Origin of the sequence: Exiguobacterium sp. RIT341, assembly GCF_000632205.1 — a bacterium.
In the GTDB taxonomy this organism is placed as follows: Bacteria; Bacillota; Bacilli; order Exiguobacteriales; family Exiguobacteriaceae; genus Exiguobacterium_A.
Window position 1 is genome coordinate 1 of sequence record NZ_JFYW01000010.1, and the last position, 115,343, is coordinate 115,343.

111 protein-coding genes, 1 rRNA gene and 3 riboswitches (1 of these 115 running past the window's edge) are annotated in these 115,343 nt (G+C 47.3%); of the genes, 67 read left to right on the forward strand and 45 right to left on the reverse strand.

Translation table 11 applies throughout. From position 1 onward, the window contains the following. The 8 genes from BW42_RS12410 to dnaA all read right to left on the reverse strand — a co-directional run. Positions 1-74: ribosomal RNA gene (locus BW42_RS12410) — 16S ribosomal RNA — on the reverse strand; the annotation flags it as partial. Between the two features lie 346 nt (positions 75-420). After that, on the reverse strand, positions 421-1,464 hold the full coding sequence (locus BW42_RS12415) for an HD-GYP domain-containing protein (RefSeq protein WP_035411716.1): 1,044 nt from the start codon (positions 1,462-1,464) through the stop codon (positions 421-423). A gap of 88 nt (positions 1,465-1,552) precedes the next feature. Continuing rightward, a complete protein-coding gene (gene gyrA, locus BW42_RS12420) occupies positions 1,553-4,165 on the reverse strand; it encodes a DNA gyrase subunit A (protein ID WP_035411718.1) in 2,613 nt (870 codons plus the stop codon). A gap of 27 nt (positions 4,166-4,192) precedes the next feature. Then, positions 4,193-6,106, reverse strand: a complete 1,914-nt coding sequence (gene gyrB, locus BW42_RS12425; protein ID WP_200864062.1) for a DNA topoisomerase (ATP-hydrolyzing) subunit B — start codon at positions 6,104-6,106, stop codon at positions 4,193-4,195. A gap of 10 nt (positions 6,107-6,116) precedes the next feature. Further along, positions 6,117-7,271 (reverse strand): DNA replication/repair protein RecF, encoded by a 1,155-nt coding sequence (gene recF, locus BW42_RS12430; RefSeq protein WP_035411720.1) that lies wholly within the window; start codon positions 7,269-7,271, stop codon positions 6,117-6,119. A gap of 1 nt (position 7,272) precedes the next feature. Beyond that, positions 7,273-7,494, reverse strand: coding sequence for a S4 domain-containing protein YaaA (gene yaaA / locus BW42_RS12435; RefSeq protein WP_023469865.1), 222 nt, complete (start codon positions 7,492-7,494; stop codon positions 7,273-7,275). A gap of 162 nt (positions 7,495-7,656) precedes the next feature. Beyond that, positions 7,657-8,790, reverse strand: coding sequence for a DNA polymerase III subunit beta (gene dnaN, locus BW42_RS12440; RefSeq protein ID WP_023469864.1), 1,134 nt, complete (start codon positions 8,788-8,790; stop codon positions 7,657-7,659). A gap of 191 nt (positions 8,791-8,981) precedes the next feature. Beyond that, a complete protein-coding gene (gene dnaA / locus BW42_RS12445) occupies positions 8,982-10,373 on the reverse strand; it encodes a chromosomal replication initiator protein DnaA (RefSeq protein WP_035411721.1) in 1,392 nt (463 codons plus the stop codon). Between the two features lie 340 nt (positions 10,374-10,713). Here dnaA and BW42_RS12450 point away from each other — a divergent pair, with 340 nt between their 5' ends. The 9 genes from BW42_RS12450 to BW42_RS12490 all read left to right on the forward strand — a co-directional run bounded on the left by BW42_RS12450 (position 10,714) and on the right by BW42_RS12490 (position 18,590). Then, positions 10,714-10,908: a hypothetical protein gene (locus BW42_RS12450; protein ID WP_035411723.1), complete on the forward strand. Its 195-nt coding sequence runs from the start codon at positions 10,714-10,716 to the stop codon at positions 10,906-10,908. 201 nt (positions 10,909-11,109) lie between these two features. Next, on the forward strand, positions 11,110-11,244 hold the full coding sequence (rpmH, locus tag BW42_RS12455; RefSeq protein ID WP_012371910.1) for a 50S ribosomal protein L34: 135 nt from the start codon (positions 11,110-11,112) through the stop codon (positions 11,242-11,244). A gap of 166 nt (positions 11,245-11,410) precedes the next feature. After that, positions 11,411-11,761, forward strand: a complete 351-nt coding sequence (gene rnpA / locus BW42_RS12460; RefSeq protein WP_023469862.1) for a ribonuclease P protein component — start codon at positions 11,411-11,413, stop codon at positions 11,759-11,761. A 104-nt stretch (positions 11,762-11,865) separates the two neighbouring features. Then, positions 11,866-12,720, forward strand: a complete 855-nt coding sequence (gene yidC / locus BW42_RS12465; protein ID WP_035411724.1) for a membrane protein insertase YidC — start codon at positions 11,866-11,868, stop codon at positions 12,718-12,720. 147 nt (positions 12,721-12,867) lie between these two features. Further along, positions 12,868-14,250: a tRNA uridine-5-carboxymethylaminomethyl(34) synthesis GTPase MnmE gene (mnmE, locus tag BW42_RS12470; RefSeq protein WP_035411725.1), complete on the forward strand. Its 1,383-nt coding sequence runs from the start codon at positions 12,868-12,870 to the stop codon at positions 14,248-14,250. A 43-nt stretch (positions 14,251-14,293) separates the two neighbouring features. Continuing rightward, entirely contained in the window at positions 14,294-16,183 is a 1,890-nt protein-coding gene (gene mnmG, locus BW42_RS12475) for a tRNA uridine-5-carboxymethylaminomethyl(34) synthesis enzyme MnmG (protein WP_035411727.1), read from the forward strand. Between the two features lie 5 nt (positions 16,184-16,188). Further along, entirely contained in the window at positions 16,189-16,905 is a 717-nt protein-coding gene (rsmG, locus tag BW42_RS12480; RefSeq protein WP_035411729.1) for a 16S rRNA (guanine(527)-N(7))-methyltransferase RsmG, read from the forward strand. Between the two features lie 48 nt (positions 16,906-16,953). Further along, entirely contained in the window at positions 16,954-17,787 is an 834-nt protein-coding gene (gene noc, locus BW42_RS12485) for a nucleoid occlusion protein (RefSeq protein ID WP_035411731.1), read from the forward strand. Between the two features lie 38 nt (positions 17,788-17,825). Next, the gene (locus BW42_RS12490) at positions 17,826-18,590 is read left to right on the forward strand and encodes a ParB/RepB/Spo0J family partition protein (RefSeq protein ID WP_035411733.1); all 765 of its coding nucleotides are present in this window, start codon (positions 17,826-17,828) and stop codon (positions 18,588-18,590) included. 37 nt (positions 18,591-18,627) lie between these two features. Here the strand turns inward: BW42_RS12490 and yyaC are convergent, their stop codons facing one another. Further along, complete coding sequence (gene yyaC, locus BW42_RS12495) at positions 18,628-19,245, reverse strand: spore protease YyaC (protein ID WP_035412220.1); 618 nt, start codon at positions 19,243-19,245, stop codon at positions 18,628-18,630. 182 nt (positions 19,246-19,427) lie between these two features. On the opposite strand from yyaC, the gene BW42_RS12500 reads away from it, so the two are divergent. From BW42_RS12500 to BW42_RS12585, 19 genes are all read left to right on the forward strand, one after another. After that, entirely contained in the window at positions 19,428-20,357 is a 930-nt protein-coding gene (locus BW42_RS12500; RefSeq protein WP_035411735.1) for a mechanosensitive ion channel family protein, read from the forward strand. Then, a complete protein-coding gene (locus BW42_RS12505) occupies positions 20,329-20,517 on the forward strand; it encodes a DUF951 domain-containing protein (protein ID WP_023469853.1) in 189 nt (62 codons plus the stop codon). Before BW42_RS12500 ends, BW42_RS12505 begins: the two co-directional genes overlap by 29 nt. Positions 20,518-20,746: 229 nt before the next feature. Then, positions 20,747-21,847: a redox-regulated ATPase YchF gene (gene ychF / locus BW42_RS12510; protein ID WP_035411737.1), complete on the forward strand. Its 1,101-nt coding sequence runs from the start codon at positions 20,747-20,749 to the stop codon at positions 21,845-21,847. A gap of 120 nt (positions 21,848-21,967) precedes the next feature. Then, positions 21,968-22,255, forward strand: a complete 288-nt coding sequence (rpsF, locus tag BW42_RS12515; protein WP_035411738.1) for a 30S ribosomal protein S6 — start codon at positions 21,968-21,970, stop codon at positions 22,253-22,255. Between the two features lie 23 nt (positions 22,256-22,278). After that, entirely contained in the window at positions 22,279-22,797 is a 519-nt protein-coding gene (ssb, locus tag BW42_RS12520; RefSeq protein WP_023469850.1) for a single-stranded DNA-binding protein, read from the forward strand. Positions 22,798-22,841: 44 nt separating this feature from the next. Then, the gene (rpsR, locus tag BW42_RS12525; RefSeq protein WP_023469849.1) at positions 22,842-23,072 is read left to right on the forward strand and encodes a 30S ribosomal protein S18; all 231 of its coding nucleotides are present in this window, start codon (positions 22,842-22,844) and stop codon (positions 23,070-23,072) included. Positions 23,073-23,206: 134 nt separating this feature from the next. Beyond that, a complete protein-coding gene (locus BW42_RS12530; RefSeq protein ID WP_035411741.1) occupies positions 23,207-25,192 on the forward strand; it encodes a DHH family phosphoesterase in 1,986 nt (661 codons plus the stop codon). After that, on the forward strand, positions 25,189-25,632 hold the full coding sequence (gene rplI, locus BW42_RS12535; RefSeq protein WP_023469847.1) for a 50S ribosomal protein L9: 444 nt from the start codon (positions 25,189-25,191) through the stop codon (positions 25,630-25,632). Before BW42_RS12530 ends, rplI begins: the two co-directional genes overlap by 4 nt. Positions 25,633-25,651: 19 nt before the next feature. Next, positions 25,652-27,004 carry a replicative DNA helicase gene (gene dnaB, locus BW42_RS12540; RefSeq protein ID WP_023469846.1) on the forward strand — a complete coding sequence of 451 codons (1,353 nt, stop codon included), beginning with the start codon at positions 25,652-25,654 and terminating at the stop codon, positions 27,002-27,004. Positions 27,005-27,216: 212 nt separating this feature from the next. Next, the gene (locus BW42_RS12545; RefSeq protein ID WP_035411743.1) at positions 27,217-28,509 is read left to right on the forward strand and encodes an adenylosuccinate synthase; all 1,293 of its coding nucleotides are present in this window, start codon (positions 27,217-27,219) and stop codon (positions 28,507-28,509) included. Between the two features lie 225 nt (positions 28,510-28,734). Next, complete coding sequence (gene yycF, locus BW42_RS12550) at positions 28,735-29,442, forward strand: response regulator YycF (protein ID WP_023469844.1); 708 nt, start codon at positions 28,735-28,737, stop codon at positions 29,440-29,442. Positions 29,443-29,444: 2 nt separating this feature from the next. Beyond that, positions 29,445-31,295 (forward strand): cell wall metabolism sensor histidine kinase WalK, encoded by a 1,851-nt coding sequence (gene walK, locus BW42_RS12555; RefSeq protein ID WP_035411745.1) that lies wholly within the window; start codon positions 29,445-29,447, stop codon positions 31,293-31,295. Continuing rightward, complete coding sequence (gene yycH / locus BW42_RS12560; RefSeq protein ID WP_035411747.1) at positions 31,292-32,608, forward strand: two-component system activity regulator YycH; 1,317 nt, start codon at positions 31,292-31,294, stop codon at positions 32,606-32,608. Before walK ends, yycH begins: the two co-directional genes overlap by 4 nt. Positions 32,609-32,614: 6 nt before the next feature. After that, entirely contained in the window at positions 32,615-33,451 is an 837-nt protein-coding gene (locus BW42_RS12565) for a two-component system regulatory protein YycI (RefSeq protein WP_035411749.1), read from the forward strand. A 10-nt stretch (positions 33,452-33,461) separates the two neighbouring features. Further along, complete coding sequence (locus tag BW42_RS12570; protein WP_035411751.1) at positions 33,462-34,253, forward strand: MBL fold metallo-hydrolase; 792 nt, start codon at positions 33,462-33,464, stop codon at positions 34,251-34,253. Positions 34,254-34,359: 106 nt separating this feature from the next. Beyond that, positions 34,360-35,649: a S1C family serine protease gene (locus BW42_RS12575; protein WP_035411753.1), complete on the forward strand. Its 1,290-nt coding sequence runs from the start codon at positions 34,360-34,362 to the stop codon at positions 35,647-35,649. 145 nt (positions 35,650-35,794) lie between these two features. Beyond that, positions 35,795-35,956, forward strand: a complete 162-nt coding sequence (locus tag BW42_RS16200; protein WP_069201504.1) for a CxxH/CxxC protein — start codon at positions 35,795-35,797, stop codon at positions 35,954-35,956. Positions 35,957-36,028: 72 nt separating this feature from the next. Next, positions 36,029-36,508 (forward strand): 23S rRNA (pseudouridine(1915)-N(3))-methyltransferase RlmH, encoded by a 480-nt coding sequence (gene rlmH, locus BW42_RS12580; protein ID WP_023469837.1) that lies wholly within the window; start codon positions 36,029-36,031, stop codon positions 36,506-36,508. A 198-nt stretch (positions 36,509-36,706) separates the two neighbouring features. Next, positions 36,707-37,105 (forward strand): GNAT family N-acetyltransferase, encoded by a 399-nt coding sequence (locus tag BW42_RS12585; RefSeq protein WP_369792035.1) that lies wholly within the window; start codon positions 36,707-36,709, stop codon positions 37,103-37,105. A 1-nt stretch (position 37,106) separates the two neighbouring features. Here BW42_RS12585 and BW42_RS12590 read toward each other — a convergent pair whose 3' ends face one another. The 4 genes from BW42_RS12590 to BW42_RS12600 all read right to left on the reverse strand — a co-directional run bounded on the left by BW42_RS12590 (position 37,107) and on the right by BW42_RS12600 (position 38,694). Continuing rightward, positions 37,107-37,481: a hypothetical protein gene (locus tag BW42_RS12590; protein ID WP_035411757.1), complete on the reverse strand. Its 375-nt coding sequence runs from the start codon at positions 37,479-37,481 to the stop codon at positions 37,107-37,109. A gap of 27 nt (positions 37,482-37,508) precedes the next feature. Continuing rightward, the gene (locus tag BW42_RS16340) at positions 37,509-37,661 is read right to left on the reverse strand and encodes a hypothetical protein (protein ID WP_155960200.1); all 153 of its coding nucleotides are present in this window, start codon (positions 37,659-37,661) and stop codon (positions 37,509-37,511) included. Between the two features lie 157 nt (positions 37,662-37,818). Further along, on the reverse strand, positions 37,819-38,058 hold the full coding sequence (locus tag BW42_RS12595; RefSeq protein ID WP_023469834.1) for a hypothetical protein: 240 nt from the start codon (positions 38,056-38,058) through the stop codon (positions 37,819-37,821). A 15-nt stretch (positions 38,059-38,073) separates the two neighbouring features. Then, positions 38,074-38,694: an HNH endonuclease family protein gene (locus BW42_RS12600; RefSeq protein WP_369792036.1), complete on the reverse strand. Its 621-nt coding sequence runs from the start codon at positions 38,692-38,694 to the stop codon at positions 38,074-38,076. 192 nt (positions 38,695-38,886) lie between these two features. Between BW42_RS12600 and BW42_RS12605 the strand changes: the two genes are divergently transcribed. From BW42_RS12605 to BW42_RS12625, 5 genes are all read left to right on the forward strand, one after another. Then, positions 38,887-39,084, forward strand: a complete 198-nt coding sequence (locus BW42_RS12605) for a hypothetical protein (protein ID WP_035411761.1) — start codon at positions 38,887-38,889, stop codon at positions 39,082-39,084. An 81-nt stretch (positions 39,085-39,165) separates the two neighbouring features. Beyond that, positions 39,166-40,353, forward strand: coding sequence for a DUF4317 domain-containing protein (locus tag BW42_RS12610; protein WP_035395462.1), 1,188 nt, complete (start codon positions 39,166-39,168; stop codon positions 40,351-40,353). 176 nt (positions 40,354-40,529) lie between these two features. Beyond that, positions 40,530-41,609: an alpha/beta hydrolase gene (locus BW42_RS12615; RefSeq protein ID WP_231496916.1), complete on the forward strand. Its 1,080-nt coding sequence runs from the start codon at positions 40,530-40,532 to the stop codon at positions 41,607-41,609. 16 nt (positions 41,610-41,625) lie between these two features. After that, positions 41,626-44,385, forward strand: a complete 2,760-nt coding sequence (locus tag BW42_RS12620; RefSeq protein WP_035411763.1) for a glycoside hydrolase family 3 C-terminal domain-containing protein — start codon at positions 41,626-41,628, stop codon at positions 44,383-44,385. Positions 44,386-44,416: 31 nt separating this feature from the next. Beyond that, positions 44,417-44,929, forward strand: coding sequence for a hypothetical protein (locus tag BW42_RS12625; protein WP_035411764.1), 513 nt, complete (start codon positions 44,417-44,419; stop codon positions 44,927-44,929). Between the two features lie 45 nt (positions 44,930-44,974). Here the strand turns inward: BW42_RS12625 and BW42_RS12630 are convergent, their stop codons facing one another. Together BW42_RS12630 and BW42_RS12635 are read right to left on the reverse strand one after the other, a co-directional pair. After that, complete coding sequence (locus BW42_RS12630) at positions 44,975-45,970, reverse strand: tRNA-dihydrouridine synthase (RefSeq protein ID WP_029343007.1); 996 nt, start codon at positions 45,968-45,970, stop codon at positions 44,975-44,977. Between the two features lie 107 nt (positions 45,971-46,077). Further along, positions 46,078-47,685 (reverse strand): FMN-binding glutamate synthase family protein, encoded by a 1,608-nt coding sequence (locus tag BW42_RS12635; protein WP_035411765.1) that lies wholly within the window; start codon positions 47,683-47,685, stop codon positions 46,078-46,080. A gap of 152 nt (positions 47,686-47,837) precedes the next feature. On the opposite strand from BW42_RS12635, the gene BW42_RS12640 reads away from it, so the two are divergent. Both BW42_RS12640 and BW42_RS12645 read left to right on the forward strand, forming a co-directional pair. Beyond that, positions 47,838-48,332 (forward strand): LURP-one-related/scramblase family protein, encoded by a 495-nt coding sequence (locus BW42_RS12640; RefSeq protein WP_035411766.1) that lies wholly within the window; start codon positions 47,838-47,840, stop codon positions 48,330-48,332. Between the two features lie 18 nt (positions 48,333-48,350). Then, positions 48,351-48,872, forward strand: coding sequence for an NUDIX domain-containing protein (locus BW42_RS12645; RefSeq protein ID WP_035411768.1), 522 nt, complete (start codon positions 48,351-48,353; stop codon positions 48,870-48,872). A 209-nt stretch (positions 48,873-49,081) separates the two neighbouring features. Here the strand turns inward: BW42_RS12645 and BW42_RS12650 are convergent, their stop codons facing one another. Further along, complete coding sequence (locus BW42_RS12650; protein ID WP_035411770.1) at positions 49,082-49,621, reverse strand: histidine phosphatase family protein; 540 nt, start codon at positions 49,619-49,621, stop codon at positions 49,082-49,084. A 209-nt stretch (positions 49,622-49,830) separates the two neighbouring features. Then, a riboswitch (glycine riboswitch) is annotated at positions 49,831-49,908 on the forward strand. A 160-nt stretch (positions 49,909-50,068) separates the two neighbouring features. Here BW42_RS12650 and BW42_RS12655 point away from each other — a divergent pair. Continuing rightward, entirely contained in the window at positions 50,069-51,436 is a 1,368-nt protein-coding gene (locus BW42_RS12655; protein WP_035411773.1) for an amino acid permease, read from the forward strand. 40 nt (positions 51,437-51,476) lie between these two features. Here BW42_RS12655 and BW42_RS12660 read toward each other — a convergent pair whose 3' ends face one another. Then, positions 51,477-53,006, reverse strand: coding sequence for a cryptochrome/photolyase family protein (locus tag BW42_RS12660; protein WP_035411776.1), 1,530 nt, complete (start codon positions 53,004-53,006; stop codon positions 51,477-51,479). 245 nt (positions 53,007-53,251) lie between these two features. On the opposite strand from BW42_RS12660, the gene BW42_RS12665 reads away from it, so the two are divergent. After that, on the forward strand, positions 53,252-54,745 hold the full coding sequence (locus BW42_RS12665) for a malate:quinone oxidoreductase (RefSeq protein ID WP_035411778.1): 1,494 nt from the start codon (positions 53,252-53,254) through the stop codon (positions 54,743-54,745). Between the two features lie 46 nt (positions 54,746-54,791). Here BW42_RS12665 and BW42_RS12670 read toward each other — a convergent pair whose 3' ends face one another. Beyond that, positions 54,792-55,334: an ECF transporter S component gene (locus BW42_RS12670; RefSeq protein ID WP_035411781.1), complete on the reverse strand. Its 543-nt coding sequence runs from the start codon at positions 55,332-55,334 to the stop codon at positions 54,792-54,794. A gap of 250 nt (positions 55,335-55,584) precedes the next feature. Here BW42_RS12670 and BW42_RS12675 point away from each other — a divergent pair, with 250 nt between their 5' ends. Further along, the gene (locus BW42_RS12675) at positions 55,585-56,154 is read left to right on the forward strand and encodes a hypothetical protein (RefSeq protein ID WP_035411783.1); all 570 of its coding nucleotides are present in this window, start codon (positions 55,585-55,587) and stop codon (positions 56,152-56,154) included. A 42-nt stretch (positions 56,155-56,196) separates the two neighbouring features. On the opposite strand, the gene ahpF is transcribed toward BW42_RS12675, so the two are convergent. From ahpF to BW42_RS12705, 6 genes are all read right to left on the reverse strand, one after another. Next, a complete protein-coding gene (ahpF, locus tag BW42_RS12680; RefSeq protein ID WP_035411786.1) occupies positions 56,197-57,726 on the reverse strand; it encodes an alkyl hydroperoxide reductase subunit F in 1,530 nt (509 codons plus the stop codon). Positions 57,727-57,740: 14 nt separating this feature from the next. Continuing rightward, complete coding sequence (gene ahpC / locus BW42_RS12685; protein ID WP_012371860.1) at positions 57,741-58,304, reverse strand: alkyl hydroperoxide reductase subunit C; 564 nt, start codon at positions 58,302-58,304, stop codon at positions 57,741-57,743. Between the two features lie 221 nt (positions 58,305-58,525). Continuing rightward, positions 58,526-59,926 (reverse strand): decarboxylating NADP(+)-dependent phosphogluconate dehydrogenase, encoded by a 1,401-nt coding sequence (gene gnd, locus BW42_RS12690; protein WP_035411788.1) that lies wholly within the window; start codon positions 59,924-59,926, stop codon positions 58,526-58,528. A gap of 20 nt (positions 59,927-59,946) precedes the next feature. Beyond that, positions 59,947-61,293 (reverse strand): GntP family permease, encoded by a 1,347-nt coding sequence (locus tag BW42_RS12695; protein ID WP_035411791.1) that lies wholly within the window; start codon positions 61,291-61,293, stop codon positions 59,947-59,949. Positions 61,294-61,317: 24 nt separating this feature from the next. Further along, the gene (gene gntK, locus BW42_RS12700) at positions 61,318-62,859 is read right to left on the reverse strand and encodes a gluconokinase (RefSeq protein WP_035411794.1); all 1,542 of its coding nucleotides are present in this window, start codon (positions 62,857-62,859) and stop codon (positions 61,318-61,320) included. Next, positions 62,852-63,568, reverse strand: coding sequence for a GntR family transcriptional regulator (locus BW42_RS12705; protein WP_035411797.1), 717 nt, complete (start codon positions 63,566-63,568; stop codon positions 62,852-62,854). Before BW42_RS12705 ends, gntK begins: the two co-directional genes overlap by 8 nt. 182 nt (positions 63,569-63,750) lie before the next feature. On the opposite strand from BW42_RS12705, the gene BW42_RS12710 reads away from it, so the two are divergent. The 4 genes from BW42_RS12710 to mmuM all read left to right on the forward strand — a co-directional run bounded on the left by BW42_RS12710 (position 63,751) and on the right by mmuM (position 68,934). Next, positions 63,751-64,665 (forward strand): ketopantoate reductase family protein, encoded by a 915-nt coding sequence (locus tag BW42_RS12710; RefSeq protein WP_035411800.1) that lies wholly within the window; start codon positions 63,751-63,753, stop codon positions 64,663-64,665. A 204-nt stretch (positions 64,666-64,869) separates the two neighbouring features. Further along, positions 64,870-66,336, forward strand: coding sequence for a polysaccharide pyruvyl transferase family protein (locus BW42_RS12715; RefSeq protein WP_035411802.1), 1,467 nt, complete (start codon positions 64,870-64,872; stop codon positions 66,334-66,336). Positions 66,337-66,444: 108 nt separating this feature from the next. Beyond that, a riboswitch (SAM riboswitch) is annotated at positions 66,445-66,546 on the forward strand. Between the two features lie 77 nt (positions 66,547-66,623). Beyond that, entirely contained in the window at positions 66,624-68,027 is a 1,404-nt protein-coding gene (locus BW42_RS12720; RefSeq protein ID WP_035411806.1) for an amino acid permease, read from the forward strand. Beyond that, positions 68,002-68,934, forward strand: a complete 933-nt coding sequence (mmuM, locus tag BW42_RS12725) for a homocysteine S-methyltransferase (RefSeq protein ID WP_035411808.1) — start codon at positions 68,002-68,004, stop codon at positions 68,932-68,934. Before BW42_RS12720 ends, mmuM begins: the two co-directional genes overlap by 26 nt. Positions 68,935-69,005: 71 nt before the next feature. Here mmuM and BW42_RS12730 read toward each other — a convergent pair whose 3' ends face one another. Next, positions 69,006-69,428, reverse strand: a complete 423-nt coding sequence (locus BW42_RS12730; protein ID WP_035411811.1) for a MarR family winged helix-turn-helix transcriptional regulator — start codon at positions 69,426-69,428, stop codon at positions 69,006-69,008. A gap of 182 nt (positions 69,429-69,610) precedes the next feature. Here BW42_RS12730 and BW42_RS12735 point away from each other — a divergent pair, with 182 nt between their 5' ends. Both BW42_RS12735 and BW42_RS12740 read left to right on the forward strand, forming a co-directional pair. After that, positions 69,611-70,066, forward strand: a complete 456-nt coding sequence (locus tag BW42_RS12735; protein ID WP_035411814.1) for a CBS domain-containing protein — start codon at positions 69,611-69,613, stop codon at positions 70,064-70,066. Positions 70,067-70,092: 26 nt separating this feature from the next. Beyond that, a complete protein-coding gene (locus tag BW42_RS12740) occupies positions 70,093-71,331 on the forward strand; it encodes an MFS transporter (protein ID WP_035411817.1) in 1,239 nt (412 codons plus the stop codon). A gap of 52 nt (positions 71,332-71,383) precedes the next feature. Here BW42_RS12740 and BW42_RS12745 read toward each other — a convergent pair whose 3' ends face one another. Then, complete coding sequence (locus tag BW42_RS12745) at positions 71,384-71,809, reverse strand: DUF1801 domain-containing protein (protein ID WP_035411820.1); 426 nt, start codon at positions 71,807-71,809, stop codon at positions 71,384-71,386. 85 nt (positions 71,810-71,894) lie between these two features. On the opposite strand from BW42_RS12745, the gene BW42_RS12750 reads away from it, so the two are divergent. Beyond that, positions 71,895-72,242, forward strand: coding sequence for a hypothetical protein (locus tag BW42_RS12750; RefSeq protein ID WP_035411823.1), 348 nt, complete (start codon positions 71,895-71,897; stop codon positions 72,240-72,242). A gap of 77 nt (positions 72,243-72,319) precedes the next feature. Here the strand turns inward: BW42_RS12750 and BW42_RS12755 are convergent, their stop codons facing one another. Then, positions 72,320-73,492 carry a M20 family metallopeptidase gene (locus BW42_RS12755; RefSeq protein ID WP_052019146.1) on the reverse strand — a complete coding sequence of 391 codons (1,173 nt, stop codon included), beginning with the start codon at positions 73,490-73,492 and terminating at the stop codon, positions 72,320-72,322. 140 nt (positions 73,493-73,632) lie between these two features. Further along, positions 73,633-74,463: an SDR family oxidoreductase gene (locus BW42_RS12760; protein WP_035411826.1), complete on the reverse strand. Its 831-nt coding sequence runs from the start codon at positions 74,461-74,463 to the stop codon at positions 73,633-73,635. A gap of 135 nt (positions 74,464-74,598) precedes the next feature. On the opposite strand from BW42_RS12760, the gene BW42_RS12765 reads away from it, so the two are divergent. Both BW42_RS12765 and htpG read left to right on the forward strand, forming a co-directional pair. After that, positions 74,599-75,468 carry a hypothetical protein gene (locus BW42_RS12765; protein ID WP_035411829.1) on the forward strand — a complete coding sequence of 290 codons (870 nt, stop codon included), beginning with the start codon at positions 74,599-74,601 and terminating at the stop codon, positions 75,466-75,468. 82 nt (positions 75,469-75,550) lie between these two features. After that, on the forward strand, positions 75,551-77,413 hold the full coding sequence (gene htpG, locus BW42_RS12770) for a molecular chaperone HtpG (RefSeq protein ID WP_035411832.1): 1,863 nt from the start codon (positions 75,551-75,553) through the stop codon (positions 77,411-77,413). Between the two features lie 55 nt (positions 77,414-77,468). Here the strand turns inward: htpG and BW42_RS12775 are convergent, their stop codons facing one another. Together BW42_RS12775 and BW42_RS12780 are read right to left on the reverse strand one after the other, a co-directional pair. Further along, the gene (locus BW42_RS12775) at positions 77,469-78,206 is read right to left on the reverse strand and encodes a hypothetical protein (RefSeq protein ID WP_035411835.1); all 738 of its coding nucleotides are present in this window, start codon (positions 78,204-78,206) and stop codon (positions 77,469-77,471) included. A 122-nt stretch (positions 78,207-78,328) separates the two neighbouring features. Continuing rightward, a complete protein-coding gene (locus BW42_RS12780; RefSeq protein WP_035411837.1) occupies positions 78,329-78,652 on the reverse strand; it encodes a heme oxygenase in 324 nt (107 codons plus the stop codon). 86 nt (positions 78,653-78,738) lie between these two features. Here BW42_RS12780 and BW42_RS12785 point away from each other — a divergent pair, with 86 nt between their 5' ends. The 5 genes from BW42_RS12785 to BW42_RS12805 all read left to right on the forward strand — a co-directional run bounded on the left by BW42_RS12785 (position 78,739) and on the right by BW42_RS12805 (position 83,793). Then, positions 78,739-79,398 carry a methyltransferase gene (locus tag BW42_RS12785; protein WP_081780430.1) on the forward strand — a complete coding sequence of 220 codons (660 nt, stop codon included), beginning with the start codon at positions 78,739-78,741 and terminating at the stop codon, positions 79,396-79,398. 12 nt (positions 79,399-79,410) lie between these two features. Next, positions 79,411-80,292 (forward strand): ABC transporter ATP-binding protein, encoded by an 882-nt coding sequence (locus BW42_RS12790; protein WP_035411840.1) that lies wholly within the window; start codon positions 79,411-79,413, stop codon positions 80,290-80,292. Then, on the forward strand, positions 80,292-81,095 hold the full coding sequence (locus BW42_RS12795) for an ABC transporter permease subunit (protein ID WP_155960203.1): 804 nt from the start codon (positions 80,292-80,294) through the stop codon (positions 81,093-81,095). Before BW42_RS12790 ends, BW42_RS12795 begins: the two co-directional genes overlap by 1 nt. 124 nt (positions 81,096-81,219) lie before the next feature. Further along, a complete protein-coding gene (gene rlmN / locus BW42_RS12800; protein ID WP_023469793.1) occupies positions 81,220-82,293 on the forward strand; it encodes a 23S rRNA (adenine(2503)-C(2))-methyltransferase RlmN in 1,074 nt (357 codons plus the stop codon). A gap of 63 nt (positions 82,294-82,356) precedes the next feature. Next, positions 82,357-83,793, forward strand: coding sequence for a DEAD/DEAH box helicase (locus BW42_RS12805; protein WP_035411845.1), 1,437 nt, complete (start codon positions 82,357-82,359; stop codon positions 83,791-83,793). Between the two features lie 21 nt (positions 83,794-83,814). On the opposite strand, the gene BW42_RS12810 is transcribed toward BW42_RS12805, so the two are convergent. From BW42_RS12810 to BW42_RS12830, 5 genes are all read right to left on the reverse strand, one after another. Continuing rightward, positions 83,815-85,131 (reverse strand): NAD(FAD)-utilizing dehydrogenase, encoded by a 1,317-nt coding sequence (locus tag BW42_RS12810; protein WP_035411848.1) that lies wholly within the window; start codon positions 85,129-85,131, stop codon positions 83,815-83,817. A 76-nt stretch (positions 85,132-85,207) separates the two neighbouring features. Further along, positions 85,208-85,837, reverse strand: a complete 630-nt coding sequence (locus tag BW42_RS12815; protein WP_081780431.1) for a nitroreductase family protein — start codon at positions 85,835-85,837, stop codon at positions 85,208-85,210. 52 nt (positions 85,838-85,889) lie between these two features. Next, positions 85,890-86,525 carry a nitroreductase family protein gene (locus tag BW42_RS12820; protein WP_035411851.1) on the reverse strand — a complete coding sequence of 212 codons (636 nt, stop codon included), beginning with the start codon at positions 86,523-86,525 and terminating at the stop codon, positions 85,890-85,892. A 1-nt stretch (position 86,526) separates the two neighbouring features. Further along, positions 86,527-86,982: a MarR family winged helix-turn-helix transcriptional regulator gene (locus BW42_RS12825; RefSeq protein WP_035411854.1), complete on the reverse strand. Its 456-nt coding sequence runs from the start codon at positions 86,980-86,982 to the stop codon at positions 86,527-86,529. Between the two features lie 154 nt (positions 86,983-87,136). Next, the gene (locus BW42_RS12830; RefSeq protein WP_035411857.1) at positions 87,137-87,802 is read right to left on the reverse strand and encodes a YitT family protein; all 666 of its coding nucleotides are present in this window, start codon (positions 87,800-87,802) and stop codon (positions 87,137-87,139) included. Between the two features lie 153 nt (positions 87,803-87,955). Between BW42_RS12830 and BW42_RS12835 the strand changes: the two genes are divergently transcribed. The 5 genes from BW42_RS12835 (at position 87,956) to BW42_RS12855 (ending at position 92,410) form a co-directional block, all read left to right on the forward strand. Further along, positions 87,956-88,741 carry a DUF817 domain-containing protein gene (locus tag BW42_RS12835; RefSeq protein WP_081780432.1) on the forward strand — a complete coding sequence of 262 codons (786 nt, stop codon included), beginning with the start codon at positions 87,956-87,958 and terminating at the stop codon, positions 88,739-88,741. A 197-nt stretch (positions 88,742-88,938) separates the two neighbouring features. After that, on the forward strand, positions 88,939-89,577 hold the full coding sequence (locus BW42_RS12840) for a DUF975 family protein (protein ID WP_035411859.1): 639 nt from the start codon (positions 88,939-88,941) through the stop codon (positions 89,575-89,577). A gap of 110 nt (positions 89,578-89,687) precedes the next feature. Further along, a riboswitch (SAM riboswitch) is annotated at positions 89,688-89,790 on the forward strand. Between the two features lie 74 nt (positions 89,791-89,864). After that, entirely contained in the window at positions 89,865-90,923 is a 1,059-nt protein-coding gene (locus BW42_RS12845; protein ID WP_035411862.1) for an LLM class flavin-dependent oxidoreductase, read from the forward strand. Further along, entirely contained in the window at positions 90,920-91,867 is a 948-nt protein-coding gene (locus BW42_RS12850; protein ID WP_035411865.1) for a RimK family alpha-L-glutamate ligase, read from the forward strand. The genes BW42_RS12845 and BW42_RS12850 overlap by 4 nt, the downstream gene beginning before the upstream one ends. 75 nt (positions 91,868-91,942) lie before the next feature. Continuing rightward, positions 91,943-92,410 (forward strand): hypothetical protein, encoded by a 468-nt coding sequence (locus tag BW42_RS12855; protein ID WP_035411867.1) that lies wholly within the window; start codon positions 91,943-91,945, stop codon positions 92,408-92,410. Positions 92,411-92,636: 226 nt separating this feature from the next. On the opposite strand, the gene BW42_RS16065 is transcribed toward BW42_RS12855, so the two are convergent. Next, the gene (locus tag BW42_RS16065) at positions 92,637-93,017 is read right to left on the reverse strand and encodes an NUDIX domain-containing protein (RefSeq protein ID WP_052019147.1); all 381 of its coding nucleotides are present in this window, start codon (positions 93,015-93,017) and stop codon (positions 92,637-92,639) included. Between the two features lie 65 nt (positions 93,018-93,082). After that, on the reverse strand, positions 93,083-94,705 hold the full coding sequence (locus BW42_RS12865; RefSeq protein WP_035411871.1) for an ABC-F family ATP-binding cassette domain-containing protein: 1,623 nt from the start codon (positions 94,703-94,705) through the stop codon (positions 93,083-93,085). Positions 94,706-95,004: 299 nt separating this feature from the next. On the opposite strand from BW42_RS12865, the gene BW42_RS12870 reads away from it, so the two are divergent. The 4 genes from BW42_RS12870 (at position 95,005) to BW42_RS12885 (ending at position 99,364) form a co-directional block, all read left to right on the forward strand. Continuing rightward, complete coding sequence (locus BW42_RS12870) at positions 95,005-95,874, forward strand: prohibitin family protein (protein ID WP_035411874.1); 870 nt, start codon at positions 95,005-95,007, stop codon at positions 95,872-95,874. A gap of 214 nt (positions 95,875-96,088) precedes the next feature. Further along, positions 96,089-97,612 carry a hypothetical protein gene (locus tag BW42_RS16070; protein ID WP_052019148.1) on the forward strand — a complete coding sequence of 508 codons (1,524 nt, stop codon included), beginning with the start codon at positions 96,089-96,091 and terminating at the stop codon, positions 97,610-97,612. 16 nt (positions 97,613-97,628) lie between these two features. Then, on the forward strand, positions 97,629-98,321 hold the full coding sequence (locus tag BW42_RS12880; protein ID WP_035411877.1) for a WxL domain-containing protein: 693 nt from the start codon (positions 97,629-97,631) through the stop codon (positions 98,319-98,321). A gap of 23 nt (positions 98,322-98,344) precedes the next feature. Continuing rightward, complete coding sequence (locus BW42_RS12885; protein ID WP_035411880.1) at positions 98,345-99,364, forward strand: DUF916 and DUF3324 domain-containing protein; 1,020 nt, start codon at positions 98,345-98,347, stop codon at positions 99,362-99,364. A gap of 38 nt (positions 99,365-99,402) precedes the next feature. Here BW42_RS12885 and pepT read toward each other — a convergent pair whose 3' ends face one another. Continuing rightward, positions 99,403-100,638 carry a peptidase T gene (gene pepT, locus BW42_RS12890; RefSeq protein ID WP_035411883.1) on the reverse strand — a complete coding sequence of 412 codons (1,236 nt, stop codon included), beginning with the start codon at positions 100,636-100,638 and terminating at the stop codon, positions 99,403-99,405. 109 nt (positions 100,639-100,747) lie between these two features. Here pepT and BW42_RS12895 point away from each other — a divergent pair, with 109 nt between their 5' ends. After that, positions 100,748-101,740: a zinc-binding dehydrogenase gene (locus BW42_RS12895; RefSeq protein ID WP_035411886.1), complete on the forward strand. Its 993-nt coding sequence runs from the start codon at positions 100,748-100,750 to the stop codon at positions 101,738-101,740. A gap of 89 nt (positions 101,741-101,829) precedes the next feature. Here the strand turns inward: BW42_RS12895 and BW42_RS12900 are convergent, their stop codons facing one another. Then, positions 101,830-103,014 carry a class I SAM-dependent rRNA methyltransferase gene (locus BW42_RS12900; RefSeq protein WP_035411889.1) on the reverse strand — a complete coding sequence of 395 codons (1,185 nt, stop codon included), beginning with the start codon at positions 103,012-103,014 and terminating at the stop codon, positions 101,830-101,832. A gap of 186 nt (positions 103,015-103,200) precedes the next feature. Here BW42_RS12900 and BW42_RS12905 point away from each other — a divergent pair, with 186 nt between their 5' ends. Next, the gene (locus BW42_RS12905) at positions 103,201-103,605 is read left to right on the forward strand and encodes a (deoxy)nucleoside triphosphate pyrophosphohydrolase (RefSeq protein ID WP_035411892.1); all 405 of its coding nucleotides are present in this window, start codon (positions 103,201-103,203) and stop codon (positions 103,603-103,605) included. Here the strand turns inward: BW42_RS12905 and BW42_RS12910 are convergent. The 5 genes from BW42_RS12910 to BW42_RS12930 all read right to left on the reverse strand — a co-directional run bounded on the left by BW42_RS12910 (position 103,580) and on the right by BW42_RS12930 (position 109,812). Then, positions 103,580-106,744: a DUF3427 domain-containing protein gene (locus BW42_RS12910; RefSeq protein ID WP_052019149.1), complete on the reverse strand. Its 3,165-nt coding sequence runs from the start codon at positions 106,742-106,744 to the stop codon at positions 103,580-103,582. The genes BW42_RS12905 and BW42_RS12910 overlap by 26 nt on opposite strands. 126 nt (positions 106,745-106,870) lie before the next feature. Beyond that, the gene (locus BW42_RS12915) at positions 106,871-107,323 is read right to left on the reverse strand and encodes an OsmC family protein (RefSeq protein WP_155960205.1); all 453 of its coding nucleotides are present in this window, start codon (positions 107,321-107,323) and stop codon (positions 106,871-106,873) included. An 80-nt stretch (positions 107,324-107,403) separates the two neighbouring features. Beyond that, positions 107,404-108,336, reverse strand: coding sequence for an aldo/keto reductase (locus BW42_RS12920; RefSeq protein ID WP_035411898.1), 933 nt, complete (start codon positions 108,334-108,336; stop codon positions 107,404-107,406). A 13-nt stretch (positions 108,337-108,349) separates the two neighbouring features. Then, a complete protein-coding gene (locus BW42_RS12925; protein WP_035411901.1) occupies positions 108,350-109,240 on the reverse strand; it encodes an aldo/keto reductase in 891 nt (296 codons plus the stop codon). Between the two features lie 86 nt (positions 109,241-109,326). Further along, entirely contained in the window at positions 109,327-109,812 is a 486-nt protein-coding gene (locus BW42_RS12930; protein WP_035411904.1) for a cupin domain-containing protein, read from the reverse strand. 156 nt (positions 109,813-109,968) lie between these two features. Between BW42_RS12930 and BW42_RS12935 the strand changes: the two genes are divergently transcribed. The 3 genes from BW42_RS12935 (at position 109,969) to BW42_RS12945 (ending at position 112,813) form a co-directional block, all read left to right on the forward strand. Next, on the forward strand, positions 109,969-110,250 hold the full coding sequence (locus BW42_RS12935) for a putative quinol monooxygenase (protein ID WP_035411908.1): 282 nt from the start codon (positions 109,969-109,971) through the stop codon (positions 110,248-110,250). Positions 110,251-110,488: 238 nt separating this feature from the next. Beyond that, positions 110,489-111,892: a YfcC family protein gene (locus tag BW42_RS12940; RefSeq protein ID WP_035411911.1), complete on the forward strand. Its 1,404-nt coding sequence runs from the start codon at positions 110,489-110,491 to the stop codon at positions 111,890-111,892. A gap of 99 nt (positions 111,893-111,991) precedes the next feature. After that, positions 111,992-112,813, forward strand: a complete 822-nt coding sequence (locus tag BW42_RS12945; protein ID WP_035411914.1) for a DUF1028 domain-containing protein — start codon at positions 111,992-111,994, stop codon at positions 112,811-112,813. Positions 112,814-112,852: 39 nt separating this feature from the next. Here BW42_RS12945 and BW42_RS12950 read toward each other — a convergent pair whose 3' ends face one another. Further along, positions 112,853-114,490 (reverse strand): glycosyl hydrolase family 28-related protein, encoded by a 1,638-nt coding sequence (locus BW42_RS12950; protein ID WP_035411917.1) that lies wholly within the window; start codon positions 114,488-114,490, stop codon positions 112,853-112,855. Between the two features lie 141 nt (positions 114,491-114,631). On the opposite strand from BW42_RS12950, the gene BW42_RS12955 reads away from it, so the two are divergent. Then, positions 114,632-115,343: the 5' portion of a hypothetical protein gene (locus BW42_RS12955; RefSeq protein WP_035411920.1), read on the forward strand. 56 nt of this gene lie beyond the right edge of the window; 712 of the gene's 768 nt are visible here — the first part of the coding sequence; the start codon lies at positions 114,632-114,634; the stop codon falls past the right edge of the window.

Consider the following 115,343-nt stretch of genomic DNA (forward strand, 5'->3'; position numbering starts at 1 on the left):
TTCCTGCGCTCGACTTGCATGTATTAGGCACGCCGCCAGCGTTCGTCCTGAGCCAGGATCAAACTCTCCATAAAGTGTTTGACTTGCTCGTTGTGTGACCGGAGTCACGATTGACGAAGCTTGCGCTTCATTCGTTTTTGTATTCCGTAGAATACGATTTTTGCCTCATCGTTCAGTTTTCAAAGTTCGTCCGCGCCTGTTTTGGCGACTCAATTAGAATACCAAGTCTGAAACAAGAAGTCAACAACTTTTTTTGAAATTGTTTTTTCGTTTGTTTCAAGCGCTTGTCTTTGTTAAGGACATGTAATAATATATCATGCGTTTTATTATTGCGCAACACTTATTTTAAAATTATTTTTAAAATCATGAACAAACCTCTTGAACCTTACGAATTCGGCTCAAGAGGCTACTTATTCCTTATCAATCCATCAATTGAATGATGCTATGCTGTCGTTCTTCCATTAAATCAACGATGATCCTTCTTCCCTGGTCTTCATAAGAAATGACGGGGCGATCAAAGACTGGATTCTTTTGAGCGATTGTTGCAATCTTCCCATTACTCATCAATACGCGATCACCGACTTCAATCGGTAGAAGTAACTGTCCAAGCAACAATACATATTTTGAACAATATTGCATCGGTCGCGCTTTTAAATGACGATATGCGTCAAACGGCGTATACGCTTCCCGGTATGGGCGCCAACTTGTCATTGCAGCAAAAACATCTGCTACAATGAACAATCGAGCATGATCTGCAATCTTATCACCTTTTACCTTTAGAGGATAACCAGATCCATCTAAACGTTCATGATGTTGAACAATCAAACGATTTACCGTGTCGGAGATAATCGTCTCCTTTTGCAAGACTTGATATGCCATTGCCGGGTGACGTTGAAAAATTTCCTGTTGCATCGCTTCATAACGTTTCGTGTGACGCCATTCCATGATCCGCGCTAGTCCGTAATCCGCAAAATAAGATGCCGTCCACAGCTCATGGATCATTTTCCGTTCTTTTCTGACTGCTTCAGCAAGCATCTGGGCAACTGCTCCTCGATAAATGGCATGTCGCACAGTGTAAGCTTCCGTTCCCCGTTCAAGGAAGAATGGCAGAACATCTTGTCTCGTAATTTGTTCCGGGACGGACTGTTTGACCCAACTCAAAGCTTCATACACATTTGGCTTCATCCCCTGTTCCCATGACATGAAGACTTTATTATAGGAGCGAATGAACTCTTCAAAAGGATGTTCTATCTGCGCAGCCACTGTTTCAATCTGTATCTTTTCACCTTCGACAAGATCAGGACGATCCTCGATGGTGACTTCTTTAATCAAAAACCGTTGGATTCGTCGTAACTCGTCGGTTCCAATTTTTTTCCCTGCTTCTACGATCGGATGATCTGTATGTAAGTAGATCGATTCGGTTAAACGATCCCCGATGCGTAATTGGTCACTTGCCACTCGCATATCGCTTCGTTCCTTTCTCTTCTTTCTATATATGTAGATAAAAGCAGCAGAGTGGTATCACTCTGCTGCTTCCTTACTAACGTCTTGCTTACTCTTCCACTTCTTCTGAAGCATCCGATTCGACTACATTCTCTTCTGATACAAGATCCGTATCTTCTTCCGTTTCATCGGTTTCTTCTCGTTTCAGTTTCGCAACCGTTGCAACACGGTCACCTTCTTCAATTCGAATGACCTTCACCCCTTGGGTGTTGCGGCCGACACGTGAAATGTATTGCGAGTCTGTCCGAATAACGATACCGCTCTCTGTCATGATCATGATGTCATCATCGACATCAACGATTCGCATGGCAACGATTTGACCGACGCGATCTGTTACCTTACTCGCGATCAATCCTTTACCACCACGCGATTGACTACGGAACTCGGTCATCGGTGTTCGTTTACCGAATCCTTTTTCCGTAATAACAAGAACATCTTGTGCATCACGTGCAAGTTCCATCCCGACGACGAAATCGTCTGGGCGTAACGTCATCGCTTTGACACCACGAGCACCACGTCCCATCGAGCGGACATTCGTGATTGGGAAACGAATCGCTTTCCCGCTTGTTGAAACAGCAAAGACTTCATCATCCGTCGATGCAAGACGAACGGATGTCAATTCATCGTCTTCAAACAACCGAATCGCAATCAAACCATTTTTGTTGATCCGGGCATATGCGGACAACGGTGAACGTTTGACGCGTCCTTTACGTGTCATGAAGATCAATGATTTTTGCTCATCTTGAACGACTTCTTCCGTTTCGAGCGCTTCTTCCGTCTCTTCAATCTCTCCTTCAACCACCTCGACAGGTGCTTCAGTTGCTTGTTGCTCCTCAAGATAACGTTTGAAGTTGACTGGAATCATCGTCTCGACCTTTTCATCGCGTTCAATTTGGATGAGGTTGATGATCGGCACACCTTTTGATGTCCGGCTCATCTCCGGTACTTCGTATCCACGAATCCGGTAGACTTTCCCGCGGTTCGTAAAGAATAGAATCGTATCATGCGTCGAACAAGACAAGAGACGCGTAACGTAATCCTCGTCGTTCGTTCCGATTCCTTGAACGCCACGTCCACCGCGGCGCTGTGTCCGGTACGAATCCGTCGTCATCCGTTTGATATAACCACTGCTTGTCAACGTGATGATGATATCCTGTTCCGGAATCAAGTCTTCATCTTCGAATTCGATATGATCCATCCGGATTTCCGTCCGACGCTCGTCGTTGAAACGTTCCTTCAACTCCTCGAGTTCTGTCCGGATCAAATCAAGCAAGACTTCTTCACTCGCAAGGATGCGGTTCAGTTCCGCGATCAATTGCATGATTTCGTCATACTCTGCTTCAATTTTTTCCCGCTCAAGACCTGTCAGGCGTTGTAAGCGCATATCGAGAATCGCTTGTGATTGTTTCTCAGATAACGCAAAACGCTCCATCAACTGTTCACGTGCTGCGTCCGCTGTCCGGTTCCCGCGAATGATTTGAATGACTTCATCCAAATGATCAAGCGCAATCCGTAGACCAGCGAGCAAGTGTTCACGTGCTTCTGCTTTTTCGAGATCGAACTGTGTCCGACGACGAACGATTTCTTTTTGATGCTCGAGGTAATGATAGAGCATTTCTTTAAGCGTCAATGTTTTCGGACGTCCTCCGACGATCGCAAGCATGTTGACACCAAACGTCGTTTGCATCGACGTCTGTTTATACAAGTTGTTTAAGATGACACTTGCATTCGCATCACGACGGACTTCCATGACGATCCGCATACCGCGGCGATCTGACTCATCCCGTAAATCGGTGATACCTTCAATTTTTTTCTCGCGGACGAGATCGGCAATCTTTTCAACGAGGCGGGCTTTGTTGACCTGATAAGGCAACTCCGTCACGATGATCCGTTCGCGGTCTTTTTTCGTCTGTTCGATTTCTGCTTTCGCACGGACGATGATCGAGCCACGTCCTGTTTCATATGCGCGACGAATCCCGCTACGACCAAGAATTTCACCAGCCGTTGGGAAATCAGGTCCCGGAATGTGCTGCATCAATTCTTGAATCGTGATTTCGGGATCGTGAGACAATGCTAAGACACCATCGATGACCTCACCTAACTGGTGCGGCGGAATGTTCGTTGCCATCCCGACCGCGATCCCGCTCGAACCGTTGACGAGCAAGTTCGGAAAGCGCGACGGTAAGACTTCCGGTTCGCGTTCCGAACCATCGTAGTTATCTTTGAAATCGACTGTGTTTTTGTTGATATCGCGAACGATTTCCATTGCGATTTTAGACATACGGGCTTCCGTATATCGCATCGCTGCCGCCGAGTCTCCATCGACAGAACCGAAGTTTCCGTGTCCATCGACGAGTTCATAACGATAGCTGAAGTCTTGCGCCATGCGGACCATCGTGTCATAGACGGCAGAATCCCCGTGCGGGTGATACTTACCGATGACTTCCCCGACGATACGGGCAGACTTTTTATGTGGTTTATCGGCACGAATACCGAGGTCGTTCATCGCATAGAGAATCCGGCGGTGTCCGGGTTTTAAGCCGTCCCGTACGTCCGGAAGAGCACGTGCGACGATGACGCTCATCGCGTAGTCCATGAAGGACGTACGCATCTCTTGACTGATATTAATATCCTTGATGATTCCGTGATTTTGTTCGGACATGCTTCTGGCCACCCTCTCTGTTCAGCGTTAAATATCCAGGTTCTTGACGTAATGTGCGTGAGATTGAATGAAGTCGCGTCGTGGTTCGACCTGATCTCCCATCAAGATATCGAAGACTTCATCCGCTTCGATCGCATCTTGAAGCTCGACACGCAACATTTGACGACCACTTGGATCCATCGTCGTTTCCCAAAGCTGCTCTGGATCCATCTCTCCAAGACCTTTGTAGCGCTGAATATCGTACCGTGCGTTTTCAGGAAGCGCTGCAAGCGCCTCTGTCAATTCACGTTCGTTATGCACGTACGTGATGTTCTTCCCTTGTTTGATTCCGTATAGCGGTGGCTGAGCGATATAGACATACCCATGCTCGACAAGCGGACGCATGTAACGGTAGAAGAACGTCAACAAGAGTGTCCGGATGTGGGCACCATCGACATCGGCATCGGTCATGATGATGACTTTGTGGTAGCGTGCCTTCTCGATATTGAACTCAGAACCAATACTTGTCCCGAGTGCAGTGATGATCGTCCGGATCTCATTGCTTCCAAGAATCTTATCAAGACGTGCTTTCTCAACGTTCAAGATTTTACCGCGAATCGGTAAGATTGCTTGGAAATGACGATCACGTCCGGATTTCGCAGAACCACCCGCTGAGTCACCCTCAACGATATACAATTCGGAAATCGACGCATCACGTGACGAACAGTCGGCTAGTTTACCTGGAAGCGAGCTGACTTCAAGAACACCTTTACGGCGTGTCAATTCACGTGCGCGTTTCGCTGCCATCCGGGCGCGCGACGCCATCATCCCTTTTTCGACGATTGCGCGTGCGTTCGTCGGATTTTCAAGCATGAACTGCTCAAATGCACCAGAGAAGAGCGAATCCGTGACCGTACGTGCGTCGGAGTTCCCGAGTTTCGTCTTCGTCTGTCCTTCGAACTGCGGGTTCGGGTGCTTGACGGAAACGATCGCTGTCATCCCTTCCCGTACGTCTTCACCGGACAGTGTACCGTCTGCATCCTTCATCAGACCGAACTTTTTCGCGTAATCATTGATGACGCGTGTCAAAGCTGTCTTGAAGCCGGTCTCGTGCGTACCACCCTCATGCGTCGGGATGTTGTTCGTGAACGAGTAGATGTTTGACGCAAATCCATCGTTGTACTGAAGTGCAACTTCGACTTCGATGCCGTCTTTTGTGCCGTGTACGTAGACAGGTTCTGCGTGAACGACTTCTTTTGAACGGTTTAAGTGTTCGACGTAAGATTTAATCCCACCTTCGTAGTGGAAACTACGCGTCATCGGCTCATCCGCACGATCGTCCGTGATGATGATCTTCAAGCCTTTGTTTAAGAAAGCAAGTTCCCGCAGGCGTGTCGCTAGCAAATCGTAGTCATACTCGAGCGTTTCTTGGAAAATCTCACCGTCTGGGAAGAAACGAATCGTCGTTCCGGTCTCTTCTGATGTTCCAATCACTTCAAGATCTTGTGCTGGTACACCGCGATGATACGCTTGGTAATACAACTTTTCATTCCGTTTGACGAATACTTCAAGTTTCGTCGACAGGGCGTTAACGACCGAGGCCCCAACACCGTGTAATCCACCCGATACTTTATATCCGCCACCGCCGAATTTACCACCGGCGTGGAGGACTGTCAGGATGACCTCAACGGCAGGACGACCCATCTTCTCTTGAATGTCGACTGGAATACCGCGTCCGTTATCCTCGACTAAGATCGAGTTCCCTGGTTCGATCGTGACTTTGATCGTGTCACAGTATCCTGCGAGCGCCTCATCGATCGAGTTATCGACAATCTCCCATACGAGGTGATGGAGACCTTTTGATGCCGTCGAGCCGATATACATCCCTGGACGTTTACGTACTGCTTCTAATCCTTCAAGAACTTGAATCTGATCGGCACCGTATCCTTGTTCCAATTCCATATCTTCATGATTACTCATCGGTTTTCTCACCTACTGTTTCTTTATATGATGTCTCTTCCAAATCGACCGTCCCTTGTTTCACGTGGAACAACTTCGCTTGGTTGATCGTTTCATGCGCAATCCCATCGACGCTTGTCGTCGTCAGGATCGTCTGGACCTTTTGTTGCATCGTATCGAGCAAATGTGTTTGACGATGATCATCAAGCTCGGATAAGACATCGTCGAGTAGAAGAAGTGGATACTCTCCGACTTCCTCGTGAATCAATTCGATCTCTGCAAGCTTTAACGAGAGGGCTGCTGTTCGTTGTTGTCCTTGTGAACCATATGTTTGGACGTTTCGTCCGTTGACTTCCATCTCAAAGTCATCGCGATGTGGTCCAAACAACGTAACTCCTCTTCGGATTTCATTTTCTTTTATTTTACCAAACTTCTGCGTGTAGGACGCAGTCATTCCTTCGACATCGAGTAATTCAGTGCCAAATGTGTCCGAACGATAGATGAGCGCGAGTTCTTCCTGTCCACGACTAATTCCGTCATGAATCGGTCGTGCCCACTTTTCGAGTTGGGCCATGAAATGATGGCGGCGCTGAACGATTTTAACGGCTAGCGTAATCATTTGCTCCGTCAAGATATCAAGGAAGGTCTCGTCTCCTCCCTTCATGGACAGTTGTTTCAGCAACGCGTTGCGCTGCTTCAACACTTTCAGATACTGACTCAATTCATGCAAATAGACCGGGCTAACTTGACCGATCTCCATATCGAGAAACCGTCGGCGGACTTGTGGACTGCCTTTGACGATATGCAAATCTTCCGGGGCGAATAAAACGATGTTCAGTGCCCCGACATAATCACTCAAGCGTCGTTGCTCTAGATGATTTAGTTTTGCTTTTTTCCCGCGACCCGAGATGACGATCTCCTGGACATGAGAACCTGTTCGTTTGACGACACGTCCTTCGACGCGCGCTGTCTCCTGGTCCCAACCAATCAGTTCCTTATCATGCGTCGTCCGGTGAGACTTCGCGAGAGCGAGAACATAGATCGCTTCCAATAAGTTCGTCTTCCCTTGTGCATTTTCACCAATCAGAACATTCGTCTTTTCGGAGAATGACAGTTCGAGTGCGTCATAGTTGCGATAATGACTGAGTCGGACTGAATCCAGCCGCACGTTAGTTACCCTCGTTCTTGATGATGAACTGACCGTAGTCTTCTACATCAATGATGTCTCCATCCCGTAATTTACGACCACGTCGCTGATCGACTTCGCCGTTGACTAGAATTGGCACCTCTGCTAAAAACGGTTTGGCTTGCCCTCCGCTTGAGATGATATCCGACAGTTTCAGGAACTGCCCTAATGTGACATATTCCGTTGTAATTCTGATTTCTTGCATGGATTGACTCCTCCTACCTACATATTATAAATGACGTACTCTTTATTGTACTAAATATTGAACGATTTAGCAAAATTCCCGAACGTATATACGGTATACGAAAAAGACGGGTCCGATGTCGAAACGATCGAACCCGTCTTGTCACGTGTTTTATGTTGATGCTTACGCCGTCCGGACTGGAAGAATCAGTTGCAAGACGTTATCTTGATCAACTGGATGCAAGATGAATGGACGAATCGAACCCGTGAACTGGATTTCGATATCTGTCGCGTCAAGCGCCTTTAAGGCATCCATCATGTACTTCGAGTTGAACGAGATTTTCAGTTCTTCCCCTTCAAGCGAAAGGATGCTGACTTGCTCCGAAACTTTCCCGACTTCTGGTGAATGCGAAGAAATCTCGACCGCTGTCGTTCCTTCAGCTGCAAACTTGATGACGTTGTTACGGTCCTCACGTGCGAGCAGTGACGCGCGATCGATCGCTTGGAGCAATTCTTTCGCGTTCATGCGGACAGCTGTCCGATACTCTTCTGGAATCAAACGTGATGTATCCGGATAGTTTCCGTCAAGTAGACGTGAGAAGAAGAGGACGTGTTTCATCTTGAACAAGATTTGTTGGTTCGTGATCGTAATATCCACATGACCGTCCCCAAGTAACTTCGATAATTCATTTAAGCTCTTACCAGGAACGATGACGTTCTGGAACGAGATGTCCGTATCTGTCTCAAACTGAGCACGACGCAAGGCTAAACGGTGACTATCCGTTGAGACACACGTCAAGATGCCTTTGTCGGCTGAGAAGTTCACACCTGTGAGAACAGGACGTGTTTCTTGAACAGCGACAGCAAAGCTTGTTTGACGAATCATCGACCGTAAGAGATCAGCCGGTAAACGGAAACGTTGTCCCCCATCGACTTGTGGAAGACGTGGGAACTCATCTGGATCAAGACCGTTTAAATGGAATTCCGCTGTTCCTGACTGAATCCGTGTCATGAAGTTCGGTGAGACTTCAAGTGTCACTTCGTCTTTTGGCATCTTTTTGACGATATCGCCGAAGAAGCGGGCATTCAAGACGACACTACCAGCACGGTGGACCGTGACATAAGACGTTCCGTTCTCTTCTGCATAGATTGTCCGTTCAATCGAGATTTCTGTATCGCTTCCTGTCAGCGTCATGCCATCTCCATGAGCTTCGAGTTTGATCCCTGTCAGAATCGGAATTGTCGTGCGGGATGAGACCGCTTTGGCTACATCTTGTACTGCTTGAATTAAAGCTTCGCGTTGAATGGTGATATGCATATCGTCGTTAGACTCCTCTCGAAAATAATGGGCATGCGCCCATCATAACATAATAATATATTTTTTTAATAATAGTCTTAGGGGCTGTGGATAGTGTGGATAAGTCGGTGGATAACTTGATATAGAGCCAAAAACGGTGTGGATAAGTTGTGGATAACCACCCTGCTTTATCCACATGTTTATCCACAGTTTTACGAATGCTTCAACTCATGCTTGATTTGTTCGATGACTTTTCCTGTTTCACCGTCTGATTTGATCAACATACTGATCTTTTCATGGGCATGGATGACGGTGGTATGGTCGCGTCCTCCAAATTCCTCCCCAATCTTCGGTAATGAGCTTTCCGTCATCTCACGCGAAAGATACATCGCGATTTGACGTGGAAAGGCAATCGATTTCGTCCGTTTCTTCGCCTTAAGATCATCAAACGGCAAGTTGAAATGCTTACTGACCGACTCCTGGATGTCACGAATCGTGACTTTACGCGGTTCGGCGACTGGCATGATGTTATGCAAGGCTTCTGCAGCGACATTTGGATCAATCGGTCGTCCGACGAGATTCGCATAAGCGATGACACGCGTCAACGCTCCTTCGAGCTCACGGATATTCGTATCAATCTGACTCGCGATGTAGAGCATGACTTCGTTTGAGACATCAAGCTGTTCAGCATTCGCCTTTTTCCGTAAGATTGCAATCCGTGTCTCGAGATCCGGTGGCGTGATGTCGGTAATCAATCCCCATTCAAAACGAGAACGGAGCCGATCTTCAAGCGTTGGAATCTCTTTTGGCGGTCGGTCACTCGAAATGATGATTTGTTTTTGGTCGTTATGCAGTGCATTAAATGTGTGGAAAAACTCTTCTTGCGTCTGTTCTTTGCCCGCAAGGAACTGGATGTCATCAATTAAGAGGACATCGATGTTACGGTATTTATTTCGAAACTCAACCGTCTTATTATCACGGATGGAGTTAATAAAGTCATTTGTAAAGCGTTCAGAAGAGACATAGGCAATCCGTGTCCCAAGATTTTGATCTTGAACGTACTGTCCGATGGCATGCATCAGATGGGTTTTGCCAAGACCAACGCCACCGTAGATGAAAAGCGGATTATATGCTTTAGCAGGTGCTTCAGCAACAGCCAGTGAAGCGGCGTGTGCAAAACGGTTCCCCGATCCGATGACAAATGTATCGAACGTGTACTTCTCATTTAATTGTCCAAGTTCACTCATCGTCAGTTCATCTGTCGGTTTGCGCGTGTTCAATGGACGTGATTTTGGAGCCGGTGTTGCGTCGATCCGTTCCTCTTCTTGTCGATCGAGCATTTTCTTCGCTTGTCCCTCTTCAATGAACTGAATATCGAGTCGGCTTCCGGTTACTTCCTCAACTGTGTCTTCGAGTAAAGATAAGTACTGGCGCTCAAGCCACGTCACCGTAAATGCAGCCGGTGCTGAAACGAGTAAAGTCGTTCCATTTAGCGTAACGCCTTCTGTGGACTTCAACCACATATCATAACTGGCTTTCGGTGTTCGTTCCTCTTCCTCAATCACAGATAAGACATTATGCCAAAGTTCGGCAGCGTTTTTCATAAATACCCCCCTTTTTTTATCAAGATAGAAAAAATTTGTACACAGGCTTATACACAGACAAAGTTAATGAAGAAACTCGACTTATCCCCATAACGTAAAAACTGTGGATAACGTTATCCACAGGTAGTTGAATCTGTGTATAAAGTTATCCACAGGGTGTGTATAACTTGTTTTGTCCTAAGCGATCAGGATCATGTTATGCACAATTAGTGTATCAAAAGAAATGAGCTCTGGCAATGGTTGGAATGATTTATCCACAAGTAAATTCAATCGTCCACAGGTAGTTACCCACAAGCTGTGGATAGTGTGGATAAATTGTGGATAAGAGGTGGATAACTTTTTGAAAGAGGAAGCGTTAAAAAAGAGTTATTCACAAAATACAAAAGAAGTGGAAAAAGGAAATCCAAAATCGAGGATTGACGTCGATTTTAAAAAATACTATCGTAGACAAAGTGAAGAGTTATCCACGGAAAGTGTGGATAATGTGGATAAGTCTGTGGATAGGTGGATAAGTCTATCAATCTGTTCTTTGTGATCCAGTCGCATTCTATTGTGTAATAGAGTTTGCATGCTGGAATCCTATCGCCTGTTTTTAAGAAACAAACCTTTACGCAAGACGAGAAATCTTCCGAACTTTCATTGACAATGCCACAATCAGTTTGTATAATGTACAAGACTGCCTTAAAGTAGAAAATAACAATTGGTTATAAAGATCTTTTAAAGGAGGTGCAGACGAATGAAACCAACTTTCAACCCAAACAACCGTAAGCGTAAAAAAGTTCACGGATTCCGTGCGCGTATGGCTACGAAGAGTGGCCGCCGTATCTTGGCTGCTCGCCGTCTTAAGGGCCGCAAAGCCTTGACTGTCTAATGCATTGATGCATCCATCACTTCGGGCATGATCCGAGGTGATTTTTTTTTATGTTTTTTAGTGTGTTCGTGCTTTTGTCACATGCGCCCTATCGCGTCGCATGTTTATTCTATGATATGATGAGAGACGACGAATTTTCGTAGTGTCAGGATGGAGTGTGAATAAGGTGAAGAAGGAATACCGCGTCAAGAAAGACAAGGAGTTCCAAGCGGTGTTTACTAAAGGAGCCTCTGTCGCAAATCGGCAATTTGTCGTGTATGCCTTGAAAAAGGAGCAACAGACTCACTTTCGGGTTGGTTTATCCGTCAGCAAGAAAATCGGGAATGCCGTCGTCCGGAATCAGGTGAAACGGTATCTTCGGGAAGCATGCCAGCAGCATGAAGCCTCGATTGCCCCGAATTATGATTTGGTGATCATCGCGCGCAATCCGGCCGCTAAGATGACCGCGCAAGAAGTGGCTGACAGTCTCCGTCACGTCCTCAAACGTTCCGGTGTCTGGATGCGATCAAAAAAATGAATCGTAGCAATGCATCCTGTTGATTTGTACGGCGCTCCCTTTCCTTGCCTTACTATAGAAGAAGATGGCGTTCGACAAAGCGTAAACAATTTCTAGGAGGAATTATGAACAAGAGAACTAAGATTTGGTTAACTCTCGGGCTCATGTCTGTGCTCGCGATCGTGTTATCAGGTTGTGCACCGACGAACTATGGCGCACACGAAGAGATCACAGCAAATACTGATGGTTTTTGGAAACATTATTTTGTTTGGCCGATGGCGTGGTTGATTCGCGAAATTTCGCATCTTGTCGGAAATGATTTCGGAATCGGAATCATCATTACGACACTTCTCGTTCGTCTTGTCATCCTTCCGTTGATGATCAAACAAACGAAGAGTATGGGTGGAATGCAAGTCATTCAGCCTGAAATGGTGAAACTTCGTGAGAAATACAGCTCGAAAGACCAAGAGACGCAACAGAAATTGCAACAGGAAATGATGAAGCTTTACCAAGAGCATAACGTCAATCCGCTTGCTGGCTGTTTACCGATCTTGATCCAAATGCCGATCTTGATTGCGTTCTATAACGCCATCATTTATACGCCGGCTATTTTCCAACACACATTCCTTTGGTTTAACCTCGGAAAACCGGATCCATTCTTCATCTTGCCGATCATGTCTGCGGTACTAACGTATCTACAGCAAAAAATCTCGATGGCAGGTCAAGAAGACAATCCACAAATGAAAATCATGCTCTACGTCTTCCCGATCATGATCTTCATCATGGGGGTCACACTCCCATCTGCCCTTTCTCTTTACTGGGTCGTCGGTTACATCTTCTCGATCATCGTCACGGTCGTCATCATGAAGCCAATGCGTGAAAAGATCAAAGTGCAGACAGAGGCAACACTTGCAGCAAAACGCGATAAGGAAGCGGCGCAAGCAGCTCCGGCTCCTAAAAAATCGAAAAAGAAACGCTAATACGTGAAGAGCGACGCTTTGTTTTGACAGAGTGTCGCTCTTTTTCTTTTGCGTCATTTCGTGTATAGTTGTTTCGTTATACCCATTGCAACGATTAAGGATTGAACACGTATAAAAAGACAGAAGAAAAACGAGGTGGAAGAACGGATGATGGAATTTGATACGATTGCCGCGATTTCGACGCCGATGGGAGAAGGGGCGATTGCGATCGTGCGCTTATCGGGTCCTGATGCAGTCGCTATAGCCGACCGCGTCTATAAAGGAACCAACCGCTTGACGGAAGTACCAACCCATACGATTCATTACGGGAAATTGGTCGATCACGAGGCGGATCGTGTTGTTGATGAAGTAATGGTGAGTGTCATGCGCGCACCAAAGACGTTCACACGTGAAGATGTCATCGAATTGAATTGTCATGGAGGAGTCATCGCGGTCAATCGTGTCCTCGAACTCATCCTCGCACAACCGGAAGTCCGATTAGCGGAACCGGGTGAATTCACGAAACGTGCGTTCTTGAACGGACGAATCGATTTGTCGCAGGCGGAAGCTGTCATGGATCTCATCCGCGCGAAGACGGATCGAGCGATGCATGTCGCCGTCAGTCAAATTGAAGGACGTCTCTCAAAACTCGTCCAAGACTTACGTCAACAACTGTTGCAGACGATTGCTGCGATCGAAGTCAATATCGATTACCCGGAATATGACGCAGAAGAGATGACACAACAGATCGTCGAACGTGACGCTGGAGCTGTCCGCGCGATTCTGGCAGAGTTATTAACAACGGCACGCCAAGGAAAAATCCTTCGTGAAGGGTTATCCACAGCGATCATCGGTCGTCCGAACGTCGGTAAATCGTCTTTGCTCAACACATTGGTGCAAGAAGCGAAGGCCATCGTCACGGATATCGCGGGAACGACACGCGATACGATCGAGGAGTACGTCAATGTTCGTGGTGTACCACTAAAGTTGATTGATACGGCAGGGATTCGAGAGACGGAAGATATCGTCGAACGGATGGGTGTCGAAAAGTCGCGTCAGGCTTTAAAGACGGCCGATTTGATCTTACTCGTCCTAAACGGGAACGATGTCCTAACGGATGAGGACGTTTTGCTGTTTGAAGCGATTAAAGGGATGAACGCGATCATCATCGTCAACAAGAGTGACTTGGCGCAACAGATTGATTTGGTACGTGTCACGGAACTTGCCGATGGTCGACCAATCGTTACGACGTCCTTGCTCGAAGAAGCAGGGGTCAACGATCTTGAAGCGGCGATTGCGAGTCTGTTCTTTGAACAGGGTGTCGAGAGCCAAGATATGACGTACGTCTCGAATGCACGACATATCCAACTGATCAAACGCGCGAGTCAAATGATTGAAGATGCCCTCGGCGCAGCAGAAGCAGCGATGCCGATCGACATGGTACAGATTGATTTACGACGGGCATGGGACACGCTCGGCGAAATCAATGGAGATACAGCACAGGATAGTTTATTGGATCAGTTGTTTTCGCAGTTCTGTCTTGGGAAATAATTCGGGACGACTGCGTGTGGAATAAGAAGGAGGAACCAGTACTATGGCTTATCAAGCAGGTGAATTCGACGTCATCGTCGTCGGAGCCGGACATGCCGGCATCGAAGCCTCTCTTGCTGCGGCACGAATGGGCTCGAAAACGGTCATGTTGACAATGAATCCCGATATGGTCGGATTCATGTATTGCAACCCGTCGATCGGTGGTCCGGCAAAAGGGATCGTCGTCCGGGAAATCGATGCGCTCGGTGGCGAAATGGCACGCGCGATCGATGCAACGTATATTCAAATGAAAATGTTAAACACGTCAAAAGGTCCTGCCGTGCGAGCATTACGGGCGCAGGCGGATAAATTCGAATACCAAAACCGGATGAAAAAAGCGCTCGAGGATGAGCCGAATTTGCTCTTACGTCAAGCGCTCGTCGAACGGTTGTTGATCGATGAAGAAGGACGTTGCGTCGGTGTCGTCACGAATACAGGGGCGGAGTACCGGGCAAAAGCGGTCATCATCACGACCGGAACGTTCATGCGCGGGAAAATCATCATCGGTGAATTGTCGTACGAGAGTGGTCCGAACAATCAGATGCCATCGATCAATCTATCGAAACATCTTGAAGAACTTGGATTTGAGCTCGCACGTTTCAAGACAGGTACACCACCACGAATCGACGGGAAAACGATCGATTACTCGAAGACAGAGATTCAACCAGGTGACGAAGTAGCGCTTCCGTTTAGTCATGAAACGACTCAGATGATCACGGAACAGATCCCATGCTGGTTGACGTATACGACGGAGTATACGCATCAGTTGATCGATGCGAACCTGCACCGTTCACCGATGTTCTCCGGGATGATTAAAGGGACAGGTCCCCGTTATTGCCCATCAATCGAAGATAAGGTCGTCCGGTTCAACGATAAACCGCGTCACCAAATCTTTCTTGAGCCAGAAGGTCGCGATACGGAAGAAGTCTACGTGCAAGGGTTATCGACAAGTTTACCGGAAGACGTTCAACACGATATTCTCCGCTCGATTCCTGGGCTTGAGAATTCAGAAATGATGCGTCCCGGTTATGCGATTGAATACGATGCCGTCGTTCCGACACAACTCTGGCCAACGCTCGAAACAAAACGTGTTCCTGGTTTGTTCACAGCGGGTCAAATCAACGGAACAAGTGGTTATGAGGAAGCAGCGGGACAAGGGATCATGGCAGGAATCAATGCCGGACTACAAGTCCAAGGCAAAGAACCACTCATCTTGTCACGTTCACAAGGCTATATCGGTGTCATGATCGATGATCTCGTCACGAAAGGTACGAACGAACCGTACCGCCTCTTGACGTCACGTGCCGAGTACCGCTTGTTGCTCCGTCATGATAATGCGGATCTTCGTCTGTCGGAAATCGGACATGAACTCGGTTTGATCTCGGAAGAACGCCAAGCGAAGTTGCTCGACAAACAAGAGCAAATCCGTCTTGAGATGAAACGTCTTGAGAAGGTCGTCATCAAAGCGACACCGGACGTGAATGCACAGCTAGAAGCGATTGGTGCATCGCCACTTAAGGAAGCCTTGCATGCGATCACGTTGCTGAAACGCCCGGAAATCACATATGCGATGATTGCGCAGATGACACCACCGGAAACACCATTGTCTGCAGAAGCAGCAGAACAAGTCGAAATCCAAGTCAAATATGCCGGCTACATCGATAAACAACTCGATCAAGTCGAAAAAATGATGCGGATGGAGCAAAAACGGATTCCGGATCGTCTCGATTACGATGCGATCAGTGGATTAGCGATTGAAGCGAAACAAAAACTAAACCAAGTGCGTCCGCTCTCGATCGGACAAGCATCCCGGATTTCAGGGGTTAATCCGTCTGATATCTCGATCTTGCTTGTCTATATCGAACAAGGCCAATACGCATTGACTGCGGAGTGAACGAGATGAACCAACAGCAATTCGTAACAGCATTGGCAACACAGGGACTTGAGGTCTCAGAACATCAGTTGCATCAATTCAAGCGGTATTATGAACTGCTCGTCGAGTGGAATGAAAAGATGAACCTGACGGCGATTACCGATGAAGAAGGTGTCTATTTAAAGCACTTCTATGACTCGATCACAGCAGCGTTCTATTTTGATTTCATGACAGTCACGACGGTTTGTGATGTCGGAGCAGGTGCTGGGTTCCCGAGTCTGCCGATCAAAATCATGTTCCCGCACCTTCAAGTGACGATCGTCGATTCACTGAACAAACGAATCGGCTTCCTGAATCATTTAGCGACGGAACTTGGACTCGAAGGTGTCGCGTTCCATCATGGACGCGCAGAAGAGTTCGGTAAAAATAAACAATTCCGCGAACGATTTGACGTCGTGACCGCACGTGCGGTTGCCCGGATGTCCGTTCTCGCGGAATATTGCCTACCACTTGCGAAAGTCGGAGGACAATTCGTTGCCTTGAAGGCGGCGAAAGTCAGTGAAGAGCTTGAGGATGGTGCGATTGCCTTGAAAGTACTCGGTGGGAATTTACGGGAAAGTTTCCAGTTCCAATTGCCAGGCGAGGAAAGTGAGCGTAATATCGTTATTGTAGATAAAAAACGAACAACACCCGGGAAATATCCGCGTAAAGCGGGAACGCCTGCGAAAGATCCATTAAGCTAAACACCGTTTCACGTGAAACGGTGACTGATAAAGGTGAGGTGCGCCAACGTGAGAAATGCAATTGCCAAACTGCTCGGTAAACCTGCTACGATCGAGCTTGACCCCCAAGAGACGGTTCAGGAATTACCATTGACAGAACTTGTCGCGAATCAGTTCCAACCACGGACTGTGTTTGACGGGGACCGAATTGAAGAACTAGCGGTTACGATCGAAGAGCACGGGTTACTCCAGCCGATCGTCGTTCGAAAACAAGGAACAGGGTACGAAATCATTGCCGGAGAACGACGGTACCGAGCAGTGCGCTCGCTTGGCTGGGAAACGATTCCTGCCATCGTCAAAGAGATGACGGACGAGACGACTGCTTCCCTGGCATTGATTGAAAATCTGCAACGCGAAGACTTGACACCAATCGAAGAAGCGGAAGCTTATGAGCGTTTGCTTGCATTACAAGACATCACGCAAGAAGTGTTAGCCCGTAAGCTCGGACGTAGTCAGTCGACGATTGCCAACAAATTACGTTTGCTCCGATTGCCAATGGATGTCCGGGAAGCATTGAAGCAACGGACAATCACGGAACGTCACGCCCGAGCGTTATTGCCGCTTAAGGATGAAGCGTTACAAGTAACGGTACTCGCTGAAATTCTGGAACGGGAATGGAACGTCAAGGAGACGGAGCGCCGGGTGGAACGATTGATGACACCACAGCCACCGAAGAAAAAACGTCATAAAAGCTTTGCACGAGATACACGAATCGCGTTAAACACCTTGCGGGATTCCGTCGATATGATCGAGCAGACTGGATTGACGATCGAAAAAGAAGAAGTCGATTGCGAAGAATATGTAGAGGTGCGAATTCGCATCGTGAAGGCACGTCCGGAATAAGCGGTCGTGCCTTCCGCTACGTTTAGGAGAGAAAGCACGTGAATGAATTACCTGTTCGGGCGATTCGCCCGAATCCGACTCAACCTCGGAAACGATTCAATGAAAAAGCATTAGAAGAGTTAGCCCAATCGCTCGTTCGTCACGGGATGATCCAACCGATCGTCGTCCGACCACGAGATGGCTATTACGAAATCATCGCCGGTGAACGGCGCTATCAGGCGGCGAGTCGCGCAGGATTCGAACGTGTACCGGTCCTTGTGATTGAAGCAGACGAGACACGCGTCATGGAGCTCGCCTTGATCGAAAACATCCAACGAGCAGACTTATCTGCAATTGAAGAAGCGATGGCATATGCGGAGATGATCGAGGAATTCGGCATTACGCAAGCAGAGCTTGCACAGCGTGTCGGGAAAAGTCGTTCGCACATTACGAACAGCCTTCGACTGTTACAGTTGCCATTGCTCGTTCAACAAGCGGTCATGGACGAACGGTTGTCAATGGGACATGCCCGCGCGCTCCTGTCGCTGAAACATCCAAAGAAGATCGAACAGATGGCAGAACGGGTCATGGCGGAGAACTGGAACGTCCGTCGGTTAGAGCAGGCGCTTCGGGAACGTAAGGAAGCCGCCCGTCCGCAACAAGCGACCGCTGTTCAATTCGTCGAGGAATCACTTCGCGAAAAATACGGGGCGACCGTTCGGATTAAACAAGGAAAACAAGCAGGGAAACTCGAGATCGATTTTATAGACGAAGACGACCTCAATCGGTTGCTCGACTTGTTGTTACCTGAATCGGATCACTAAAAAGAAGCGATCCGGGCGACGGTTCGCTTCTTTTTGCTTACATTGAACGCGGCGTGAAAGAAATCGTCGTCCGTGTGGATTCAGCGGAGAGTTTCGCATCAAGTAAGTGGAAGCTGTTCGCGACGAGTTCCGCTAGTTCATAAACAAGATGTAACCGTGTGTTCTGGAGAATCATCATCTCCATGAATCCACTGACGTTGACGACAGCCTTAATGTTGAAGTCACCGACCGCAGGCAATTCTTTTTGGACGCCGGCGCCGGGTGCGAGTGGACCTTCCGAGAAAAAGACATGTCCGACACTTGAAAGGCGACCGAGACACGCATCGATCGCGATGACGAGTGGACGGTAATGGGTCGTTTGGATCGAGTGAATGGTTTCTGCGAGATTCAGTGCATGGACGGGTTTAGCGAGTGTACCGTAGACATGAAGATGAGCAGGCGCTTGTTTCTCGAGGAATGTCCCAACGAGTGGACCGAGTGAGTCACCTGTCGAACGATCAGAACCAATGCAGACGAGTACGATCGGACGTTTTTCTTGGACGGCAGAGACTTGTTCGAATAATTGTTCAGCTAAGCGTTCTTTCGCGAACGGTTCCGTATATTCTAAAAAGAAAGAATAGGGCTTGGGCTCGTGCGAATGAAAGCGGAAGTTCATCGAAATCATCCTTTCTTCTCTTGATGTCGGTGTCGTGGTGGATTGGCAAGAGTGAAGGGTTCTTAGATGATTTTCCTTTCCCGGTTTTTCCAGAAATCTAACGTCAAAATCGGCTCTTTGGTTGAAACTCGATTAAAATCACGTATACTGTCGTAATAGAGAGAATAAGAAAGGATGAGAGAATGGCTACCAATCAAGATGTACAAGAATCCGTCGCCCAAGTCGATAAATTGATCAATCAAGTAATGGATGCGGATATGTGGATTCGTTTTGGGATGAAACTACTGATTGCGCTCATCATCATCGCGGCGTTCTATGTGTTGACGCGCGTTTTGACTGGGGCAGTCTCACGTCTCTTTACGATCAGGAAAATCAATGAACATGACTACTTGGCACAACGACAGAACGAGACGCTGTTGAAGTTGCTCCAAAATGCGATTCGTTACGTACTTGGAATCATCATGTTGTTGACAGTGCTTAGTCAGTTCGGAATCAACATCACCGGTCTCGTCGCCAGTGCCGGAATCGCTGGTCTCGCGATTTCGTTTGGTGCGAAGAACTTGGTGCAAGATATCATTACCGGAGCGTTCATCATCTTCGAACGTCAGTTTAAAGTCGGAGATTATGTACGCGTCGGTGTAATCGAAGGCGTCGTGACGGAACTTGGTATCCGGACGACAAAACTCAAAGGACTCAACGGAGAAATCCACATCATCCCGAACGGTCAGATTTTGCAAGTCACGAACTATTCGGTCGACAACAGTTTCGCACTCGTCGATGTCCAAGTCTCCTATGATGAGGATCTTGAACGCGTCGAACGAGTTCTGCATGAGATTGCAGACCGGACGACGAAGAAGTATGTCGATATGTTCGTCGAGCCGATTCAGATGCTCGGTGTTCAGACACTTGGTCCTTCAGAAGTCGTCTATCGTTTGATGGCAGAAGTACCACCGATGCAACATTTCCAAGCTGGTCGTCTGATCCGGAAGGAATTGAAGCAAGGACTCGAAGAAGAAAACATCAAGATCCCGTATCCACGGATGGTCATGATGAATCCAGAACAAAAGAATGGTGGACAGACGGATGATTCCAAAAACGTATCAACTCCATGATTATGTTGAGATGAAGAAGCAGCATCCATGTGGAACGAACCGATGGCAGATCATTCGGGTCGGCATGGATATCCGAATCAAATGCCAAGGTTGCGGGGCGAGCATTTTAATGCCACGTCGTGATTTTGATAAACGATTGAAAAAAGTCTTACCAGAGTGACGAAAAAGCGGATGTGATTCTCGTGATCACATCCGCTTTTTCGTTGTCTTTCATAAGCGAAGTGATTGTGTTCGATTAGAGCGTGATTAAAAAAGACGGTCGAGCTCCTTGCTTAAAAAAAATGAACTATCTATAATTGTGAAAGATGTGCTGACGTGGTGTAATCATTCTACCCACTGCGGCCGCTAGCACGGATTTCCTAGGAAATACCGAAAAGGAGGAATTCCAAGTGGGATTAACAGCAGGAATCGTTGGCTTACCAAACGTAGGAAAATCAACACTTTTTAACGCCATCACACAAGCAGGTGTCGAGGCAGCGAACTATCCGTTCGCAACGATCGACCCGAACGTCGGTGTCGTTGAAGTACCAGATGCACGTCTTCGGAAATTGACAGAACTCGTCAACCCGAAAAAGACGATCCCGACAGCATTCGAATTCACGGATATCGCCGGTATCGTAAAAGGTGCGTCTAAAGGGGAAGGGCTCGGAAATAAATTCCTCGCGAACATTCGTGAAGTAGATGCGATCTGTCAGGTCGTGCGTTGTTTCGTAGATGAAAACATCACACACGTGGCCGGAAAAGTCTCACCGATCGATGATATCGAGACGATCAACCTCGAATTGATCCTCGCAGATCTTGAGCAGGTCGAAAAACGGATTCAGCGTGTCCAAAAACAAGTCAAGTCGCGCGATAAAAACGCAGCGGCTGAGCTTGAAGCACTTGAAATCGTGCAAGCGTTGCTCGAAGATGAGAAACCAGCACGTCTCGCTGAATTGAACGAAGATCAAGCAGCACTCGTCAAACACTTCCAATTGTTGACGATGAAACCGATGCTTTACGTCGCGAATGTCGGCGAAGATGAAGTCGCAGATGCAGACAGCAATGAGAACGTGCGTCTCGTCCGTGAATTCGCAGCAAAAGAAGGCGCAGAAGTCATCGTCATCTGTGCTCGGATCGAAGAAGAAATTGCAGAGCTTGAGCCGGAAGAGCGTCAAGAGTTCCTCGTCGATCTCGGAATCGAAGAGTCGGGTCTTGATCAATTGATCCATGCGGCGTACAGCACGCTTGGTCTTGCGACATACTTCACAGCAGGTGAAAAAGAAGTACGCGCTTGGACGTTTAAAAAAGGCATGAAAGCTCCACAATGTGCGGGTGTCATCCACTCGGACTTCGAACGCGGATTCATCCGTGCAGAAGTCGTTTCGTACGAAGATCTAGCAGCTGCAGGTAACATGGCGACAGTCAAGGAACAAGGTCGTTACCGTTCAGAAGGTAAGGAATATGTCTTCCAAGACGGCGATGTCGTCACATTCCGCTTCAACGTCTAATCGAAAACGAATCGTTATTGCATAAAGCAAAATACTTTGGTAGTATTAACGAATGTGAGTAATGAATTATTGCTCCTTGCTCGAACATTCGAGCCGCCAGTCCAAGAGGAGGTGACAGATATGCGTAAATACGAAGTACTTTACATCATCCGTCCGGAACTTGATGAGGAAACACGCAAAGCAACAGTGGAGCGTTTTAACAAAGTCCTCACTGATAACGGTGGTACAGTTGATAAAACAACTGAAATGGGTAAACGTCGTTTCGCTTACGAAATCAATGATATGCGTGAAGGGTTCTACGTTCTTCTTAACGTGACTGCTGAACCAGCAGCTACAAAAGAACTTGACCGTCTCATGAAGATCAGTGACGATATCGTTCGCTTAATGATCACAAAAGACGAGAAATAAGCTGAAACAGGAGAGTGATTCTGATGATTAACCGCGTCGTTTTAGTCGGTCGGTTAACTCGTGACCCGGAAATGCGTTATACGCAGAGCGGGATTGCGGTAACGCGATTCACACTCGCATGTGACCGTCCTTTCACAGGGCAAGATGGGAAGCGAGAAGCTGATTTCATCGATTGCGTCGTTTGGCGCAAGCAAGCAGAGAACGTTGCTCAGTATTTGAAGAAAGGTAGTCTTGCTGGTGTAGAGGGTCGCCTCCAGATTAGCAGCTACGACGATAAAGAAGGGCAACGCCGTTACCGTGCGGAAGTCGTCGCTGATAGCGTCCGCTTCCTTGAGTCACGTAACGCGAGCCGTTCTTCGGATGGTAGCGAAGGCTACGCTTCATCAACTGGTGGAAACGGGAATGCTGCAGGATGGGGTTCACAGCAACAGCAGAACAACTCTTCCTCGCCAGCACCCGCTTCATCGAATTCGGGCTTCGGCGCTGATCCGTTCAGCGGCGGTAGTTCGATCGACCTTTCAGACGACGATCTCCCGTTCTAAGGAAATCGTCCTGAAAAATCCAAGTTAAAAAGGAGGTTAATCACATGGCACGTCGTCCAGGTGGAAAACGTCGTCGTAAAGTATGTTACTTCACGTCGAACCACATCACTCATATCGATTATAAAGACGTAGAACTTCTCAAACGTTTCATTTCGGAACGCGGTAAGATTCTTCCACGTCGTGTGACTGGTACTTCAGCGAAATACCAACGTCCACTTACAATCGCAATCAAACGCGCACGTCAAATGGCTTTAATTCCATACGTGGCTGACTGATTTCGTAGCACCATCCTCAAGCGTGAGGATGGTGCTTTTTTTCGCTTCTCTTTCATCCCCTCCTGCTTTTCGGTTATAATAAACAAGTTACTAAAAATTTTAATTAACCCTATAGAGCATATAAGGAGGACACGATGGAGTCAGGTCAACAAGTATCACCGGAACGCGAACGACGTATCGTTCGCTTCATTCCGTATCTATTAATCGTCGGTCTGCTTCTCGTCGTCGCTGTCCGCGAACCGGTCATCTCTGCCATCGGAGCCGTCGTGACTGCCCTCCTCTTCGGATTGCACCTATTTGAAGAACGTCGTGCACGCAGGGCATGGGAGACGTACGTCGCCGGAATCTCGATGCAAGTCGAGGAGACAGGACAAGATGCGTTGACGAACATGCCAATCGGGATTTTGTTATACGATGAGGAAACGCTTGTCACCTGGTTCAATGATCCGATGCGGGATATCTTTGATGATGTAGCAATGGGACAGACGCTCAATGAGCTCGATCCCTTATTCATCGAAATGGTCGCGACGAATGAGGATCAAGCGACGCTTGAAATCGGCGATGCCGTGTATCGTGTCTTTTCGAATCATGAGAACCGGACCTTTTACCTGTTCGATATGACGGAAGAAGCACAAGTTGAACAACAACTCGTCGATAATCAGACGGTCATCGGTGTCATCTATCTCGATAACTACGATGAGATGACACAAGGCATCGAGGATCAGTTACGCAGTGAACTGAACAGCCGGGTCACGCAGTTGTTGAATCACTGGGCAGCGGAACACGGGACGTATATCAAGCGGACCGCGTCCGATCGGTATTTCATCGTTACGACAGAAGAGAATCTACGGATTCTCGAACGATCGAAGTTTACGATTCTGGATACGGTTCGGGAAGAGACGAGTCAACGCGGCGTCCAGTTGACGTTATCCATCGGAATTGGTTGCGGAAGTGACCCGATTCCGGCGCTTGGTCAGATGGCTCAGTCGAGTCTCGATCTTGCGCTGGGACGAGGAGGCGACCAAGTCGTCATCAAGCGGGACGGGAAGGTCCGCTTTTACGGCGGCAAGACGAATCCGACGGAAAAACGGACGCGCGTCCGGGCCCGGGTCATCGCTAACTCGCTTCGTGACTTAATGCAGGAATCGAGCCGTGTCCTGATCATGGGTCACAAAAATCCAGACATGGATGCACTCGGATCAGCAATTGGCATTTTGAAGCTTGCGGAAATGAACGATAAGGAAGCACATATCGTCTTACCACCGGAAGAAATCGGACGCGGGATTCGCCGGATGATGGATGAGATTGCCGAAGTACCACAACTCGAGACACGATTCGTCAATGCGTTTCAAGCTGATCAATTGATCGACGATCAGACGTTACTCGTCGTCGTCGATACACACAAACCGTCACTTGTCGTCGTACCGGCATTACTTGACCGATTCGAGCATATGGTCGTGATTGATCATCATCGTCGGGGCGAAGATTTCATCGAAGATGCGGTTCTCGTGTATCTTGAGCCGTATGCTTCTTCGACATCAGAGCTCGTCACCGAGCTGATCGAGTACCAACCGACGAATCAGAAACTGGCGATGCTTGAAGCGACGGCGTTACTCGCTGGGATCATCGTCGATACGAAAGGCTTTGCCCTGCGGACCGGTTCTCGGACGTTCGATGCTGCATCCTATTTACGCTCACAAGGTGCTGACACAGTGCTCGTACAAGAGTTTCTCAGTCAGGATCTTGAGACGTACGTCGAGCAGTCACATATCCTCGAGCGATCCGAAGTCTATACGGAAGGGATGGCGATTGCGACAGCAGAGCCAGGCGTCATTCACGATCAAGTGTTGATCGCGCAAGCAGCCGATCAATTGTTATCGCTTCGAGGCATTCGCGCCGCTTTCGTCATCGCGGAACTTCAAGACGGACGAACGGCGATTAGCGCCCGTTCGCTTGGGGATGTCAACGTTCAGTTGATCATGGAGACGCTCGGTGGCGGCGGTCACTTGACGAACGCGGCGACACAGATGTCAGAATCAGTCGTCACCGTGGCGGATGCGTTGCGTAAAGCAATCGATCAATATTTAGAAGATGAGACAAAAGGAGAGGAATCAGAATGAAGGTTATTTTCTTACAGGATGTAAAAGGACAAGGGAAAGCAGGAGACGTCAAAGACGTGGCCGATGCTTATGCAAATAACGTACTCTTCAAGAAAAAGTTGGCGCGCCCTGCGACGACTGGCAACTTGAAGCAACATGAAGCACACGAACGTAAAGCAGCAGAAGAAGCGAAACAGAACTTGCTTGATGCGCAAGCGTTAAAAGAAAAAATCGAAAAAGAGACGATCGTCGTCTCGACGAAAGCCGGTGAAGGCGGTCGTGTCTTCGGATCAGTCACAAGTAAACAGATCGCAGAAGCACTTAAAAGCATGGGTTACAAGATCGATAAACGCAAAATCGAGCTCGAGCACCCGATCAAGGCACTTGGCTTTACGAAGGTACCATTGAAGTTACACAACGAAGTGACAGCGACACTGAACGTTCAGGTCAAAGAGGCGTGAGTAGAAAAGGGGACCGGTGATGAGTGAAGTCATGCAAAATATGCCTCCCCAAAGCATCGAGGCAGAACAAGCCGTCCTAGGGGCGATCATGATTGATGCGGATCGTTTGATCAGTGCATCGGAACGTCTGTTACCGCAGGACTTTTACCGTGCCTCTCACCAACGGATCTTTGAAGCGATGCTCGTACTGTCCGACCGAGGCGAAGCGATCGACCTCGTTACGGTGACAGCCGAGCTCAGTACGCTCGGGATTCTAGATGAGATTGGTGGTCTACCCTATCTAGCGGAACTGGCAGAAGGGGTACCAACTGCAGCCAACATCAATTATTACGTCAACGTCGTTGACCAGAAGTCGACGCTCCGGCGTCTCATTCGGACGGCAGGCGAGATCGTCACTGATGGATACGAACGGCAAAATGAGGTCGATGTCCTGCTGAACGAGGCAGAACGGAAGATTCTCGAAGTATCACAAGGAAAAGGAAGCGCGAGCTTCATCCCGATCTCGGACGTCTTGACGAGTGCCTATGCAACGATTGATAAATTGCATAAGCAAAGCGGCGAGACGACGGGGATTCCGACCGGTTTCCAGGATCTCGATAAGATGACGGCCGGCTTCCAGCGCAACGATTTAATCATCGTCGCAGCACGTCCGTCGGTCGGGAAGACCGCGTTCGCCTTGAACATCTCGCAAAACGTCGCGACACGCGCTGACGAGAACGTCGCCATCTTCAGTCTTGAGATGGGTGCCGAACAGCTCGTCATGCGGATGCTCTGTGCCGAAGGAAACGTCGACGCGCAGCGTCTGCGGACGGGTCAACTCGAAGAAGAGGACTGGGGGAAGTTATCGCTTGCGATGAGTAACTTGTCTCAAGCCGGTATCTACATCGACGATACACCAGGTATTCGGGTCAATGATATCCGGGCGAAATGCCGTCGTTTGAAGCAGGAGCATGGTCTTGGGATGATCATGATCGATTACTTGCAGTTGATTCAAGGGAATGGTCGCTCTAGCGACAACCGTCAACAAGAGGTTTCGGAAATTTCCCGTTCCTTGAAATCACTCGCGCGTGAACTTGAAGTCCCCGTCATCGCCTTATCGCAGCTCTCGCGTGGGGTGGAGAGTCGTCAAGATAAGCGACCGATGATGTCGGATATCCGGGAATCGGGAGCGATCGAGCAAGATGCCGATATCGTCGCCTTCTTGTACCGTGATGATTACTACAATAAAGAAACGGAAGATGCGAATACGATTGAGATCATCATCGCGAAACAGCGGAATGGTCCAACCGGTACCGTCAAGCTCGCCTTCCGAAAAGAATTCAACAAGTTCGTGGATCTCGAGCCAAGCAACTCGTACGCGCCACCTGCTTAATCCAAGCTGCGTCTTGCCCTCGATGAATCGGAGGCAAAACGTAGCTTTTTTTTATTTTCACCTAAAGATTCTCAGTTTATTCACTAAAAACGATAATTAAACGAACGAAAGAGAATTGTAACAATTAATTGTTCGGTATTTGGTTGACTTCTTTTTTTTATCGCGTTACACTTAGTCGTGGTTTTGAATCGTACGTGGAGGTGGATGATAAGATGTCATCAGTAGTAGTAGTCGGAACACAGTGGGGCGACGAAGGAAAAGGGAAAATCACCGATTTTCTTTCAAAACAAGCTGACGTCGTTGCACGTTATCAAGGTGGAGACAATGCAGGACATACGATCGTATTCAATAACGAGACGTACAAATTGCACTTGATCCCATCAGGTATTTTTTACTCGGATAAGAAATGTGTCATCGGGAACGGTCTTGTCGTCAACCCGAAATCACTCGTCAAGGAATTGAAGTATCTGCACGATCGTGGTGTTTCAACGGATAACTTGTTAATTTCGAATCGGGCGCATGTCATCTTGCCGTATCATCAGTTGCAGGATCAGTTAGAAGAAGAAGCGAAGGGCGACGCAAAAGTCGGAACGACGCTAAAAGGAATCGGACCGTGCTACATGGATAAAGCCGCACGAATCGGAATCCGGATGGCAGACTTACTCGACAAAGAAACGTTTGCTGAGAAGTTAAAGATCGTTCTCGACCAAAAGAACCGCATGTTCACGAAGATGTATGACGCTGAACCAATCGCGTTCGACGATATCTTCGAAGAGTACTATGCATATGGACAAGGGTTCGCGAAATATGTCTGTGATACATCCGTCGTCGTCAACGATAGCCTTGATCACGGTGAAAAAGTGTTGTTTGAAGGCGCACAAGGTGTCTTACTCGACCTTGACCATGGAACGTATCCGTTCGTTACATCATCGAACGCATCAGCTGGCGGTGTTGCATCAGGTGTTGGTGTCGGTCCAGCCCGAATTGACCATGTCGTCGGTGTTTGTAAAGCGTACACGTCACGTGTCGGTGACGGTCCGTTCCCAACGGAATTGTTTGATGATATCGGTCATCAAATCCGTGAAGTCGGTCGTGAATACGGGACGACGACAGGACGTCCGCGTCGTGTTGGTTGGTTCGACTCTGTCGTCGTTCGCCACTCGCGCCGTACAAGTGGGTTGACGGATCTTTCGCTCAACTCGATCGACGTTCTGACAGGACTCGAAACGTTGAAGATCTGTACATCGTACGAATTCAATGGTAAACAGATCGATGAGTACCCAGCAAGCTTCCGTGATCTTGAAGCATGTGTCCCAGTTTACGAAGAGCTTCCAGGCTGGAAAGAGGACATCACAGGTGTCCGTCGCTTTGAAGATCTACCGTTGAACGCACAGAACTACGTCAAGCGGATCGCGGATCTGACAGGTATCTCGCTCGTCACGTTCTCGGTCGGACCGGGTCGTGAACAGACCGTCGTCTTGCGTGATCTCTACGAAGAAGCATAAGTCTCAATAGCCTCTTGCCTCCTGCAAGAGGCTGTTTTTTGTGCGAAATGGTTCACAAACGGAAGCAAAAACAGGTATACTGAATACAGTGTTTCACGTGGAACCTCTCCTGTGAGACGACGAACAGTAGAGCGAGTGGCGCCGGGAGTTTCCGTCGCCACCTTTCTATATGCCGAAAAAACAGGTAAAATAGATTGAATAGAAATTTTTAAGGGGGCACACCCAGTGACGGAACGTAAAATTCTAGTCGTCGATGACGAGTTACCGATTGCAGATATACTCAAGTTTAAATTAGAAAAAGAAGGCTACCAGGTCGCGATCGCAAACGACGGCGTGGAGGCATTAGAAAAATTCGAGGAGTTCAAACCGGATTTGATGTTACTTGATATCATGCTCCCGTTGATGGACGGGATGGAGGTCTGCCGGGAAGTCCGGAAGACGTCGAAGATTCCAATCATCATGCTGACAGCAAAGGATTCTGAAATTGATACGGTACTTGGTCTTGAGCTTGGTGCGAACGATTACGTGACGAAGCCATTCAGCTCACGTGAGTTACTCGCCCGCGTTAAAGTCCACTTGCGCAATACGAGTCCGGAAGCTACACCACAACCGGTTGGACCAGGTCCACTCAAAGTCGGAGAACTGTATATCGATACGAATTCACATACAGTGACGCGTAAGGATCAAAAGATCGAGCTGACGCAACGTGAGTTCGAATTGTTGCATTACCTCGCGAAAAACATTGGTCAAGTCATGACGCGTGAGCATTTGTTGCAGACGGTCTGGGGCTATGACTACTTTGGTGACGTCCGGACAGTCGACGTGACAGTGCGCCGTCTTCGTGAAAAAGTCGAAGATAACCCAAGTACGCCGGTCTATATCATGACGCGTCGTGGGGTCGGCTACTATCTCCAAGACGGGGAGAATGAATAACGATGTTAAAAGGAACGAACTTCTTTAAATCCATCCAATGGAAGCTTGTCGTCATCTATGCCTTATTGATTTTAGTGGCGATGCAGGTCATTGGTGTCTACTTCGTTCGTTCCCTTGAAAAGCAGTACATTACGAACTTCTCGAAGTCGGTCGAGGACCGGGCAGGTCTTGTCGCCTATAACGTCGGGAAGGAATTCGATAAAACAGGCGATGATGAAGCCTCCAAACGGCAGTTGTCCCAATCATTAGGGCAACTGCTGTCTGAGTTTAGTAATGGCTCCACCTCAAGGAACGACATCCTCGAAGTCCAGATTATCGATCAGGACTCGATCATCCAAGCGACATCGGATGACGAGAACCAGTCGGCGGTCGGTCAACGGGCGACGAATTCACTGATTAAAAAAGCGCAGGCAACGAGCTCGACCCGGACGGACACCGTACTCGATCCGGAATCAGAAGATAAGATCCGGATCTTTGCCGTACCCGTCACCTCGGAACGAGACGGTGTGACGACCGGGATGATTTATGTCCGTGCCTCGATGGAGTCGATCTATTCGCAGATGCAACAGGTCACGCGGATTTTGGCGACCGGAACAGTCATCGCCCTCGTCATCACGTCGATTCTCGGAGTCTTGCTGTCGCGGACGATCACGCGTCCGATTTCGGATATGCGGCGTCAAGCGATCGAGATGCGACGCGGGAACTTCTCGCGGAAGGTTAAGGTCTATTCGGATGATGAGATCGGGCAACTTGCTCGTTCGTTCAATGAATTGACGGATGAGCTGCTCGAAGCGAACGCGACGACGGAAGCCGAACGGCGGAAGTTGACGAGTGTCCTCGAGAACATGACCGACGGCGTGATTGCGACGGACCGGACGCTGCGCGTCATTTTGATGAATGATCAAGCGAAGGATATCGTCGGCGCTGACGATGCGAGCGTCGTCGGAACGAACTTGAAGGACCTACTGGCACTCGGTGACGATTTCATGATTCCGGAAGACGGCACGATGCCACCGCGTCTGCTCGATTTCAGTAGTGAGGACGAACTGTTCCTCGTCCGGGCATTCTTCTCGCCCGTCAAGAAACACAGTGGACCGATTACCGGGATGATCGTCGTCCTACATGACGTCACGGAACAGGAGCAGGTCGAACAGGATCGACGTGAATTCGTCGCGAACGTCAGTCACGAGCTCCGGACACCACTGACGACGATGCGCAGCTACCTCGAAGCCTTGGCAGAAGGTGCCTATCAGGACGAGGAACTCGCACCGCGTTTCCTTGAGACGACACAAAATGAGACCGAGCGAATGATCCGCCTCGTCACCGATCTCTTACAACTGTCGAAGATGGACAGTAAGGAATATAAGATGAACAAAGTCCGCTTCGATTACATTCAGTTCTTGAATGAGATTCTCGATCGCCATGACATGACGAAGCCGGAACGGATTCGTTTCCGTCGTAAGATCATGAAGCGGAAAGTCTATATCCGTGGGGATCAGGATAAATTGATTCAGGTCGCAGATAACATCCTGACGAACGCGATCAAGTACTCACCGGAAGGCGGGACAATAACCGTCCGGACGATGCTCCGGGCAAAACGGATCGTCATCAGCATCAAGGATGAAGGTGTCGGAATCCCGAAAGCGAATCTCCAAAAAATCTTCGAACGCTTCTATCGTGTCGATAAAGCCCGTGCCCGTAAAATCGGCGGCACCGGTCTTGGTCTGTCGATCGCGAAAGATGTCGTTTCGGCTCACGGTGGCGACATCTGGGCAGAAAGCGAATGGGGACGCGGTACGACGATTTACTTCACGCTTCCGTATGAGGTGATCGAAGAGGTGGATGCCGGATGAAGAAACAACACTGGAGTTCGCTGTTACTCGTCCTGCTCGTCGCCGGTTCGATCGCTCAGACAGCGATGCTCTGGACCTATCATCCAAGCAGTGAATCGATCGAGCGGGAACAAGTCTCGTTCAACGAGATCGATGCCTCAAAGACGATTGAAAGCAACCAGCTGATTAATCCGGAATTACTTGTCTATTCGGATCAGGAAGGGACGTACCAAACGCAAATCATCGGGCGGACCTTCCTCAACCGGATCGGTGCATCGTTCAATATCGGGGTCCTTGTCCTGACGGATAAAGCAAAGAACATCCCGGTCGGCGAGCGGAGCGTCGAGATGATTTTTCCGACACCGATCAGCGCAACGATGCTTGAGGAGTTACTCGGAGAAAAACAGATCGCGTTCTCAGAACCGATCAAACGGCTCTATCTCCTCGATTACGATGGTCCGATTCTCCGTCTTGAGTCGGCGACGGGGCGCCTAAAGGACTTTAAACTCGTCGGCGATGAGACGGTTCTGAAACGACTGTTCGCGTACGATAAGAAAAAACCGATGACGCGCGTCGAACTCAAAGGGGGCGATTATACGTATGTCGCGAGTGGTACGACACGGCTGGAACAAGTCTTCGTCTATGACGAGGTCGGGCAATCGCCGCAACCACTCGATCGCATCCGGAGTGCCTTCTTTGCCGAAAATTCGAACGTCCAGCAAATCAAGAGTCGCGATGATCTCGACGTCTTGACGGATGGCGTCAGCGTCTCGACGTACGACCGAAACTACAATGTCTATCGCTTCAACACGTTATCGCCGAACACCCAAAGCTCGACCGTTGATTACAGCACGCTCGTCAGCTACGTCAACATTCATGGAGGCTGGCTTGATCAAGAGACACAACGGAGTGGTTTCCGCTATTACTTCGATCAGATGAGTAAGAAGGGCGAGGAACAGACGGCGACGTTCCGGTTGTACTTGAACCGGTATCCGGTGTTCGGGGAGAGCGGTCCGTTGCTCGAACAGACGAAGTTCGATCTCGCGACACTGAAGATCATGTATGAAGAAAATCAAGTCCGGTCGCTCAGCCGCAGCATGCTTCGAGCGAAGCGGAAGTTGATCCTTCGGGAAGAGACGGTGCCGGCTGTTGAAACGGTTCTTGAACGTTTAAGACGCGCCGATCTCTTAAAAGAAATCAGTGGGATCCGGGTCGGATATGAGATGACGTATAAAATTTCAACGAGCCGCTACGCTGTCTTTGAGCCGACGTGGTTCATCAAGGTCGATGGGGTTTGGCAATCGATCAATCAAGCTGTCGGGAATGAGGGGTGAGGACGAATGGACTGGAGTAAAGCGAAGACCTTATTGATGCTGACCTTTTTGATCCTGAACGTCTACCTCGCCATTCAATTGATGGACCGGATGGTCGAGCCGCGGATCGTTGCGACAAGTGCGACCGGGAAATCGATCTTGAAGGATCGTCACATCGACGAGAAGAAACTGCAACCGGTCACGCGTGACATTGGTTATTTGACGGCCGAAGTCGATGCGCGGACGCTGGCGCCACTTGCAAGTTCACCGATTCAGGATGCAGTCGCCTCCGTCAAGAATGATGTCGAGTGGTCGGTCCGGTTGACGAAACCGTATCGACTCGAAACGAAGACGATGCGGGATTCCGCTTCATCGTTCGTTCAAGCGTCCGTTCGGTATGGTGCCGAATATACATTTTGGAAGTATGATAGTAAGTATCAGGAGATGACATTCGTTCAGACGTATAAGGGACAGCCGCTCTATTCGACACCACAGCAGTCGCGTGAGGACGATGCGATGATCGGACCGTCCCTGCTCGTCTTGCAACTCAACGATGCGAAGGAAATCGTCAGCTACAAACAACGCCACTTGAACAAGGTCGTCCGGCAAGCACAGGACGTGACGTTGTTATCGGCAAGTGAAGCGATCGTCCAGTTGTCGGAGCAAGGTTTGTTCCCGGCATCGAAACGGTTGACGAGTCATAAGCTCGGATATTTCTGTCTCGTCACGGAAGGCACGGAATCCGTTCAAATCCTGCCGCCGACGTGGCAAATCGAGCTCGACAACGAGGAAGTCTACTTCGTCAATGCGATTGACGGCGGTGTCCAGACCGTCGAACGATTGGATACAGTCTCAGAGAAATGAGGAATGCACGATGAGCCTACACTACAGCGTCATGGCCAGTGGCTCGACGGGGAACGCCCTCTATATCGAAAGTGAACAGACTCGTTTGCTCGTCGACGCGGGACTGACCGGCAAGGCGATGCTCGCCTTGTTCGACCAGATCGACCGGTCGCCGCAGGGTATCGACGGTCTGTTCGTCACCCATGAGCACTCCGACCATATCAAAGGCGTCGGCATCATGGCACGCAAGTACAATATCCCGCTCTATGCCAATGAAAAGACGTGGGCGGCGATGGAAGCGAAGATTGGTAAGATCGACCCGGCGCTGAAGTTCCTCTGGGAAGTCGGAGAGATCAAGCAGTTCGGTGACATCGAAGTCGAATCATTCAACGTCAGTCATGATGCAGCGGATCCGATGTTCTTCCAGTTCGCTCATGAAGGAAAACGGTTGGCACACATCACGGATACCGGATACGTCTCGGACCGGATGAAAGGTGTCATTCGGGGCGCTGATGCCTATATCTTCGAAGCGAACCATGATATCGGTATGCTTCAGATGGGACATTATCCATGGAGCGTCAAACGGCGGATCCTTGGCGACTACGGACACGTCTCGAACGAAGACGCTGCGATCGCGATGAGTGAGGTCCTTGATGACCGGACGAAACGCATCCACATGGCCCACTTGAGCAAGGACAACAACATGAAGGAACTCGCCCGGATGAGTGTCTCCCAGACGCTCGCGAGCCGTGATGTCGATCTGAGTAAGATTCAGCTTCTCGACACGGATCCGGTCATTCCGACGCCGCTCCTGAAGCTTTGATTATGGGAAATTACTGAATATGCTCAAAAGACCCCCACATTTGGCTCACTTGCCACGTGATGGGGGTATACTTGTGTAAAGAGAGTCATAAAGGAGGCGTATGTCGATGGATCGACCCGAAGAACCACGGAACGAATCCGAACGATACGAACAGTCATCCGATGAGAGCGGCTTCCCGCCCCGTCAGCCGGCAACGAGCGAACCGGTCAGCCCTTATCGTGAACCATATGAAGAACAACCAGAACCGCCGCGTCGTCGCGGTGCCGGAAAAGCCTTTTTCGTCGGTCTGATCGGCGGAATCGTCGGAGCTTTGTTGATTGCCCTCATCGCGTGGCCGTTCGTCCGTGATGAGATGACGAGTCCGACTCCGGTTTCGTCGACGGCAACGGAACAGACCGCGACACAGACGACAGAGGATGAAGCCGACATCGTCGGTGCGGTCGGTAAGACGAAGGAAGCCGTCGTGAGCGTGACGAACCTTCAGAGCTCGTTTCAAGGAACCGATCAGGAAACGGGTTCAGGGTCCGGCGTCATCTATAAAAAAGACGGGAATAAAGCGTATGTCGTCACGAACTACCATGTCGTTGAAGGGGCGAGCCGCCTGTCTGTCACGTTATCTGACGGAACAGCACTCGAGGCAAAAGTCCTCGGCGAAGATCCGACGTACGATTTAGCGGTCCTGTCGATTGATTCATCGAAAGTGACACAAGTCGCAAAACTGGGGGATTCGGATACGTTACGTGCCGGTGAAACGGTGCTTGCGATCGGGAACCCACTCGGAATCTTCGCGAACTCCGTCACGCGCGGTGTCATCAGTGCGCAGGAACGGACGGTTCCAGTTGATACGAATAAGGATGGACAGCAAGACTTTAATACAGAAGTCATTCAAACCGATGCAGCAATCAACCCGGGGAACTCCGGTGGAGCGCTCATCAACACAGCCGGTCAATTAATCGGAATCAACTCGATGAAGATTGCAGAAGCAAGTGTCGAAGGAGTCGGATTTGCGATTCCGATCAACGAAGCGTTACCAATCATGCGTGACCTCGAGCAAAACGGTGAAGTCGTTCGTCCACAGCTCGGGATTCAGATTCGTGACGTGCAGGAATTCCCAAGCGGATATCGCGAAGATCGTCTGAAATTACCGGATGATGTCACGAAAGGAATCGTCGTCGTCGGTCTGACACGTAACAGCGGAGCCGAAAAAGCGGGAATGAAGGCAAACGATGTCATCGTTGAGATCAACGGAAAAGCAATTGCATCGTTCGCCGATTTAAAAAGTGTACTGTACCGGGATGCAAAAGTCGGTGAAACAGTCAAAGTCACGTTCTACCGAGGCGGTGAAAAACAGACAGCAGATGTGAAGTTGTCGGCTCAGTCACCAACCGTTCAGTAAGGCATCACTTGAAAAACCATCCACAGGTCCGACCTGTGGATGGTTTTTTTGAGTGAAGAAACCTGCGCCTTTTTCGGTCAGGAAGGTCGATATTTGTTATACTGGAATCGGATAAATGTGGATAAGTGAAAGGAGGAGACCACCTGTGGATAAGTACGTTTGTTTAGAACATGTCGAGCTCGCACTTGACGAAATCGTAGATGAAACAGAACAATACCCGATTCTCGATCAGCTAAATCCAGAAAAAAACATCACGTGTGAATACTGCGAGGCACCGGCAACATATCTTGTGTCAAGCAAAAAATAAATATCAACATGTGGATTTGTGGATAACTCTGTGGATAACTCCTGAATTTTCTGTCAGAAAGCGAGAAAAAAGATGCAAATTACCATCATTACGGTCGGAAAGCTAAAAGAGAAGTATTTGAAGCAAGGCATCGCCGAATATACGAAGCGTCTTGGCGCCTACTGTTCGATCCAAGAAATCGAGGTCGCGGACGAAAAGGCACCGGAGCAGTTGAGTGAAGCGGAGATGGCGCAAGTAAAGAAAAAAGAGGGCGAACGGATTTTAGCGAAAATTGGACCGGACGTTCATGTCCTTGCACTTGCTATCGAAGGAAAACAACGGACAAGTGAACAGTTTGCAAAAGAACTCGATCAACTCGCGACATATGGCAAGAGCAAGATTGCCTTCGTCATCGGTGGATCGCTTGGTCTTGCACCAGAAGTGATGCAGCGGGCGAACGATACAATCTCGTTTTCGAAGATGACATTCCCGCATCAGTTGATGAAGATGATCCTCTGTGAACAGATTTATCGGGCATACCGGATTAATCGGAATGAGCCTTATCATAAATAAACAGTATTTAGATGACCGCCTTAAGTGTAGTAACTGATACTCGAGGTGGTCTTTTTTAAATAATAAGATTAACCCTTATATCACAATTAACATAATAAATATAAATGAAAGGTATACATAATGGTTATTCAGATTATAGAACAGAAAACACGTAGTCAGATTAAAGACTTTTTTACTGTGCACTGGGGCAGTTCACAAATGGTAACGTCAACAGGTGTTCATGATTGCAGTCTGTTGGATGGATTTTATGTTACGAATGATGATTATGAAATCATTGGACTAATCACCTATCATATTACTTCACAGACGTGCGAAATCATTTCACTGGATAGTCTTGAAGAAAATAAAGGAATCGGTTCACAATTGATGCAAATGGTAGAAGAAAAGGCAACACAGCAACAATGCAACTTGCTGACACTCGTTACGACAAACGACAATGAACGTGCGATACGTTTCTATCAACATCGGGGATACACAGTATCGCAGGTGATTCCAAATGCCGTGGGCCTTGCACGCAAAATAAAACCGGAAATCCCGTTATACAATGAAAAGGGAATTCCGATTAAAGACGAAATCGTCTTCATAAAACAGCTATAAGTTATCCATTCGTTGTTGATGTTAGAACTTCTAAATAATCCTTTTCGCTCTTGAATTGATCGTTCACAATCAAATCTGGTGAAATCAAATAGTTTCCGGCATATTCCTCATGCTTAATTTTGAAATAGTATGTCTTAGGTGCGAGTATACTTTTTGATCGATGAATCTGCTCTCGTGATAGTGGCGTCCAATCTGATTGATCTTGTGAATTAGTGAAAGAGACAATAATCGATTGATCAGCTTGAATCAATACCACGAGGTCTTTTTCTTGTAAACGCGATGGATTGACGTGGGCTAGGATCGGGTCGGCAGACTTGGCGATAAAACCTCCAATAATGGAGTGTGACTGCTGTTCCTTGATGAACTGTTGAATCATAGTTGTCCTCCTAACTAGATTTATGGATTACTCTGACTTTGCTTTCGTGATGATACCGATACCACAACCAAATAGCATGATGATGCCCGTAACGAGTAATGCAGGCACGTGACCCTCTAATGCCATGTATAGACCTGCACCACTTAAAATGACGCCAGTTGGAATCAAAACGTTTCGCATGACTTATGCCTCCCGAAAGAATAATGATGTTGTTTTCACTATACCGGATAAGTAGTCAGATAAGTGCATACGATTTAGTAAATAATGACAATCTGATTTTGAATATGCAAAACGAAAACAGACGCCGCCCACTAACTTGGACAGCGTCTGTTTTTCATTATGTTCGCTCTAGTACATTGACGAGCATCTGATGGATGACGTCATGATCCCGAACGTCATGGACACGATAACTTCCGGGTAACGTATAGACGTCTATCGCTCCGACATAAGCAATCTTCAGTTCCAACGTTCCATCCTCCTGACAGGTCGTCCGGAGTTCGAGTTCACCGCTGATGACACCGACTTCTTGCGTCATCACGCCATGCGTGGCGGTAAAGGTAGAGGTTTTCGTTTCCATCGAATCGACTCCTTTTTAGTATGTACATGTGTTCAACATCGTTTGTAAGGCTGTTTTTTCACTCGACTGTAAGCTGAGGTTCCAGCGGCTCTTCGTATTGATCCACATTTTTGAGTAAGCACAGCTCGCACCTGCCCGTGTCGGCTTCCATGTCGACGGATCCTGGTCCCCTTTTGAACGGTTCGAGCTTGCGGAGACAGCGATCAATTGCGGACCTGTCAAATCGTTTGCGAATGCTTGACGTGTCGTCGTCGTCCAGCTGCTTGCTCCTGAGCGCCATGCTTCGGCAAGCGGTACGACGTGATCGATGTCGAGGTCAGATGGATTCGTGAATGTCAGTCCGTCATAGTAACTATACCAAGAACCGGATGTAACGGGGCACGATCCGACATATGAATCGGCGTCACGTTTTAAGACGACTTGTCGTGTGTCACAGCCGCTTCCTTGACTGCTCCAGTGCGGGAACAAATCACGTGAATAACCGGTCATGCTGCCTTCTGTTTTAACCGTTAAGGCATCGAGTTGAGACTGGGCCGTCGCTTTCGATGAGATGCCCGATGGTAACGCGGAAACAGACGTCGTATCGAATTGGAAAGCGGTCAGGCAGACGAGCGTAGTGATGACGATGGACTTGATGGCTTTGAACACGTGTCATTCCTCCTATGTATGAGACGAGATGATGTGAAGACACCCTTCACAATTTTTAGTATGGCAGCACTCATTTAGGAAAAAATGAATATCGTGTAAATGTTATTAAAATTAAACTTTTGTCATTATATAGAAGGGTCTGATGTTAGGATTTAGGTGGAGAAGAAAGGAGACTACATAATGAACGAACGAATTAGAGGATGGTTGATCGTGTTCGGCGTATTTTTAGTCGTAAGTGGCACGTTGACGGAAGCACAACGTTATTTCAACACAAAAGAACTAGAAAATTGCATCGCGCAAGCTCGCGCTGCCCATCAAGAATATGAATATGAGATCGTTAATCCCGTCACACGTGCTTATTCATTCCGCGCGTATTGATTTTCTAAAAGATGTCGGGTCATCTCGCATATGGTACGCTTTTCAGGAAGTAGGATTTTAATGATTCGAGGAGCTGGTATCATGAATAAAAAAGACATCGCCGACATCCGTCGTCACTTCAAGATGGATGCCGATTTACTAAAAATCCATGAAATCTACAACGTCTATATCCGAAAAGAGACGAGCGAAATCTATCATGAGGAAGCCCGACCGTTTCCGTTGCTTGATCCGGAGCAACAGGAGCTGTTCCTTGCGAACTTCAAGAAGGTACTAGGTGGAAAACTCGACGTCAAGCTGTTCGAGGTCAAGTTCACGCATCCAGAAGAAGGGGAGACGGGTCATACGCAACAGCTTCTTTATGAAGGACTGTATGCGGAAGAGCCGGAGGACTGGGTCGAACAGATGCAGACGATGGCGTTGAAGATGGTTCAGGACGTCCAGTACGAGAATGATCTCGTCGTCACGTTCATTCGCGGACAATACTATAAAACGACGAAGCGCCAAGCGGATGAGACAGAGATCGATCCGAATGACGACGTCTATACGACGCCGTTCATCCTCGGTAGCCTTAACTTGACGGAGTTACCGAAACAATCACTCGTCTTTGATTTTGTCGAACGCGAATTCAAGTCGAACTTATTCATCAATCCGGTCATCAAACTAGCGTCGCCGATCGGTGGATTCCTCTTCCCGACCTTCACCGACAATGCGGCAGACGTCAATCATGTCTTGTATGCGGCAGGTAAGCCGAATAAACCAGATTTCGGCTTCCTTGAAAACGTCTTGAACGGTCAACCGATCGTTACGGCAGATGAGGATAAAGCGATCTTCGAGGAAATCGTCAAATCGGTCGTTGGTGAATCGATGGATACGAAGACGTTAGCCGGTGTCTATGAAAACATCAATCAGTTGATCGTCGTCGAAGAGGATCAAGATGAGGAAGAAGTGCCAATGCTCGACGTTCAGGAAGTCGAACGTGTCCTCAAGGCAAGCGGTGTCGAAGACGTCAGCACGGAGCAGGTCGAACGGGCGTTCAAGACGGTCGTTGACGATCCGACGTACGAGATGAAGGCGAGTAACATCGTCCCGAACTATGAAGCGAAATCGATTAAAATCAATACGAAGGTCGCAAACATCGCGATCAGTCCGCAAGACTTGAAGTACGTCAAACAAGTCAACTATCAAGGGAAACGCTGCTTGTTGATCGAGGTCGAGGAAGACACGGTCATCGATGGCTTTACGATCGTTTCACAAGAACAATTACGATGAGGATCAGCGCAGGCGACTGCGCTGATTTTTTTAGGTGAAATATTTGCTTCTCCTGTCAAAGACAGGTATATTGTGATGTAAGCGGTCTCTTTTTTGGAAAAGAGACATTCGAAATTTTTTTAGCAGTTATCGAAAGCGCTTTCGATAACAGTTTAACCAGAAAGGAAGCGATCCATTTGTCTACCGCCTCGATGCAAGATTTACTGCGAACGTTACGAAATCGTTCATCCATCCATCAAGACGGACTCGAAATCGTCGATAAGCCGATTCCCGACGTCTCGACTCCAGGGACACTCGATCCGCGTGTCCGTGAGGTCGTCCTCACGCAGCGTCCATCGGTCTCGATTCCAGAAGGGGCGTCGCCAGTCGAACTGGCACGTGCCGGCATGGGGTGGGACAACGAAGACGTGTCGACACGGCAGATTTCAACGGACGTCCTCGCGATCCCAAGACCCGGTACCACGATCGAAGCACGGCTGTATCGTCCGGAAGCGGCGCGTCCGCTCCCGCTCGTCGTCTATTTCCATGGCGGTGGTTTTTTCGGTGGCACGCTCGAGACGGTCGAGAACCCCTGTAAGGCATTAGCCGATAAAGGGAACGTCGCCGTCTTGTCGGTCGGTTATCGATTGGCGCCAGAGCATCCGTTTCCGACAGGGCTTGAAGATTGTCATGCAGCGATCGATTGGGCAGTCGAACACGCTGATCGACTTGGGATTGATCCAGGTGCGATCGCTGTCGCCGGTGATAGTGCCGGTGGGAACTTGGCGACGGTCTGTTGTTTGCTCGACCGCGAGCGCCCGACGCCGTATATCCGCTATCAAGTCTTGTATTATCCGGTCGTCAATGTCGGTGAACATCCGAATTCGGAATATGACTGGACGCTTGAAGCGTATGACCGACAAACAGAACCGGAGTTACTTGAACGGATCATTTTGTCGCTACAAGATGAAGAAGGTGTTCTCGAGCAATGGTATGTCCAAGCAAGTGATTCGAAGGATCCACGGATCTCGCCGTTGTTCGCGACGCTCACCGATTTACCAGAGGCAATCGTCATTACAGGGGAGTTTGATTACTTACGTCTTGAAGGGGAAGCGTATGCGAAAAAGCTCGCGCGCGCCGGCGTCAAGACCCGTTATCTCCACTACCGCGGGATGGAACATGCCTTTCTTGATAAACTCGGTCTGTATCCGCAAGCCGAAGACAGCTTAGACGAAATCGCGAAGGACTTAAAACGACTTTTTTCTCAAACTAACTAACAAAGGTGGATGACGCATGACATACACGCTCGATTGGCAAGCCTATACAAAACTCGCACGACAAACCGTCGCGGAAGGGGCGGTCCTCTTACACAATGATGGTGTGCTCCCGTTGCAACCTGCATCGACGGTCGCTGTCTTTGGACGTAACCAGTTCAACTACTATAAAAGTGGCACAGGATCAGGCGGGATGGTCAACGTCACGAACCTCGTTAGTCCACTCGACATGTTGCGCGAAGACGTGACACTGAATACGGACGTCCTCAAGGCGTACGAAACATGGCTTGAAGACCATCCGTTTGACCAAGGTGAAGGCTGGGCAGCCGAGCCATGGTCGCAAGAAGAGATGCCGCTTGACGCGACGCTCGTTCAGCAAGCAGCGCTTGATTCCGATGTTGCCTTGATCATGATCGGTCGTACGGCTGGGGAAGATCGCGATAATACAGCGGATCCAGGAAGTTATTTTTTAACGGAGACGGAACAGGAGATGCTCCGTCTCGTGACGACACACTTTAAACAAACCGTCGTCGTCTTGAACGTCGGGAACATCATCGATATGCGCTGGGTCGAAGAGACGGCGCCAAGTGCTGTCCTCTACGCGTGGCAAGGGGGGATGGAAGGTGGCACCGGGCTGAGTGATCTTTTGCTTGGACGCATCTCGCCATCCGGGAAACTACCGGATACGATTGTCCGTTCACTCGATGATTATCCGTCAACACCCCACTTCGGTCACGCTGATCGTTCGTTGTATCAGGAAGACATCTATGTCGGGTACCGTTATTTTGAGACGTTCGCACCGGAAGCGGTCTTGTATCCGTTCGGCTACGGATTATCGTATACGTCGTTCAACCTTGCGACAGATGTGACGACGTCAGCTGATGCCTGGACGATTACAGCGACAGTGACGAATACCGGGCAGACGAGCGGGAAGGAAGTCATACAAGGATACCTTGAGAAACCACAAGGACAACTCGGTAACCCAACGCGTCAACTCGTGACGTTCGGAAAGACAAAAGAACTCGCACCGGGCGAGCAAGAATCTCTCACACTCGTCGTACCGTTCGCCTCGTTTGCGAGTTATGACGATAGTGGCGTTACCGGGCATAAGTCGTCTTATGTCATTGAACCTGGCGCGTATCAGCTCTATCTCGGGACGGACGTCCGGTCGGCGGTTCCAGTCGCAAGCCATTCCGTTGAGACGCTTGACGTCACGGACGTCTTAACGGAAAACATGGCACCGGTGACGGCGTTTGAACGTATCAAACCGCAAGCGACCGAAACGGGATATACGGTGACATATGAAGCGACACCACTGCGGACGATCGATCCGGAACAGCGTCGTCAACAGGAGCGTCCCGTTGAACGGACACAGGCAGAAGATGCCGGTTGGAAGTTACGCGACGTCAAAGAAGAACGTGTCACGCTCGAGACGTTCCTCGATCAATTAACGGATGCGGATCTCGCGGCAATCGTTCGGGGGGAAGGGATGAACTCACCGCGTGTCACTCCGGGAACGGCGGGCGCCTTCGGTGGCGTGACGACAGAACTCGAAGCGCTCGGTATTCCAGCAGGATGTTGCGCGGATGGTCCGTCCGGAATCCGGATGGACATCGGAACGAAAGCCTTCTCGTTACCGAACGGAACGTTGCTGGCTTCGACGTTTAATACGACGTTGATTGCCGATCTATTTGAGATGACCGGTCTTGAGTTACGGAAAAACGAGATTGATACATTGCTTGGACCCGGGATGAATCTCCATCGTCATCCACTCAACGGACGAAACTTCGAGTATTTCTCGGAGGATTCGTATCTGACTGGAAAAATGGCAGTGGCACAACTCGACGGGATGCACCGTGTGGGTGTGACAGGAACGTTGAAGCACTTTAGTGCCAACAACCAAGAGTTCCACCGGCATGATCTGGATTCGATCGTGTCAGAACGGGCGTTACGTGAGTTGTACCTGAAAGGGTTCGAGATGGCAGTCAAAGACGGAAAAGCATACTCGATCATGACGACGTATGGTGCCGTCAATGGCATCTGGACTGCCGGCTTATATGATCAGAACACGCGCATCCTACGTGATGAATGGGGCTTTGACGGAATCGTCATGACGGACTGGTGGGCGAAAATCAATGCGGAAGGTTTGGAAGCAAACCGTCAGCAAACGGCAACGATGGTCCGTTCGCAAAACGATCTCTATATGGTCGTCGGCGAACCAGGAATGAATCCGTTCGAGGATGATACGCTGACGGCTCTTGCTGACGGGACACTTCGACGTTCCGAGTTACTGCGCAGTGCCGCGAACATCTGTCAGTTCCTACTGCAGTCACCGGTCATGGATCGTGTGATGGGAACGGCGTCACCCGTCAAGGTCCTCGGGGCACCGGTCGAAGAAGAGGTACTCGAAGAGCAAGAGGTCTCGCACCAGCGCCTCGTCAGTGGAGATGCCTTCCCGTTAACGGACGTCACGACGACGACGGGCAGCAGTCATGTCTTCGCTGTCACAGCAGAAGAGACAGGGATGTATCAGGTCACGTTGACGGCACGTTCGAACGCCGGCGAACTGGCGCAAATGCCGGTGACACTGTTTGCGAATAACATGCTGGTCGCGACGTTCACCTTCAATGGGACGAACGGTGAGTGGGTCAGTCAGACGAAGGATGTCTTCGTCTTCAACCCACATAACTATTTAAAACTCTACTTTGCACTCGGTGGTCTCGAGTTAAAAGAGTTGACGTTCACGCTTGCGGAATCGTTTCATATGAAGAACGGCTAATCACATTAGCCGGACGGAAAGGACGGATCGCTTGCAGTTTTCCATCATCAGAAAGCGAGTCGAGCAACTGCTTGCCCCGTCGTTACAAGGACGAATCGCTTTTCGCGCAACTGTCTACCGGATTCAAGATAACCCCAGTCGTGTCTGGGTGACGTTTGACGGAGAAGAGATTTTTGGAGCAGACGATTTTCGCTTCGAACGGGAAGTCGATCGGCGTTACGCGTTACGGGCTGCACAGTTACCGGAAAAACCTGACGGAGCGTTATGGCAGTCCGACTGGTTGGAACAGTCGCATGCGTTATCGGCTGGGATCGAACGACAAGTCAAACAAGACGGGTATCTAGAGAACTATGAGATGCAACAAGATTTGTTAGAGTATCCGAATCTTGCGTTTGAACAAGCGCTCATTCATCCACATCCTTTCATCCGCGGCATCGCGCGTCTCGATCGGCGACTCGGCAAACGACGTTTCCTATCGCTGACGCATCAGTCTGATTTTGAACAATGGTGTGCAGATACGCGGCAAACCGTCGAACGCTGGTGACACGAAAAAGCACGCTTCCTCAAGCCGAGGAGGCGTGCTTTGCTGTTAGATTGAAAACGAGTTGACCTCGTGAATGCCTTCTTCTTCAACGAAGGCGTCGAGTAAAGCACGGACTTCGTCCGTTGAGTTCGTCTCCATCAATTTGACCCGAAGTTCACTCGCACCGCGGAATCCGCGGACGTAAATCTTGAAGAACCGGCGTAATGGTTTGAAGAGACGGGGCTCGAATTGAGCCGAGTAATGATCGTGCAGATCGAGCTGCAGACGTAACAAATCAAGGAGTTCTTGGCTCGAATGTTCTTTTTTCTCGACTTCGAACGCGAACGGGTTGTGGAAGATCCCGCGACCGATCATGACACCGTCGACACCATATTTCTCGACGAGTTCAAGCCCGTGTTGGCGATCGTTGATATCCCCGTTGATCGTCAGTAACGTCTGTGGTGCGATCTCATCGCGTAACTTCTTGATTTCCGGAATCAATTCGAAGTGCGCTGGAACGGCGCTCATCTCTTTACGTGTCCGGAGGTGAATCGAGAGGTTCGCGATATCTTGTTCGAGGATGTGGCGCAACCAATCATGCCACTCTTCGACCTTCGTGTACCCGAGACGCGTTTTGACGCTGACTGGGAGACCGCCTGCTTTTGCCGCTTGGATCAGTTCAGCCGCCACTTCCGGACGATTGATCAAGCCAGAGCCTTTTCCATTAACAGCAACGTTATGGACGGGACAGCCCATGTTGATGTCGATCCCGCTAAAGCCCATCTCTGCCATACCGATACTCATTTCGCGGAAATATTCCGGTTTGTCGCCCCAAATGTGAGCGACCATTGGTTGTTCATCCTCCGTGAACTCGAGACGTCCGCGGACGCTCTGTTTGCCTTTCGGATGACAATAGCTTTCTGTATTCGTGAATTCCGTGAAGAACACGTCCGGACGCGCCGCTTTTGCGACGACGTGGCGGAAGACAACGTCAGTGACGTCTTCCATCGGTGCTAAGACGAAAAATGGTCGTGGTAAGTCCTGCCAAAAGTTCTTTTTCATAGTATATTAAACCCTTTCCTTAAGGTAATGCACATGTGTGTTTAAAGAATTTCATCAACTATACACTTTAAGCGCTCTCGTTAAAAAGTGCAAGTGAGTGCTATTTGTTACCGTGAGGAAAGAGATTGGTGTACCATATGCTGCTTCATCCAGTCAGGACCCGGAATCAGGTGTCCGGCTTCATCCTTGTAGATGACGTGCTCCGGGCGAAGTTCCGTCGGTGAGACGAGTCCTGCTGCCGCCGTCAGATTGTAGAGTCCTTCTCGTAACGAGATGATGTAGTTCGTCACGCGGAAACTTTTTTCGTCGATGATCAGCGCCTTCTGCAGTTTCGGATCAGTCGTCGCAACGCCGACCGGACAGTGATTCGTATGACAAACTTGGGCTTGAATACAGCCGACATTAAACATTAAACCACGCGCGATGTTGACGAAGTCAGCGCCGAGGGCGAGAGCGATCGCAATCTTATCAGCACTGATCAGCTTACCGGATGCGAACACTTTGACCTTGTCGCGTAAACCGGCTTCTGTCAAAAGTTGATGAACGAACGGTAAAGCGGAAAAGAGTGGTAGGCCGGCAGCATCCGCAAGTTCTTGGAACGTCGCGCCTGTCCCTCCTTCGCCACCGTCGACCGTCATAAAGTCTGGATGACGACCGGATTCTTCCATATAAGCAATCAACTGCCGCATGTCTTCGAGATTACCGACGACGACTTTAATCCCGACCGGTTTGCCGCCGATCTCACGGAGACGTTCGACCCAGTCGAGCATCGTCTCTGGTGTCGTGAATTCGTTAAAGCGATTCGGACTATCGATGCCAACACCGACTTTGACTTTCCGGACAGCAGCAATCTCTTCCGTGACCTTTGCGCCTTCTAAATGTCCACCACGCGTTTTAGCCCCTTGGGCAAGTTTGAGTTCGAAGGCTTTGACTTGTGGTAACTCACTTTTTTTCTGAAACTCGTCGAACGAAAAGTCGCCGTCCTCCGTCCGGACGCCGAACAGCCCGGGACCAATCTGACAGATGATGTCGACATCACCTTTGAGATGAAAGTCGGATAGCCCGCCTTCACCGGTATTCATCCAGCTTCCTTTAGCACGACCAAGTCCGATCGAGAGAGCGGTAATGGCCCGGTCACCGAGTGCACCAAAACTCATTGCCGATTGACCAATCAGTCCTTGGATTTGATAAGGGTGCCGACACGTCGTCGCACCAATGATCGGTGCATCCTCCATTTTCAAGAGATAGGGTGAGATTTGCTTGGCAACGAGATGTTCTTTCCGCGTAAACAGTTCATCGCGATCAATCTGATAGATGTGCGTATCGACACGTTCTGATTGATCGATCCGTAATTCCTGTCGATTCGTTGGAAAGAGGGCGTTTTGTACATAAAAACCAGCTTCTTCAAAATTACGTTCCGAGCCAAAACTAAGAATCCGACTTTGATATTTGCCAGAAAGGACGGCTGTCTTATATTCATTGCGAGAGAAGGGTTTGCCTTCGTTATTGTTGAGAAATAAGTATTGGCGGAGTTCCGGTCCCATGTTTTCGAGGATATAGCGCATCTTTCCGAGGACGGGGAAGTTGCGCAGGACCGCATGTTCTTGTTGGCGACGATCGGCGCGCCAGACGTGCCAAAAGAGGAGGGGTGGAACAAGGATGATCAACAGGGCGATGGCGAGTAAAATGAAGAGCACAATCGTATCGATAGACATCAAAATTCCTTCTTTCCCGTAGATTCGTGTTATGTAAGTTGATACCACTGAAGCTTCTGTTACAAACTGCACCAACTGGCTATTTCCAGATTTTGAATCTTTTCTGTCAGTAATGTCGTAAATAAGACTATACATTAAAGGAGGAGACCGGTATGCATACACTTTATATGAAACAAAAAGCCTTCAGTTTGCGTGGACGATTTGCGATTCAGGACGAAGAAGGACACGATGCGTATCACATTGAGGGAAGTTTTATGAAATTACCGAAGACCTTCACCGTAACGAACCGAAACGGAGAAGTCGTTGCTGAAATCGAGAAAAAAACGTTTAGTTTCCGTCCGGTCGTTTATGTCGAAGCAGTGGGACAATCATTCGAAATCATCAAAGAGTTCACGTTCTTCAAGGATCGTTATACAATCAACTCGGATCAGTTCGAAGTCACAGGCGACTGGTGGGATGTCGATTTTGAAGTCCTGCAACAGGGACAACGGATTGGTCGCGTGCAGAAAAAGTGGATTTCTTGGACCGATCAGTACATGATTGAAGTCGAAGATGAAGCGATGGAAGAATTATTGATCGCCCTCGTCGTCGCGATTGATTGCGTCAAAGCGGAGGAAAGCTCGAATAACTCGTCTTTCATCAATTAAAAAGGGGAATGATGCAAGATGGAACAGTGGGATGTATACACAGCAGATCGCAAGAAAACAGGACGGCTCTGGACACGGGGAACGCCACATACAGCTGGCGATTATCACATGACGATTCACGTCTGTGTTTTTAACGCCAAGGGAGAGATGCTCGTCCAACAACGGCAACCGTTCAAATCCGGTTGGCCGAACATGTGGGATCTGACAGTCGGGGGCAGTGCGATCAGCGGGGATACGAGTCAGATGGCGGCGCAACGGGAATTGTCGGAAGAGCTTGGACTCGACATCGATTTTACGGGCGTCCGTCCGCATCTGACGATTCCGTTTGAAATCGGTTTTGATGATTATTATCTCGTCGAACAAGAAGTGGATCTGACGACGCTGACACTACAGGAAGAAGAAGTTCAGCGTGTCGCTTGGATGACAGAAGAGGCCATCATCAACGGGATCGAAGAAGGATGGTTTATCGGCTATCATGAACCATTGATTCGACTGTTGTTTGCCCTTCGCCATAGCTATGGTGCTCATAATGAAGTATAAAGACAGCCTTTCCGGTGATCCGGAAGGGCTTGTTGATTGATTAAGCAGATTTTCGAAGTTCCGCTTCATACATGAATCTAAAACTACTTAATTTTTGTTATCAATTCGTTTAATATAAAGCCGTTTCGAAGGGAAAATAGATAGTTCTTATGCTTTTTATAAATAAAAAATAGATTCTATCGGTTCATATGCCTAAGATAAATAGAATTTCAAAAGGCTACCAAGTGTTCTATAATTGTTTGTTTTTGAATACGTGTCACCTTAAAAATATCCGGATTTTTGAGCTGTAAGCTTTCTTGGAATCCAAATGTTGGATCGATCGAATGCAAATATAAAGACAACAAATTCCCGTGTGTCACGAGAATGGATCCATCATGCTGTTGCAACGCTTCATCGACGACACGCGTGATACGCTCAGTTGCTATTCGGCTAGATTCACCACCAGGACACGTATAGTCTGGATCGACGAACGTTTGTCGGAGATGATCCTGCCAATCGTCAAGTGGAACAGCACTTAACTGTCGTTCTTTCAAAGCATCCTCCCGTGTAATGGGAAGTTTCAGGGCAGTCGCAAGTGGTTGAATCGAATCGAGCGCACGGCGATACGGACTCGAAATAAGATGTGTAATCGGAAGCTCAAGTAACTGCGTGCACAGTCGTCGTGCCTGTTCTTCTCCACCAGGTGTTAATGGGGCATCAGGTGCCTGACCGGTCGTTTCACAGTGACGAATCAAGTAAATCGTCGACATGAATGTTTCATCCTTTCATGATCAAGTGGTGCTGTATGATTTCTGGAAAAGATGGTAAAGTCCTTTTCATAGATTGAAAAATGATTTTGAAAAAGGCGTTGACAAATGCTGTCGAGATTACTAAAATTAGAAACAATTCATCGATGCAGCGACGCATCGGATAATCAAATAAAGAGAAAGCTATGATTGTCATGGGTCACACTATGGCAGGAGCAGCTTCTGGAGAGACCGTGTCGACACGGCGCCGAAGGGTTCACAATCTCAGGCAAACGGACAGAAGAGTAATCACATGCAGCGACGGGCATTCATGGAATGTCATAGTGGTGTGTATGGGTTATTCCTTTGATTTTGTTGAGATTGGACATTCGTCCAGTCTCTTTTTTCTTTTTTCAGGACCGACAGAACGGTCTGAAGCGTAGAGAAACCATCATAAGGAGGAGTTCAGGTTTGGAACAGCAAGGATTAAAACGAGATTTATCTAATCGTCATGTACAGTTGATTGCCATTGGTGGAACGATCGGAACAGGGTTGTTTTTAGGATCAGGAAAAGCGATCCAACTCGCCGGACCATCGATCATTTTTGCCTACTTACTCGTCGGGATCGCAATCTTCTTCGTTATGCGCGCACTTGGGGAATTGTTATTGTCAAAAGCAGGTTATCAGTCACTCACGGATATCGCAGAAGATTATCTCGGACCGCGTGCCGCGTTCGTGACCGGTTGGACGTACTGGTTCTGTTGGATCATGACGGCAATGGCGGACATCATCGCTGTCGGTGTATACGTCAAGTATTGGTTTGATATCCCGCAATGGATTCCAGCCGTACTCGCGCTCTTGATTTTACTTGGCTTTAACTTATTGACCGTTAAATTGTTCGGTGAACTTGAGTTTTGGTTCGCCTTGATCAAAGTCGTGACGATTCTTGCCTTGATTGGTGTCGGAATCGTCTTGCTCGTCATTGGTTTTAAAACGGATGCCGGTCCCGTCACAGTGTCGAATCTCTGGTCACATAATGGATGGATGCCAAACGGGATTTCTGGATTCCTGCTCTCGTTCCAGATGGTCGTCTTCGCTTATGTCGGTGTCGAGCTCGTTGGGGTATCAGCAGCCGAGACAGCAGATCCGAAGAAGAACATCCCATCTGCAATCAATAAGATTCCGCTCCGAATTCTGTTCTTCTATGTCGGTGCCTTGCTGATTCTCTTGATGATCAACCCATGGACAGGATTAAGTGCAACAGAAAGTCCGTTCGTCAAGACGTTCAGTCTGATCGGGATTCCGCTCGCAGCAGGAATCATCAACTTTGTCGTTCTGACGTCCGCTGCTTCGGCGTGTAACAGCGGGATGTTCTCGACGAGTCGGATTTTATATAACCTGGGAAATCAACAGCAAGCGTCGAACAAGTTCTCGAAGTTGAATAAAAACCATGTCCCAGCAAACGCCTTGTTCGTCTCGACGATCGTCGTCTCGGTCGGTGCATTGCTCAGTAAGCTGTTACCAGGACAAGCGTTCAGTATCGTCACGACGATTAGTGCAATCTGTTTCATCTGGGTCTGGGGTGTGATTCTGGTCTGCCATCTCCGGTACAAGAAACAAAATCCGGAATTACATGCGGCGTCGACATTCAAAGCACCATTGACACCATTCGTCAACTACCTCGTGCTTGGGTTGTTTGCTGTCATTCTCGTCGTCATGTTGTTTGCTGACGATACACGTCCAGCCTTGTTGCTGACACCGGTCTGGTTCCTCGGATTATTTGGACTATATCACCTCCGGAAAAAGAAACAACAAGCAGCTAATCAAAAAAGTGCGTAAGTCAAAACAAGCCGGTCGGATCTAATCCGACCGGCTTGTTTCATGGTGTATTGAAAGCACCATCCTGTAGTTGTTTCCGAAGTGCTTTCGCTTTCTTTCGAATATCGCGTTTGCTGTCCGCATCGCGCTTTCCCCATTGCCGATACATCATCGACATCCGCTGATTATCAGCGAAGCGTTTTTCATGCCGATCGATGAAGTCCCAGTACAAGGCGTTAAACGGACAGGCATCTTCGCCAAGCATGTCCTTTTGATGAAACGGACATCCCTTGCAATAATCACTCATCTTATGGATGTAATTCGCCGAAGCGATGTACGGTTTAGTCGATAACGTTCCCCCGTCGGCATATAGCGCCATTCCGAGGACGTTCGGTAAAACGACCCAGTCGTAGGCATCGATGTACATCTCGTTAAACCAGTCTGCTGTCTGTTGCGGCGAGATCGCAAACAGATTGGCGAAGTTCCCGAGCACCATCAAGCGCTGGATGTGGTGATTATGGGCATGCTCGACGACAGGACGTAACGATTCAGCGACACAGTTCATGTTCGTCTTCCCGGTCCAGAAAAAGTCCGGTAGATCCGCTTCATGCCGTAGCACATTGACGGAAGCGTAGTCTGGCATCTCGGCTAGATAGACGGCACGCATGTATTCGCGCCAGCCGAGGATTTGGCGTATGAAACCTTCGACCGCATTGAGCGGAGCATCCTGTTCTTCAAGTGCTGCCTCGACTTGACGAATGACCTCTTCCGGTGTCAGTAAGCCGAGATTGATTACTGCTGACAGGAGCGAATGCGATAACGTATCTTCCCCGGTCAGCATGGCGTCTTGATACGTCCCGAACGTCTCAAGCCGCTCTTCGATGAAACGATGGAGAGCCTGCATCGCTTCCTTTCGCGTAACCGGCCAATGAAAGGAATCAAGTGCTCCTGGATGATCGGAAAAATCACGCTCGACCTTATCGATGACATCCCTTGTGATGTGGTCGGGACGAAACTGAACGGGATCCGGAAACGTCGTCCCGGACTTCGCCGGTTTCCGGTTATCGGCGTCAAACGACCACTTTCCACCGATCGGTTTAGAGCCGTTCATGAGAACGTTTCGTTCCTTGCGCAGTTTGCGATAAAACCGATCCATCTTGTATGGCTTGTCGCCGATTGCTTCGACCGCTTCTTCCTGTGTCAGTAAAAACAACGGCACGTCGGAACAAACCTCGACCGTGATTTTCTTCGGTAAAGCGTCTTGCCACTTATGCATCGCCTTGCGCATTGGTTCGTCCGTGATCGCTGTATAAAATACATGATCCGGATCATGATCTTTCCGGTGCGCCTGGAATGCCTGATCGAACGAATCGGCTTCCCGGTAATCGACAGTGAAGCCCTTCTCGCGCAGTTCTTCCGCAAAATGTCGCATCGCTGAGAAGACGAGGACGAGCTTTTGTTTATGGTACGTCTTCCACTTGGAGCGCGAGGTCGCTTCGACCATCAGGATGACGTCGTCTTGTTTGTTTGCTTCCTGTAATAAAGGGAGATCGTGATTCAATTGATTGCCGAATATCCAGCGTGTCGCCATAAGTGTTCCTCCTTTTACTTTCGTTATATGATTACCGTTTTTCGTCAAAGTCATGCCTGATTGTGTGCCGGCTAACGAACATCTTCTTATTCTGAATCATCGCTTTTGCACATTTCTGAATGTAAAAGAAGTTCCTTTCTGTGCAAGCTATGATAGGGTTATAATGGAAAGGTAAGTTGTCGTCATGAGGGGGAAGTTTTTCATGACAGGTAGTCCATAATATCAACGGGGATAGGAAGGATATCATGAGCAGTATGCCTAAAAAAACAGACGTTATTTTAATTGGTGCCGGAGTCATGAGCGCGACGTTAGGGGTCTTGTTAAAAGAACTCGCGCCTGAGATGAACATCAAGGTATTCGAGAAACTCGCGAGTGCCGGGGAAGAGAGCTCGAATGAGTGGAACAATGCAGGAACAGGTCACGCCGCACTATGCGAACTGAACTATACGACGGAAAACGCCGATGGTTCGATCGATATCAGTAAAGCAGTGAAAGTAAACGAACAGTTCCAACTGTCGCGTCAATTCTGGTCGCATCTCGTCAAGGAAGGTGTCTTGCCGAATCCGAAAGAATTCATCATGCCGATTCCACATATGAGCATGGTCGAAGGAACGGAAAACGTCGAATTCCTGAAAAAACGATTGGAAGCGCTATCAGCGAATCCGTTGTTCGCAGGGATGGAATATTCAGAGGATCCAGCGAAATTAGCCGAGTGGATTCCACTCATCATGAACGGTCGGACGTCACCAGAGCCGATCGCCGCGACAAAAATCGATTCAGGAACGGACGTCAACTTCGGTGCGTTGACACGAATCCTGTTTGAATATCTCGCACAGCACGATGTAGAGATCAACTACCAGCATGGTGTCGAGGACTTGAAGCGTGTTGACGGGGGTTGGGAAGTCAAAGTGAAGAATGAACGGGATCATCGGATTGAGCATCATACGGCGCAGTTCGTCTTCATCGGGGGTGGCGGCGGTAGTCTACCGTTGCTTCAAAAAACAGGCATCGAGGAATCGAAGCAGATCGGTGGTTTTCCGGTCAGCGGCTTGTTCCTCGTTTGTAAAAATCCTGAGATCATCGAACAGCATCATGCGAAAGTCTACGGAAAAGCAAAAGTCGGAGCACCACCGATGTCGGTGCCGCACTTGGATACACGGTATATCGATGGAAAGAAATCGCTCCTCTTCGGACCGTTCGCTGGCTTTTCACCGAAGTTCCTCAAGACAGGATCGAATCTTGATTTGATCGCATCCGTCAAACCAAACAACGTCTTGACGATGCTTGCTGCGGGAGCGAAAGAGATGGGATTGACGAAGTATCTGATCGAACAAGTCCTCTTGTCGACGGAGCAACGGATGAACGAATTACGAGAGTTCATCCCGAATGCGAAGACGGAAGACTGGGATGTCGTCGTCGCTGGTCAACGTGTCCAGGTCATCAAGGATACACCGCAAGGAAAAGGGACACTCCAATTCGGAACAGAGGTCGTCAGTGCAGCCGACGGATCTGTTGCGGCCTTACTTGGGGCGTCGCCAGGTGCCTCAACAGCGGTTCCGGTCATGCTCGAAGTGCTCGGAAAATGTTTTCCGTCCGAACTACCGGCGTGGGAAGCAAAAATCAAGGAGATGATTCCGTCATACGGGATTTCGCTCGTCGAACATCCGGAACTATTCGAGCAGATTCATGCAGAAACAGCAAAAACGCTTGAACTTGAACAAGGTCAACCGATTCGCTAAATGAAAAACCGTCCGACTCTACGAGAGCCGGACGGTTTTTTTGGATTTAGCGGAAGCTACGGAAGAAACGTGTTTTCTTTAGAGCAATCCCGACTGGAATCGCAACGAGGATGCCGACGACATTTTGTGTGATGTTTCCTGGAATTGAAGCGGCTGGTGCGACCCAGTTGCTGTAGAGAATACCTTCACAAACATAGTAAACAGCAAGCATGACGGGAGCAGAAACAATCATTGCAAAAATATTTAAGCCTGGATTGTCTCCTTTGTATCGCGAAGACCAGGCGATACGCCCGACAATATATCCTTGGAGTCCTCGAGCTACGATTGTAAATGGAGCCCAGAGTGTCCATCCACTGATAAGATCAAATAATCCCATACCGATTGCTCCGGCAATCAATGCTGTTCGTGGACCGAATAAAATCGCGATAAGAAAGAGCATCGCTGTTCCCATATGAACGAGACCACCGCTTGAAGCGATTGGCAGTTTGATATTGATGAATAGTGTCGCAACAAGGACAAGTGCGATCGACATCGCAGTGATAACGAGCTGACGGGTACGAGTGCTAGAATACGGTGCTGCTTTTTGCATGTGGCTAACCTTCTTTATGATAGATTTTAAGATATCTTCAATCTATCAGATGACTGGACTAGTCAAAAGTGTCAACTTTGAACTATTTATAGGGGTCAGATTTGAATACAAATCCTCATCTGTTTTTAATTCCAGAAGAATACGATCTATTGATACAGTTCAGAATGAAAAAATCTATAAAACAGTCGCTCTTTTCGAATGTACCCGTCATTTTTTTCATACAATGAATAGAGAAGGGAAGGGGAAGTCAATGAAATATCAGATCGCAACAGCCATTGTCATACTTGCTTCATTGTTACCAGTCACAACGGAGGCAAAGGATCAGACGACACAACATCAGCGTTATTACGTAGCATACGAGAAAATCGTACAGAAAATAAATCGGACGAATGAAAATGCGGACATTACGTTGCTTGCAGCAGATCAATTCGCAGACGAGGACTGGGTTTCACCGAAACGTTTTCAGGAACGGGTAGTCAAACGGTTAAAGCCGTTACGTGTTCAAACGAGTCTAGAGTGGGATAGTGAACGAACGCTTGAACGTACGGAACGTGGAAACGATGTCCGGATCATCGGAAATTTCGAGACGGAACTCTTGGAACAGAGTAAACGCCAACGATTATCCGATGTCTTTTCGATGACGTCTCTTGCGATCGATGATGGAAAGTGGACGCAAACCGGATTCTCCGGTACTCCAATCGATGCTTTGCAAACGATGGTCGTAACGGTCAGTGGTACATACGCGAAGCAAGGCATCTTAACAAGACATCACATCACGAAAGAATATCATTGTTCATGGTACGGGGAAATCTACTATTGAAATACAAAAGAGCGAAACTCGTCTGAGTTCCGCTCTTTTGCATTAATTCCGGATCAAGTGATCGAAAGCACCCAGTGCAGCTGTTGCACCAGAGCCCATCGAGATGATGATCTGTTTATACGCGCTATCCGTGCAGTCTCCTGCTGCGAAAACGCCTGGTACGTTCGTTGCGCCGTGGCGATCGACTTGGACTTCACCGAACTTGTTACGGCTCACCGTTTCACCGAGCCAGTCCGTGTTCGGTACAAGACCGATCTGGACGAAGACACCTTCGAGCTCGACGTGACGTTCGACGTTCGTTTCGCGCTCCATGTACGTGATACCGTTCACTTTGTCCGTTCCTGTGATTTCCTTCGTCTGTGCGTTGACGACGACCGTGACGTTCGGAAGAGAAGCGAGGCGTTCTTGAAGAACAGCATCGGCTTTTAGTTCCGGTGCGAATTCAAGGACCGTGACATGCTTGACGATTCCCGCGAGATCGATGGCTGCTTCGATCCCTGAGTTTCCGCCACCGATGACTGCGACACGTTTTCCTTCGAACAATGGACCATCACAGTGTGGGCAGTAGGCGACGCCTTTGTTCTTGAATTCGAGTTCACCTGGGACACCAACGTTCCGCCAGCGTGCACCTGTTGAAAGGATCAAACTCTTCGTCTTCAAGACAGCACCATTCTCAAGCTCGAGCTCAAGGAGGTCTTTCTTCTCAAGACGAGTTGCTCGTTGCAGGTTCATGACATCAATGCCATACTCCTTGACGTGCTCCTCAAGACTTGCGACGAGTTTTGGTCCTTCCGTGTACTTCATGCTGATGAAGTTTTCGATGCTCATCGTATCCATGACTTGTCCACCGAAGCGCTCTGCGACGATACCTGTCCGGATCCCTTTACGAGCTGCATAGATGGCAGCACTCGATCCAGCTGGACCACCACCGACGACGAGGACATCGTATGGATCTTTATCAGCGAAATCAGAAGCATCGGCACCTGTGCCAAGCTTCGCCAAGATTTCTTCAAGTGACATCCGTCCGTTACCAAACGCTTCGCCGTTGACGAAGACCGTCGGAACAGCCATGATCTCTTTTTGTTCGACTTCTGCTTTAAATGCCGCGCCATCAATCATCGTGTGACTGATGTTCGGGTTGAGGACGCTCATGACGTTCAATGCTTGTACGACATCTGGGCAGTTGTGGCAGCTCAAGCTGATGTACGACTCGAAGTGGTACGTTTCTTGAATGCCTTGAATCTGCTTGATGACGTCCGCATCGACCTTCGGTGCTCGACCGCTGACTTGAAGCAGTGCGAGGACGAGGGACGTGAACTCATGACCGAGTGGGATTCCCGCGAACGTGATGCCGCTTGTCTCACCGACACGGTTGACTGTGAAACTTGGTGTCCGGGGAAGGCTTGCCTGCTCGACGGAGATGCGTGGTGTCATGCTTGCGATCTCTTCGACGAGTGCGCTCATCTCAAGCGAGACGGCGTCTGTCCCAGCACTAACGGCTAGGACGAGATCGCCTTCGAGAAGCTCGAGGTATTGCGCGAGTTGTGCTTTAATGTCTGGTGCTAAAGCCATCGCGAATCCGCTCCTTAAATTTTTCCGACGAGGTCAAGGCTTGGTGTGAGTGTTGCAGAGCCTTCTTCCCATTTCGCTGGGCAGACTTCGCCTGGATTGTTACGTACATATTGTGCTGCTTTGATTTTGTTGACGAGTGTGCTCGCATCACGACCGATGCCGCCTGCGTTGATCTCAACTGTTTGGATGACGCCGTCTGGATCAATGATGAACGTACCGCGGTCAGCAAGACCATCTTGTTCGTTCAAGACTTCGAAGTTACGTGAGATGACGTGTGATGGGTCACCGATCATGACGTACTCGATTTTACCGATTGTTTCTGATGTTTCGTGCCATGCTTTATGTGTGAAATGCGTATCTGTTGAAACAGAGTAAACTTCAACGTCAAGCGCTTTGAGTGTTGCGTATTGGTTTTGGAGATCTTCGAGTTCTGTCGGGCAAACGAATGTAAAGTCTGCAGGGTAGAAACATACGACACTCCATTTACCGCGAAGGTTGGCATCCGTTAGGTCAACGAATTCTCCGTTGTGGAATGCTGATGCACTGAATGGTTTTACTTCACTTCCGATTAAAGACATGATAAAAATCCTCCTCAAGGGTTCTATATTTAGAATCTGTTCTAGTGCATACAGGTAATCTGTATTTATCACACTAGAATAATTCTAATCTAATACTAATTTCATATAGACCAACACTTTTGTCAAGGTATAATCGGTAATTTCTTATTTCAGGAAAGATTGTGTGAACAAAAAAAGAAATCCCGACTCCTAAATGAAACAGGAGTCGGGAGCTGTATTCCTTATTGCCAGTCCGTATGGAAAATGCCTTCGCGGTCTGTCCGGGCATACGTGTGAGCGCCGAAATAATCGCGTTGGGCTTGCAACATGTTGGCATTCGAGTTTGCTGTCCGGTAGCTATCGTAATACGTCAGTGACGTCGATAGAGATGGGAGTGCAAAACCAGATAACGCTCCCTCGGCAACGACGTGACGTAACGATTCTTGATACGCCTGTACTTTCTCAGCGAAGAATGGGGCGAGCATCAAGTTCGAGAGGTTCGCGTCGTTTTTAAACGCTTCACTGATGACGTTCAAGAAGTCGGCCCGGATGATACATCCACCACGGAAGATCAAGGCGATCTCCTCAAGGCGTAAGTTCCAGTCGTATAGTTCAGACGATGTCCGGTACTGGGTGAAGCCTTGCGCGTATGCGGCAACTTTCCCCATATAAAGCGCTTGACGAATCCGTTCGACCCACGCGTCTCGCTCAAGCGTTGACAAGTCTTCTGGTCCCTTTAGGACAGCAGACGCTGCGACGCGTTCTTCTTTAATAGCTGAAAGGTAACGCGCGAACAGGGCTTCCGTGATGATCGAAGAGGCGATCCCATTATCAATGGCTTGCAGGCTCGTCCATTTTCCAGTTCCTTTTTGACCGGCTTGATCGAGAATGACATCAATCAACGGTTGCCCTGTCTCATCATCCGTTTTTCGGAGGATGTCCGCTGTAATCTCAATCAGGTAACTTTTCAGTTCACCTTCGTTCCACTCAGCGAAGATGTCCGCGACTTCCGTGACGTCGAGTCCGAGACGGAAACGGAGGAAGCTATACGCTTCAGCAATCAGTTGCATGTCCGCATACTCGATTCCGTTATGAACCATCTTGACGAAGTGACCAGCGCCTTTCGGACCAATATAGACACAACATGGATCGCCTTCAACGTGAGCGGCAATCTTCGTCAAGATCGGTGCGACATGTTCGTAGGCTTCTTTCGATCCACCCGGCATGATCGCAGGACCGGTCCGTGCACCGACTTCACCACCCGATACGCCGACGCCGATGTATTCGATGCCGTGTCGTTGGAGTTCGTCGAAGCGACGTTCCGTATCAAGGAAGTGGGAATTCCCACCATCCATGATGATGTCGCCTGTTTCAAGATGTGGAAGTAACGATTCGATGACTGAATCAATCGCGCTGCCGGCCGTGACCATCATGAAGATTTTACGCGGACGGGCGAGTGACTGTACGAATGCTTCGATATCGTAGTACGGATGAAGTGATAATCCCTCATCGTGTGCGACGAGATCGTCCGTTAAATCACGTGTGTAGTTATAGATGGCGACTTCTTCTTGATGACTCGCCATATTCAGTGCTAAGTTGCGTCCCATGACGCCAAGTCCGATGACTCCGATAGAATGTTGCATAAGTAGAACGACTCCTTTTCTTAGACGACGAGGCTGAGGAGAAGAACGAACCCAAGTCCACAAACGGAAATGATCGTCTCAAGCACAGTCCATGTCGCAAACGTTTCTTTTAATGATAATCCGAAATACTCTTTAAACATCCAGAAGCCCGCATCATTGACGTGTGAAGCGATTAGACTACCCGCACCAGTCGCAAGGACGACGAGCGCTAAGTTGACGTCAGATTGCTCCAGTAACGGAATGACGAGACCTGCTGTCGAAAGGGCAGCGACTGTCGCAGAACCAAGTGAGATTCGCAGAATCGCAGCGATCAACCAAGCGAGCAGAATCGGAGATAACGCCGATCCTTCAAATAATTGTGCGACGAATGTACCGACGCCGCCGTCAATCAAGACTTGTTTGAAGGCACCGCCACCACCGATGATCAATAGCATCATCCCGATTTGGGCGATGGCCGTCGTACAAGATTCCATGACCGTTTGCATCGGAATCTTACGGGCGATCCCCATCGTGTAGACCGCGACGAGTAACGAAATCAACATCGCCGTCGAGGCGTTCCCGATGAACTCGATCGCCGAGATGACGCTACTCTCACCCAAGCCGAGTGTTTCTTGTAAAAGCGTGAAGATCGTTGCGACCGACATCAAGAGGACCGGTAGCATCGCAGTGAAGACACTAATACCGAAACCTGGCGTCTCGTCTAAATCAAATTCTTTTTGTTCCCCGAGTGACGCGATGTTTCCTGTGCGTGTAAACGATTCAGGTACAAGTCGTTTCGCGATCTTCGTAAAAACAGGACCAGCAATGATGACTGTCGGAACAGCAACGATGAAACCATACAATAAGACTTCCCCGATATTGGCTTTATACTCCCCTGCGATGACGGTCGGACCTGGGTGAGGTGGTAAGAAGCCGTGCGTGACAGACAGTGCTGCGACCATTGGGATCCCAAGATATAAGATCGAGACGCGGAGCTGGCGTGAAATCGCAAAGACGATTGGAATCAACAGAACGAGTCCGACTTCGAAGAAGAGTGCGATTCCGATGATGAACGAAGCAACGACGACCGCCCATTGGATGTTCTTTTCCCCGAATCGTGCGACAAGCGTCATCGCGATTCGCTGCGCCCCCCCGGCGTCAGCGATTAGCTTTCCAAGCATCGCACCAAGACCAAAGATCAGAGCTAGGTGACCGAGTGTTCCTCCGATACCGGCTTCGATCGTCTTGACGATCTGATCGAGCGGCATACCGAGTAATAGTGCAACGCCAAAGGAAACGATGATGAGTGAAACGAACGTATTTAATTTTAACCCCATGATGAGAACGAGCAATGCGACGATCCCAATTCCTACGATGACTAAAGGCATGATGACTTCCCCCAAAAGATTAAGTTAGTTTTCCTCTTGAATCAAGCTCCGTTGATACATAGCAATTCGTTTGTGGTCTTCGGATAATGTCCGCGCTAGACTAATGAAAATCGGTAAAAGCTGACGATATTCATGCATCGCTTCTTCATTTGGTACATGGCGATGTGTTTCCCCAATCATCTTGGATACGACTTCGAACGAATCGATTTCCCCTGTCGCATACAGTCCGAGAATACAAGCGCCAAGACATGAACTTTCGAAACTTTCCGGAATGACGACTTCCGACTCAAAGATGTCCGCCATCATTTGGCGCCAGACTTCAGACCGGGCAAATCCACCGGTTGCCTGAATCCGCGTCACAGGACCATCCATGCATTCGACGAGTGCGAGGAAGACGGTATACAGATTGTAGATGACGCCTTCTAGTGCTGCCCGGATCATGTGCTCTTTTTTGTGTGAGAGCGTCAAACCGAAGAATGAACCGCTGACGTCCGGATTCCATAGCGGTGCTCGTTCACCGGACAAGTAAGGATGGAACAACAGACCGTCGGACCCCGGGCGGACGCGTTCGGCAATCTTCGTCAGGACAGCATACGGATCGATGCCGAGGCGTTTTGCTGTCTCGACTTCTGCTGAAGCAAGTTCGTCACGAATCCACCGTAAGACCATTCCTCCGTTATTGACGGGGCCGCCGATGACCCAGTGGTCCTCGGTCAGTGCGTAACAGAACGTTCGTCCTTTTTCATCCGTCTGTGGACGATCAATGATCGTTCGGATGGCACCGCTCGTTCCGATCGTGATCGCGATTTCCCCTTTGCGAATCGCGTTGACACCTAAATTGGAGAGGACACCATCACTGGCACCAACTAAGAACGGCGTATCGACGGATAGTCCCATTTGTCGTGCGTAATCAGTATTAAGTCCGGTACATGACGTCGTTGTCGGTACGGGTTCCGATAAATAGCTTGCATCGATACCTGCGACATGCAGTGCGCCCGTATCCCAACCTAATTCATGAATATTAAAGAGACCAGTTGCTGAAGCGAGAGAGTGGTCGATGACATATGTTCCGAACAGTCTTTGGAACACGAACTCCTTGATCCCGACATACTTTTTCGTTTGAGCGTGGAGCTCCGGACGATCTTCGACGAGCCAACTGATTTTGCTAAGCGGTGACATCGGATGAATCGGTGTCCCGGTCCGGTGATAGATCGAGAGACCATATTGTTCCTTAATCTTGTTCGACCATGCTTCACTCCGACTGTCCGCCCATGTGATGCAGGCAGTCAACGGTTGATGTTGTGCGTCCATCGCAATCAAACTGTGCATGGCACTACTGAACGCGACGAACTTCGGTGGCATGCTCGGATGACGTTTTGTGATCAATCGGATGGATTCGAGTACGGCATCAAAAATTTCTTCCGGATCCTGTTCCGCCGTCGAACGGTTCGGTGTGTGGAGTGGGTAACCGACGTTCGTTTGTCCGATGACCTCTCCTTTTGTCGTAAATAAGACTGCTTTCGTACTCGTCGTTCCGATATCGACGCCTAACATGTATTCAGTCATGTGAATCGACTCCTTTCGACATCATTTGTTGCGTTTTCCAGAGATCTTCGACTTCCTGAACATCATCAAAGTTCTGATGTAAGGAAGCAACCATCCGTTCACGATCTCCTGTCTCGATCGCTTCGATATACAAGGCATGGTTCGCGAGGATGCGTTCAAAGTCTTCGATGTCTTCCTCGAATCGTACCCGCATTGATAGGAGGATGAAACTTTCCATGACTGGTTTGAGATTTTGCCAAATCATGCTGACATACCCATGATCGATCGAGCGGATGATCGTTTCATGAAACAGTACGTCTTGGAAAGAGAATTCATCAGCATCCTTATATTTGATGGCAACCTTCATCATTTCGAGAATTTTGCTGAGTTCACGGACGAGTTCTGCCCGTTCGACCTTAACAAGTCGCTCGAAGACGAACGTTTCGATGAGTAACCGGACATCATAGATTTCTTGAATGTCGCGCTCGGATAAACCGACGACGACCGCTCCCATTCGTTCGAGACGAATCAACTGTTCGGCTGCAAGCACCTTTAACGCGTCACGGACAGGTGAGCGACTGACTGAAAAATCAGAGGCTATTTTGTTTTCGGATAAGATGGTACCGCTTTCAATTTTTCCTGAAATGATCCGCATTCGTAGTTCGTGCGCGACACGATCTCCGGCAGAAGCTTTTGACAACCACTTCAAGGGGTATAACAGTTCTGACATAAAATCACCTGATTTCTAGAGTGAGTATACTTGTATACAAGTTAGTATATACGTTTTTCTCTAAAATGCAAACGCTTCACTTAAATCTTAGAGATTCAACTGGCAATCAGGAAATCGGTTCCAAATATGTTAGGGTGAAGGAGTAATCAATAACCAGAACGGGTAAGGAGGAGATAGTACATATGAACATTTTAGTTGTAGGTGCAGGAGCAGTCGGAGGTTATTTCGGGGGCCGTCTTGCTGAGCAAGGTGAACAGGTGACCTTTCTCGTCCGTCCGAAGCGATATGAACAATTACAAAAAACAGGTCTACAGATCACTAGTCCTCATGGCGATATCACGATCACGCCTCAGTTAGTGACACGAGACATGCGACCGGATCACGTATTTGATGTCGTTTTGCTTTCGACGAAAGCCTATCACTTAGATGATGTCTTAAAGGATCTTACGCCATTCGTTTCGAACGAGACGTATATCATTCCTTTATTGAATGGCATGCAACATATTCGTCGGTTAACAGAAGTCTTCGGAGAAGAGCGTGTACTGGGCGGTCTTTGCTTCATTGAATCGACGCTTGATGCAGAAGGACGCATTTTACAGACGAGTCCGTCACATCGACTGTTGTTTGGCTCACGAACCGGCAAACCAACAGCTCGTTTGCAGGAGATCGCAACACGTTTTGCGAAAGCGAAGGCACCGATGGCGTACTCGATGCATATCATGGATGACATGTGGCAAAAGTATCTTTTCATTTCGACATTTGCGGGTGTGACGACGCTATTTCGTTCAGCGATCGGTTCGATTCGGGAAGAAGCTGTCGGGCGTCAGATGATTGTAGACGTCATGAACGAAGCGAAACAGGCGATGGAAGAACAGGGCGCGGTCTTCAATGACGATACAGAAACGGTGCTATTGAAGCAGATGCATGCGATGGAAGATACGATGAAATCGTCGATGTTGCGCGATATGGAAAAAGGTCAGCCAGTCGAAGTGGAACATTTTTTCAGCGCCTTGTTAAAACCTACTTCGACAGAACGGTTCAGAGCTTTAAAATTAGTCGAAGCAAACTTACGCATGTATCTTGGAACGATTAAATAGTTACATTTTTCTATTTTAGAAAAATAATGGAGTAGTACAAATGTTTCGTTTTGATGACGAAAGACCTGTTTCCCCTAGGAATCGTTGACTTCCGAAATAAAATTCATCTATTGTTAATGAGATTGAAAAAAAGTGATAATATATTTTTCCACATTTTTTCTTGCAAGGACGAATGAAGCAGACGAGAGGGGAAGTTTATCCATTATGAAACGTATTATTATTCGTGCAGGTATGACACCATTCGAACAGTTCGATGCTCCTTATTTGATGAAACATAATTCCATTGGAGGAAACGTTGGAAATCTCATTTATCAATACAGTATCTTTCGGACGTTGATGACAGAAGGTACGACGATTACACCGGACTATTACTATTACGATGAAGAACGGGCGGACGAAATCAATGCCAACTTTGATCTTTATGTCATTCCGTTAGCGGACGCATTCCGAAAAGAATTCGTACCGACGTTGCGGAAGTACACCCGCCTTATCAAGAAATTAAAAATTCCAGTCGTCGTTATTGGTGTAGGATTACGTGCACCGTTTGAACCAGACTTAGATGGTGGATTCCCGTTCGATGAAGATGTTAAAGCATTCGTCAGTGCCGTTCTCGAGCGCTCAAGCATGCTTGGTCTTCGTGGGGAAATCACGTCGAAATACTTGACGCGTCTTGGTTTTCGCGAAGGCATTGATCATCGTGTCATCGGATGTCCTTCGATGTACGCGTTTGGTCGCGACTTACATATTCGTGAAACGAACATTACGCCCGAGTCGATGATTACGGTCAACTCGTCACGTTTAGCACCACAAAATGTTCTTGATTTCATTACGCGCGGAATGGAAGAGTATCCGAATCATTACTTCATTCCCCAATGGATGAAGGAACTGAAATTGACGTATACAGGAACGCATCCGATCGCAGATTTGTCCGTGACGAACTATCCGGTGAAGATGTCGGATCCTGCTTACATGAACGATCGTGTTCGTTTCTTCTTGAACGCACAAACATGGTTCGATTTCATCGGGCAGGCAGACCTCAGTTTTGGTGCGCGCTTGCATGGAAATATCACAGCAACGCTTGCGGGTACGCCGAGTATCCTCATTCCAAAGGATGCACGAATGCGCGAACTAACGGATTATCATCAGTTGACGCATATTTGGGCGAACGACATCAAAGCGGATACACAATTATCCGACGTCGTAGCCAATGCTGATTTCCAAAGTCCAGTACGTGTTCAAGCACGTAACTTCGACAACTTCGTTGATTTCTTGAACGTGAATGATCTTGAACACATTTATCAAGAGACGAACTATCCTGAGAATGTACCGTTTGACCGTCAAATGGCGCAAGCGGAACTACTTCCACCGGTTCAACCGATTTCTGGCGTGAGTCTCGAAGAAGCAGTAGCTCGTTTCGAACGCTTCTTCCCGGAACAAGAGAAGAAGATCGCGGATGCGCAAAAACAGGCAAAAGCGCAATTGGCCGAAAAAGATAAGAAAATCAAAGCATTGCAGAAACAGACAACGACGACTCAAAAAGATCAGGAAATTGCGGCGCTCAAAGCACAACTGGCTGCTCAAACGAAGAAAATGAAGCATCAGCAAGGAACATTGAACCGGAAAGCGGTTCGGGCAGCCTTAAAGACAGCGGATTTATTTGCTAAAAAATAAAACGTTCTAACATTCCGGATCATTACGATACGGAATGTTTTTTAATAGGAGTATTCTGAATTGCGTTGACAATTCGGAAAAGACTTGATAGGGTTAGGAACAATTACATACTTATCCAGAGAGGTGGAGGGACTGGCCCTATGAAACCTCAGCAACAGGTCGAAAGATACTGTGCTAATTCCTGCGGGTGTTGCACCCGATCGATAAGATTTCCGAATTGTCGACCGACGCATCCGTGAGGATGCGTTTTTTGTTTGAAATAGGTGGAACGAGGAGGAAATGGATTCATGAAAACGAGCGGAGCTTTTCGACGCAAGATGGAATCACGTCATCTGATCATGCTGTCGTTAGGAGGCGTCATTGGAACAGGATTATTTTTAAGTACAGGTTATACGTTGGAACAAGCGGGACGTGTCGGAACGATTTTGTCGTATTTGATAGGAGCCGTCGTCGTCTACTTAGTCATGCTAAGTCTTGGCGAACTCGCTGTACACATGCCGGAAACCGGATCATTCCATAAGTACGCAACGAAGTATATCGGAACCGGTACCGGTTATACGGTGGCCTGGCTCTACTGGCTGACGTGGACGGTCGCCCTTGGTTCAGAATTCACGGCAGCAGGCATTTTAATGCAACGTTGGTTCCCGTCGATTCCAGTCTGGGTGTTCAGTGCATTATTCGCTGCGATGATCCTTGGTATCAACGTCTTGAAGGTCCGCGTATTTGCTGAAGTCGAGTTTTGGTTCTCCGCCATTAAGGTCGTAACGATCATTGCTTTCATTTTACTTGGTGCGGGAGCCATCGTTGGCTTCATCCCATTACAAGATGGTAGCCCAGCACCATTCTTTTCTTCCTTAACGGAAGGAGGATTGTTTCCAAATGGAGCATTTGCGATCTTCATGACGATGCTTGCTGTGAACTTTGCTTACTCAGGAACGGAATTGATCGGCGTCGCAGCGGGTGAAGCGGTCGATCCGAAGCGGACGATTCCGCTTGCGATCCGAACAACGATTTTGCGACTCGTCCTCTTTTTCGTCGGTACGATCATCGTATTAGCCGTCTTATTGCCAACGGAAGGGAAGGGCGTGCTCGAAAGTCCGTTCGTTGCGGTGTTCGAACGAATCGGAATTCCGTATGCGGCAGACGTGATGAACTTCGTCATTCTGACAGCGATCTTGTCGGCAGCGAACTCTGGGCTTTACGCTGCCTCCCGGATGCTTTGGTCGCTTGCGAACGAACGCATGATTCCGCGCTTCTTCGCCCAGGTGACGCCAAGTGGGGTTCCACTTCGAGCTGTATTGTTCAGCATGCTTGGCGGAGGACTTGCTTTGCTGTCTAGCATCTATGCAGCAGGAAGTGTCTATATTGCGCTCGTCTCGATTTCCGGCCTTGCTGTCGTCGTCGTCTGGATGAGTATCAGCGTTGCGCAGTATCGCTTCCGGAAACAATTCCTCCGCGAAGGGCATACGGTCGACGAATTGGTCTATCGTACACCACTCTTTCCATTGGTACCGATCGCCGCTTTCGTCGTCTGTTTGATTTCCCTGATTGGTATCGGATTTGATCCGACGCAACGAGTCGCCTTGTATTGCGGTATCCCATTCATCGTGATCTGTTATGTCGTTCATGCGTTCACGAATTCTTCTCAGAAACGGAGTGTTGAAGATGTCCCGAATCAAAAATCCAGTTGATCAACGATTACAGGAAGTTCCTTTCCTAATTTTAGATGGTGCGCTTGCGACTGAACTCGAACAAAAGGGATTCGACCTGAACGATGCACTCTGGTCAGCACGCCTCTTAATCGAAGCACCGGAACAGATTGAGCGTGTCCATCACGATTACTTTGAAGTGGGCGCCGATGTTGCGATCACCTCAAGCTATCAAGCAAGTATCGAAGGATTCAAGCAACGTCACATCACGACCGAGGAAGCACAAGCGTTAATTCGACAAACGGTTACCTTAGCGCAAGATGCACGGACGCGTAGCGGAAAGAGTGCCGCATTGATTGCGGGATCAGTTGGTCCTTATGGTGCCTACTTAGCAGATGGTTCTGAGTATCGCGGTCATTATGGTGTGTCAGCAGATGTGCTAGAAGCCTTCCACAGACCGCGCATCGAAGCATTGATTGAAGCGGGGGCTGATCTGCTGGCATTCGAGACGATTCCGTCGCTTGAGGAAGCTGTCGTGTTGTTCGGGATTCTCGAAGCGTTCCCGGAAGTATCTGCTTGGCTGACGTTCTCGCTTCAAGATGCGACGCACATCAGTGAGGGAACACCGCTTGCGATATGCATCGAGACAATCGGACAGCATCCGCAACTTGCAGCAATCGGCGCAAATTGTTTTCCGGCATCCTACGCGACCGACTTCATCCGTCACGTTAAGACGTTGACGAGTGTTCCAATCATTGTCTATCCGAACTCCGGTGAAGTCTATGATCCGGTCGCAAAGACGTGGTCGGGTACGAATCAGTGCACGTCGTTCCAAGCCATCGCAAAGACATGGTATGAAGCTGGAGCACGATTGATTGGCGGTTGTTGTAGAACTTCACCGGAACATATCGCGCAAATTCGTTCGGTTTGCCAGGTTTCTCATACGTGATGAATGATGACGAAAAAACGGACACGAAATCAATCGATTTCGCGTCCGTTTTTTTTAATGGTGTGATTCCATTACCGTTCGCGCAAGGCGCGATTGAATTGTTGCAATAGGCGTCCGAAATCTTCTGCATCATCCGCTGGCCAGTCTGTCAGTAGACGTTCGATGCTCGCGAGACGTGCGGTTCGGTAGATGGTGAGTTCTTGTTGTCCTTTATCTGTAATATGATAGAAAAAGGCTCGCCCATCTGTCGGATCTTTTACTTTTTCAACGAGTTGCTTCTGATCGAGTGCCGCTGCTTGGCGACTGACGGTCGAGACATCGAGCTGAAGTTCACGGGCAAGTGTTTTAACACCGACGTTACCGGAATCCGCTAATTGTCGCAGTAAGAGATAAGAAGCACGGTCCAAATTACGATTGTCTGCCGTCGCCGTCGTTAAGCGCCGGATCAGGATCGCTAACTCGAGTTCAATAGTTTCGAGTGATTGTTGAGACATCGGGTATCTCCCCTTTCAAAAAAGTCTCTCTGTCCCTCATGATTACCCAATGTGGATAAGCTGTCAATGCGAAAAGCAGGAGGCTTGACAGAGTTGTAGTTGTATTATACAATCATTTTTGTTCTTTTAATTGTATCATACAACTTTCGTAGATGAGAAACGAACGACAAAGGAGAATTCAGATGAAAGCTTATGAATCGATGAAACAAGAGGTCATTACGGTAAACGATACAGATCTGATTCGTACGGTCATCGAACGATTCATTCAATCTGGTATTAGCGGCGTACCCGTCATCAATGCCGAGCAAGAGGTCGTCGGTTATATCAGTGACGGAGATATCATGCGCGCGATCGGAAAACACAAGGACATCATCGTCGATACATTCTTATATGTAGATGTCATCAAAGGAGACGAAGAAGATTATGAAGATCGAATTCGTCATATCTTGAATCGACCTGTCATGGAACTTGCACGCCGGAAGGTTGTAACAGCAGACGCTGATACAGAAATGGAAGAGATTGCAGCAACGCTCGGTTCAAAACGGATCAAAAAGCTTCCAATCCTTAAGGCAGGACGTCTTGTTGGGATCATTAGTCGAGGCGACGTCATCCGCCATTCGTTTAAACAGTTCATATAATACATTCAATAGAAAGAAGGGACACTATGGCACTTGCTGAAAAAACAACGACGCTTGAGCCGGAAACGGTATTAGCGGAAAGCAAACATGGATTATTCCATCAACCGGTTGCTGTTTGGGCAGTCTTTTTCGCCAGTATTACAGCATTCATGGGAATGGGACTCGTCAATCCCGTCTTACCGACGATTGCCGAGAATTTAGAAGCGTCCAAAAGTGAAGTAACGCTCTTATTTACAAGTTATAACGCCGTCATGGCATTCGCGATGTTAATTACAGGCGCGATCTCATCACGGATTGGTCAAAAAGGAACATTAATGCTCGGGATCGCCGTCATCGCAACTGTTGCTGGTTTTGCTTCACAAGCAGACAGCATTTGGACGCTCGTCGCGTTACGCGGTGGATGGGGACTTGGGAACGCTTTGTTCGTTGCAACCGCACTGGCTGCGATCGTTTCGCTGTCGTCAGGCGGAACAGCAAAAGCCATCATTTTGTATGAAGCAGCCGTTGGTCTTGGGATTTCGATTGGACCGCTATTAGGCGGAACACTCGGTTCGATCACATGGCGCGCCCCATTCATGGGTGTTGCGACAATCATGGTCATCGCGTTTCTCGTCTTGCTCTTCTTGATGCCAAAACCAGCAGCATCTGCTGCACCAAAACAAAAGTTATCATTAAAAGCACCGTTCCAAGCGATGAAGCATCGTTCGCTCTTGACACTCGGGATCGTTGCGGCGCTTTATAACGTTGGTTTCTTTACGATCATGGCCTATGCACCATTCGTCATGAAACTACCAGCGAAAGGACTCGGATTCGTCTTCCTCGGTTGGGGGATGTTGCTTGCGATCACATCAGTCTTAACGGCTCCGAAACTGAAACAATGGTTCGGAACGATCAAAGCGATGATCATGATGTTGATCACATTCGCGATCTTGCTTCTGTTGATGGGGATTTTCACGGAAACTCCAGCCGTCGTCATCGTCTGTGTCATCTTGGCGGGAGCTGTGCTTGGGAATAACAACACGCTCATCACGACAGCTGTCATGGATGCAGCACCTGTCGAACGTTCGACAGCATCTGCGGCATACAGTTTCCTACGTTTTCTCGGGGCAGCCATCGCGCCATTCATGGCCGGTAAATTGGCTGAAATCTTCAACGCAAATCTACCGTTTTATGTCGGAAGTGGCTTCGTCCTCTTATCCGTCATCATCATCGGGGTCAATCTCAAACACATTCGCCATATCGACCGGACGGAAGGCGGACATTAATTCGATAACAAGACAGCCGAAGCGCATTCGCTTCGGCTGTTTTTGATTGAAATCAAGAGGGGTACATGGTTTTTAACGTGCGGATCGAGTGCTCGATCATTTCCCGAAGTATGCCTAAGTCGATGTCAGTCAGTCGTTTGACGTAGATGCAGGACTTACCGCGTCGATACGTACCGAGACTGGCAAGCAGTCGTTCTGAGACTGCGTCTTCACCAAGTGCGAGATAAAGGACGAGGTTCGTCTTCCGCGGAGAAAAGCCGACATAAAAGCTATCGCCCTCGCGGCCGGAGGCATAGCGATAATGGTAGGAACCAAAACCAATCAAGGATGAACCCCAAAGTACGGCTTCATATCCCGTGACATCTTCGAAGAACTGACGTAGTGTGATACCATCTGCTTGACGTTGCGGCGGTTCGACTTGTGTCAGAAAGGCATCAACGGACTGTTCGGTAGGACCTGTCTTTGGCGTATCAGGCATAAGCAGAATCCTTTCGGATGAAGAAGATATGGGTTACTTTCGAGAAGTGCTAGTAAATATCCTGTGGCTCAGAGGTGGAAATCGAATGAAGCATCGTATCGTGTTTCGAGGAGAAGAAAGCAGTGTACTATGGGAAATCTTACACGTATATCCAACGCAAGAAGAACTAACGATTCAGATGGTAGGGCGGAATAGTGAACACCAGTTTTCAGTTACATTCAATCAATATGATGCGTTCATCCGTAACTTTGCTCACGTCCATGAGTCGTTACACGGTGAAGTCGTATTCGAGCAGGGAGTAATTCGACTCCGCTTACGCTATGACCGACTTGGTCGTGTCTTCATCAGTTGGTCTGACGGACAAACGAGTCACCAGTTTCGCAGTGATCAAAGTTATTTAAGTGAGGCGTTAGCACAACTTGGCGTCTACTGAATCAGCTGATGAAAGGCGCTAACACAAAAAGAAGGGACGACATTCGGTTACAATATCGAATGTCGTTCCTTCTTTTTTTAATGTGATGGGAGCGATTGATGTAATGGTGTGTTGATCAAGTTGAAGCAAAACGCAATCGTTTGTTCATATTCGGATAACGGAATCGATTCATCCACTTGGTGTGCGAGACGGAAATCATGGAATGAAGCGATTGCGATTGGAAATGACTTTTTCGCTTGGCTGAACATCGCACCATCCGTTCCACCTGGAATAGCGATTTTTCGTGGTGTCACGCCGCTAACCTGCTCCATAGTATCCGCGACCTGTTGCAAGAAAGGCGCCTGTTCATCGGTTTCACAAGAAGGAATATCCTTGATGACGGTCACGTTCATATCAAACTCGGAATCTTCTGCTACAAGACGACGCTCGATAGCTGTAAAGGCAGCAAGAACGTCCGCTCGACCGAACCCGGGAATCGTCCGGATATCCATATAAAAGGAAGCCTGACTCGGAACGACATTCGGTCCTTCGCCTCCTGAAATCGAGGTGATCGACGCAACGACTGGACCAAGCGCCGGATGATGATTCGCTGTAATCGAGAAGCGTTCCGACTTCACTTCCTGGATGACGCGATAGACGTCATCGATCGCATTACGTCCGAGTTGAGGGGCAGAGCTGTGTGCACTTTTCCCACGACATGTCACTTCGATCCCAACGACACCTTTTTGTGCATAACCGATCATTCCGCTTGTTGGTTCTGTGATCAGTAAAGCGTCTAAATCATCCGCGTGTCCTTGTTCGGTCAAATGACGAGCACCCGTCATTCCATTCTCCTCATCGGATGTAATCAGAAGTTTGATAGTGTTTGGTCGTTCTTGACGTTCTCTATATTGAATCAGTGCTTGCACCATTGCCATGACACCTGATTTCATATCAGAAGCCCCACGACCATAGATGCGGCCGTCTTCGATTTCGCCACCATATGGATCTTTCGTCCAGCCGTCTTCTTGAACTGGAACCGTATCGAGATGACCAGATAGACCGAGGACGGCAGGACGTGAAACATCCTCGCTCGCAGGGACGGTCGCGACGAGACAAATTCGTTTTGGTGAAACTTCAATCCATTCTGTCGAGATCTGATGATCGACCAATACATCGTATACGTAACGTGCGACGGCTTCTTCTCCGTCCATCGGATTGACACTTGGAATTTGAAGACACCGTTGTAAGTAAGTAATCGCTGTTTGCATGAATTTTTCCCCCTTTACCTGTAGTGTACCCTGATAAAAATACTTCAGGGAGGTAAACTAATTCAGAAAATAATTTACGGTACTGAACGTCTTGAGGTAAAAGAAAAGCGGTGCAACTAAAGGGTTACACCGCGCATTGCTCATTCACTTTTTTCTGCTTCGTCTTTCCACTTCGAATCGATTAACATCTCTCCCGGCCATGTATAAGCCATGATGCCGCCATCCGCCGTGATGTCCTCACCTGTGACATATGAGCTGTCGTCAGAAGCAAGGAAGAGGGCGACCGTTGCCATCTCGCGTGGTTTACCGAGTCGACCGAGTGGTGTGATCCAGGCGTTCGCATCGCGGAACTGTTTGCCTTGTTCTTTTTCTTTTTCACCGACGAGTGTATCGATGAGTGGTGTTTCAATCGTTCCTGGCGATAACGAATTGACACGAATACCATGACGCGCGTAATCGATTGCCATCGCGCGAGTGAAGTTCGCGATTCCGCCTTTCGCTGCGTTATAACCAGACCGGTTCAAGTCAGCTGCGCGACCCGACATCGATGACGTGTTGATGATCGAACCACCGTTATCCAGCATGAGTGGAATCAAGAATTTACTGACGAGGAATGTACCGCGTAAATCGACAGCGATGATCCGGTCGAAGAGATCGATTGGATACTCGTGGACTTTCCCGCCTTGTTCATCGATTCCGGCATTGTTGAAGAGGACGTCGACCGTACCGTATGTCTCTTTGACATGCTTCGCAAGTTGCTCAACACTCTCGACGTCTGAGACGTCGACATGGACGGCTTCCGCTTTCCCGCCTTGTTGTGTAATCTGTTCTACTGTTTGTTTTGCTTTTTCAAGTGAGACATCGGCACAAACGACCGTTGCTCCTTGTTCTGCAAATACAAGCGCAGTCGCTTGTCCAATCCCTGTTGCCGAGCCGGTAATGACAGCTATTTTTTGATCCAGTCTACCCATTGCTAAATCCCTCCTAAGTCGTATCGTTCACCTTATGAAACATTCCCGGAGAAATGGAGATTAAACCCATCGATGCGTCTAGTAATAGAAGATAAGGGGTACATCTTCAACAGCATAATCGCTGTAAAAAGGGAGATGAGAACGCTGACATCCGATCAATGGCAACTTGCCAAAAAATTATTACAGGAAGCTGTCGAGTATCAAATGACGCTCGAGAAAAGTGCGTTCGCAGATCAACTGATTGATCAAACGACACCTGTCCTTTGGTTTGGTGATGCGACGCGTAGCAGTTGGGTGACGATCGCGACGAACCCATCCCGAACGCAGTTTTTAGACCGGACGGGCGCATTACGATTCGACGAGACCGGTCCGCTCTTTATTCGTCCGAAGTCGATGTCATGGGAGGATTATCTGCAGGAGGAGACGCTGACAGATTCAATCCGGCGGTTCAATCGTTACTTTAAACAACCAAATGTGTACCGGACCTGGTTCGGTCGACCAGGTGGGGGTAAGCTCGAAGGATTCTTGAACGGACTCGGTGCGTCGTTTTACGAAAAGACGTTTGATCCAGTCATTCACTTGGATTTTTTTCCGTTTCCGACGCACCACTACATGGGAGCGATCAAAGAACGCAGCGTGTTGGAAGATAGTCCGTTCGGTCAGACATTTTTGTTACGCCTGCTTGAACTGTTTTCGATAAAAGGAATCATCCTGCTCGGTAAGGAACACACGGAACGATTTGCGAAGCTCGAACCAGATATCGATTGGACAACCTATCGACCAACGGATTATCCAGACGCGATTTTTCAAATCGGCTTCTCGTCACGATTTCAGGTCCCCGTCGTCGGACTCCACTTCAAACCGAGTGAGCAGTTCATCGGTCTCGGTAATCGAAAGGATGAAAAAGGCGTCAGCCATGGCACCTATGGGTCAGCGGAACACTTACGTCAAATCGGAAAAATCGTCCGTGAAAAAGTCGCGACATACAGTGAAAAAGGTGATTGACAGATATTTCGAACTCCCTAATAATAGGAGATGAATTAGCACTCTGTATGATTGAGTGCTAAAAAAGGGAGGCAGAATGAGCATGGAAACGAAACAATTTAAGGCGGAATCAAAACGATTGCTGGAGATGATGATTCATTCCATCTATACGCATAAGGAGATTTTCCTGCGCGAATTGATCTCGAATGCTAGTGACGCCATGGATAAGATGTACTACAAAGCATTGACGGACGAGACGATTTCGTTCGAAAAGGAACACTACAAAATTACGATCGAACCAAATAAAGAAGCACGTCAACTCATCATTCGTGATACGGGAATCGGAATGACGAAGGAAGAACTAGAAGAGAATCTCGGTACGATCGCAAAGAGTGGGTCGCTTGCCTTCAAGGCAGAGAATGAAGCACAAGATGGTCATGATATCATCGGTCAATTCGGTGTCGGATTCTATTCTGCCTTCATGGTCGCAGACGTCGTCACTGTCGTTACGAAACCGTACGGCAGTGCAGTCGCTTATAAATGGGAATCGCGTGGTGTCGAAGGTTATACGATCGAGGAAGTCGACAAAGAAACCGTCGGAACGGAGATTACGCTCCACATCAAGGCGAACGAGGAAGAAGAATCGTATGACGAATACCTCGAGACGTATCGTCTGCGCAGCATCATCAAGAAATACTCGGATTTCATCCGTTATCCGATCGAGATGAAGGAACTCGAACGTCAGCCGATCGAAGGCAGTGATGAGACGGAAGAGGTCGAGGTCGTCAAGACGATCAACAGTATGGTGCCGATCTGGCGGAAGAACAAACGAGAATTGACAGACGAAGACTATGCGAATTTCTACCAAGAGAAGCGGTATGGTTTTGACAAACCGGCAAAACACATTCATATCAGCGTCGATGGCGCCGTTCGTTATCAATCGATCTTATTCATTCCGGAACAGGCACCGTACGATTATTATTCGAAAGAATTTGAAAAAGGACTCGAGCTTTACGCGAATGGTGTGTTGATCATGGAAAAATGCAGTGATTTGTTGCCGGATCACTTCAGTTTCGTCAAAGGAATGGTCGACTCGGAGGACTTATCGCTTAACATCTCGCGTGAGTTGTTGCAACACGATCGTCAATTGAAACTGATCGCGAAAAATATCCAAAGTAAAATTAAAACACAACTCGAAGCACTTTTGCGCGAAGATCGCGCGAAGTACGAAACGTTCTATCAAGCGTTCGGACGTCAGCTGAAGTTTGGTATGTACAATGATTATGGCATGCATAAAGAACAGGTACAGGACCTGATCCTCTTCTACTCAGCGAAGGAGAAGAAGTTGATCACGCTCGCAGAATACGTCGCAGCGATGCCGGAAGACCAAGCGCATATCTACTACGCCGCTGGTGAGAGCACAAATCGTTTGGATAAATTACCGCAATCCGAGCTCGTCCGTGATAAAGGATATGACATCTTGTACTTCACGGAAGAGATCGATGAGTTCGCGATTCAGATGCTGATGACGTATGACGAGAAAACATTCAAATCAGTTACGAGCAGTGACTTAGGAATCGAAGCAGAAGAAGCAGAGACGACAGAGGCACAAGTAGAAATGTTCCAAGCGATGCAGGAGATCTTAAGTGGACAGGTCAAGGAAGTCAAAGCATCGACGCGTCTAAAATCGCATCCTGTCTGCTTTGCGACAGACGGCGCCGTCTCAATTGAGATGGAGAAAATCTTGAAAGCGATGCCGAATAATGAAGGGGTAGAAGCGGTCAAGATTCTCGAGTTGAACCCGTCACACCTGGTGTTTAAATCTCTTGAATCAGCTTATCAAAACGACCGTTCGAAATTTGAGCGCTATACAAAACTGATGTATCAACAAGCATTGCTTGTCGAAGGACTCCCACTCGAGGATCCAGTAGCATTCGCGAATGATGTGTGTTTATTAATGGTTTAAATTGAAATGACGCTATCCGTATGAGGATGGCGTCATTTTTCAAAAAAAGAATGAGCTACTCCGCAAAATGCTGAATGAGCTGTTTCATTAAGTACGGTTGATTCTCTTCAAACTGTTTTTTCCGATGACCATTCGCACCAGATGGATGAGGGAAGCCTGAAAGAAGCTGATGCTGTTCGATTCGTCCATCATGAATCAAACTACGGACTTGTGCTTCGACGACACGACCAAGTGGAATCAACAGTGTCGGTTTTCGTAGCTGATTGATTTCAGCGACGAAGTGTTCCTCCGCATAATGTCTCAATAAAGGACTGCGACTGATCTTCGGTTGATGCCCCGAATAATTTTTTTCCCGATAGAAGACGGGTTGCTTTAACAGTGACGTCGGATGTAATAATTCCTGATGTTGATGAAATAAGCTAGCCGTCGTCTCGATTCCAAGCAATGCTGGAAGCTCAAGTGCATCTAACATCTGGACGAGATTACGTCGCATCGTTCCAGCAAAACTGGCTGTATATTTGACGAGCCGTGCCGTCTCTTCTAGCGAAGCACCATGATGGAGCGCATCCGTCGCTTCCTCAAAGGCGATTCGCATCTGTTCAAAGCCAGGTGTGATCCCGACGATGACGACTTTAGCCTCAGTATTGATATATTCACCGATCGGAGAATAATAGACGGTTAGATTATTCTCCTGTTGCAATAAAAAATCATCCGTCCATAATTCATCACGTCGTAACGTACGATCGTCAGGTAAGCTACGAATGACTTGTTCAAATATAGTTAACGAATTCATGAAAGGTCCTCTTCTCTCTGTATTGGCACTATAATAACAAATAATACCATTTGAGACAAATACACCCTTTCACTATTTTGATATGGGCACACAAAAAGGACTCAAGACGAGTCCTTTTTAGTTTATTGCGCGCGTTCTTTGACCGAAGCGACTTCGTACGTCAGAATCTCGCTACCGAGCATTGGCGATTCTCCCGCTTCACTATTCGCCGGTCGACTATGGGACGCTTTGAAATCGTCACTTTCCCGCCATGCTTGGAAACTCTTCATATCTTCCCAGTACATGTTGACGTTCATCTCATCATGTTCTTCGATGTTTTGTGTCAACAAGACCTCGACGCGGATGAATCCATCCATCGTATCAAGTCCACTTGGACGTGTAAAACGAGGAGCGAGGGCAGCAGCCATTCCTTTTTTGACTTTAATACGGTTCGTAACGACGATCATTATGAAATCCCCTTTCAAAAAACGAATAATGTACTTCTTCAGTATAGTACGATGAAGGAAAGAATGCCGGAAAGAAGGAACAAACGATGAATGAACAGGAATACGATCAACGACTACGAATTGAGACCATTGAGATGCAACATCTTTATAGTGTGTTCAGTCACTACAATCGATATGAACCAACGCCCTATGCAGCATTAGACGAACTGTGCGAAACGTATTTGTTTCAAAAACAGGATACTGTCATTGACTTCGGATGTGGGAAAGGGCGCTTGAACTTTTACTTACACGACCGTTTTGACTGCTCCGTCATCGGAATCGAGATGAACGGACAATTTTACGAAGACGCGATCCGGAATATGGGGAACTACCAAAGTCGACGGAAGCGGCGTTCCGGAGGTTTACGATTTGAACAGGCGTATGCCGAGCAGTACGTCATTCCGGATGAGGCAAACAAGTTTTATTTTTTCAATCCATTCTCTTCGCAAATTTTCATGAAAATAGTCGATCACATCCTAGATTCAGTCGAGCGCTCCTCGCGTTCAGTTGATCTCATTTTGTATTACCCAACTGATGAATACCGGGAATATCTAGAGCGCCATACCGTATTTGATCAAGTTGATGAGATTCGATTGCAGGATCTTTATGACAAAAATCACGACGAGCGATTCGTCATCTATCGTTTTGATCCGAACAAACTGCTTCAAAACGGGTATGAATACAGTGATGAGCGAAATAAAGGATGAGGAGGTCGGATGATGATCCGTTTGGAGCATGTGACGAAGGAATTTGCGCCGGGACGCGGGATATTCGATGTCAGTTTTACGGTTGAGCCGGGTATGATATTCGGTTTTATCGGACCAAATGGATCCGGAAAATCAACGACGCTCCGGCATTTAATGGGACTACTGGCTGCGGACGATGGAAAAGCAACCGTCGGCGGTTTTGATTGCTGGAATCAAAGTAAAGAAGTAAAGCAGTTGGTCGGTTATTTACCGGGTGAAATTAGTCTGCCTGGAGAGATGACAGGAGCAGACATGCTGGATTTGATGCAGCGACTACACGGCAGCGATCCGGCACGGCGGCAATTGTTGTTGAAACGGTTTCCCTTTGAGACGAAGACAAAAATCCGAAAGATGTCAAAAGGAATGAAACAAAAACTGGCACTTGTCGGTTGTTTCATGAAGGATGCGCCGGTCTACCTACTCGATGAGCCGACAAGTGGACTTGATCCCTTGATGCAAGAGCGTTTTTTAGAGTGGATTGAACAGGAGAAACAAGCGGGAAAAGCGATCTTGATGAGTTCGCATCACTTTCCAGAGATGGAAAAGTCGTGTGATCGAGCCGCTTTAATCAAAGCGGGCCGCATCATCGTCGAATCCGATATTCATGCGTTGATTCGATCGAGTCGAAAGGTGTACACGATCGTTTTTCAAAGTGAGACGGAGGCGGCGCAATTCGCGAGGCAAGTCGGCGTTGAACCGAAGCGGACAGAAGTCAGTTTTCAAACGGATGAGACGTTAACCTTAAACCAGGTGATTGCTTATTTAACGCAGTATGATGTGCGATTGATCCGACAATCGGCGGATGATCTAGAACAGGTCTTTTTGCATTATTACGGCGAGGAGGAACCATCGTGATGTTGCTAATCCGCTCTTTATTCAAGCAAGTCAGAAAGCCTGTTCTTGCTTATTCGATTGGAACGAGTCTTTATTTGTTGATGCTTGCGTTGCTTTATCCATCGATGATGAAGACAGGTTTACTAGAAGCAAAGCTAGAAGCGTTACCTCCGGAAGTCTTGAAAGCCTTTCAATACGATAAGGTGACAGGATTCAACAATGTGCTTGATCTGCTCGATGGGAATTATTACGGATTGATCTTCCAAGTCATCGCGAGTCTATTTTTACTCTCGCTAGCAGCACGACTCGTCGCGCGACCAATCGACAATGGAGAATTGATCGTCTACCTAGCGGCACCGATCACACGAAATGACTATACGTTAGCAGTTGCAAGCGTCATCGGACTCGCTAGTCTTCTTCTCGTCACGCTGAACGGTCTCGTATTGATGGTAGCGGATTGGTGGATGAGCGGAATTACGATCGATACTATGGTATTATGGCGAATTCAACTCAATGCGCTAATGTTACTCTTTGCAATTGGTACATTTACGTTATTCATTGCGACGTTATTCGATGAAGAACGACGTGCTTTTTCGCTTGCTGGTAGTGTACTCATCCTATCGATCGTCTTGACGATTCTGTCTGAACTGAGTGACAAGACAGAGTGGCTCCGTTATCTATCCGTCTTCTCCTTATTCAATACGACGCAATTACTAGAAGGAACGAATCATTTTCTGCTCCATTCGGTCATCCTATTCGTCCTATTTCTCATTTTCTTGACTGGAGCATTCGTTCAATTCGGGCGTCGAAGTCTGTCGATTTGATCGAAAGTGACGAAAAAAATTTACAGAAACTGAACATTTAGGATTTGAACGTTGCGTCACGCGCTGATTTTTACTAAGATAAAGGAATGTTGTAGTTCTGGAAAAAGAAATGAGGTCTTTTGAAATGAATAAACCATCCATTTATGGATTAACGCTTGAGCAGATGACAGAATGGTTATCGAATCAAGGGCACAAACCATTCCGTGCCAAACAAGTATGGGATTGGCTCTACCGTAAACGTGTCACGACTTTCGCGGAAATGACGAATGTCAACAAGGATTGCCTTGAGTTGTTAGATCAGAGTTTTACGATTGACTCGATGACAGAAGCGGTCAAGCAAGAATCAGCGGACGGAACAATCAAGTTCCTCTTCAAATTATATGATGGCAACTTGATCGAAACGGTTTTGATGCGTCATAAATACGGTCTTTCTGTCTGTGTTACGACACAGGTTGGCTGTAACATCGGCTGTAGCTTCTGTGCAAGTGGTCTCATCAAGAAGAGCCGCGACTTGTCAGCAGGCGAAATCGTTGAGCAGATCATGAACGTTCAACATCACCTCGATGCAGTCGGAAACGAAGAACGTGTCAGCCACGTCGTCGTCATGGGTATCGGTGAACCGTTCGATAACTTCGACAACATGGTCGACTTCTTGAACGTCATCAAGGACCACAATGGTCTTGCAATCGGTGCGCGTCACATCACGGTTTCAACAAGTGGTTTGGCAGACAAGATCTACAAGTTCGCTGACTTAAAACTCCAAGTCAACTTAGCTATCTCGCTTCACGCACCAAACAATGAATTGCGTACGCAAATCATGAAAATCAACCGGGCGATTCCGCTTGAGAAATTGATGCCAGCAATCGATTATTACGTTCAAACAACGAACCGTAAAATCACGATCGAGTATATCTTGCTTCGTGGCGTCAACGACCAAAAGGAACACGCGGTCGAACTCGCGAAATTGTTTGAAGACAAACGTCACCTGACGTATGTCAACTTGATTCCGTACAACCCAGTCGATGAGCACGGTCAATATCAACGCAGTACGTCTGAAGATATCACGACGTTCTACGATACGTTGAAGAAGAACGGCTTGAACTGTGGTGTTCGTCTTGAGCACGGAACAGATATCGATGCTGCGTGTGGTCAATTACGTAGTAAGCAAATCAAAAAAGATAAAGTAGCATCCAAATAATTCGTTGGGCTTCTCATCGTTTCGGTGGGAAGCTTTTTTTACGATAAGAAATGAGGACATCCTATGACACGTATACGATTCAATGATTTTAACTTAAGCACACCGATTCTCGACTCGATCGAGCAACTTGGATACACGGCACCAACCGAAGTCCAGCAATCGGTCATTCCCGTTGTATTATCCGGAAAAGATGTCATCGTCAAATCACGGACAGGAAGTGGGAAGACGGCTTCCTTCGCAATCCCCCTTTGTGAACTCGTCGAGTGGGAAGAAAACAAACCACAAGTCTTAGTCTTGACGCCAACACGTGAGCTTGCCTTGCAGGTCAAAGAAGACATCATGAACATCGGACGCTATAAGCGGATCAAAGCGACGGCCGTCTTCGGCAAGCAACCGTTCCGTGGACAAGTCACGGAACTCAAACAAAAGACACACGTCGTCGTCGGTACACCGGGACGTGTACGCGATCATATCGAGCGGGGCACGCTATCGCTTGAGAAAATCCGTTACGTCGTCTTGGATGAAGCCGATGAAATGCTGAATATGGGCTTCCTCGATCAAGTCGACGCCATCTTGTCCGAGTTACCAAAAGATCGGATGACACTCTTATTCTCTGCGACCTTCCCGGAAGATATCGCACAGTTGAGCAATCGTTACATGGATGCACCGAAACGAATCGAAGCGGGTGAAACCGTCGTCTCAACGATTACGCATAGTTATATTCCGGTGACGGATAAGACGAAATTCGCGATTCTAAAAGATGTCCTCGTCGCTGAAAACCCGGATCGCTGTATGATTTTCTGTCGGACGAAAGAACATGTCGATTTCGTTGCGAATGGTCTCCGTGCACATGACTATCCGGTTGAAGCGATTCACGGAGGAATGGAACAAGACGATCGACTCGATGCGATGAAGGCGTTCCGTGCCGGTAAATTCCGGATTCTCGTTGCAACAGACGTCGCAGCACGCGGTATCGATATCGAGAACATCACGCATGTCATCCAGTATGATCTCCCTGTCGAACGAGAAAGCTACGTTCACCGGACCGGTCGGACGGGTCGTGCAGGAGCAACTGGACAAGCAATTAGTCTCGTCACACCAGCAGACGAACGTCGCCTGAAGGAAATCGAGCAATATCACGGGAAGCTGACACGCCGCCAAGCACCGACGGAAAAGGACTTGATGCGGACAGCGGATGCGTTCGAAGAGAAAATGGCGACGGCAGATACGCGTTCGTCGAAAACGGAACAGCTCGATGCCGACATCATGAAGTTGTTCTTTAACGGCGGAAAGAAAAAGAAACTTCGTGCCGTCGACTTCGTTGGAACGATCGCGAAGATTGAAGGCGTCACAGCAGACGATATCGGGATTATCTCGATTCAGGATACGTTGACGTATGTCGATATCCTGAACGGCAAAGGTCCGCTTGTCTTACGAGCGATGAAGACGACGAAAGTCAAAGGGAAACAATTGAAGGTGTATGAAGCATTCAAGAAGTAAAACAAGCCGGTCCATCTCCGCTTAGGCGAAGAGGGACCGGCTTGTTTGCGTCAAAGCATGTCCGAGATGAAGTCCGCTAGCGGCTGCTTGGGCAAGAGAGTGCGTTGCACCAGAGCAATCACCGATCGCATAGACACCGGAGCATGTCGTCTCAAATGTTTCTGACGTCTCAAGCATCGGTGCGTAAAACTTACCATCTAGTCCATAAAGTAACGTATCTGCTGGAAGTTCCGTCTCAAGGAGTCGCTCGAGGCGTTTTAAAAAACCTTCTAAGACGAGGAGGTCTTCCACAGGTACTTCCGCGTGTAAATCTCCAGGGGAAGCAGCTAGCGAAGGGATGATTCCGTTATGAAGCAATTGATCCGTTGTTGTCGCTCGCGATTTTCGAAAGTCACTGAGGCGCTGGACAACGATGCGATCCTGTCCTTGATTGATTCCTCCGATAACGCGTGTGGCGTATGCATTGGCTTGTGCTAACGTCGAAAAATAACGCGGGAGAAACAGTGTAAAGTTCAAATTCGTTGATCCATCTGCCGTCTCATGGACGTTTTGACCGTCCGGCATGACGAGTCCTTCTTGATATTTGCGGATGATCCGTCCGCATGGATTCATGCAATAGGTGACGGCTTTACCATAAGGTGAGTCGTAACCGAGCTTTGTCTCGAACGTCTCCTGTAGTAATGTTCGAAATAGTGCCTCATCCGTCTCGACCCGCACTCCGAGATCAAGTCGGGTCCGCTGTGGGATGACACCAAGCGTCGCTAACTGTTGCAACGTAAAGTCTGCACCGGAACGACCTGTCGCGAACACGATCCGTCGACTTACGAAGGTTTCGTCCGCTGTTTTAATCGTAAACGCCTCCGACTTCGTGATCTGTTCGATCGTCGTTTCGAAACGAGCATCGAGTCGTGGCAATAAAGCATCCTCAAACGCCGTGAAGACGCCAACTGTCCGTGCTGTGCCTAATTGACGGACGGTCGTCTCGACCGTATGGAGACCAGCACGACGGGCGCGAATTGCGACAGCAGGTGAATGCGTCGAGTAGGTCTCGATCATATCGGCACCGTATGTACATAAAAGATTATCGACTTCTTGGAACAGTCGTCGTGTCGTCTCTTCACCGATTTTTGAGACGAGTTCTCCGCCGAATCCCATCGCATAATTGAATTTTCCTTCTGATTTTCCAAGCCCTGCAAATCCAAGATACGCATCTTCTACTGTTCGCTTGCGGATTGGTTTTCCTGCATCGAGCAGTAAGACGCATTGCCCATCTTCAACGAGCTGATGAGCAAGGAAGATTCCCGCTACACCGGCTCCGATAATCGTCACATCATACATTACAGACGCCTCCTTTTCTCTGAGTATACAAAAAAGCCGGATTCCTATAAAAGGAATCCGGACTGAGTGAGATCGCTTATTTCCATTCTGCGATGTCAGCGATTGGTAGACGAACCGATGGGTATCCTGCATCTACTGCTTTACCGATTGAAAGCAACATGACTGGGAGGTAACGCTCTTTTTCAAGACCGAATGCTTCCGCGATTTGATCTTTTTCGTAACCGCCGATTGGGTTTGTGTCGTAACCGTGCGCACGAGCGACGAGCATCAATTGCATCGAAACGAGACCTGAGTCGATCAAGATGCTATGTTTCAACGTCTTCTGGACGGTAGAAACCTTTGATGGCTGGTACTTGGCGATCGCGTACTTCTTGTGGCATGAGACCTTTTTCAACAGCCATATCGTAGATTGTCTCGAGTTGATATCGACCGCGTTCATGTCACCGAAGACAGCGATGACAGCAGAAGATGTCTCGACTTGGACTTGGTTGAATTTCGCGAGTGGTGCAAGTGTTGCTTTTCCTTCTTCGCTATCGATAACGAGGAAACGCCATGGTTGCATATTGACAGAAGAAGGTGCAAGTGTTGCTTCTTCAAGGATTTGTGTCATTTCTTCTTTTGAAATTTTTACGTTCGTGTCGTAGTTACGAATCGAGCGACGTCCTTTAACGATTTCCATGAAGTCCGTTGTTGTTTGAGTAGTCATAATTATTCAATCTCCCTTGTGTATGTTTTTTCTTTTTTGTGGTGTGAAAAACTTATTTCCAGTCTGCGATGTCGTTGATCGGTAGGCGAACCGATGGGTATCCTGCATCTACTGCTTTACCGATTGAAAGCAACATGACTGGGAGGTAACGCTCTTTTTCAAGACCGAATGCTTCTGCGATTTGATCTTTTTCGTAACCGCCGATTGGGTTCGTATCATATCCGTGCGCACGAGCGACGAGCATCAATTGCATCGAAACGAGACCTGAGTCGATCAAGATGCTATCTTTCAAATCGTTTGCTGAGATACTGCTGTACATGCCTTGGATTGCAGGTACTTGGCGATCGCGTACTTCTTGTGGCATGAGCCCTTTCGCAACAGCTGTGTCGTAGATGTTTTCGAGTTGATCGACTGCGTTCATGTCACCGAAGACAGCGATGACAGCAGAAGATGTCTCGACTTGGACTTGGTTGAATTTCGCGAGTGGTGCAAGTGTTGCTTTTCCTTCTTCGCTATCGATGACGAGGAAACGCCATGGTTGCATGTTGACGGAAGAAGGTGCAAGTGTTGCTTCTTCAAGGATTTGTGTCATTTCTTCTTTTGAAATTTTTACGTTCGTGTCGTAGTTACGAATCGAGCGACGTCCTTTAACGATTTCCATGAAGTCTGTTTGAGTTTGCGTTGCCATATTAAATCGACTCCTCTTTTAGTTTAGGTAATGCGTCAGCGTTTGCTTCGATGCGCTGAATCATCTCAGCTAACGTCCGTTGTTCTTCAGCAGAGAATCCTTCGAGTAGATCCTCGAGAAACTCATCTTTTTGTTCGCGTAATTGAGCGATGCGCGTCGCCCCTTGTTCCGTTAAAGAAACAAGAATCACCCGATTGTCAGCAGCTGAACGCTCGCGAGCAATCATCCCGGTCGATTCCAGGTGCTTGAGATGACGGGTCACTGCCGCATGATCCACATTAACGCGTTTTTGTAACTCTTTTTGGCTAATCGTTTGATCGACTTGTAGTTGAGCGAGTAGATCCATTCGAGTCTGACTAAAACCATCCGTACAGAGATCAAATTTTTGAGCAATCGTCTTATTGACAGAAACGAGTGCATAGATCAACCGTCCTTTTTCAGTGCAGGAGATACTCAATCCATCACATCCTTCCCTTCGTTCGAAGAAACCTTTGACGTATCAAAGATTGATATGTAAACGAATATAACGTGTTTAATTTGATGACGCAACTTATTTGCTTTTAACATAAAAAGAGATATCATTCACGCGGAATGATATCGAGTCAGGCGACTTAGCTAATTTGGCGTTTAGACGCTGGAATTCCTTTTGCATCGATCGCTGCAATGATCCGACGGAAATAGAACAACCAAAATTGTAGGAATGGTCCGATTAAGAAAATCGAGAGGATTGTACCGAAGAAAACAGGACCACCGAGCAACCAGCCAATGCCGCATGCCGTGACCTCCATGATCGTCCGCATCAGACGAATCGACGTTCCAAATCGCTCTGCAAGTGTCAGCGTCAACCCATCGCGTGGACCGGCTCCATATCCGACAGCAACATAAAGACCTGCCCCCATGCCGATGATGAAGATGCCGAAAATCAACCAGATCGTATTCAACCAAATCGACTCAAAAGAGGGTAAGAGATGAGAATTAAGGACAAGATTCATGAAGACACCGACGAAAATCGCGTTGACGAGTGTTCCAATTTGTGGTGTGACGCGGTCTAATGTGTACTTAACGAACACGAGTAATAGACCAACGAGCAAAATAATCGTTCCGACGGACAGTGGTGTTTTCTTTTGGAGACCGAGATGCAATACATCCCACGTCGAGACACCGAGTTCAGCAGTGATCATCATCGATGAGCCGAGAGCGAGTAAAAATAAACCGAGTAGGAAGAGTCCCCACTTTAACGTAGCGCGTAATAACCAGGAAGCACGATGACGCGTCATGTCTAACACCTCATTTCTTAAAAATAATTGATTCGTTAACTGTATCATGAGGAAAGTAGAAGAAGAAAGACGAAATTTTCCGTTTTTTCCATCTTAAGAAGGAGGGGAAGGTCGAAAGAGAAACGTATACTGAAGAAAAAAGGAGATGACAGGATGAAAGCGATCCGACACCTGATTCGTTTTACATACATAGAAGCCGTCTGTTGCGTCTTTCCCGTCATGATTTTCGCAGCGCTTGCTCTTTCACGTTATCTTCCTGCTGAACCGATCGCTCGATACGATCTCCTGTTGCTATGGTGTCTTCTCGTCCAAATCGTCTTACTTGTCACGCGTTATGAAACGCTGGAAGAGTTCAAACTGATCTTACTCTTTCACGTGATTGGTCTAGCACTTGAACTGTTCAAAGTGAACGTTGGGTCTTGGAGTTATCCGGAACAGGCTCTAACGAAAGTGGCTGGTGTTCCCTTGTATGCAGGATTCATGTATGCAAGTGTCGCAAGTTATGTCTGTCAAGCGTTCCGAAGATTTCATTTACGCTTCACAGCATTCCCACCACCTTGGCTTGCGATCAGCGTAGGCAGTCTCGTCTATCTCAACTTCTTCACCCACCACTGGATCTTCGATGCACGCTGGCTATTGATGGTCCTCGTCGTCCTTGTCTTCTATAAGTCATGGGTTCATTTTACGATCGAGCAGACGATCTACCGGATGCCGCTCGTCCTGTCTTTTTTACTGATCGCGTTCTTTATTTGGATCGCTGAGAATATCGTGACGTTCTTTAAAGGGTGGGTCTATCCGCATCAGGAAAGAGGATGGGAAGTCGTTGATCTCGGAAAATTGTCTTCTTGGTTCCTGCTTGTGATCATCACGGTCCTGATCGTCATCGTCGCGAAATACAAGCAACGGGATCCGGCTGTGGAGATATATCAGCATACATAGACGAAAAACATGACATTTCGTTTGCGATGAAGCGCTTCGATGTTCAACGCTCGTTCTAACATGTGGACGACAAACAACTTGAGCGTGCTTGGCTCAACCAGCAACGAGACGGGAAATTATTGAAAAAAGAGTGAAACATTAGAAGTTTTAAGCCGTAGAGTAAGGTGAGAACTTATTTTTCAAGGAGGACCTTACTCATGTCATCTCAATTAAAGAAAGCAGCGAAGGAGTCGCTCAGCGGTCGTTGGGGATTTGCAGTCCTAGCTTTTCTGCTGTTTAGTATTATTCAGGGTGTTCCTAATTTATTTGGATCGGATATCGATGAGCCGTCTAGTAGTATAGATCTCGTTGTATCATTGGTGTCGATTTTATTGATTCCAGTAGGAGTCGGTTGGACATGGATTGCCATGTCGATTGCTCGTGGCGAAGAAACGAAAGTGACGGATTTGTTTGAGCCATATGGTATGTTCCTGAAAGTGGTGGGGCTGGCCATTGTTCAATTCATCTTTATCGCGCTCTGGACGTTACTCTTAATCATCCCTGGTATCATCAAGTCATTCTCTTACTTGTTGACGTACTACATCCTTCGGGATGAGCCGTCAATCGGTATTCTCGAGGCAATCACGCGTTCACGTCAACTCATGGATGGTCATAAAATGGAAGCATTTTTACTCTTCCTATCATTCATTGGTTGGGCGTTGCTTGTCATCGTTACGCTTGGTCTTGCTGTCCTATGGGTCGGACCATACTTCAGTGTCACGCTTGCCAAATTCTACGATCGTATTCGTGGGGAGCAGGCGCCAGAGCAGACATCAGATTTCGTCGCACCATACTAATTCCGAATCCCGACATCACGTCGGGATTTTTCTTTAGGGGTAAATCCGATAGGAAAAGACGGTTTAATGGTTGCTTTAGTTCAATGAATTCTGTACGATGAATGCAACACATCTTATCTAGAGAAGTCGAGGGACTGGCCCGAAGACACTTCAGCAACCCCGCTATGGCGGAAGGTGCTACTTCCAGGAAGGAATACCTTCTGAAGATAAGAGCGGACAGGACAAGATACCGTCGCTCTTTTCGAACTTCGAAAAGAGCGTTTTTTTATGATAAGGGGGACGATGGAGTGGAGTATGGTTTTTGGTTACCGATTTTTGGGGGATGGTTACGTAACGTCGAGGATGAACAGATGCCAGCGACATTCGATTATGCGAAACAAGTCGCACAAACAGCTGAACGCATCGGCTTCTCGACGACGTTAATTGCGGAATTGAACTTGAACGATATCAAAGGCATCAAGGAACCGAGTCTTGAGGCATGGACAACGGCAGCGGCGATTGCTGCAACAACAGAACGTCTTGAAATCATGACAGCGGTTCGTCCCGGGTTCCATAATCCGGCGACGACGGCGAAGATGGCGGCAAACATCGATCAGTTGAGTGGAGGACGATTTACGCTCAATGTCGTCTCGGCCTGGTGGGCAGAAGAAGCAAAACAATACAACGGTATTTTTACTGCACACGATGAACGCTATGCCCGAACGGAAGAGTTCGTCACGGTCATGAAAGGACTATGGGCAGATGCGTCACCGTACAGCTTCTCCGGCAATCACTACACGATCGAACAGGCAGAACTCCATCCGAAACCCGTCCAGCGTCCGGGAATTAAGCTCTACGCTGGTGGAGAGAGTGAAGCCGGAAAACGGACGATCGTCGAACATTGTGATGCCTACGTCATGCATGGAGGCACTGTTGAAGAAGTAGCTCATAAAATCAATGACATGAAAATACGCCGGGAAGCGACGGGACACGCACCGCTTGAGAGCTTCGGTCTTGCTGCCTACATCATTTGCCGGGATACGGAAGAAGAAGCGCTTCTTGAGTGGCAACGCATCACGGACGTCAAGGAAGACAGCGCCGGTTATGCCGGTTATCAAGATTTCATCAGTAAATCGCAACTCGAACAACAGGTCGAGCGAAATGATTATTCCGTCTCGAACCGTGGTCTGCGACCGAACTTGATCGGAACACCAGAACAGATTGCCGAACGGATTCTAGCGTTCGAAGCCGTTGGTGTCACGTTGCTCTTGTTACAATTCTCACCACAACTCGAAGAAATGGAACGCTTTGCCCGTGACGTAATGCCACTGGTCGAAGCGAAACGAAAGGTAGGTCAACAATCATGACAAAAATTCATATTCTCCACGAAAACCAAGAATGGACGGATCATCTCATCAAACGTCTCGAAGAACTCAAGTTGCCGTACGAGCAGTGGCACTTGAATGAAGGAATCGTACCGTTAGATGAACTGCCGCCAGAAGGTGTCTTTTACAGTCGTATGAGTGCGTCTTCGCATACGCGGGGGCATCGTTATGCGCCAGAGTTGACGGAAGGGGTCCTCGCTTGGTTAGAAGAGCATGACCGGACTGTCTTTAACGGAACGCGTGCGCTCCGTCTTGAAGTCAGCAAAGTCAATCAATACACGGCATTGCGTAAGGCTGGGATTCGTGTACCAAAGACAACAGCTGCTGTCGGACGTGATCAAATCGTACAAGCAGCAAAAGAAATCGGTGTTTCGTCATTCATCACGAAACATAACCGTGCCGGGAAAGGTCTCGGCGTCCAGTTATTCCATTCGATTGAAGCACTTGAAGCTTATCTCGATGGTTCGACATTCGACGAACCAGTCGATGGCATCACGTTGATTCAAGAGTACATCCAAGCACCAGAACCGTACATCACGCGGTGTGAGTTCGTGGGTGGAAAATTCGTCTATGCGGTCCGAGTCGATACGTCGGAAGGATTCGAACTTTGCCCAGCTGATGCGTGTGTGATTGATGACTTGTTTTGCCCAGTTGGTGAAGAAGCGCCGCAAACACCGATGAAGTTCCAAATCGTTGAAGGCTTCGATGATCCAATCATTGAAAAGTACGAAGCGTTCCTCCAAGCGAACCAGATCGCGGTCGCAGGTATCGAGTTCATTAAGGATGCGTCAGGTACGATCTATACGTATGATGTCAATACGAATACGAACTATAATTCCGATGCCGAAGCTGCTGCAGGACGCTACGGCATGCTTGAACTGGCGAAGTTCCTCGGAGCTGCTCTTGAAACAAGCACAGTAAAATAAGAATCTGCTCCCGCCCTGTCACCGGACGTTACAAGACCGGATGACAGGGTATTTGTATAGAAAGGGGGCGGATCTATGATTACGTGGAGAGAAGAACGACAGCTCGATATCCCGATTGAGGAAGCATGGCACTTGTTTGATCACACGCGGCTGCAACGTCTGATTCCGAACGTCGTCCAGCATGAGGTGATTGAACGAAAACCGGGTGTCGTCGGTTCGACGTATCGTCAAACGTACATGCAGGGCAACCGACTCGAAACCTACATCGTGACCGATTTAGCCTATACGAATGAGCCGGACTTTAAACAAAATACGATTGGATTCACGTTAGCTAAAATATTTAAGATTGAGATGACGTTTACGCTCAAACCACTTGGACACGCTCGTTGTCTGTTGATTTATACAGGAAAAAATGAAGGGGCAAACTTCGTTGGGAAAAGTCTCTTGTCACTCGGTGGCGAACGAGAAAACGAGAAAATTGTTCAGGCCTTGTTGCAACGTGTCGAAGAAGAGGCAGCGAAACAAAAGAAGAACAATGCATGAAAAAACGGATTCCCGCGCCTGAGAATCCGTTTTTTCATATCTTATCGATTCGTATACGATTTGTGACCACTCGGTAAAACGGATAGGCAGTCGACACCTTGATAACGTTCTCGTTTTCTATCGCTGGATCGAGCGATTTTGGATTATCAAAAAGCTTAGTTACCGACTACTATTTTTAAGTATAAATACGGTTATTAAATTTTCATTTAATCCAAAGATTATATCGTTACGATAGTCGACGCAAACGAGAAATCTGTGAATCATCTTGAAGCTCCTTTAATGGTCGAAACCGAACAGCTCGTAATTCTTGTTGATCAAGCGATAGTTCAGGATCGATCCCGAGTCGAGGTTCAGGACTATCTAAGACACGGCGAACGAGAAAACATGTCTCTGTTCCTTGATCCATTGAAATCTCGTAAAGTTTCCGTTCGACCGTGACGTGAAGATGCGTTTCTTCTAACACTTCTCGCACGACGGCATGCTCTTTAGTTTCACCGTTCTCGACACCTCCGCCGGGTAACGTCCAAAATGTCCGGGAAGGGGTATGTAACTCGACCATTAGAATCTGTTGCTCTTCAATCAACGCAGCGCATACGCGATGTCGCAAATCGCATTCCTCCTTCAACGTGTTCAAAAAAGAGACCGAAACGACAGTTCCGGTCTCTTTTAAAATCATTGTGCGTATAACGCTGTTAATTGCTGTTGGATCGTATCGTTGTTCAAATACTCATCGTATGTCGTTTCTTTATCGACGATACCGTTTGGTGTCAACTCGATGATGCGGTTCGCGATCGTTTCGACGAACTGGTGGTCATGCGAGCTGAAGAGCATTGCGCCTTTATAAGCGATCAAACCATCGTTGAGTGCCGTGATCGATTCGAGATCCAAGTGGTTCGTTGGATCGTCGAGTACAAGGACGTTAGCACCACTGAGCATCGCTTTTGAAAGCATACAACGGACTTTTTCGCCCCCGGATAAGACAGATGCTTTTTTCATGACTTCTTCTCCTGAGAAGAGCATCCGACCGAGGAATCCACGGAGGAACGTATCGCTCTCATCTGCCGGTGAATACTGACGGAGCCAATCGAGGATCGTCTTATCCGAGCCTTCGAAGAATTCCGAGTTATCTTTCGGCAAGTATGATTGGGAAGTCGTGACGCCCCATTTGAATGTACCGCTGTCCGGTTCCATCTCACCCATAAGGATTTTGAATAGTGTCGTGATCGCGATATCGCTCTGGCTGATGAACGCGACTTTATCCGTCTTGTTCAACGAGAAGCGGACATTATCAAGGACTTTGACGCCATCGATCGTCTTCGAGAGACCATCGACCATCAAGAGATCATTTCCGATTTCGCGTTCTGGCGTAAAGCCAACGAACGGATAACGACGTGATGATGGACGAATGTCGTCGAGTGTGATTTTATCAAGCAATTTCTTCCGTGACGTCGCTTGTTTCGCTTTCGAAGCGTTTGAGCTGAAACGTGCGATGAAGGCTTGAAGTTCTTTAATCTTCTCTTCTTTTTTCTTGTTTTGGTCACTTGCCATACGCGAAGCAAGCTGACTTGATTCATACCAGAAATCATAGTTTCCGATATACAGTTGGATCTTACCGTAATCAAGATCCGCCATGTGCGTACAGACGTTGTTCAAGAAGTGACGGTCGTGGGAAATGACGATGACCGTGTTTTCGAATCCGATCAAGAATTCTTCAAGCCATTTGACAGCTTTCAGGTCGAGTCCGTTTGTCGGCTCATCGAGTAAAAGAATGTCAGGTTTACCGAACAATGCTTGGGCAAGCAAGACTTTAACTTTTTCAGATCCTGTCAGCTCAGCCATCGTTTTCGAGTGAAGGTCTTCCTTGATGCCAAGTCCTTGTAGAAGCATCGCTGCTTCCGACTCCGCTTCCCAACCGTTCATTTCAGCGAATTCACCTTCGAGTTCAGCAGCACGCATGCCGTCCTCATCTGAAAAATCTTCTTTCATATAAATCGCATCTTTTTCTTTCATGACTTCATAGAGACGTTTGTGTCCCATCATGACTGTTTCGATGACTTGGAATTCTTCGTATTCGTAATGGTTCTGGCGAAGGACGCCTAAGCGTTCGCCTGGTGTGATGATGACATCGCCTTGTTGTGCTTCAATGTCACCAGCGAGAATTTTCAAGAACGTTGATTTACCGGCACCGTTCGCACCGATCAGACCGTAACAGTTACCTGGCGTGAACTTGATGTTAACGTCTTCGAATAATTTTCGGTCCGCAAAGCGAAGACCGACGTTTTGTACTGTAATCATATAGAGATGAACCCTCGTTTCTAGTAAGTGATGTGCTCATTCGAGTGTACCACAAATCATGATCTGTCGTAGAGCAGGCAAAGTTCTTTCCATATTAGGACAGAAATTAAAAATAAGCAACCGGATATTTAAAATAATGAAACATTTTCCAGATGGATGCGTAGAAGAAAGTAAGGAATTCGCTAGAGGAGGGGTTAGATGGCCATCTTTTTCACGTTATTGTTTTTCGCCCTCATCGTTTTGCTTGGCATGGAACTCTATCGCTATATCCAAGAAAAGATTGATAAAGGAGATTCAGAATGAGAGAAATCAAACCGAAGAAAAAAATTCGTCCATCGATGATCATCGCCGGTGTACTTGTATTAGCCCTGCTGGCTACAACGCCGTTCGTCGTCGAACAAATCGAACCCGGACAAGTTGGTGTCGTTTATACCCCGTCAAGCGGTGTCAAAGATGAGACGTTATCACAAGGCTGGCATGTCGTTTCACCAATCACACGGGTGACGGAGTATCCGATCCGTACACAGACGAAATCGCTTGATAACATGACGCTTGCGACTAAAGACGGAAAGAACATCGTCGTCGACTTTACATACAGCTTCTCCGTTTCGCCGGATAAGGTGACAAAAGTCTTCAACAAGTTCGGACCGATCGAAATCGATGAGATTGCCAAAGGTTACTTGAAACAACGACTCTATGATGCGTCGCGTGAGCAAATCTCGAAAGTTACTGTCCTTGAACTGTTCGGTGAAAAATCAGGAAACGTCTCGACGAGCATTCAGACGCAGTTTGCAGAAGACGTCAAGGACATCGGTTTCATCATCGAGGATGTCGCACTCGGTGCACCAAAACCAGATGAAAAGACACAGGAAGCAATCGATGCGCGTGTCAAAGCGTCGCAGGAACTCGATAAAAAGAAAACGGATCTTGAAATCGCTAAAGCAGAGGCAGAACGTCTTCGCGTAGAAGCAAAAGGAGCAGCCGATGCGCGTTTGATCGAAGCTCAAGGGTTGGCAAAAGCACAAAAAGAATTACAGAAGACGTTGACGAAAGAAATGATTCAATACGAAGCTGTCAAGAAGTGGGACGGGAAATCACCACTTGTCAGTGGATCAGGGAGTATGGTTCAACTACCGATTCCAGATGGTACAACAGAAGAAAAGAATTAAAACTCGATGTGCTTGGAGACAAGCACATTTTTTTATTTCATCATAATAAATCTATTGTACGTATTATATATTGGAACTAAATTTTAGTATATTAATAAATATTTACGCATTTTATATCTTTTAAATGCCAAATTAACGGTTTAATTGCCTTATTTAGAAGGAAGATAGACGTATAGATCAATGGAATTAGGTCGTAAGGATGGGAGGGGAGCGTTTGTATCGAAATCGATCACCGAATCTTTTTATCATCTTGATGATTCTATTAGTAACAAGCTTTCCGATTCCGCACAGTCATGCGATGACTGAGGAACTTGAAATTCCAGACCCTTTGACGTCATCGTTTTGTGAAGAGACGTTGAATGATCCAAAGAAAAAGGGCTTGTTAGAAAAAGAGGAAATCGAACAATGCGAAGAACTCATGGAAGTAGAGAAGACACCAATAACTGAGAGTGAAGACCCACCAACATCTGAGACATCCCCAACCGAGAGTGAAGACCCACCAACACCCGAGACATCCCCAACCGAGAGCGAAGACCCACCAACACCCGAGACATCCCCAACCGAGAGTGAAGACCCATCAACACCTGAGACACCCCCAACCGAGAGTGAAGACCCATCAACACCTGAGACACCCCCAACCGAGAGTGAAGACCCATCAACACCCGAGACATCCCCAACCGAGAGTGAAGACCCATCAACACCTGAGACACCATCAACCGAGAATGAAGATCCATCAACATCTGAGATAGCTCCAGATGAAGAAGACAATGAAGTTCCCGTGCAACCTGATTCTGAAGAAGAATCATCGAGCGAAATTACAGCACCTGCCCCAAAGCCAATTAAACCAAGACAAGAGAAGCAACAAGCGGTTGCACCGACACTTGCCGGAGTAGCACTGCTCGGAACATCAAACTTAGATGCTTCCTATAATGGAACGACTCAAACGATTACATTAGGAAATACTGTTTCTGGATTGTTGAGCTTAAATTTATCAAGCGGATATATTATTTTTCGACTACCACCAGAAGTGATGCAAAGTATTGAAACGAGTTCCGTCAAACTTCAATATCGCTATAATGGATTACTTGGAATTGGATCGCAAACGAGAGATGCGACAGCAATAATCGATCGAACGAATAACCAAATTTATGCTGATGTTAGCTCTTTATTAAAGCTATCTCTTCTAAGTAACGATCGATTCATCTTATCTTTCAAAGTCGGCAATCTACCAGTCGGAGTCGATAAAGTCTATACATTTCGGAGCGTTTTAGCAGATGGATTAGTTGATTTAAATGTTTTAAGTAGTGGTACGGCGACAGCAACACTTGGAATCGGACCAACATTTAACTTAATCGTACCGGATACGTTAGACTTCGGAAGTCATGAGTTGACCGGACGTGAGAAAATAATTCCTCGCTTGTTCCCAATGACGATTTCTATTTCGCACGAAAATGCAACAGGTTACAACTGGAAGCTACAAGCGAATCTCAGTCGTCCTTTGACGAGTAAAGAAAATCATGTGTTAAATGATGTTCTTTATTTTAAGACCACTTCTAAAACCCAATTGTTACAAGCGACTGCTATTGAAATTGCAACAGGGACGATGTCGGCTAGCTCGAATCAAACACCGTTAACCTACGCAGAAAACGAAGGGATTATTCTCGACTTAACTGGAAAATATCCAAAACCTTCATCGTATAGCGCAGATATTCAATGGAGTTTAATCAATGCACCATGAAAAGGAGAGAACAGAAATGAAGAAACGTTTCGCTGTTTCGACGGTATTGATGAGTACGGCTTTGGTTTTAGGAACAACTACTGGATGGGCAGCGACTTCTACTGGCGAGTCGACGGCAAAAATCACGTTCACGACGAATGAAGCACCGGTCATCGTGGATCCAGATGATCGGGACCCGAATAATCCATATGAACCAGACAAAAACGGCGGAAACACACCTACAGGAAATACAGGACCATTGACACTCGATTATGCGCCTAACTTTGATTTTGGATCAAACGAATTGCTTTCTAACAAAGCTGAGTTTAAGGCGACCGATCAAAAACCATTTCTCCAAGTAACGGATCGTCGGGTCAATCCGACAGAATGGGAAGTGACCGTGAAGTTGGGAGACTTTATAGATGAAGGTGGAGCCCCCTCGTTAGTTGGTTCAACGTTATCCATTGATGCTGGAACTGTTCAAACACTAGTGAATGTATCAGGATTCACGGCACCTACGACAGGAGACATAACATTGACACCAGGAAATGCAGGAGATGCGCAAACGATATTAACATCCCCAGAAGGAACGTTCTCAACTTGGCAAATTTACTGGAAGGGTAACGGAACCGATAACGATTACATCAAACTCAATGTACCAATCAATTCTCAAGTGAAAGGCACGCATACCGCAACACTCGACTGGACGCTTACGGATGTCGTGAATTGACTTGAAAGCAGGTGGAGAAAAAGATGAAACGATGGGGAATCAGTTGTCTTGCTATACTACTTTATGGATTGTTATTCTGCGTCATACCTTCGACTAGTTTTGCGGAAGATCGTGTCAATTTTTCGATTGAAGCCGTTCCGAATACCTATCAAGTCGATTCGGGTGTCTCGTACTTTGATTTACGTATGACAGCGAAACAAAAAACGAATATTCAAGTTCGAATTTTCAATCACGGACCGGAGGATAATACGTTTTTGACATCAATCCGGAATGCGACGACGAACGATAATGGTTTGATTGTTTACGATCAAAAGAAACCTGTCCCGTTAGCTCCGACTTCCTTGACGGACCTCATCCAACCGAATACAAAATCGACGTTCATCAAAGGAGGCGAATCGAAAGTCGTTTCTTTACCACTTGAGATTGTGAACGATTTAGACGGTACCTTGTTAGCTGGTGTTCGGGTAGAGAAGAAACCAGAAAAAGAAACAGCTGAAAAAAATACAATCGGTATTCAAAATCGTCACTCTTACATCATCGGTTTGAAAGTCCGATCTTCGATTAAAGAACTAGCGCCCGAGATTACGTACGAAGGGGTAGAGGCGAAATCGTCTTTTTCTAGACCGACCGTCTTCGTTAAGCTAGCCAATCAGGTACCGACGATCAGTCAGCCCATGAAGTTCGAAGCCATCGTCACGCAAGGTAAAAAAGTTGTCGTTCGTAAAAAGATGGAAGTTCGATTTGCTCCATCGATTTACATGAGAACACCGATTGAAACGACGGGAATCTTAAAACCAGGTACGTATCACATTAATATCCGTGTTGAAGGAGAAGAAAAGACGTGGAAGTGGAAAGACAGCTTTAAAATCACGAAGCGCCAAGCAGATCGGATGAAAGAACAGATGCCCGAGCGAGAGATTGAGGAAAATTCCAACTCCTTCGTCGGTGAATGGTCAAAGGAACTCATGATTGCCTCGACGTTGATTATCTTTTTGTTGATTGGTTATATCTATCGTTTGAAAAAACAACAACGGCAGACGTGAAAAAAGCAGATTCTCAGCGCTGAGAATCTGCTTTTTGATTAGTGCGAAGCTTGTTCAAAACCTTGAGCAATGGCAATGATGACTTGTGTTGCTTTCACCATGTTATCCACAGAGATGAACTCGAACTTGCCATGATAGTTCTCACCGCCGGTAAAAATGTTCGGTGTCGGAAGTCCCATGTATGAGAGTTGTGATCCATCTGTTCCACCACGAATCGGTTTAACGATTGGCGTAATATCAAGCGACTCCATCGCTGCATGAGCAATATCAACGATGTGCATGTGGGGCTCAATTTTTTCACGCATGTTGTAGTACTGATCGTGTAAGTCGATTTCCACACTACCAGCACCATACTTTTTGTTCCACTCATCGACAAGGGCAGACAAGAAGTGTTTCCGTCCCTCGAAGGCTTCACGATCAAAATCACGAATGATGTAGTCGAGCGTCGTTTTTTCGACCGAACCGTCAAATGAAATCAGATGGAAGAATCCTTCAAAACCATCCGTGAATTCAGGAGACTCTTCTCCGGGAAGACGATCGTGGAACGCCATCGCATGTTTCTGCGAATTGACCATCTTATCTTTTGCTGTTCCCGGATGGACATTTGTTCCGTGGAAGACGATTTTAGCCGCCGCCGCATTAAAGCTCTCGTATTCAAGCTCACCAAGCGGACCGCCGTCGACCGTATAAGCATACGTGGCATCGAACGCTTCGACATTAAAGTGATGTGGTCCACGACCAATCTCTTCGTCAGGTGTGAAGGCAACACGAATGCGACCATGCTTAATTTCCGGATGTGAAATCAAATGATGCATGGCTGTCATGATTTCTGCGATTCCGGCTTTATTATCGGCTCCGAGTAATGTCGTCCCATCTGTCGTCATCAAGGTGTGACCGACGTAGTTGTGCAGTGCAGGAAAATCAGTTGGCGATAGAATGACGGACGGCACTTCACTTAACGTGATGGGATTTCCGTCATACGCTTCCACGAGTTGTGGACGGACATTCGTACCTGTGAAGTCTGTCGCTGTATCGAGATGAGCGAGAAAACCGATTGTTGGAATGTCTGCGTCTGTATTGGCAGGTAATGTCGCCATGACATAACCATTATCATCAACGGTGACTTCTTCCATGCCAATTGTCTTTAATTCTTCTACGAGCAAACGAGCTAGTGTCCATTGCCCTTCTGTCGTTGGAACAGTCATACTCTCATAGTTCGACTGTGTATCGACTTTCACGTATGTAGTTAGACGATCAATCAATTCTTGTTTCAAATCAAAAACGTCCCTTCTCGTCATAAGATATCTTCATCATAGCATGAACGACTAATGTGAGAGAATTCTGAATCATGATAGAATAATATTGAAAAAGGGGGAATTCTTCATGAGAGCATTCGTAGTCGATCAGTACGGAAAAAATGCATCACTTACAGAAAAAGACGTCACACCCGAAAAAGCGGGGAAGTACGAATTACGGGTTCAAATCGAGGGGTCAAGCATCAATCCACTTGATACGAAGATGTTTTTCGGACATGTGGCGGCGGCTTCAACGACTGGAATTCTCCAGGGTGATGTAACGGGGAAAGTGATTGAAATCGGGGAGGGTGTGACGTCTTTTTCTGTCGGCGATCGCATCGTCGCATTCGGCGGTGGACTTGGAAAACGCGCCGGTGCGTTAGCGGAAGAAATGCTTGTGCCTGAACAAATGGCAGTCTTACGACCGGAAGGGGTATCGGCTGAGGTTGCTGGTTGTTTACCGGTGATTGGATTGACGGCAATGGAAATTTTAAAAGAGCGAATCGCGATTACCCCAGGAATCCGCGTATATGTAGCAGGCGGAACGGGTGGAGTGGGACATCTTACCGTTCAACTGGCTCGTCATTATGGTTGTGACGTTACAGCGAGCGCCTCTTCTGACGAGAAGGCAGCTTGGCTGGAAGCAAAAGGGATTCGCATTCACCGGTACAAGGAAGAATCAGCTGAAACATTGCTCAAACGACTCGATCTGGATGGATTCGACGTCATCATTGATACAGTGGGTGGTGACCATTTACAAGAATCGTTCATACTCGCAAAAGAGCGGGGACGCATCATTTCGATCGCGACACGGACGACACAAGATTTAACGATGATGCATAGTAAAGCCTTGTCACTCGAAGCTGTGTTCGTCGCGCTCCCGTTGCTAAAAGGAAAAGTAGAGGAGATGAAGCAACAGCAACATCACTTAGCAGAACTCATTCGTTTAGTGGAAGAAGGAGTGATTGAAATACGGATTGAAGAGCAGATTCCCTATGAACGCGATGCGTTAAACGATCTCTATCAACGATTTGATCAAACATCACACTTTGGTAAAGTGAGTGTATATCCAACCCATTAAAAATGATTCTCCATTCATTTTACATTTCCTGTTAAAATATAAAAAATCCGTTACTGAAAAATTCAGTAGCGGATTTTTTAGATAACACGTCATTTACGGCGAACAAGAATACTTTTTGGATTGAGTTGTGGCATGGAAGGAGGAGTCGGGAAATCTTTCTGCTCCGGCTGCTCCCATACGACTTCAAATTTTTGACGCAACTTGTTGAACGCCTGCTCCACAGCTTTTTTCAATTGTGACGCATCAAGAGCGGGACTATCTGTCGTAATCGCAAGCAGTCCTCCGCGATTCGTCAAATGAATGACTTTTTGGATCCAAAGAGCGAGATCCTGTTCGGTCCGAAACTGACGTGTTCGTGTATTGACTTGTACGGGCGGATGGAACAAGACGACGTCAAAACGAGTCTTCTTATCCGCTTGTTCGATGTAGTCGAACGCATCCTGAACTAAAATCTTCTGTTTCTCAGGAGTAAAACTGTTCAACACAAGATTATCTTTTGTCTTATTTCGACTACGTGTCGAGAAATCAACGCTTGTCGTTTGAGTAGCCTCACCATAAAGGGCAGCTACCGTTAATGTTCCTGTATCAGAAAAGAGATTAAGTACGGTTTTTCGTTCGACGGAATCGAGAAGGATTCGGCGAAGTTCACGTTGGGCAATGTCAAAACCAGTCCGCATACCAGCATCCAAGTCATACTCATACAACACACCGTATTCTTGTGCGACTTCAGGAAAATCGCCTCGTTCCCCTTTCAAAAAGTCGTCGCCTTTGACGGGTTGAAGATCGACGAGGAAATCTCGTTTTTCATAAATGCTTCTGTAATTCAGTAGTGATTCAAGAGCTTCAAGAATCAATGGACGGAATGTATAGATGCCTTCATTTTCGAATGTAATAAGGTAATGATGATCGTAACAATCAATTGTCAAACCACCGATACCATCTCCTGCACCGTTAAAAATACGGAAGGCTTCTGAATACTCTTCAAAAAATTCGTTTCGTTTGTCTAATGCTTGTTCAAAAAGTTGTTTGAAGAAGTCGACATCAATCGCTTTTTGCTCGTCCATTGAGAGAGTCCAACCGACACCTTTTTCTTGCTTGCCAAAATAACCAGTCGCGAGGTATTCTTTATGTTCTGTCATCAGATGGAGCAGTCCGCCTGCCTCTTTGACATGTTGTAAGGCTTCGAACATTTCCTTGCGTAACGCGGGATACCCGCTTCGAATCGATTCAATCCATTCTGGTTTGACAACGATCGGATAAAGTTCACGAGACATGTAAGTTTCCTCATTTCTACTTGTGGATAAGTGGCATAATTATACCATAAATGGAGTTATCCACATGTGGATAACTGGTATATAAATAAAACCGCTATTCTTTGCATAAGTCAAAGGAATAACGGTTTTTGTTATGATAAGCAGAGAACTAAAAAATCTATAATGATTTGGAGTGAAACATAAAAAATGAAAAAACAAGTTCAAGTTGTAGGTGCTGTCATTCGCAACGATCATAATGAAATATTATGTGCACTTCGTAGTAGCCAAATGTCATTGCCCAACTTATGGGAGTTTCCTGGTGGAAAAATTGAGTTACATGAAACGCCCTCACAGTCGTTAGTTCGTGAAATCAATGAAGAATTAAAATGTAATATTAAGGTCAAGCAACCAATCGAAAAAACGACTTACGAGTACGATGCTATTATTGTTACATTGCATACGTTTGAAGCTGAAATCGTAACAGGAGAACCGATTGCCGTAGAACATGCAGAGCTTCGCTGGGTGGCTGTTTCAGACCTTGATCAGCTTGAATGGGCTCCTGCCGATATTCCTGCAGTTGAGTACATTAAGAAAGAGTTTGCCACTCCTTAAACAGTTCAATTGATAGTGGAGAATGAAGTGACCAAGTCACACTAATCGGTTTAGAACCTGTACTTTGAAGATGCTTTAACTGGCCAAAGTATGTGAACGGTAGCGTTTTTCCTTGTTCTTTATCTGCTTTACGCATAAACAAATGAATACGAATTCCTTCGCTCTCATGGTTTTGATATAAAGTACCCGCTTTACCTGTAGCAGTTGCATTACTTTGAGACTGCCAATGGAAACGATATTGATCTAAAAAATAATCGTTATATTTCAGTTGCTCATCAATGGCTTCATCTTTGTGTAAATTCACAAATAAAATGTAGTCGTTACCAGCTTGAGCTACACCTTCACGCCAAGAACCTTCCTGACTTGGTGAACATAGAAGACGTTGGATAACAGAACGATTGTATGTTTGATGTAATAGAAACGCCTGGTCTTCGATCAACCAATTAATTCGATCTGGTAGTTGATGAAATGCAAGTAGACCTGCTTGGATAAAATGCATCATATATGAACGCAATTCAGTTGATTGTTGAAGTGCTTGGACGACTGTATTTGAAAAGCGATAGTGCTCTTCTGATACAGCATCTAGTAATTGAATACGATCATTTTTTAACGCAGTAGACCAGCGTTTAAAAAGATGATGAATAATAGGGCGCTTTGAAAAAGAATGATTCGTCGATAAGGCAAATTCTTTGAAAACTTCTTGTTCAATATCTTGTACTGAAGCAGAAGGATGACGCAGTAACTGTTTTAAAATCAGTAAGCTGAAAGGCTCACGAATTGGGAATAGTCCTTCGAGCTGTTCAACAATTTTGCGTGTAGTATCATCTTGCAGTAAACGTAGTTCTTCATCGGTAGCATGTTTTTCAAGTTGTTTAAGACGTAATGTACTTCTCCATTGCTGAACAATACTCTCAATAGCTGGTGCGTCTTTGTGCGTAACTAAATCATTTAAACTCGGAGGATTTCCGATCATACGTGTCAATCGTTGATAACTTTCACGAAGCTGTTTGCTAGCTGAAAACTCTATTTTTTTCATTTGTTCAATAATAAATCTTTCTGTAATTGAATCCAGAATAGCTAAAGATCCTTCGGGTAGAATCGGAAAATGTTGTTTTACAGCAGTAGCAATTTTATAACGATCAATAGAATGAAACGATTGTTGACCAGCTAACACAAGTGGTGCAACAAAAGCTTTTTGACTATTTCCGATAAAATCTAAAATCGTAACAAATTCTTTTGAGCTGTGTTTACGTAAGCCTCGACCCAATTGTTGAATAAAAATAGTAGGGGATTCCGTTGGACGTAAAAATAGCATTAGATTGACTTTTGGAATATCGACTCCTTCGTTAAACAAGTCAACGGTAAAAATATATTGCAGTGGGTCTTGATCATCCTCTAGTCGGCGAATGGCTTCTTCGCGTGCTTCTTCGGACTGTTTACTTGTAACAGCCATTGCTTCAATCTGATGTCGTTTAAATTCCTTCTCCATAAACTCTGCATGATTGATATTGACACAGAATCCTAATCCAACAGCCTGATTACCACTGAACCCAAATTTACGAATCATTTCAACAATATAATCTGTTCGCGTTGAGCGTTCGAGTGCAACAACCAGATCCTGTTCTACATAAAAGCCGTTTTGTTGAGGAATAAGAGAATAATCAATCGATTCATCATCTTGAATGCCAAAATAATGGAATGGTGAAAGTAAATCTTGTGCTAAGGCATCATACAGACGAACTTCGTAAGCAATATTATAGTCAACAAGCTGGAAGATATTTTGACCATCCATACGCTCTGGTGTTGCTGTTACTCCAAGCAAAAATTGAGGCGTAAAATAGTCAAGAATGTTTTGGTAAGAAGCAGATGAAGCGTGATGGAATTCATCAATAATGATGTAGTCAAACGCATCCCGTAAAAATTGATTAAGGTGAACCTCTTTTGAAAGTGTTTGAACGGTAGCAAAGGTAAATTGTGCATCTTGAATTTGTTGTGATCCTGAATATCTACCAAATGTATAATTTTCATTTGAAAAAACTTGTTTAAATGTATGCTCAGCTTGTGATAGTAATTTTCCACGATGTGCAACAAATAATACTTTTTTAGCCTGAGTTTGACGGACATCAAATGCTGCTAAATACGTTTTTCCAGTTCCAGTTGCCGCAATGACCATTGCTTTTGTTTCTTTTCGCTCGCGTAAACGATCGAGTTCTTCTAAAGCCGGAATCTGCATGAGGTTCGGTTCAATAACGTTGTAATCGACAGCGGGTTCGGCAATTGTATCGCGGATAGAAAATGATTTTATAGGTGGTGTTTCTTGTTGGTACTGTTCGTATTGAAGTAATAATTCTTCTGTACAAATAGTCGCTTCTGGGCTGTTCCAAAGTTGTTCAAATAAGTTTTTCGCTTGAGTGACTAATGTTGTGACGGGTGTAGAAGGTATACGAATATTCCATTCCATACCGTGCGTTAAAGCCGACTTTGATAAATTAGAGGACCCAACAATAGCACTATCCAACTGATCAGGACGAGAAAATAAATAGGCTTTCGGATGGAACGCATGATTTTTTTTTATCGGTTCATAAATTTTTACTTCAATATTTCTGAATTCCATCAACTGTCGGATAGCCTTCGCTTCTGTAATATTCATATAAAATGAAGTCAAAATGCGGATTGATTTGCTTTGAGCTTCTGCTTCCTTCAAAGCTGGGACAAGCGTCTGTACTCCAGAATGACGTGTAAAACTCACCATCCAATCGGCAGCAGATGCTGTCCATAATTCTTGACTAATATGATGCAATAACTGTTCTTGTTCCAGTTGGCCAGGAGCAATGAGTTCCCAAGCACGCAAAGAATTTTTATATTGTGTAGGTAAAGCATGTGTTGTGCTAGTAGTGAGTTCACGATGAAGTGGCAAGTCGATCAGAGGTTGATTTAAATGCATGAGCCATTCATTGACCGTTTCAACCATTTGATCAGGTTTATCTTGTTTTTGGAAATGGTCTAAAGATTGATACAGTACTTGATTGAGGTGTGTAAGTAATTCTGTTGTGTAGTCATGTGCTGGTACAGATACACTTATTGCATCGGATTGTGAGTTAGTTTCAGTTGAAGAACGTAATGTTTCATAATAAGACATGGTTATCCTCCGAATAATAGTAAATGGTATTTAAAATGATTAAATCATCAATAATATACCAATAAGTAGATAAATAAAGTAAAAAATCATCGTTCAACTAAAAAGTTAAACGATGATTTTTGTTTGTTAATTTGAGATTCTCTCTACCACAGCCTCAAGCGATACTTTGACATTACCAGCCAGTGCCCGCGTAATCATACACGAACCTTCTGCTTTTTCAGCGAGACGTTGCGCCTTCTCCACATCACGATCCGACAGATCGGCTGGTAATAAGAGTTTCGGACGATGAATGATCGCATCGTATGTGAAGACGCCGTTCGTGACATCAACGATGCCTTCAGATTCCATCGTTAAGGAGACTTTGGGGATATTACTACGCTCAAGCATTGCGGCAAGCGTGATGATATAGCATGTAGCAGCTGCCCCAAGCAACATCTCATCTGGATTCGTGCCAACCCCTGGACCATCCATAGCGTCCGGAATTGAAATTTTTGTTTTTAACTCACCTGTCTCGATCTGACCGACATCATTGCGATTTCCCGGCCAGTCTGCAGTTAAATGAAAATGGTGCTTCATGATCAATCGCCTCCATGCCTCCATCATACGAAGTTCAGCATGATTTTTCGCCTATTCTGCTCATGTGCATAAGAAGAGAACGATCAGCTAAAAATTTGGTCGATTTTTTCGATATCCTCTTGCGATAACTGAACGTCTAACGTACGCAACGTATCTGTCACCTGATCCGGGCGTTTCGCACCAGGAATGATAGCATCGATGCCATCTTGTGCCAAATACCAGGCGAGTACGACGTGTGCGACTTCCGCATCGTGTGCGTCTGCGATCGGACGCAGTTGATCGACTTTTGCGAGGTTTTGTTCAAAGACGTCTTTTTGGAACAACGGGTCGTTTTTTCGTAAATCATCAAACGTCGTCTCTTTCGTATATTTCCCTGCCAATAATCCAGCGGCGAGTGGGAAGTACGGAACGAAGGACATGCCGTTCTCAACGATGTATGGAAGTAACTCTTTTTCTGCATCCCGTTTAAACAGATTGTATTCTCCTTGATAGACGTCGACATGTCCGTCCTTGTTCGCTTCCTTCAGTTGTTCGAGTGAAAAATTCGAGACACCAATCGCGCGAATCTTTCCTTCTTTTTTCAGTTCAGCAAGTGCAGCGACGGCTTCATCCTTCGGTGTCGATTCATCTGGGAAATGGATGTAATATAAATCGATATAGTCTGTTTTAAGACGTTTTAAACTATCTTCGACCGATTGACGGAGAAAGTCAGGTGAGTTGTTCATGACGACGTTTCCGTCAACGAACTGATGCGCACCTTTCGTCGCGAGGACGACATCTTCTCGAGCGACCGTGTCGTGCCAGACTTCACCGACGAGTTCCTCCGAACGTTCTGGTCCGTAGATGAAAGCTGTGTCGAGGAAATTGATCCCTTGCTGTAACGCGACACGAACGAGATCGCGTCCGGCTTGCTCATCAAGATTTGGATACAAGTTGTGTCCACCGACAGCATTCGTACCGAGACCGATTGGGTGAACGAATAGGTTAGATTGACCGAGTTGAACATGTTTTGTCATGAAAATGACCTCCTTAAACGATATCGAGTGGTTCTTTTTTTGTTGGTGCTGGGAACGCTTGATCAAGTGCAGCTAGCTCTTCTTTTGTTAAATTCAAAAGTGCGGCGTGACCGTTGGCTTCGACATGATGTGCTTGTCCTGCTTTAGGAATTGCGATGACGTCACCTTCACGCATCGCCCAAGCAAGTAAGATCTGTGCCGGTTCAACACCATGTGTCTCAGCGAGTTCCTCGACGGTCGGATGATTCAGGAGTTGATCACGCAGTGAACCACCTTCAGCTAGTGGGCAATACGCCATTACTGGAATACCATGTTCGCGTAGTAACGGGAGCAGTTCATACTCAATTCCGCGTGAGCCGAGGTGATAGAGTACCTGATTGACAGCACACTGATCACCGTTCGGTAATGCTAACATTTCTTTCATGTCTGATACGTCAAAGTTCGATACACCCCAACGGCGAATCTTGCCTTCTTGTTTTAAGGCTTCCAGTCCTTCAACGGTTTTCTTAAGTGGAATGTCGCCACGCCAGTGAAGAAGATAGAGATCAAGATAATCCGTACCGAGACGTTCAAGCGATTTGGAACAAGCTTTTTTTAACGCTTCCCCACCAGCGTGATGCGGATAGACTTTCGAGACAAGAAAGACTTCTTCGCGTCGATCAGCGATCGCGTCACGAATTAATTCTTCAGAAGCACCTTCCCCGTACATTTCTGCCGTATCGATGAGTTCCATCCCGCTGTCGAGACCGACGCGGAGTGCTTCGATTTCAGCTTCATGTTTCTCCGATTCTTCTCCCATCCGCCATGTGCCTTGTCCAAGTGCCCGAACGTGCGTCTGATCGGGAAACGTCACTGTTTTTTGCTTTAATGCAGCAAGTATTAGCGTCTTTTCTGTTGCGTTCATCGAATTCCTCCTTTAAGTAGAGAGACAATAGTAGGGTTTACCACGCGAACTCTGAACAAAAACGTCTTCTTCAAGAGAAAGAGACGTCACCAATGCTCAAATAAGGGACCATGATCGCCGAGGACGGGATCTTTTTTGGGACGCATTACCTGGCGGATACGCTGAAGGTTTTCCGGGCGTTCACTTGTTTGCCCGGTCAACGTATCGTAGTCTTGACCATTCGGATAGGCACCGATCACACGGAAGTGTCGACTTGTATCAAGCGCTTTGTGTCCTGTGCCTGCAGGAAGTAAGAGAACGTCTCCACTCGTCAAGGTGAAGGTCTTACCGAGTGGACCACCGAGTTGGACAGTCGCATGTCCTTCGAGGATACCAATCACTTCATGGGCGATGCTATGATAATGATGAAAATCAAAAATGCCATCTACCCAGCTATTGCGCCAGTCATGTGAATGGAAAGTCTGTTCGATGCGTGACGGTTCTTCAAATGCATGCCGATAAATCAACACCGGAAAATTAGGGTTATTCGGAATATGTCCGTCATCCTCAAAGTAAAATACCTCAACACGCATCTTCGTTGCTCCCTTCTCTGATGTGGTACAAAGTAATAATTCCCTCTATAAATACCCGTAATTAAATATCATCAATCGTCCGAGCATCTTTATGGCGTAACGAATCGGGAGGTGCTACGATGCTTAAGTTAACGAAATTACAAAGGAGGCTTTCCGATGATCGCCATCGAAGCAAAGTTAGAAGTACAACCCGCAAAACGAGAAGAATTTTTAGCAGCAACTAAAACATTAGTAGAAGGATCGCGTGCTGAAGCTGGAAACATCAGCTACGATCTGTTCCAAAGTACAGAAGACGAAAATGTCTTCATGATGATTGAAAAATGGGAAGACCAAGCTGCGATCGAAGCTCATAACACAAGTGCTCATTTCGGACAATTCGTTGCATTTGCTCAAACAGCTCTTGCTAAACCATTGGACGTTCAATCATTCCAAGCATAATGAAACGAGTTAGAAGCGAATGTAACACATAAGGAAGGTATTCTAGGTTTTGTTGATCTAGGATATCTTTCTTTTTTGTTTTATACAACGCGCTCCTTCGCTAGTTTATCTTCAGATGAAGATTTGATTAAAAATGTTCCACTTTTCTTTTACAATCACATAACATTTCATTAAAACTGTTAGTTTTTCCCTGAATAGGGCATTATTCTTATAAAGACACGAAAAGGAGGCCTTTATCATGAATGATCGAACAGATGCCACACAGTCGAAGCAATCATTCTTCAAGATGCCTCATACATATGCCATCATCATGGCGATTCTCATTATTTCAGTCATCTTGACGTACACGCTTCCAGCAGGACAATTCGACCGTGAAAAACAGGATGGTCAGACCGTCGTTATCGATGGTACCTATCGCGCGGTGGAGTCTGCACCCGTCAATTTCTTTGGTTTATTCGAAGCGATCCCGAAAGGAATGGAAGCAGGCGCTGCGATCATCTTTTACATTTTCTTAGTCGGTGGTGTCTTTGGCATCATTCGTCAAACGGGTGCCATTGAAGCGGGAATCAATCAATTGATTCGTCGGTTTGGTCAAAAGGGACACATCATGATTCCGATGACGATGTTCGTCTTTTCGATTGCCGGAGCAACAATCGGGATGGCAGAGGAAACAATTATCTTTGTACCGATTGGTATCATGCTCGCGCGTGCACTCGGTTATGACGCGATGACAGGAGCTGCAATCGTTAGTTTAGGAGCGGCGGTTGGTTTTGCTGGCGGGATGCTGAATCCGTTTACGGTAGGTGTTGCTCAATCGATCGCGGAAGTTCCACTCTTTAGCGGTCTTGGTTATCGAACCGCCGTTTATATCGTTTTCTTAGTCGTAACGATTCTTTATGTCATGACTTACGCACGGAAAGTCAAACAGGATCCAACGCGTAGCCTCGTTTATGATCTCGAACAACGTCGTGCGGAAGAAGCAGCAACGACGATTTCACGCTTTTCGAAACGTCATGCTTTTGTTTTACTGATTTTGATCGGTGGAATCACGCTCAACGTCATCGGAATTTTCGAGTGGGGCTGGTATTTGACGGAACTGACAGCCTCGTTCTTGATCATTGGACTGATTGCTGGGATCATCACACTCGGTGTGAACGGTACTTTTGAGAGTCTGATTGACGGGGCGAAAGCTGTGACGTTCGGTGCATTGATCGTTGGCTTTGCCCGTGCCATTGTCGTCATTCTTGAAGAAGGTCGTGTCATTGACACGGTCATTTACGGCTTATCGAATGCCGTAGGACATTTACCAACGTTCTTCGCCGTCATCGGAATGTACATCGTACAACTGATCACGAATTTCTTCATTCCATCAGGGAGCGGGCAAGCCGCGACAACGATGCCAATCATGGCACCTTTATCTGACTTATTCGGTATCGAGCGTCAAGTAGCTGTTTTAGCATTTCAATACGGAGATGGATTGACGAACATGATTTTTCCGACAAGTGCGCATTTGATGGCGTTTCTTGCGATCGCAGGTATTCCGTATGAGCAATGGTTACGTTTCGTCTGGAAACTCTTCGCGATTTGGATTGCTTTAGCATGTGCCGCCTTATTACTTGCTGTGACGCTCGGTATTCAATGAAGTCGACCTTTCGGACATCTGTCCGGAAGGTTTTTATGTTGCAGGAATCGGGAAGCGTTATCAGGAACGGGTAGAGAAGTGACTAAAGGGGGAACTGAAGTGACATATTCAATCGTTGGTTATTGCGAAAAAGAACAAGCGTGGGGTGTTGCTGTCCAATCAAAATTTTTAGCTGTTGGGAGTGCTGTTCCGTTTGCGAAAGCGGGAGTAGGTGCTGTAGCGACACAATCATTTGCAAATACGACGTATGGCCCTGAAGGGTTGCAGATGATCGAACAAGGCGCTTCAGCGGATGAAGTGCTCCGTCGATTAACGGAAGCGGATGAAGGGCGAGCAGATCGTCAAGTCGGAATCATCGATGCGCAGGGCAAAAGTGCGACTTTTACGGGAGAGAGATGTAACGACTGGGCAGGCGGAATTGCGGGGAAACATTTTGCGGCGCAAGGGAATATTCTTGTAGATGGCAATACGGTCAAAGAGATGGCACGTGTCTTTGAATCGACGCAAGGGCCACTCGCAGAACGGCTGTTGCGTGCGTTGGCTGCGGGGCAAGCAGCAGGCGGGGACTCGCGTGGGATGCAATCAGCAGCACTGCTCGTCGTCAAGGAAGGTGGCGGGTACGGTGGATTCAACGATCGCTATATTGATCTACGTGTTGATGATCACCCGAATCCAATTGAAGAACTCGAACGCATCTATCAATTGCACACACTTTACCTACAACCGAGTAAGCCGGAAGAAATCAAGCCCATCGATGATGCGTTAGAGTCGGAGTTGATGGATAAATTATTGACACTTGGCTATCGCGGTGATTTCGAAGAAGCGCTCCGGACATATCTGCATACGGAAAACTTTGAGATGCGCGAACAAGCGGATCGTGCGATTGATACACGTGTCCTCGCATACATTCGATCCCAATGAAAACGACAGGATGGACCAAAGTCCATCCTGTCGTTTTGTTCATGCTTGCGTCGACTGAGCACGAATCGGTACTTTAAATCCGGTCGCGATGAACCGTTCCATTTCCGGTTCCGATTTAGCATTCAAGCCAACCGTCCCATCTCCTTTTAGTGCCACATTCGTTAACTTGACGCGATTGATGTCAGGACCGATCGTAATCCCGTGTTTGGCAGAATCCTCGATCCGGATATCCCGAAGGCGTACATCCTCAGCTCCATTTTCTCCACCAAAGATTTGGATATCCGTTTTCGCTTGTCGGAATCCGCTCATCTTCAACTGACTGATCGTAACGTTGCGTGCCTTATATTGTATTCCGATCATTGGCTGTTCTTGGTAGTCATAATACGGATCACCGAGCACCGTGAAATCATGAATAACGACATTACGATAAGCGGAAACGACGAGTGCGCGCGGTTTTGAATTCGCATAGAGCTCCGTATATTGAGGAGTCTGAGCAATCAAGCGTGTTGCGATGATATTGTAAGCCGTCTGAGACGTTGGATCACTTGCTTGATGATGCCCGATATGGCGAAAATTAAAGGCACGGTGGTCATCAATTGATAAATGACCAACGATTTTAACGGTTGAGGCAGCAGAAGAGGTCGCATGCGCCTTGATTTCAAGTCCACCGAAGCAACGACTTGATGCGTTATTGAATAACCAGACATCGCGTGACCCATCATCGATTTCAATCCCGTTCGAATTGGAAAAACCTTCTGCATGGGCACGTCCACTTGGGTCATGCATAAAGCAGTTCGAGATGAAGAGATGGTCACTATGATGTGTCGTGATCCCGTCGTCTCCGAACCCGTAACCGGTTAATCCATCGAACCAGATGAATGAACTACTTAAGTTCGCTCGAGCACCGTCCCCGTTGTAATTGTAATACGGTGTCGAGATATCAAAACAATGGAGTCCTGGATTGACAGCTTCGACATCAAAGACCCAACCATAAGTGACATGTGCGTATGTGAGACAACTGGAGTGATTGCCCCATGTGCTACTTTTCTTTGCGTCACCGATTCGTTTGATGTTCCAATCAAGCGTCATTTTCTCAACAAGCAGGTGATGATTGCCAAGGAGATAATTTTGGTTCGTTACAAGACGTCGTCCTTTAGGTACGTCATCGTGCATCTTTATAATCGTTTTCCCTTTGCCAGCTCCCGTTAAAATCGTATAACTAGGTAAACGAATTCCTCGAACGATGTACGTACCGGCTGGAACATGGACTTGTCGATGTCCATCACCGAGCGCTTCGATGAACGCTTGTGTATCATCTGTCTGTCCATCACCGACCGCACCATAGGAAGTGATATCAACGATTTCGACTTCACTGATCAAACGTTCGAACTCATGATTGAGCCGCCCGAACCAACTCGGTCGAATCTCATCGTGTGGCGTTACGAAAGCTGGTGTCAGCGGTAAAATATGTTTATCACGGTTTGTCAAAAATAACGGTGAGATCATCGAACGAAGTGTTCGACTGAGGTTAGGATCACGTCGTGGTGCAATAAATGTACTATCGTGTAATAGTTGTTCTGCTTGTCGAACAGCCTGTTCGTTGCTTGATGTTTCAACGTATTCTTGAATCAGCGCCGCATTTTGATACGGATCATGCGTGTGATCGAGTTTCAACATGAAATAGTTCTCCTCTCTGAATAGGTCTGTCTACCTTTTCCCCTCTAATTGAACAATCATTCCTTGTTTCATAACATCCATAAAAATACACTAAAATTATAAATTTGGATTATAATGGATTTATAAAAAGGAGGGCTTTTGATGTCACTTCGCAAACGACTCGTAATTGGTATCGGATTGATTTTGCTGATATTAGGGATCAGTAAGCCGCTGACGGAAGCGGCTTTTCAAGCATTGAAGCCACAAGCGATAAAGATGTCAGGAGTCGAAACGAACGGATCGTGTAAACCGAACTGCAAGAACAACGGCAAGCTGTTAAACATTCCATTTCTTTCGTGGTTGCCTAAAAAGCAGACGAAGAATGATGAAGATTTACGTGTTTGGGACACGAATGAAAAGCCCAAAAAGCAGAAAGACCTCAAACCGAAAAAGAATAAGCTCATCGTTGTAGGGGTTGAAAATGCTAAGCGAGGTATGAATGAAAAAGGGGAATCGTCCTCATCGATGTTACTGATGAGTCTGATTGTTCTACCTCTATTCATCATAAGCTATATCGTTTGGCGGAAACGTCGAAAGACCAAGAAACAGGATGAGGACTCGATCAGAACTGACACCCCGTTACAGTCCTTAGACAACGACTTTGTTATAAAAGAGAACTCGATCGAGCTACCAGATGCCTGGATTCGTAAACAACTCATCCAGTTCAATCAGATACTCCCGACCCGCTTACGGCGACATGATACAGAAACACTTCAGGAATGGTGCCTGCGTATCGGATTCCAACCGTCACATGTCCTAATAAAAGCCTATCTCTTAGAACGCTATACAGACCGAGCTACTACGATATCGGAGA

Excerpts from the sequence above, each read along its gene's own strand:
- BW42_RS12935 (WP_035411908.1), top strand. The coding sequence starts at position 109,969 with ATGATCGCCATCGAAGCAAAGTTAGAAGTACAACCCGCAAAACGAGAA.
- rlmN (WP_023469793.1), top strand. The coding sequence starts at position 81,220 with ATGAATAAACCATCCATTTATGGATTAACGCTTGAGCAGATGACAGAA.
- gnd (WP_035411788.1), bottom strand. The coding sequence starts at position 59,926 with ATGCAACATTCTATCGGAGTCATCGGACTTGGCGTCATGGGACGCAAC.
- BW42_RS12610 (WP_035395462.1), top strand. The coding sequence starts at position 39,166 with ATGAATAAAAAAGACATCGCCGACATCCGTCGTCACTTCAAGATGGAT.
- mmuM (WP_035411808.1), top strand. The coding sequence starts at position 68,002 with ATGTCCCGAATCAAAAATCCAGTTGATCAACGATTACAGGAAGTTCCT.
- mnmG (WP_035411727.1), top strand. The coding sequence starts at position 14,294 with ATGGCTTATCAAGCAGGTGAATTCGACGTCATCGTCGTCGGAGCCGGA.
- gyrB (WP_200864062.1), bottom strand. The coding sequence starts at position 6,106 with ATGGAATTGGAACAAGGATACGGTGCCGATCAGATTCAAGTTCTTGAA.
- BW42_RS12905 (WP_035411892.1), top strand. The coding sequence starts at position 103,201 with ATGAAAAAACAAGTTCAAGTTGTAGGTGCTGTCATTCGCAACGATCAT.
- BW42_RS12895 (WP_035411886.1), top strand. The coding sequence starts at position 100,748 with ATGAGAGCATTCGTAGTCGATCAGTACGGAAAAAATGCATCACTTACA.
- BW42_RS12735 (WP_035411814.1), top strand. The coding sequence starts at position 69,611 with ATGAAAGCTTATGAATCGATGAAACAAGAGGTCATTACGGTAAACGAT.
- BW42_RS12785 (WP_081780430.1), top strand. The coding sequence starts at position 78,739 with ATGAATGAACAGGAATACGATCAACGACTACGAATTGAGACCATTGAG.
- BW42_RS12750 (WP_035411823.1), top strand. The coding sequence starts at position 71,895 with ATGAAGCATCGTATCGTGTTTCGAGGAGAAGAAAGCAGTGTACTATGG.
- rsmG (WP_035411729.1), top strand. The coding sequence starts at position 16,189 with ATGAACCAACAGCAATTCGTAACAGCATTGGCAACACAGGGACTTGAG.
- BW42_RS12855 (WP_035411867.1), top strand. The coding sequence starts at position 91,943 with ATGATTACGTGGAGAGAAGAACGACAGCTCGATATCCCGATTGAGGAA.
- BW42_RS12575 (WP_035411753.1), top strand. The coding sequence starts at position 34,360 with ATGGATCGACCCGAAGAACCACGGAACGAATCCGAACGATACGAACAG.
- rpsR (WP_023469849.1), top strand. The coding sequence starts at position 22,842 with ATGGCACGTCGTCCAGGTGGAAAACGTCGTCGTAAAGTATGTTACTTC.
- BW42_RS12790 (WP_035411840.1), top strand. The coding sequence starts at position 79,411 with ATGATCCGTTTGGAGCATGTGACGAAGGAATTTGCGCCGGGACGCGGG.
- BW42_RS12880 (WP_035411877.1), top strand. The coding sequence starts at position 97,629 with ATGAAGAAACGTTTCGCTGTTTCGACGGTATTGATGAGTACGGCTTTG.
- BW42_RS12660 (WP_035411776.1), bottom strand. The coding sequence starts at position 53,006 with ATGGCGACACGCTGGATATTCGGCAATCAATTGAATCACGATCTCCCT.
- BW42_RS12645 (WP_035411768.1), top strand. The coding sequence starts at position 48,351 with ATGGAACAGTGGGATGTATACACAGCAGATCGCAAGAAAACAGGACGG.
- ahpF (WP_035411786.1), bottom strand. The coding sequence starts at position 57,726 with ATGGCTTTAGCACCAGACATTAAAGCACAACTCGCGCAATACCTCGAG.
- BW42_RS12565 (WP_035411749.1), top strand. The coding sequence starts at position 32,615 with ATGGACTGGAGTAAAGCGAAGACCTTATTGATGCTGACCTTTTTGATC.
- BW42_RS12710 (WP_035411800.1), top strand. The coding sequence starts at position 63,751 with ATGAACATTTTAGTTGTAGGTGCAGGAGCAGTCGGAGGTTATTTCGGG.
- BW42_RS12630 (WP_029343007.1), bottom strand. The coding sequence starts at position 45,970 with ATGAAAAAGAACTTTTGGCAGGACTTACCACGACCATTTTTCGTCTTA.
- BW42_RS12820 (WP_035411851.1), bottom strand. The coding sequence starts at position 86,525 with ATGGCAACGCAAACTCAAACAGACTTCATGGAAATCGTTAAAGGACGT.
- BW42_RS12885 (WP_035411880.1), top strand. The coding sequence starts at position 98,345 with ATGAAACGATGGGGAATCAGTTGTCTTGCTATACTACTTTATGGATTG.
- BW42_RS12865 (WP_035411871.1), bottom strand. The coding sequence starts at position 94,705 with ATGATTACAGTACAAAACGTCGGTCTTCGCTTTGCGGACCGAAAATTA.
- BW42_RS12815 (WP_081780431.1), bottom strand. The coding sequence starts at position 85,837 with ATGACTACTCAAACAACAACGGACTTCATGGAAATCGTTAAAGGACGT.
- rpmH (WP_012371910.1), top strand. The coding sequence starts at position 11,110 with ATGAAACCAACTTTCAACCCAAACAACCGTAAGCGTAAAAAAGTTCAC.
- BW42_RS12665 (WP_035411778.1), top strand. The coding sequence starts at position 53,252 with ATGAGCAGTATGCCTAAAAAAACAGACGTTATTTTAATTGGTGCCGGA.
- htpG (WP_035411832.1), top strand. The coding sequence starts at position 75,551 with ATGGAAACGAAACAATTTAAGGCGGAATCAAAACGATTGCTGGAGATG.
- BW42_RS12940 (WP_035411911.1), top strand. The coding sequence starts at position 110,489 with ATGAATGATCGAACAGATGCCACACAGTCGAAGCAATCATTCTTCAAG.
- BW42_RS12920 (WP_035411898.1), bottom strand. The coding sequence starts at position 108,336 with ATGACAAAACATGTTCAACTCGGTCAATCTAACCTATTCGTTCACCCA.
- BW42_RS12530 (WP_035411741.1), top strand. The coding sequence starts at position 23,207 with ATGGAGTCAGGTCAACAAGTATCACCGGAACGCGAACGACGTATCGTT.
- BW42_RS12415 (WP_035411716.1), bottom strand. The coding sequence starts at position 1,464 with ATGCGAGTGGCAAGTGACCAATTACGCATCGGGGATCGTTTAACCGAA.
- rlmH (WP_023469837.1), top strand. The coding sequence starts at position 36,029 with ATGCAAATTACCATCATTACGGTCGGAAAGCTAAAAGAGAAGTATTTG.
- BW42_RS12500 (WP_035411735.1), top strand. The coding sequence starts at position 19,428 with ATGGCTACCAATCAAGATGTACAAGAATCCGTCGCCCAAGTCGATAAA.
- dnaA (WP_035411721.1), bottom strand. The coding sequence starts at position 10,373 with ATGAAAAACGCTGCCGAACTTTGGCATAATGTCTTATCTGTGATTGAG.
- rpsF (WP_035411738.1), top strand. The coding sequence starts at position 21,968 with ATGCGTAAATACGAAGTACTTTACATCATCCGTCCGGAACTTGATGAG.
- ahpC (WP_012371860.1), bottom strand. The coding sequence starts at position 58,304 with ATGTCTTTAATCGGAAGTGAAGTAAAACCATTCAGTGCATCAGCATTC.
- BW42_RS12635 (WP_035411765.1), bottom strand. The coding sequence starts at position 47,685 with ATGTCTATCGATACGATTGTGCTCTTCATTTTACTCGCCATCGCCCTG.
- dnaB (WP_023469846.1), top strand. The coding sequence starts at position 25,652 with ATGAGTGAAGTCATGCAAAATATGCCTCCCCAAAGCATCGAGGCAGAA.
- BW42_RS12850 (WP_035411865.1), top strand. The coding sequence starts at position 90,920 with ATGACAAAAATTCATATTCTCCACGAAAACCAAGAATGGACGGATCAT.
- BW42_RS16340 (WP_155960200.1), bottom strand. The coding sequence starts at position 37,661 with ATGCGAAACGTTTTGATTCCAACTGGCGTCATTTTAAGTGGTGCAGGT.
- dnaN (WP_023469864.1), bottom strand. The coding sequence starts at position 8,790 with ATGCATATCACCATTCAACGCGAAGCTTTAATTCAAGCAGTACAAGAT.
- BW42_RS12870 (WP_035411874.1), top strand. The coding sequence starts at position 95,005 with ATGAGAGAAATCAAACCGAAGAAAAAAATTCGTCCATCGATGATCATC.
- BW42_RS12720 (WP_035411806.1), top strand. The coding sequence starts at position 66,624 with ATGAAAACGAGCGGAGCTTTTCGACGCAAGATGGAATCACGTCATCTG.
- BW42_RS12670 (WP_035411781.1), bottom strand. The coding sequence starts at position 55,334 with ATGCAAAAAGCAGCACCGTATTCTAGCACTCGTACCCGTCAGCTCGTT.
- BW42_RS12830 (WP_035411857.1), bottom strand. The coding sequence starts at position 87,802 with ATGACGCGTCATCGTGCTTCCTGGTTATTACGCGCTACGTTAAAGTGG.
- BW42_RS12545 (WP_035411743.1), top strand. The coding sequence starts at position 27,217 with ATGTCATCAGTAGTAGTAGTCGGAACACAGTGGGGCGACGAAGGAAAA.
- BW42_RS12810 (WP_035411848.1), bottom strand. The coding sequence starts at position 85,131 with ATGTATGATGTGACGATTATCGGAGCCGGTGTAGCGGGAATCTTCCTT.
- BW42_RS12930 (WP_035411904.1), bottom strand. The coding sequence starts at position 109,812 with ATGCGTGTTGAGGTATTTTACTTTGAGGATGACGGACATATTCCGAAT.
- BW42_RS12925 (WP_035411901.1), bottom strand. The coding sequence starts at position 109,240 with ATGAACGCAACAGAAAAGACGCTAATACTTGCTGCATTAAAGCAAAAA.
- BW42_RS12835 (WP_081780432.1), top strand. The coding sequence starts at position 87,956 with ATGAAAGCGATCCGACACCTGATTCGTTTTACATACATAGAAGCCGTC.
- BW42_RS12570 (WP_035411751.1), top strand. The coding sequence starts at position 33,462 with ATGAGCCTACACTACAGCGTCATGGCCAGTGGCTCGACGGGGAACGCC.
- BW42_RS12640 (WP_035411766.1), top strand. The coding sequence starts at position 47,838 with ATGCATACACTTTATATGAAACAAAAAGCCTTCAGTTTGCGTGGACGA.
- BW42_RS12715 (WP_035411802.1), top strand. The coding sequence starts at position 64,870 with ATGAAACGTATTATTATTCGTGCAGGTATGACACCATTCGAACAGTTC.
- yyaC (WP_035412220.1), bottom strand. The coding sequence starts at position 19,245 with ATGAACTTCCGCTTTCATTCGCACGAGCCCAAGCCCTATTCTTTCTTT.
- BW42_RS12740 (WP_035411817.1), top strand. The coding sequence starts at position 70,093 with ATGGCACTTGCTGAAAAAACAACGACGCTTGAGCCGGAAACGGTATTA.
- BW42_RS12760 (WP_035411826.1), bottom strand. The coding sequence starts at position 74,463 with ATGGGTAGACTGGATCAAAAAATAGCTGTCATTACCGGCTCGGCAACA.
- BW42_RS12795 (WP_155960203.1), top strand. The coding sequence starts at position 80,292 with ATGTTGCTAATCCGCTCTTTATTCAAGCAAGTCAGAAAGCCTGTTCTT.
- BW42_RS12585 (WP_369792035.1), top strand. The coding sequence starts at position 36,707 with ATGGTAACGTCAACAGGTGTTCATGATTGCAGTCTGTTGGATGGATTT.
- BW42_RS12620 (WP_035411763.1), top strand. The coding sequence starts at position 41,626 with ATGACATACACGCTCGATTGGCAAGCCTATACAAAACTCGCACGACAA.
- BW42_RS12650 (WP_035411770.1), bottom strand. The coding sequence starts at position 49,621 with ATGTCGACGATTTACTTGATTCGTCACTGTGAAACGACCGGTCAGGCA.
- yidC (WP_035411724.1), top strand. The coding sequence starts at position 11,866 with ATGAACAAGAGAACTAAGATTTGGTTAACTCTCGGGCTCATGTCTGTG.
- BW42_RS12780 (WP_035411837.1), bottom strand. The coding sequence starts at position 78,652 with ATGATCGTCGTTACGAACCGTATTAAAGTCAAAAAAGGAATGGCTGCT.
- BW42_RS12765 (WP_035411829.1), top strand. The coding sequence starts at position 74,599 with ATGAGAACGCTGACATCCGATCAATGGCAACTTGCCAAAAAATTATTA.
- gntK (WP_035411794.1), bottom strand. The coding sequence starts at position 62,859 with ATGACTGAATACATGTTAGGCGTCGATATCGGAACGACGAGTACGAAA.
- gyrA (WP_035411718.1), bottom strand. The coding sequence starts at position 4,165 with ATGTCCGAACAAAATCACGGAATCATCAAGGATATTAATATCAGTCAA.
- yycH (WP_035411747.1), top strand. The coding sequence starts at position 31,292 with ATGAAGAAACAACACTGGAGTTCGCTGTTACTCGTCCTGCTCGTCGCC.
- BW42_RS12910 (WP_052019149.1), bottom strand. The coding sequence starts at position 106,744 with ATGTCTTATTATGAAACATTACGTTCTTCAACTGAAACTAACTCACAA.
- walK (WP_035411745.1), top strand. The coding sequence starts at position 29,445 with ATGTTAAAAGGAACGAACTTCTTTAAATCCATCCAATGGAAGCTTGTC.
- BW42_RS12595 (WP_023469834.1), bottom strand. The coding sequence starts at position 38,058 with ATGGAAACGAAAACCTCTACCTTTACCGCCACGCATGGCGTGATGACG.
- BW42_RS12775 (WP_035411835.1), bottom strand. The coding sequence starts at position 78,206 with ATGAATTCGTTAACTATATTTGAACAAGTCATTCGTAGCTTACCTGAC.
- ssb (WP_023469850.1), top strand. The coding sequence starts at position 22,279 with ATGATTAACCGCGTCGTTTTAGTCGGTCGGTTAACTCGTGACCCGGAA.
- mnmE (WP_035411725.1), top strand. The coding sequence starts at position 12,868 with ATGATGGAATTTGATACGATTGCCGCGATTTCGACGCCGATGGGAGAA.
- BW42_RS12950 (WP_035411917.1), bottom strand. The coding sequence starts at position 114,490 with ATGTTGAAACTCGATCACACGCATGATCCGTATCAAAATGCGGCGCTG.
- BW42_RS12675 (WP_035411783.1), top strand. The coding sequence starts at position 55,585 with ATGAAATATCAGATCGCAACAGCCATTGTCATACTTGCTTCATTGTTA.
- BW42_RS12705 (WP_035411797.1), bottom strand. The coding sequence starts at position 63,568 with ATGTCAGAACTGTTATACCCCTTGAAGTGGTTGTCAAAAGCTTCTGCC.
- BW42_RS12695 (WP_035411791.1), bottom strand. The coding sequence starts at position 61,293 with ATGCCTTTAGTCATCGTAGGAATTGGGATCGTCGCATTGCTCGTTCTC.
- BW42_RS12745 (WP_035411820.1), bottom strand. The coding sequence starts at position 71,809 with ATGCCTGATACGCCAAAGACAGGTCCTACCGAACAGTCCGTTGATGCC.
- BW42_RS12900 (WP_035411889.1), bottom strand. The coding sequence starts at position 103,014 with ATGTCTCGTGAACTTTATCCGATCGTTGTCAAACCAGAATGGATTGAA.
- BW42_RS12755 (WP_052019146.1), bottom strand. The coding sequence starts at position 73,492 with ATGCAAACAGCGATTACTTACTTACAACGGTGTCTTCAAATTCCAAGT.
- yaaA (WP_023469865.1), bottom strand. The coding sequence starts at position 7,494 with ATGCAAGAAATCAGAATTACAACGGAATATGTCACATTAGGGCAGTTC.
- BW42_RS12730 (WP_035411811.1), bottom strand. The coding sequence starts at position 69,428 with ATGTCTCAACAATCACTCGAAACTATTGAACTCGAGTTAGCGATCCTG.
- BW42_RS12840 (WP_035411859.1), top strand. The coding sequence starts at position 88,939 with ATGTCATCTCAATTAAAGAAAGCAGCGAAGGAGTCGCTCAGCGGTCGT.
- BW42_RS12590 (WP_035411757.1), bottom strand. The coding sequence starts at position 37,481 with ATGATTCAACAGTTCATCAAGGAACAGCAGTCACACTCCATTATTGGA.
- BW42_RS12805 (WP_035411845.1), top strand. The coding sequence starts at position 82,357 with ATGACACGTATACGATTCAATGATTTTAACTTAAGCACACCGATTCTC.
- BW42_RS12505 (WP_023469853.1), top strand. The coding sequence starts at position 20,329 with ATGATTCCAAAAACGTATCAACTCCATGATTATGTTGAGATGAAGAAG.
- rplI (WP_023469847.1), top strand. The coding sequence starts at position 25,189 with ATGAAGGTTATTTTCTTACAGGATGTAAAAGGACAAGGGAAAGCAGGA.
- BW42_RS12605 (WP_035411761.1), top strand. The coding sequence starts at position 38,887 with ATGAACGAACGAATTAGAGGATGGTTGATCGTGTTCGGCGTATTTTTA.